This is a genomic window from Pseudomonas sp. GM25 (genome assembly GCF_000282255.1).
In the GTDB taxonomy this organism is placed as follows: Bacteria; Pseudomonadota; Gammaproteobacteria; order Pseudomonadales; family Pseudomonadaceae; genus Aquipseudomonas; species Aquipseudomonas aphyarum.
Genome location: NZ_AKJQ01000029.1, coordinates 57,672 through 173,014, shown reverse-complemented (window position 1 = coordinate 173,014; position 115,343 = coordinate 57,672). Strand labels below are relative to the sequence as shown.

The 115,343-nt window shown below is 62.0% G+C and carries 101 protein-coding genes and 1 pseudogene (2 of these 102 cut by a window edge); 48 read left to right on the top strand and 54 right to left on the bottom strand.

Annotated elements, in window-relative coordinates; translation table 11 throughout:
• The 18 genes from hutU to PMI24_RS07510 form a co-directional block, all read left to right on the top strand.
• Positions 1 to 257, top strand: the 3' portion of a protein-coding gene (gene hutU, locus PMI24_RS07595; protein WP_007952478.1) for a urocanate hydratase. It extends 1,426 nt beyond the left edge of the window; 257 of the gene's 1,683 nt are visible here — the last part of the coding sequence; its start codon lies off the left edge, out of view; the stop codon is at positions 255 to 257.
• Between the two features lie 77 nt (positions 258 to 334).
• A complete protein-coding gene (locus tag PMI24_RS07590; RefSeq protein WP_007952477.1) occupies positions 335 to 1,807 on the top strand; it encodes a purine-cytosine permease family protein in 1,473 nt (490 codons plus the stop codon).
• Between the two features lie 70 nt (positions 1,808 to 1,877).
• Positions 1,878 to 2,846, top strand: a complete 969-nt coding sequence (locus PMI24_RS07585) for an ABC transporter substrate-binding protein (protein ID WP_007952476.1) — start codon at positions 1,878 to 1,880, stop codon at positions 2,844 to 2,846.
• Positions 2,847 to 2,930: 84 nt separating this feature from the next.
• Positions 2,931 to 3,782 (top strand): ABC transporter permease, encoded by an 852-nt coding sequence (locus PMI24_RS07580; RefSeq protein WP_007952475.1) that lies wholly within the window; start codon positions 2,931 to 2,933, stop codon positions 3,780 to 3,782.
• Positions 3,779 to 4,609, top strand: a complete 831-nt coding sequence (locus PMI24_RS07575; protein WP_007952457.1) for a quaternary amine ABC transporter ATP-binding protein — start codon at positions 3,779 to 3,781, stop codon at positions 4,607 to 4,609. The genes PMI24_RS07580 and PMI24_RS07575 overlap by 4 nt, the downstream gene beginning before the upstream one ends.
• An 89-nt stretch (positions 4,610 to 4,698) precedes the next feature.
• Positions 4,699 to 6,222, top strand: coding sequence for a histidine ammonia-lyase (gene hutH, locus PMI24_RS07570; protein ID WP_007952450.1), 1,524 nt, complete (start codon positions 4,699 to 4,701; stop codon positions 6,220 to 6,222).
• Positions 6,223 to 6,339: 117 nt separating this feature from the next.
• Positions 6,340 to 7,872 carry a histidine ammonia-lyase gene (gene hutH / locus PMI24_RS07565; RefSeq protein ID WP_007952448.1) on the top strand — a complete coding sequence of 511 codons (1,533 nt, stop codon included), beginning with the start codon at positions 6,340 to 6,342 and terminating at the stop codon, positions 7,870 to 7,872.
• Between the two features lie 100 nt (positions 7,873 to 7,972).
• Positions 7,973 to 9,178, top strand: coding sequence for an imidazolonepropionase (gene hutI, locus PMI24_RS07560; protein ID WP_007952447.1), 1,206 nt, complete (start codon positions 7,973 to 7,975; stop codon positions 9,176 to 9,178).
• Between the two features lie 10 nt (positions 9,179 to 9,188).
• Positions 9,189 to 9,992 (top strand): N-formylglutamate deformylase, encoded by an 804-nt coding sequence (gene hutG / locus PMI24_RS07555; protein ID WP_007952446.1) that lies wholly within the window; start codon positions 9,189 to 9,191, stop codon positions 9,990 to 9,992.
• A 284-nt stretch (positions 9,993 to 10,276) separates the two neighbouring features.
• Entirely contained in the window at positions 10,277 to 11,224 is a 948-nt protein-coding gene (locus PMI24_RS07550) for a choline ABC transporter substrate-binding protein (protein ID WP_007952444.1), read from the top strand.
• On the top strand, positions 11,224 to 12,141 hold the full coding sequence (locus tag PMI24_RS07545; protein WP_007952442.1) for an alpha/beta hydrolase: 918 nt from the start codon (positions 11,224 to 11,226) through the stop codon (positions 12,139 to 12,141). Before PMI24_RS07550 ends, PMI24_RS07545 begins: the two co-directional genes overlap by 1 nt.
• A gap of 104 nt (positions 12,142 to 12,245) precedes the next feature.
• Positions 12,246 to 13,217 (top strand): prolyl aminopeptidase, encoded by a 972-nt coding sequence (pip, locus tag PMI24_RS07540; protein ID WP_007952436.1) that lies wholly within the window; start codon positions 12,246 to 12,248, stop codon positions 13,215 to 13,217.
• On the top strand, positions 13,214 to 13,651 hold the full coding sequence (gene dtd / locus PMI24_RS07535; RefSeq protein WP_007952435.1) for a D-aminoacyl-tRNA deacylase: 438 nt from the start codon (positions 13,214 to 13,216) through the stop codon (positions 13,649 to 13,651). The genes pip and dtd overlap by 4 nt, the downstream gene beginning before the upstream one ends.
• 321 nt (positions 13,652 to 13,972) lie before the next feature.
• Positions 13,973 to 15,787: a glucan biosynthesis protein G gene (locus PMI24_RS07530; RefSeq protein WP_007952434.1), complete on the top strand. Its 1,815-nt coding sequence runs from the start codon at positions 13,973 to 13,975 to the stop codon at positions 15,785 to 15,787.
• Positions 15,780 to 18,350, top strand: coding sequence for a glucans biosynthesis glucosyltransferase MdoH (mdoH, locus tag PMI24_RS07525; RefSeq protein WP_007952433.1), 2,571 nt, complete (start codon positions 15,780 to 15,782; stop codon positions 18,348 to 18,350). Before PMI24_RS07530 ends, mdoH begins: the two co-directional genes overlap by 8 nt.
• Before the next feature lie 247 nt (positions 18,351 to 18,597).
• Positions 18,598 to 19,395, top strand: coding sequence for a transporter substrate-binding domain-containing protein (locus tag PMI24_RS07520; protein ID WP_007952432.1), 798 nt, complete (start codon positions 18,598 to 18,600; stop codon positions 19,393 to 19,395).
• 138 nt (positions 19,396 to 19,533) lie between these two features.
• Positions 19,534 to 20,493, top strand: a complete 960-nt coding sequence (locus PMI24_RS07515; RefSeq protein WP_007952431.1) for an amino acid ABC transporter permease — start codon at positions 19,534 to 19,536, stop codon at positions 20,491 to 20,493.
• Positions 20,486 to 21,220: an amino acid ABC transporter ATP-binding protein gene (locus PMI24_RS07510; protein ID WP_007952430.1), complete on the top strand. Its 735-nt coding sequence runs from the start codon at positions 20,486 to 20,488 to the stop codon at positions 21,218 to 21,220. Before PMI24_RS07515 ends, PMI24_RS07510 begins: the two co-directional genes overlap by 8 nt.
• Positions 21,221 to 21,271: 51 nt before the next feature.
• On the opposite strand, the gene PMI24_RS29755 is transcribed toward PMI24_RS07510, so the two are convergent.
• From PMI24_RS29755 to ubiE, 11 genes and pseudogenes are all read right to left on the bottom strand, one after another.
• The gene (locus PMI24_RS29755; RefSeq protein WP_371857706.1) at positions 21,272 to 21,985 is read right to left on the bottom strand and encodes a methyl-accepting chemotaxis protein; all 714 of its coding nucleotides are present in this window, start codon (positions 21,983 to 21,985) and stop codon (positions 21,272 to 21,274) included.
• A 141-nt stretch (positions 21,986 to 22,126) separates the two neighbouring features.
• A pseudogene (locus PMI24_RS29750) lies at positions 22,127 to 23,071 on the bottom strand (methyl-accepting chemotaxis protein); the annotation flags it as partial.
• A gap of 228 nt (positions 23,072 to 23,299) precedes the next feature.
• A complete protein-coding gene (locus tag PMI24_RS07500; protein WP_007952426.1) occupies positions 23,300 to 24,007 on the bottom strand; it encodes a 16S rRNA (uracil(1498)-N(3))-methyltransferase in 708 nt (235 codons plus the stop codon).
• A complete protein-coding gene (gene tatC / locus PMI24_RS07495; protein WP_007952425.1) occupies positions 24,004 to 24,792 on the bottom strand; it encodes a twin-arginine translocase subunit TatC in 789 nt (262 codons plus the stop codon). The genes PMI24_RS07500 and tatC overlap by 4 nt, the downstream gene beginning before the upstream one ends.
• Positions 24,789 to 25,235 carry a Sec-independent protein translocase protein TatB gene (gene tatB, locus PMI24_RS28740; RefSeq protein WP_007952424.1) on the bottom strand — a complete coding sequence of 149 codons (447 nt, stop codon included), beginning with the start codon at positions 25,233 to 25,235 and terminating at the stop codon, positions 24,789 to 24,791. Before tatB ends, tatC begins: the two co-directional genes overlap by 4 nt.
• Before the next feature lie 10 nt (positions 25,236 to 25,245).
• Positions 25,246 to 25,524, bottom strand: coding sequence for a twin-arginine translocase TatA/TatE family subunit (locus PMI24_RS07485; protein ID WP_007952423.1), 279 nt, complete (start codon positions 25,522 to 25,524; stop codon positions 25,246 to 25,248).
• A 25-nt stretch (positions 25,525 to 25,549) separates the two neighbouring features.
• Positions 25,550 to 25,882 (bottom strand): phosphoribosyl-ATP diphosphatase, encoded by a 333-nt coding sequence (locus PMI24_RS07480; protein WP_007952422.1) that lies wholly within the window; start codon positions 25,880 to 25,882, stop codon positions 25,550 to 25,552.
• Complete coding sequence (hisI, locus tag PMI24_RS07475) at positions 25,875 to 26,276, bottom strand: phosphoribosyl-AMP cyclohydrolase (protein ID WP_007952421.1); 402 nt, start codon at positions 26,274 to 26,276, stop codon at positions 25,875 to 25,877. Before hisI ends, PMI24_RS07480 begins: the two co-directional genes overlap by 8 nt.
• Positions 26,277 to 26,356: 80 nt before the next feature.
• Entirely contained in the window at positions 26,357 to 27,961 is a 1,605-nt protein-coding gene (gene ubiB / locus PMI24_RS07470) for a ubiquinone biosynthesis regulatory protein kinase UbiB (protein WP_007952420.1), read from the bottom strand.
• Positions 27,958 to 28,581 carry a ubiquinone biosynthesis accessory factor UbiJ gene (locus PMI24_RS07465; protein WP_007952419.1) on the bottom strand — a complete coding sequence of 208 codons (624 nt, stop codon included), beginning with the start codon at positions 28,579 to 28,581 and terminating at the stop codon, positions 27,958 to 27,960. Before PMI24_RS07465 ends, ubiB begins: the two co-directional genes overlap by 4 nt.
• Positions 28,581 to 29,351, bottom strand: a complete 771-nt coding sequence (gene ubiE, locus PMI24_RS07460) for a bifunctional demethylmenaquinone methyltransferase/2-methoxy-6-polyprenyl-1,4-benzoquinol methylase UbiE (protein ID WP_007952418.1) — start codon at positions 29,349 to 29,351, stop codon at positions 28,581 to 28,583. Before ubiE ends, PMI24_RS07465 begins: the two co-directional genes overlap by 1 nt.
• Before the next feature lie 165 nt (positions 29,352 to 29,516).
• Here ubiE and PMI24_RS07455 point away from each other — a divergent pair, with 165 nt between their 5' ends.
• From PMI24_RS07455 to PMI24_RS07445, 3 genes are all read left to right on the top strand, one after another.
• Positions 29,517 to 29,792 (top strand): polyhydroxyalkanoic acid system family protein, encoded by a 276-nt coding sequence (locus PMI24_RS07455; protein WP_007952417.1) that lies wholly within the window; start codon positions 29,517 to 29,519, stop codon positions 29,790 to 29,792.
• 258 nt (positions 29,793 to 30,050) lie between these two features.
• Positions 30,051 to 30,473, top strand: coding sequence for a phasin family protein (locus PMI24_RS07450; RefSeq protein ID WP_007952416.1), 423 nt, complete (start codon positions 30,051 to 30,053; stop codon positions 30,471 to 30,473).
• Between the two features lie 10 nt (positions 30,474 to 30,483).
• Positions 30,484 to 31,350 (top strand): phasin family protein, encoded by an 867-nt coding sequence (locus tag PMI24_RS07445; RefSeq protein ID WP_007952415.1) that lies wholly within the window; start codon positions 30,484 to 30,486, stop codon positions 31,348 to 31,350.
• A 70-nt stretch (positions 31,351 to 31,420) separates the two neighbouring features.
• Here the strand turns inward: PMI24_RS07445 and PMI24_RS07440 are convergent, their stop codons facing one another.
• From PMI24_RS07440 to PMI24_RS07395, 10 genes are all read right to left on the bottom strand, one after another.
• The gene (locus PMI24_RS07440) at positions 31,421 to 32,041 is read right to left on the bottom strand and encodes a TetR/AcrR family transcriptional regulator (protein ID WP_007952414.1); all 621 of its coding nucleotides are present in this window, start codon (positions 32,039 to 32,041) and stop codon (positions 31,421 to 31,423) included.
• A gap of 28 nt (positions 32,042 to 32,069) precedes the next feature.
• The gene (gene phaC / locus PMI24_RS07435; protein WP_007952413.1) at positions 32,070 to 33,752 is read right to left on the bottom strand and encodes a class II poly(R)-hydroxyalkanoic acid synthase; all 1,683 of its coding nucleotides are present in this window, start codon (positions 33,750 to 33,752) and stop codon (positions 32,070 to 32,072) included.
• Between the two features lie 152 nt (positions 33,753 to 33,904).
• Positions 33,905 to 34,759 carry a poly(3-hydroxyalkanoate) depolymerase gene (phaZ, locus tag PMI24_RS07430; RefSeq protein ID WP_007952412.1) on the bottom strand — a complete coding sequence of 285 codons (855 nt, stop codon included), beginning with the start codon at positions 34,757 to 34,759 and terminating at the stop codon, positions 33,905 to 33,907.
• Positions 34,760 to 34,827: 68 nt separating this feature from the next.
• A complete protein-coding gene (gene phaC / locus PMI24_RS07425) occupies positions 34,828 to 36,507 on the bottom strand; it encodes a class II poly(R)-hydroxyalkanoic acid synthase (protein ID WP_007952410.1) in 1,680 nt (559 codons plus the stop codon).
• 258 nt (positions 36,508 to 36,765) lie between these two features.
• Positions 36,766 to 37,143 carry a gamma-butyrobetaine hydroxylase-like domain-containing protein gene (locus PMI24_RS07420; RefSeq protein WP_007952408.1) on the bottom strand — a complete coding sequence of 126 codons (378 nt, stop codon included), beginning with the start codon at positions 37,141 to 37,143 and terminating at the stop codon, positions 36,766 to 36,768.
• A gap of 76 nt (positions 37,144 to 37,219) precedes the next feature.
• Entirely contained in the window at positions 37,220 to 38,557 is a 1,338-nt protein-coding gene (hslU, locus tag PMI24_RS07415; protein ID WP_007952406.1) for an ATP-dependent protease ATPase subunit HslU, read from the bottom strand.
• Between the two features lie 55 nt (positions 38,558 to 38,612).
• Complete coding sequence (gene hslV / locus PMI24_RS07410; RefSeq protein ID WP_003196958.1) at positions 38,613 to 39,143, bottom strand: ATP-dependent protease subunit HslV; 531 nt, start codon at positions 39,141 to 39,143, stop codon at positions 38,613 to 38,615.
• 155 nt (positions 39,144 to 39,298) lie between these two features.
• Positions 39,299 to 40,015 carry an SPOR domain-containing protein gene (locus PMI24_RS07405; protein WP_007952404.1) on the bottom strand — a complete coding sequence of 239 codons (717 nt, stop codon included), beginning with the start codon at positions 40,013 to 40,015 and terminating at the stop codon, positions 39,299 to 39,301.
• 1 nt (position 40,016) lies between these two features.
• Positions 40,017 to 41,753: an arginine--tRNA ligase gene (gene argS, locus PMI24_RS07400; protein ID WP_007952402.1), complete on the bottom strand. Its 1,737-nt coding sequence runs from the start codon at positions 41,751 to 41,753 to the stop codon at positions 40,017 to 40,019.
• A 140-nt stretch (positions 41,754 to 41,893) separates the two neighbouring features.
• Positions 41,894 to 44,113 (bottom strand): primosomal protein N', encoded by a 2,220-nt coding sequence (locus PMI24_RS07395; protein WP_007952400.1) that lies wholly within the window; start codon positions 44,111 to 44,113, stop codon positions 41,894 to 41,896.
• Between the two features lie 168 nt (positions 44,114 to 44,281).
• Between PMI24_RS07395 and rpmE the strand changes: the two genes are divergently transcribed.
• From rpmE to PMI24_RS07380, 3 genes are all read left to right on the top strand, one after another.
• Positions 44,282 to 44,500 (top strand): 50S ribosomal protein L31, encoded by a 219-nt coding sequence (rpmE, locus tag PMI24_RS07390; RefSeq protein ID WP_007952398.1) that lies wholly within the window; start codon positions 44,282 to 44,284, stop codon positions 44,498 to 44,500.
• A 41-nt stretch (positions 44,501 to 44,541) separates the two neighbouring features.
• The gene (locus PMI24_RS07385; RefSeq protein WP_007952396.1) at positions 44,542 to 45,324 is read left to right on the top strand and encodes a thermonuclease family protein; all 783 of its coding nucleotides are present in this window, start codon (positions 44,542 to 44,544) and stop codon (positions 45,322 to 45,324) included.
• A gap of 184 nt (positions 45,325 to 45,508) precedes the next feature.
• Positions 45,509 to 46,777, top strand: a complete 1,269-nt coding sequence (locus PMI24_RS07380; protein ID WP_007952395.1) for a malic enzyme-like NAD(P)-binding protein — start codon at positions 45,509 to 45,511, stop codon at positions 46,775 to 46,777.
• Positions 46,778 to 47,047: 270 nt separating this feature from the next.
• On the opposite strand, the gene PMI24_RS07375 is transcribed toward PMI24_RS07380, so the two are convergent.
• Positions 47,048 to 49,492, bottom strand: coding sequence for a penicillin-binding protein 1A (locus tag PMI24_RS07375; protein WP_375748064.1), 2,445 nt, complete (start codon positions 49,490 to 49,492; stop codon positions 47,048 to 47,050).
• 220 nt (positions 49,493 to 49,712) lie between these two features.
• On the opposite strand from PMI24_RS07375, the gene PMI24_RS07370 reads away from it, so the two are divergent.
• From PMI24_RS07370 to hemE, 11 genes are all read left to right on the top strand, one after another.
• Positions 49,713 to 50,777, top strand: a complete 1,065-nt coding sequence (locus tag PMI24_RS07370; RefSeq protein ID WP_007952389.1) for a pilus assembly protein PilM — start codon at positions 49,713 to 49,715, stop codon at positions 50,775 to 50,777.
• Positions 50,777 to 51,343 (top strand): PilN domain-containing protein, encoded by a 567-nt coding sequence (locus PMI24_RS07365; protein WP_007952387.1) that lies wholly within the window; start codon positions 50,777 to 50,779, stop codon positions 51,341 to 51,343. Before PMI24_RS07370 ends, PMI24_RS07365 begins: the two co-directional genes overlap by 1 nt.
• Positions 51,340 to 51,963, top strand: a complete 624-nt coding sequence (gene pilO / locus PMI24_RS07360) for a type 4a pilus biogenesis protein PilO (RefSeq protein ID WP_007952384.1) — start codon at positions 51,340 to 51,342, stop codon at positions 51,961 to 51,963. The genes PMI24_RS07365 and pilO overlap by 4 nt, the downstream gene beginning before the upstream one ends.
• A complete protein-coding gene (locus PMI24_RS07355; RefSeq protein WP_007952383.1) occupies positions 51,960 to 52,484 on the top strand; it encodes a pilus assembly protein PilP in 525 nt (174 codons plus the stop codon). Before pilO ends, PMI24_RS07355 begins: the two co-directional genes overlap by 4 nt.
• A gap of 14 nt (positions 52,485 to 52,498) precedes the next feature.
• Positions 52,499 to 54,577, top strand: coding sequence for a type IV pilus secretin PilQ (pilQ, locus tag PMI24_RS07350; protein ID WP_007952382.1), 2,079 nt, complete (start codon positions 52,499 to 52,501; stop codon positions 54,575 to 54,577).
• A 4-nt stretch (positions 54,578 to 54,581) separates the two neighbouring features.
• Positions 54,582 to 55,100: a shikimate kinase AroK gene (gene aroK, locus PMI24_RS07345; RefSeq protein WP_045121685.1), complete on the top strand. Its 519-nt coding sequence runs from the start codon at positions 54,582 to 54,584 to the stop codon at positions 55,098 to 55,100.
• A 150-nt stretch (positions 55,101 to 55,250) separates the two neighbouring features.
• Entirely contained in the window at positions 55,251 to 56,351 is a 1,101-nt protein-coding gene (gene aroB / locus PMI24_RS07340) for a 3-dehydroquinate synthase (RefSeq protein WP_007952380.1), read from the top strand.
• 10 nt (positions 56,352 to 56,361) lie between these two features.
• A complete protein-coding gene (locus tag PMI24_RS07335; RefSeq protein WP_007952374.1) occupies positions 56,362 to 57,957 on the top strand; it encodes an AAA family ATPase in 1,596 nt (531 codons plus the stop codon).
• 350 nt (positions 57,958 to 58,307) lie between these two features.
• Positions 58,308 to 62,753: a glutamate synthase large subunit gene (gene gltB / locus PMI24_RS07330; RefSeq protein ID WP_007952373.1), complete on the top strand. Its 4,446-nt coding sequence runs from the start codon at positions 58,308 to 58,310 to the stop codon at positions 62,751 to 62,753.
• A 33-nt stretch (positions 62,754 to 62,786) separates the two neighbouring features.
• A complete protein-coding gene (locus PMI24_RS07325; protein WP_007909438.1) occupies positions 62,787 to 64,205 on the top strand; it encodes an FAD-dependent oxidoreductase in 1,419 nt (472 codons plus the stop codon).
• Positions 64,206 to 64,458: 253 nt separating this feature from the next.
• A complete protein-coding gene (hemE, locus tag PMI24_RS07320; RefSeq protein WP_007952372.1) occupies positions 64,459 to 65,526 on the top strand; it encodes a uroporphyrinogen decarboxylase in 1,068 nt (355 codons plus the stop codon).
• Between the two features lie 72 nt (positions 65,527 to 65,598).
• On the opposite strand, the gene PMI24_RS07315 is transcribed toward hemE, so the two are convergent.
• Positions 65,599 to 66,873, bottom strand: coding sequence for an MFS transporter (locus PMI24_RS07315; protein WP_007952371.1), 1,275 nt, complete (start codon positions 66,871 to 66,873; stop codon positions 65,599 to 65,601).
• Between the two features lie 118 nt (positions 66,874 to 66,991).
• Here PMI24_RS07315 and PMI24_RS07310 point away from each other — a divergent pair, with 118 nt between their 5' ends.
• Entirely contained in the window at positions 66,992 to 67,888 is an 897-nt protein-coding gene (locus PMI24_RS07310; RefSeq protein WP_007952369.1) for a LysR family transcriptional regulator, read from the top strand.
• Here PMI24_RS07310 and PMI24_RS07305 read toward each other — a convergent pair whose 3' ends face one another.
• On the bottom strand, positions 67,889 to 68,326 hold the full coding sequence (locus tag PMI24_RS07305) for a hypothetical protein (protein WP_007952364.1): 438 nt from the start codon (positions 68,324 to 68,326) through the stop codon (positions 67,889 to 67,891). It lies immediately after the preceding gene.
• Between the two features lie 213 nt (positions 68,327 to 68,539).
• On the opposite strand from PMI24_RS07305, the gene PMI24_RS07300 reads away from it, so the two are divergent.
• Positions 68,540 to 68,923: a type II toxin-antitoxin system PemK/MazF family toxin gene (locus PMI24_RS07300; RefSeq protein ID WP_045121684.1), complete on the top strand. Its 384-nt coding sequence runs from the start codon at positions 68,540 to 68,542 to the stop codon at positions 68,921 to 68,923.
• A 209-nt stretch (positions 68,924 to 69,132) separates the two neighbouring features.
• Here PMI24_RS07300 and PMI24_RS07295 read toward each other — a convergent pair whose 3' ends face one another.
• The 21 genes from PMI24_RS07295 to PMI24_RS07195 are packed head-to-tail and all read right to left on the bottom strand — an operon-like array spanning position 69,133 to position 87,583.
• The gene (locus tag PMI24_RS07295) at positions 69,133 to 69,573 is read right to left on the bottom strand and encodes a hypothetical protein (RefSeq protein ID WP_007952363.1); all 441 of its coding nucleotides are present in this window, start codon (positions 69,571 to 69,573) and stop codon (positions 69,133 to 69,135) included.
• Positions 69,574 to 69,593: 20 nt separating this feature from the next.
• Entirely contained in the window at positions 69,594 to 70,829 is a 1,236-nt protein-coding gene (locus PMI24_RS07290; RefSeq protein ID WP_007952362.1) for a beta-ketoacyl-ACP synthase, read from the bottom strand.
• The gene (locus tag PMI24_RS07285) at positions 70,829 to 71,557 is read right to left on the bottom strand and encodes a 3-ketoacyl-ACP reductase FabG2 (RefSeq protein ID WP_007952361.1); all 729 of its coding nucleotides are present in this window, start codon (positions 71,555 to 71,557) and stop codon (positions 70,829 to 70,831) included. The genes PMI24_RS07290 and PMI24_RS07285 overlap by 1 nt, the downstream gene beginning before the upstream one ends.
• The gene (locus tag PMI24_RS07280) at positions 71,550 to 72,029 is read right to left on the bottom strand and encodes a hotdog family protein (protein ID WP_007952360.1); all 480 of its coding nucleotides are present in this window, start codon (positions 72,027 to 72,029) and stop codon (positions 71,550 to 71,552) included. Before PMI24_RS07280 ends, PMI24_RS07285 begins: the two co-directional genes overlap by 8 nt.
• Entirely contained in the window at positions 72,026 to 73,222 is a 1,197-nt protein-coding gene (locus tag PMI24_RS07275; RefSeq protein WP_007952359.1) for a beta-ketoacyl-[acyl-carrier-protein] synthase family protein, read from the bottom strand. The genes PMI24_RS07280 and PMI24_RS07275 overlap by 4 nt, the downstream gene beginning before the upstream one ends.
• Positions 73,219 to 73,701, bottom strand: a complete 483-nt coding sequence (locus PMI24_RS07270) for a hypothetical protein (protein WP_007952358.1) — start codon at positions 73,699 to 73,701, stop codon at positions 73,219 to 73,221. Before PMI24_RS07270 ends, PMI24_RS07275 begins: the two co-directional genes overlap by 4 nt.
• Positions 73,701 to 74,426 carry a class I SAM-dependent methyltransferase gene (locus tag PMI24_RS07265; RefSeq protein WP_007952357.1) on the bottom strand — a complete coding sequence of 242 codons (726 nt, stop codon included), beginning with the start codon at positions 74,424 to 74,426 and terminating at the stop codon, positions 73,701 to 73,703. The genes PMI24_RS07270 and PMI24_RS07265 overlap by 1 nt, the downstream gene beginning before the upstream one ends.
• Positions 74,423 to 75,670 carry an NAD(P)/FAD-dependent oxidoreductase gene (locus tag PMI24_RS07260; protein WP_007952356.1) on the bottom strand — a complete coding sequence of 416 codons (1,248 nt, stop codon included), beginning with the start codon at positions 75,668 to 75,670 and terminating at the stop codon, positions 74,423 to 74,425. The genes PMI24_RS07265 and PMI24_RS07260 overlap by 4 nt, the downstream gene beginning before the upstream one ends.
• On the bottom strand, positions 75,657 to 76,817 hold the full coding sequence (locus PMI24_RS07255; RefSeq protein ID WP_007952355.1) for a hypothetical protein: 1,161 nt from the start codon (positions 76,815 to 76,817) through the stop codon (positions 75,657 to 75,659). The genes PMI24_RS07260 and PMI24_RS07255 overlap by 14 nt, the downstream gene beginning before the upstream one ends.
• Positions 76,814 to 79,153 carry an MMPL family transporter gene (locus tag PMI24_RS07250; protein WP_007952354.1) on the bottom strand — a complete coding sequence of 780 codons (2,340 nt, stop codon included), beginning with the start codon at positions 79,151 to 79,153 and terminating at the stop codon, positions 76,814 to 76,816. Before PMI24_RS07250 ends, PMI24_RS07255 begins: the two co-directional genes overlap by 4 nt.
• Positions 79,137 to 79,739, bottom strand: a complete 603-nt coding sequence (locus PMI24_RS07245; protein WP_007952353.1) for an outer membrane lipoprotein carrier protein LolA — start codon at positions 79,737 to 79,739, stop codon at positions 79,137 to 79,139. The genes PMI24_RS07250 and PMI24_RS07245 overlap by 17 nt, the downstream gene beginning before the upstream one ends.
• Entirely contained in the window at positions 79,736 to 80,161 is a 426-nt protein-coding gene (locus tag PMI24_RS07240; RefSeq protein WP_007952352.1) for an acyl-CoA thioesterase, read from the bottom strand. The genes PMI24_RS07245 and PMI24_RS07240 overlap by 4 nt, the downstream gene beginning before the upstream one ends.
• Entirely contained in the window at positions 80,154 to 81,698 is a 1,545-nt protein-coding gene (locus PMI24_RS07235) for an HAL/PAL/TAL family ammonia-lyase (protein WP_007952351.1), read from the bottom strand. The genes PMI24_RS07240 and PMI24_RS07235 overlap by 8 nt, the downstream gene beginning before the upstream one ends.
• The gene (locus PMI24_RS07230; protein ID WP_007952350.1) at positions 81,679 to 82,626 is read right to left on the bottom strand and encodes an LpxL/LpxP family acyltransferase; all 948 of its coding nucleotides are present in this window, start codon (positions 82,624 to 82,626) and stop codon (positions 81,679 to 81,681) included. Before PMI24_RS07230 ends, PMI24_RS07235 begins: the two co-directional genes overlap by 20 nt.
• The gene (locus PMI24_RS07225; RefSeq protein WP_007952349.1) at positions 82,623 to 83,357 is read right to left on the bottom strand and encodes a glycosyltransferase family 2 protein; all 735 of its coding nucleotides are present in this window, start codon (positions 83,355 to 83,357) and stop codon (positions 82,623 to 82,625) included. The genes PMI24_RS07230 and PMI24_RS07225 overlap by 4 nt, the downstream gene beginning before the upstream one ends.
• Positions 83,350 to 85,029 carry an acyl-CoA synthetase family protein gene (locus PMI24_RS07220; RefSeq protein ID WP_007952347.1) on the bottom strand — a complete coding sequence of 560 codons (1,680 nt, stop codon included), beginning with the start codon at positions 85,027 to 85,029 and terminating at the stop codon, positions 83,350 to 83,352. Before PMI24_RS07220 ends, PMI24_RS07225 begins: the two co-directional genes overlap by 8 nt.
• Complete coding sequence (locus PMI24_RS07215; protein ID WP_007952346.1) at positions 85,026 to 85,571, bottom strand: hypothetical protein; 546 nt, start codon at positions 85,569 to 85,571, stop codon at positions 85,026 to 85,028. Before PMI24_RS07215 ends, PMI24_RS07220 begins: the two co-directional genes overlap by 4 nt.
• On the bottom strand, positions 85,568 to 85,822 hold the full coding sequence (locus PMI24_RS07210) for an acyl carrier protein (RefSeq protein WP_007947135.1): 255 nt from the start codon (positions 85,820 to 85,822) through the stop codon (positions 85,568 to 85,570). The genes PMI24_RS07215 and PMI24_RS07210 overlap by 4 nt, the downstream gene beginning before the upstream one ends.
• Before the next feature lie 9 nt (positions 85,823 to 85,831).
• Positions 85,832 to 86,092, bottom strand: coding sequence for a phosphopantetheine-binding protein (locus PMI24_RS07205; RefSeq protein ID WP_007952344.1), 261 nt, complete (start codon positions 86,090 to 86,092; stop codon positions 85,832 to 85,834).
• Entirely contained in the window at positions 86,073 to 86,882 is an 810-nt protein-coding gene (locus tag PMI24_RS07200; RefSeq protein WP_007952342.1) for a lysophospholipid acyltransferase family protein, read from the bottom strand. Before PMI24_RS07200 ends, PMI24_RS07205 begins: the two co-directional genes overlap by 20 nt.
• Entirely contained in the window at positions 86,858 to 87,583 is a 726-nt protein-coding gene (locus PMI24_RS07195) for a beta-ketoacyl synthase chain length factor (RefSeq protein ID WP_007952341.1), read from the bottom strand. The genes PMI24_RS07200 and PMI24_RS07195 overlap by 25 nt, the downstream gene beginning before the upstream one ends.
• 370 nt (positions 87,584 to 87,953) lie before the next feature.
• Here PMI24_RS07195 and PMI24_RS07190 point away from each other — a divergent pair, with 370 nt between their 5' ends.
• On the top strand, positions 87,954 to 88,724 hold the full coding sequence (locus PMI24_RS07190; RefSeq protein WP_007952339.1) for a ParA family protein: 771 nt from the start codon (positions 87,954 to 87,956) through the stop codon (positions 88,722 to 88,724).
• A gap of 7 nt (positions 88,725 to 88,731) precedes the next feature.
• On the opposite strand, the gene trxC is transcribed toward PMI24_RS07190, so the two are convergent.
• Positions 88,732 to 89,166 carry a thioredoxin TrxC gene (trxC, locus tag PMI24_RS07185; protein WP_007952337.1) on the bottom strand — a complete coding sequence of 145 codons (435 nt, stop codon included), beginning with the start codon at positions 89,164 to 89,166 and terminating at the stop codon, positions 88,732 to 88,734.
• A gap of 195 nt (positions 89,167 to 89,361) precedes the next feature.
• Here trxC and PMI24_RS07180 point away from each other — a divergent pair, with 195 nt between their 5' ends.
• Together PMI24_RS07180 and PMI24_RS07175 are read left to right on the top strand one after the other, a co-directional pair.
• Positions 89,362 to 89,658, top strand: a complete 297-nt coding sequence (locus tag PMI24_RS07180) for a type II toxin-antitoxin system HigB family toxin (RefSeq protein WP_007952335.1) — start codon at positions 89,362 to 89,364, stop codon at positions 89,656 to 89,658.
• Positions 89,655 to 90,056: a helix-turn-helix domain-containing protein gene (locus tag PMI24_RS07175; protein ID WP_007952333.1), complete on the top strand. Its 402-nt coding sequence runs from the start codon at positions 89,655 to 89,657 to the stop codon at positions 90,054 to 90,056. Before PMI24_RS07180 ends, PMI24_RS07175 begins: the two co-directional genes overlap by 4 nt.
• 132 nt (positions 90,057 to 90,188) lie before the next feature.
• Here PMI24_RS07175 and selO read toward each other — a convergent pair whose 3' ends face one another.
• From selO to PMI24_RS07155, 4 genes are all read right to left on the bottom strand, one after another.
• Positions 90,189 to 91,652 carry a protein adenylyltransferase SelO gene (gene selO / locus PMI24_RS07170; RefSeq protein ID WP_007952331.1) on the bottom strand — a complete coding sequence of 488 codons (1,464 nt, stop codon included), beginning with the start codon at positions 91,650 to 91,652 and terminating at the stop codon, positions 90,189 to 90,191.
• A gap of 48 nt (positions 91,653 to 91,700) precedes the next feature.
• Positions 91,701 to 95,054 carry a mechanosensitive channel MscK gene (mscK, locus tag PMI24_RS07165; RefSeq protein ID WP_007952329.1) on the bottom strand — a complete coding sequence of 1,118 codons (3,354 nt, stop codon included), beginning with the start codon at positions 95,052 to 95,054 and terminating at the stop codon, positions 91,701 to 91,703.
• A 34-nt stretch (positions 95,055 to 95,088) separates the two neighbouring features.
• Positions 95,089 to 96,831, bottom strand: a complete 1,743-nt coding sequence (locus tag PMI24_RS07160; protein WP_007952327.1) for a potassium/proton antiporter — start codon at positions 96,829 to 96,831, stop codon at positions 95,089 to 95,091.
• A gap of 233 nt (positions 96,832 to 97,064) precedes the next feature.
• Positions 97,065 to 98,690, bottom strand: coding sequence for a methyl-accepting chemotaxis protein (locus PMI24_RS07155; protein WP_045121683.1), 1,626 nt, complete (start codon positions 98,688 to 98,690; stop codon positions 97,065 to 97,067).
• A gap of 278 nt (positions 98,691 to 98,968) precedes the next feature.
• Between PMI24_RS07155 and PMI24_RS07150 the strand changes: the two genes are divergently transcribed.
• The 3 genes from PMI24_RS07150 (at position 98,969) to PMI24_RS07140 (ending at position 101,536) form a co-directional block, all read left to right on the top strand.
• The gene (locus PMI24_RS07150; protein ID WP_007952320.1) at positions 98,969 to 99,199 is read left to right on the top strand and encodes a hypothetical protein; all 231 of its coding nucleotides are present in this window, start codon (positions 98,969 to 98,971) and stop codon (positions 99,197 to 99,199) included.
• Positions 99,196 to 99,498 (top strand): cell division protein ZapA, encoded by a 303-nt coding sequence (locus tag PMI24_RS07145; protein ID WP_007952314.1) that lies wholly within the window; start codon positions 99,196 to 99,198, stop codon positions 99,496 to 99,498. The genes PMI24_RS07150 and PMI24_RS07145 overlap by 4 nt, the downstream gene beginning before the upstream one ends.
• Before the next feature lie 100 nt (positions 99,499 to 99,598).
• Positions 99,599 to 101,536: a methyl-accepting chemotaxis protein gene (locus PMI24_RS07140; protein ID WP_007952312.1), complete on the top strand. Its 1,938-nt coding sequence runs from the start codon at positions 99,599 to 99,601 to the stop codon at positions 101,534 to 101,536.
• A gap of 130 nt (positions 101,537 to 101,666) precedes the next feature.
• Here PMI24_RS07140 and PMI24_RS07135 read toward each other — a convergent pair whose 3' ends face one another.
• Positions 101,667 to 103,469: an acyl-CoA dehydrogenase gene (locus tag PMI24_RS07135; protein ID WP_007952310.1), complete on the bottom strand. Its 1,803-nt coding sequence runs from the start codon at positions 103,467 to 103,469 to the stop codon at positions 101,667 to 101,669.
• Positions 103,470 to 103,612: 143 nt separating this feature from the next.
• Positions 103,613 to 107,566 carry a trifunctional transcriptional regulator/proline dehydrogenase/L-glutamate gamma-semialdehyde dehydrogenase gene (gene putA, locus PMI24_RS07130; protein WP_007952309.1) on the bottom strand — a complete coding sequence of 1,318 codons (3,954 nt, stop codon included), beginning with the start codon at positions 107,564 to 107,566 and terminating at the stop codon, positions 103,613 to 103,615.
• A 457-nt stretch (positions 107,567 to 108,023) separates the two neighbouring features.
• Here putA and putP point away from each other — a divergent pair, with 457 nt between their 5' ends.
• The 5 genes from putP (at position 108,024) to PMI24_RS07100 (ending at position 114,293) form a co-directional block, all read left to right on the top strand.
• Positions 108,024 to 109,508, top strand: a complete 1,485-nt coding sequence (gene putP, locus PMI24_RS07125) for a sodium/proline symporter PutP (RefSeq protein WP_007952308.1) — start codon at positions 108,024 to 108,026, stop codon at positions 109,506 to 109,508.
• A 352-nt stretch (positions 109,509 to 109,860) separates the two neighbouring features.
• On the top strand, positions 109,861 to 111,876 hold the full coding sequence (locus PMI24_RS07120; RefSeq protein WP_007952307.1) for a type VI secretion system Vgr family protein: 2,016 nt from the start codon (positions 109,861 to 109,863) through the stop codon (positions 111,874 to 111,876).
• Positions 111,866 to 112,573 carry a DUF4123 domain-containing protein gene (locus tag PMI24_RS07115; RefSeq protein ID WP_007952306.1) on the top strand — a complete coding sequence of 236 codons (708 nt, stop codon included), beginning with the start codon at positions 111,866 to 111,868 and terminating at the stop codon, positions 112,571 to 112,573. Before PMI24_RS07120 ends, PMI24_RS07115 begins: the two co-directional genes overlap by 11 nt.
• 319 nt (positions 112,574 to 112,892) lie before the next feature.
• Positions 112,893 to 113,213, top strand: coding sequence for a hypothetical protein (locus PMI24_RS07110; RefSeq protein WP_007952305.1), 321 nt, complete (start codon positions 112,893 to 112,895; stop codon positions 113,211 to 113,213).
• 240 nt (positions 113,214 to 113,453) lie between these two features.
• A complete protein-coding gene (locus PMI24_RS07100; RefSeq protein WP_007952304.1) occupies positions 113,454 to 114,293 on the top strand; it encodes a 23S rRNA (adenine(2030)-N(6))-methyltransferase RlmJ in 840 nt (279 codons plus the stop codon).
• Between the two features lie 124 nt (positions 114,294 to 114,417).
• On the opposite strand, the gene msrA is transcribed toward PMI24_RS07100, so the two are convergent.
• Both msrA and PMI24_RS07090 read right to left on the bottom strand, forming a co-directional pair.
• A complete protein-coding gene (msrA, locus tag PMI24_RS07095) occupies positions 114,418 to 115,083 on the bottom strand; it encodes a peptide-methionine (S)-S-oxide reductase MsrA (protein WP_007952303.1) in 666 nt (221 codons plus the stop codon).
• Between the two features lie 105 nt (positions 115,084 to 115,188).
• A protein-coding gene (locus PMI24_RS07090; RefSeq protein ID WP_007952302.1) for a putative bifunctional diguanylate cyclase/phosphodiesterase crosses the window boundary here: on the bottom strand, positions 115,189 to 115,343 show its 3' end. Its footprint extends 2,542 nt past the window's final position; only the last 155 of its 2,697 coding nucleotides appear in the window; its start codon lies beyond the right edge, outside the window — the gene reads right to left on this strand; its stop codon occupies positions 115,189 to 115,191.

Genomic DNA, 115,343 nt, shown 5'->3' with positions numbered 1-115,343 from the left:
ATGCTCTGTTGAACACCGCGAGCGGTGCGACCTGGGTGTCCCTGCACCACGGCGGCGGCGTCGGCATGGGCTTCTCCCAGCACTCGGGCATGGTGATTGTCTGCGACGGTACTGACGAAGCGGCCGAGCGTATCACTCGCGTGCTGCACAACGACCCGGGTACCGGCGTCATGCGTCACGCCGATGCCGGTTACCAGATCGCCATCGACTGCGCCAAGGAACAAGGGCTGAACCTGCCGATGATCACCGGCAAGTGAGCATCTGCGGGAGCGGGCACCCTCGCTCCCGCAGGGCCAAAACAACAATAACCAGAACAATCCACAGAGGTTGAATCATGGCGGGCAACACCGATCGTGCAGGCAGTAAACCGTTGATCGAAAGGCGTTCGATCGACTACATCCCGGAAGCGGAAAGACACGGTCGTCTGTTCAGTCAGTTCACCCTTTGGATGGGTGCCAACCTGCAAATCACCGCGATTGTCACCGGGGCCCTGGCTGTGGTGCTGGGCGGCGATGTGTTCTGGTCGTTGATCGGTCTGCTGATCGGTCAACTGCTGGGCGGCGGGGTGATGGCGCTGCACGCGGCGCAAGGGCCGAAGCTTGGCCTGCCGCAGATGATTTCCAGCCGGGTGCAGTTCGGCGTTTACGGCGCGGCGATTCCGATCGTGCTGGTGTGCCTGATGTACCTCGGCTTCACCGCCACCGGAACCGTGCTGTCCGGTCAGGCGCTGGGCCAGTTGTTCGGGGTCAGCGACACCGTCGGCATCCTGCTTTTCGCCAGCGTCATCGTCGTGGTCACGGTGCTCGGCTATCGGGTGATTCATTGGATCGGCCGCATCGCCAGTGTCATTGGCGTGATTGCTTTCGTGTACCTGTTCAGCCGTCTGATGAGTCAGGTGGACGTCAGCGCACTTCTGGAAATCCGTCACTTCAGCTGGAGCAGTTTCCTGCTGGCGGTGTCGCTCGCGGCCTCCTGGCAGATCGCTTTCGGCCCGTACGTGGCGGACTACTCGCGCTACCTGCCGAGCAAGGTGTCGTCGGTGAAAACCTTTTTCGCCGCCGGTGCCGGTTCGGTGATTGGCGCACAGGTCGCGATGATCCTCGGTGTGTTCGCGGCCGCTTCGGCCAACGGGCAATTCGCCGGTCATGAAGTCGCTTATATCGTCGGTCTGGGCGGGACCGGTGCCACCGCCGCGCTGCTGTACTTCAGCATCGCGTTCGGCAAGGTCACCATCTCCACCCTGAACTCCTACGGCAGCTTCATGTGCATCGCGACCATCATCAGCGGCTTCCGTGGCAACTTGCAGGTTTCGCGCATGCAGCGTCTGGTGTTCGTGCTGGTGATCGTCGGCGCGGCGACCCTGATCGCGCTACTCGGCCAGCACTCGTTCCTCGGTGCGTTCAAGTCCTTCATCCTGTTCCTGCTGGCGTTTTTCACGCCGTGGAGCGCGATCAACCTGGTGGACTACTACTGCATCACCCGCGAGCGCTATGACGTACCGGCGCTGGCGGATCCGAACGGTCGCTACGGCCGCTGGAACCTCCTCGGTATCAGCGTTTATGTGTTCGGGGTGCTGGTGCAACTGCCGTTCATTTCCACCAAGTTCTATACCGGTCCATTGGTAGCGGCCCTGGGGGATGTGGATATTTCCTGGATCATCGGTCTCGTGCTGCCCGCAGCGCTGTACTACGTCTGCGCGAAAAAATGGCACGGCACCGTACCCGATCGACTGATTCTGCCCGTCGAGCAGGACAGCGTTGTACAACCTAAAACAAGCGGGGCCGGTCGCGCTGCGGCGCAGGCCTGATTTGGACGTGGACAGGGCTGGATGCCTCTTGACTGCCGTAAGCCAATTCATGATTAGGAGCGTCACAACAATGAAATCGAACAAGACCCTGCTGACCACATTGCTTTCCATGGGCCTGCTGGCCAGCGCCGGCGCGACCCAGGCCGCCGGCTGGTGCGAGTCCGGCAAACCGGTGAAATTCGCCGGCCTGAACTGGGAAAGCGGCATGCTGCTGACCGACGTTCTGCAGGTGGTGCTGGAGAAAGGTTACGACTGCAAGACCGACAGCCTGCCGGGCAACTCCATCACCATGGAAAACGCCCTGAGCAGCAACGACATCCAGATCTTCGCCGAAGAATGGGTCGGCCGCAGCGAGGTCTGGAACAAGGCCGAGAAGGCCGGCAAGGTCGTCGGTGTCGGCGCCCCGGTGGTGGGTGCGATCGAAGGCTGGTACGTGCCGCGCTACGTGATCGAAGGCGACGCCAAGCGCAAGCTGGAAGCCAAGGCGCCTGACCTGAAAAACATCGCCGACCTGGGCAAATACGCCGCCGTCTTCAAGGACGCCGAAGAGCCTTCCAAGGGCCGCTTCTACAACTGCCCGGCCGGCTGGACCTGCGAGCTGGACAACAGCGAAATGCTGAAAAGCTACGGCCTGGAAAACAGCTACACCAACTTCCGTCCGGGCACAGGTCCAGCGCTGGATGCGGCGGTGCTGTCGAGCTACAAGCGTGGCGAGCCGATCCTGTTCTACTACTGGTCGCCAACCCCGCTGATGGGCCAGATCGACGCGGTGAAACTGGAAGAAAAAGCGGGCGTCGACAAGACCGTGACCATCAAGGTCGGTCTGTCCAAGACCTTCCACGAGCAAGCGCCGGAACTGGTGGCCGTGCTGGAAAAGGTCAACCTGCCGATCGACCTGCTCAACCAGAACCTGGGCCGCATGGCGAAGGAACGTATCGAGTCGCCAAAACTGGCGAAAATCTTCCTCAAGGAACATCCTGAGGTCTGGCATGCGTGGGTGAGTGAAGACGCTGCCAAGAAAATCGACGCGGCGCTGTAGGTCGAATTCCTCCCGGCCAACCGAGAGGCTGGCCGGGGTGTTCGCCGCAATCGCTTGATTGAGTTTCCTGATTGAGAGCCGCTTATGTTTCCCGAAAGCTTTACCTTTTCCATCGCCGACTGGGTCAACGGTTGGGTCGATGCGCTGGTCACCAACTACGGCGATGTGTTCCGCCATATCTCCGACACCCTGCTGTGGGCCATCGTCAATCTTGAAGGCCTGCTGCGCGCCGCACCGTGGTGGTTGATGCTGGCCATCGTCGGCGTCGTGGCCTGGCACGCAACGCGCAAGGTCGTGACCACCGCCGTGATCGTCGGTCTGTTGTTCCTGGTCGGCGCTGTCGGTCTATGGGACAAGTTGATGCAGACCCTCGCGCTGATGATGGTGGCGACGGTCATTTCGGTGCTGATCGGCGTACCGCTGGGGATTCTCTCGGCGCGCAGCAATCGCCTGCGTTCGGTGCTGATGCCGCTGCTCGACATCATGCAGACCATGCCGAGCTTCGTGTACCTGATTCCGGTGCTGATGCTGTTCGGCCTGGGCAAGGTGCCGGCGATTTTCGCCACCGTGATCTACGCCGCACCGCCGCTGATCCGCCTGACCGATCTGGGCATCCGCCAGGTCGACGGCGAAGTGATGGAAGCGATCAACGCCTTCGGTGCCAACCGCTGGCAGCAACTGTTCGGCGTGCAACTGCCGCTGGCCCTGCCGAGCATCATGGCCGGGATCAACCAGACCACCATGATGGCCCTGTCGATGGTGGTGATCGCCTCGATGATCGGCGCCCGTGGCCTGGGTGAAGATGTGCTGGTGGGCATTCAGACCCTCAACGTCGGACGCGGTCTTGAAGCCGGTCTGGCGATCGTGATTCTCGCAGTGGTCATCGACCGCATTACCCAGGCGTATGGTCGGCCACGGCATGAGGTGAGCAAATGAGCAACGCAACCGTGAGCAAGATCGAAGTCAAAAACGTCTTCAAGATTTTCGGCAACCGCGCCTCGGACGCCCTGGCGATGGTCGGCCAGGGCAAGACCAAGGATCAGGTGCTGAACGAAACCGGTTGCGTGGTCGGGGTCAACGACTTGTCCCTGAGCATCGGCACCGGCGAGATCTTCGTGATCATGGGCCTGTCCGGCTCGGGCAAATCGACACTGGTGCGCCACTTCAACCGCCTGATCGACCCGACCAGCGGCGCGATCCTGGTGGACGGCGTGGACATCCTGCAATACGACATGGAAGCCCTGCGCGAATTTCGCCGGCACAAGATCAGCATGGTGTTCCAGAGCTTCGGCCTGCTGCCGCACAAGACCGTCCTCGACAACGTCGCCTACGGCCTGAAAGTGCGCGGCGAGACCAAGCAACTGTGCGCCGAACGCGCGCTGCACTGGATCAACACCGTGGGCCTCAAGGGCTACGAAAACAAATACCCGCACCAGCTCTCCGGCGGCATGCGTCAGCGTGTGGGCCTGGCCCGCGCCCTGGCGGCGGACACCGACATCATCCTGATGGACGAAGCGTTCAGTGCGCTGGATCCGCTGATCCGCGCCGAGATGCAGGACCAGTTGCTGGAGCTGCAAAAGACCCTGCACAAGACCATCGTCTTCATCACCCACGACCTCGACGAGGCCGTGCGCATCGGCAACCGCATCGCGATCCTCAAGGACGGCCGCCTGATCCAGGTCGGCACGCCGAAAGAGATCCTGCATTCGCCGGCGGACGAATATGTCGACCGCTTCGTGCAGCGGCGGGCGGCGGTGGTTTAAAGGTTTACGGCAGGCTCGTTCCCACGTCGAGGCGTCGAACCGTCTGCGTGGGAATGCATCCCGTGACGATCAGGTTAAAGAGGTTTTAGATGTCCCAGGCTGAAAAAATCGTTATCGCCGACGCTCCGATGCGTTGGCAGGATGTGGTCGCAGTCGCCCGTCACGGCGCGCAGCTCGAGCTGTCGGCGCAGACCTGGGCGCGCATTGAAAACGCGCAGGGCATCGTCCAGCGCATCGTCGCCAGCGGCGAGCGCGCCTATGGCGTGAACACCGGGCTCGGTGCGCTGTGCAACGTCTCGCTGAAAGACGAACAGCTCAGCCAGCTGTCGCGCAACACCTTGCTCAGCCATGCCTGCGGCGTCGGCCCGGTACTGGCCGACGAGCAGACGCGCGCGATCATGTGCTCGGCGATCCGCAACTACAGCCACGGCAAATCCGGCATTCATCGCCGGGTGGTCGAAGCGCTGCTGGCGCTGCTCAATCGCGGCATCACCCCGCAAGTGCCGTCGCAGGGTTCTGTGGGTTACCTGACCCACATGGCGCACATCGGCATCGCGCTGCTGGGCGTGGGCAATGTCAGCTATCGCGGGCAAGTGGTGTCCGCGCAGCAGGCGCTGGCCGAAGAGGGTTTGCAACCGGTGCAGCTCGGGGCGAAGGACGGCCTGTGCCTGGTCAACGGTACGCCGTGCATGACCGGCCTCGGTTGCCTGGCGATTGCCGACGCCACGCGTCTGGTGCAATGGGCCGACGTGATCGGCGCCATGAGCTTCGAGGCCCAGCGCGGCCAGATCGCCGCGTTCGATGCCGAGATCATCGCGCTCAAGCCGCATCCGGGCATGCAGCAGGTCGGCGTCAATCTGCGCGCCTTGCTCGATGGCAGCGAAGTGATCGCCGCGAGCAAAGGAATTCGCACTCAGGATGCCTTGAGCATCCGCTCGATCCCGCAGGTGCACGGTGCCGCCCGCGATCAACTGGAACACGCGATCAAGCAGATCGAAACCGAACTCAACGGCTGCACCGACAACCCGTTGCTGCTGGGCACGCCGGATGACTTCCGGGTGATGTCCCAGGCCAACCCACACGGGCAATCGGTGGCGCTGGCGGCGGATCTGCTGGCCATTGCAATGGCTGAAATCGGCTCGATTGCCGAGCGGCGTCTGGATCGCCTGATCAACCCGCACGTCAGCGGTCTGCCGGCGTTTCTGGTGGCCAATCCGGGGGTGAACTCCGGGATGATGATCGTGCAATACGTCGCCGCGTCGCTGTGCGCGGAAAACCGCCAGTTGGCGCAACCGGCGGTACTCGACAACTACGTCACCTCGGGCCTGCAGGAAGACCACTTGAGCATGGGCACCAACGCCGCGCTGAAGCTGCACCGCGCGCTGGAAAACTGCACGCAGATCCTCGCCATCGAATACCTGCTGGCGGCCCAGGCGTTTGAATTTCTCAAGGAACAGCGCTTCGGCGCGGGCACCGATACCGCCTGGCGACTGCTGCGCGAGAAGGTCCCGGCCTACGATCAGGACCGCTGGCTGGCGCCGGACATCGCCGCTGCCGCAAGCGTTCTGAAAGACACGGATCTGCTGCACAACGCATTACCGAATTTGCACTGACAACTACCCATACCAGCGTGCCAAGGCGCGGATCGTCCAAAAGACGAGAGGCGACGGATAACGGAATGCTCCGGAGCGACTGGTAGTTAATAACAATGCCTCAAAAGGAGCATTTAAATGACTGCGCTGAACCTGATCCCCGGCCAACTGAGCCTGGCCCAACTGCGTGACGTTTATCAGAACCCGGTCAAGCTGACCCTCGACAACAGCGCCAGCGCGCAGATCGAGGCCAGCGTGGCCTGCGTCGAGCAGATCCTCGCGGAAAACCGCACCGCCTACGGCATCAACACCGGTTTCGGCCTGCTGGCCTCGACCCGCATCGCCAGCGAAGACCTGGAAAACCTCCAGCGCTCGCTGGTGCTGTCCCACGCCGCCGGCGTCGGCCAGCCGATCAGCGATGAGCTGGTGCGCCTGATCATGGTGCTCAAGGTCAACAGCCTCAGCCGTGGTTTCTCCGGCATCCGTCGCGTGGTGATCGATGCGCTGATCGCCCTGATCAACGCCGAGGTCTACCCGCACATTCCGTTGAAAGGCTCGGTCGGCGCCTCCGGTGACCTCGCGCCATTGGCGCACATGTCGCTGGTGCTGCTGGGCGAGGGCAAGGCGCGCTACAAGGGCGAGTGGATGGAAGCGACCGAAGCGCTGAAAGTCGCCGGTCTGACGCCGCTGACCCTGGCGGCGAAAGAAGGTCTGGCGCTGCTCAACGGTACTCAGGTGTCCACCGCATTCGCGTTGCGTGGTCTGTTCGAAGGTGAAGACCTGTTCGCTGGCGCGCTGGCGCTGGGTGGTCTGACGGTGGAAGCGGTGCTCGGTTCGCGCTCGCCGTTCGACGCACGCATCCACGCTGCCCGTGGTCAGAAAGGCCAGATCGACGCCGCTGCCGCTTACCGCGATCTGCTGGGCGAACGCAGCGAAGTGTCCGACTCGCACCAGAACTGCGAGAAGGTTCAGGACCCGTACTCGCTGCGTTGCCAGCCGCAAGTCATGGGCGCGTGCCTGACCCAGTTCCGTCAGGCCGCCGAAGTGCTGGCTGTCGAAGCCAACGCCGTATCCGACAACCCGCTGGTTTTTGCGGCCGAAGGCGACGTGATTTCCGGCGGCAACTTCCACGCCGAGCCGGTGGCCATGGCCGCTGACAACATGGCCCTGGCCATTGCCGAAATCGGTTCCCTCAGCGAGCGTCGTATCTCGCTGATGATGGACAAGCACATGTCGCAACTGCCGCCGTTCCTGGTGGCCAACGGTGGCGTGAACTCCGGCTTCATGATCGCCCAGGTGACCGCTGCGGCCCTGGCCAGCGAAAACAAGGCGCTGTCCCATCCGCATTCGGTGGACAGCCTGCCGACCTCTGCCAACCAGGAAGACCACGTGTCGATGGCCCCGGCCGCCGGCAAGCGTCTGTGGGAAATGGCCGAGAACACCCGCGGGATTCTGGCGGTGGAATGGCTGGCGGCGGTGCAGGGGCTTGATCTGCGCAACGGCCTGAAGACCTCGACCAAACTGGAACAGGCCCGGGGAATTCTGCGTCGCGAAGTGCCGTTCTACGAGAAGGACCGTTTCTTCGCGCCGGACATCAATGCGGCGACCGAACTGCTGGCTTCGCGGGTTCTGACTGAGCTGGTTCCGGCGAAGTTGCTGCCGAGCCTGTGATGGCCTCTTCGCGAGCAAGCTCGCTCCCACAGAGGTACGAGTTTCAACTGTGGGAGCGAGCTTGCTCGCGAATCGATTTTGAACAAGACGAGGACTTGGGATGAAAACCCTCTGGCAACACTGCCACGTCGCAACCATGGCGCAAGGCGTCTACTCGATCATCGAGGATGCGGCCATCGTGACGTCCGGTGCACTCATCGAGTGGATCGGCCCGCGCAGCCAATTGCCGTCAGGCGAATACCCGGCGGTCAATGACCTGCAAGGCGCGTGGGTCACCCCCGGCCTGATCGATTGTCACACCCACACCGTGTTCGGCGGCAACCGCAGCGGCGAGTTCGAGAAGCGCCTGCAAGGCGTCAGCTACGCCGAGATCGCAGCCGCCGGTGGCGGCATCGCCAGCACCGTGCGCGCCACGCGCGAGGCCTCGGAAGACGAGCTGTTCGCCAGCGCCGCCAAACGTCTGAAAAGCCTGATGCGCGACGGCGTGACCACGGTCGAAATGAAATCCGGCTACGGCCTTGATCTGGCGAGCGAACGCAAGATCCTGCGGGTCATTCGTCGCCTCGCCGCCGAGCTGCCGATCAGCGTGCGCAGCACCTGCCTGGCCGCCCACGCCTTGCCGCCGGAATACAAGGATCGCGCCGACGACTACATCGATCACATCTGCGCCGAGATGCTGCCGGCTCTGGCCGCCGAAGGGTTGGTGGATGCGGTGGATGCGTTCTGCGAATACCTGGCGTTCTCCCCGGAACAGGTCGAGCGTGTGTTCATCGCCGCGCAAAAACTCAATCTGCCGTTGAAACTGCACGCCGAACAATTGTCGTCGCTGCACGGCTCCAGCCTGGCCGCGCGCTATCACGCATTGTCCGCCGATCACCTGGAGTTCATGGACGAGGCCGACGCCATCGCCATGGCCGAATCCGACACCGTCGCGGTGCTGTTGCCGGGCGCGTTCTATTTCCTGCGTGAAACCCAGTTGCCGCCTATGGAAGCCCTGCGCAAACACAAAGTGAAAATCGCCATCGCCAGCGACCTCAACCCCGGCACTTCGCCGGCGCTGTCGTTGCGCCTGATGCTGAACATGGCCTGCACCTGTTTCCGCATGACCCCGGAAGAAGCCTTGGCCGGCGCCACGATTCACGCGGCGCAAGCTTTGGGCATGGCTGATACCCACGGCTCGCTGGAAGCCGGCAAGGTCGCGGATTTTGTCGCCTGGCAAATCGACCGCCCGGCGGATCTGGCTTACTGGCTGGGTGGTGAACTGGACAAACGCGTCGTGCGTCACGGCGTTGAATCAAGTCTGTAGGAGAGCGGTTGTGGATAAGGTTCTGAACTTCAAACAAGGTCGCGTGCCGCTGCTGATCAGCATGCCCCACGCCGGTGTGCGCCTGACCCCGGCGGTCGAGGCCGGGTTGATCCCGGACGCGAGAAGCCTGCCGGACACCGACTGGCACATTCCGCAGCTCTACGACTTCGCCGCCGAACTGGGCGCCAGCACCCTGGCGGCCGAGTACTCGCGATTCGTCATCGACCTGAACCGGCCGTCCGACGACAAACCGCTGTACGCCGGTGCCACCACCGGTCTGTATCCGGCGACGCTGTTCGATGGCATTCCATTGTTCAAGGAAGGGCAGGAGCCGTCGAAAGAAGAGCGTGCGACGTACCTGGAGCAGATTTGGACGCCGTACCACCGCACCCTGCAGGAAGAGCTGGCGCGGCTGAAAGCCGAGTTCGGTTACGCGCTGCTGTTCGATGCGCATTCGATCCGCTCGATCATCCCGCACCTGTTCGACGGCAAGCTGCCGGACTTCAACCTCGGCACCTTCAATGGCGCCAGTTGCGATCCACAACTGGCCACGCAGCTGGAAGCGATCTGTGCACGCCACGACGCTTACAGCCATGTGCTGAACGGACGCTTCAAGGGCGGCCACATCACCCGTCACTACGGCAACCCGGCCGAGAACATCCACGCCGTGCAACTGGAGCTGGGCCAGTGCACGTATATGGAAGAGTTCGAACCGTTCCGCTACCGCGCCGATCTGGCGGAGCCGACGCGGGTGGTGTTGAAGGAGCTGCTGCAAGGGCTGCTCGCCTGGGGCAAATCCCACTACAACGCGTAACCCTCTGCTGACTCTGATCGTTCCCACGCTCCGCGTGGGAATGCCTCTAGGGACGCAGAGCGTCCAGTGACGCAGAGCGTCACGGCTGCATTCCCACGCAGAGCGTGGGAACGATCTGCGGTGAGTGAGCGATCTGGGGGGGCGCGCCCTCAAACAGTCGCCACCGTGCAAATCCCGGTCGCCACAGTTCGCTTTTCCCGCTCGTCTGCTGCGTAATGTTTCGGCCACGGTGCAAGAATACACCGATCCGAACAATAACCCGCTGCCGCACGAGACGATCCCACATGAAAAGACTGTTCACTCGTTGTGCGTTAATCCTCACCGGCTGCGCGCTGCTCAGCGCCGGCGCCATGGCTTCCGATGATGCATCCTGCAAAACCGTGCGCATGGGCGTGGTCAACTGGACCGACGTGATCGCCACCAGCGGCATGGCCGACGTCCTGCTCAACGGCCTCGGTTATGAAAGCAAGCAGACCAGCGCCGTGCAGCAAATCATCTTCGCCGGCATCCGCGACAAGCGCCTCGATATCTTCCTCGGCTACTGGAAACCGGCGATGGACAAGAACATCGCGCCGTTCCTCGCCGCCAATCAGGTCAAGGTCATGGACAAGCCAAGCCTGGCCGACGCCCAGGCGACGTTGGCGGTGCCGGACTACGTGGCGGCGGCAGGGCTGAAGACCTTCGGCGACATTGCAAAATTCAAGGATCAACTCGGCGCCAAGATCTACGGCATCGAACCCGGCAGCGGCGCCAACACCACGATCAAGACCATGATCGAAACCAACCATTTCGGCCTGAAGGATTTCAAGATCATCGAATCCGGTGAGGCCGGCATGCTCGCCGCCGTGCAGCGGGCGGTTAACCGCAAGGAATTCGTGGTATTCGTCGGCTGGACCCCGCACCCGATGAACATCAACATGAAAATCACCTACCTGACCGGCAGCGAAGACGTCTACGGCCCCAACGAAGGCGCCGCCACCGTTTCCACCGTCACCGCGCCGGACTACGCCGAGCGCTGCCCGAACGTCCATCGACTGCTGGAAAACCTGACCTTCACCGCCGCCCAGGAAAGCCAGTTGATGGTGCCGATCATGGAGCGCAAGACCCCTCAGGAAGTGGCGAAGACCTGGCTGCGTGCGCATCCCGAAGACCTGCAACGCTGGCTGGCGGGTGTCAGCAGTTTTGACGGCAAGGACGGCGTGGCCACGGTCCAGGCCAGCCTGAAAAACTGATGGGCACTTATCCACTCTCGCCGTCGATGGCGGCGTTCGTCGCCAGAACCGAAGGCTTTGCCAGCGATGACAGCAGCCTCGGCGGATTGCGCAAATCCTATGACGCCATGTGCCGCGCCTTCACGCCCGAACGGACGGCGGGTCTGGAGGTGGTGGATTTCCAGTTGAGCGGGGTGGCGGTGCGCTCGTATCGCCCGCCCGTCCGGCCATCGGCCAGTGGCTGGCCGTGCGTGTTGTATCTGCACGGCGGCGGTTGGGTGGTCGGCGGGCTGGATTCCCATGACTTCATCTGCTGCGAGCTGGCCACGGCGCTCGGGGCGATGGTGGTGGCGGTGGATTACCGGCTGGCGCCGGAGCATCCGTTCCCGGCCGGTTTCGAGGATTGCCTGAGCGTCTGGCGCGCGTTGCGCAGCGGGCCGTTCTGGTTCGATCCCGGGCGGATGCTGGTGGCGGGCGACAGCGCCGGCGGCAATCTGGCGGCGGCGCTGTGCCTGGCACTGCGCGATGCCGGCGAGCCGCTGCCGGGCGCGCAGGTCTTGATTTATCCGGGGCTGGGAGGCGACGAGCAGTTGGCGTCACGCAGCGAATGCGCCGATGCGCCGTTGCTCGCCAGCAGCGATGTCGATTGCTATCACGCCTTGTACCTGCGCGGCACCGCGAAGCCGAACGCTTATGCGATGCCGTTGCTGGCCGGGGACTTCAGCGGGTTGCCCCCGGCCTGGATCGCCGTGGCGCAGTTCGATCCGCTGCGTGACGACGGCGTGTGCTACGCCGAACGGCTGAACGCGGCGGGCGTCGACGCGGCGCTGTACTACGGCGAAGGGCTGGTTCACGGCTGCCTGCGGGCGCGGCATCAGGTCGCCGAGGTCGATCGTCTCTTTGAGAACCTGCTGGGGTTCATGGCTGACAAAATGTGACAGCGCACGGGCATGCTCATTGACGTAAATCGGGTTTATGATGCCGGACGGCAGAATAATAGAAGTCCCCCCAGGGATGACCTCGACCCCTTACGGAGCGCGCAATGCAGACTTTGTTTCCGCAGATCAAACCTCACGCACGGCACGATCTGGCCGTCGATGACACCCATACGCTGTACGTCGACGAAAGCGGTTCACCGGAAGGTTTGCCGGTGGTGTTCATCCACGGAGGTCCCGGCGCCGGGTGCGACGCCCAGAGTCGCCGCTACTTCGATCCGAACCTGTATCGCATTGTCACCTTCGACCAGCGCGGTTGCGGTCGTTCCACGCCCCACGCCAGCCTGGAAAACAACACCACCTGGGATCTGGTCGAAGACCTCGAGCGCATTCGTAAACATCTGGGCATTGATAAATGGGTGCTGTTCGGCGGTTCCTGGGGGTCGACCCTGGCGCTGGCGTACGCGCAGACCCACCCGGAGCGCGTGCATGGTCTCATCCTGCGCGGGATCTTTCTCTGCCGTCCGCAGGAAATCGAATGGTTCTACCAGGCTGGCGCCAGCCGTCTGTTCCCCGATTACTGGCAGGACTACCTCGCGCCGATTCCGCTGGACGAGCGCGACGACCTGCTCAGCGCTTTCCACAAACGCCTGACCGGCAACGACCAGATCGCCCAGATGCATGCGGCCAAGGCCTGGTCGACCTGGGAAGGGCGCACCGCGACCCTGCGTCCGAATCCGCTGGTGGTCGACCGCTTCTCCGAGCCGCAGCGCGCCTTGTCGATCGCGCGGATCGAATGCCACTACTTCACCAACAATGCGTTCCTTGAGCCAAACCAGCTGATCCGCGACATGGGCAAGATCGCCCATCTGCCGGGCGTGATCATCCACGGCCGCTACGACGTGATCTGCCCGCTCGACAACGCCTGGGAACTGCATCAGGCTTGGCCGAACAGCGAGTTGCAGGTGATTCGCGATGCCGGCCACGCCGCGTCCGAACCGGGCATCACCGATGCACTGGTGCGCGCCGCCAGCAAAATGGCCCGGCGCCTGCTCGACCTGCCGCCCGAAGAAGCATGAGGGGTCTGTTGCAGCGCGTGAAAGGCGCGCGGGTCGAAGTGGCGGGCGAGGTGGTCGGCAGTGTCGATCAGGGTTTATTGGTGCTGGTGGCGGTCGAACCCGACGACACGCCGGCCAGCGCCGACAAACTTCTGCATAAGCTGCTTAACTATCGAGTGTTCAGTGACGCCGAGGGCAAGATGAATCTGTCCCTGGCGGATGTGGGCGGCGGGTTGCTGCTGGTCTCTCAGTTCACCCTCGCTGCCGACACCAAAAGCGGGTTGCGCCCGAGTTTCTCGACCGCCGCCCCTCCGGCGCTGGGTGAAGAATTATTCGACTATCTATTAAGCAAAGCGAAACAGATGCATGGCACAGTGGCATCAGGTAGATTCGGCGCGGATATGCAGGTGCACCTGGTCAACGATGGCCCGGTAACCTTCCTGTTACAGACATGAAAGCGCTTGAAACATCTTTTTAAGGGCTTTTCGACTGAAAACAGGGAATTTTCGCGATAAATACTTTGTTACCCCTGATGCGTTGTCACGCGGGCTACTAGATAATCGCGCGCTACGGGGATCAGCGTTCGTTGGTCCATTTTGACTTAGGTAGAGACTTGTCCGGATCCGATTGGGGAATCATTTTGACCCAGCGGAGTCGGAACAATGCTCGCCAACTTGGCAAGGGTGTCCTGAAAGGTCGGTTTTTTTGTACCGAATCCCTCACAGGCACTTCATCTGGCCGTTGGTTTATTGATCTGTTTTCGGCGAGGGTTGCTCGTGATTGTTAGTCCCTGTAATGCAGCAAAATTGTCTGCCAAACGCTTGCGCAGCGCTCTGGTAGCGGGCTCGGCAGTACTCTGCCTGCTCAGCGCCGGCCAGCTTTGGGCATTCAATCTTGACGATGTGTCGGCCAAGGCCAAAGAGCTGGCCGGGCAGAAGTTCGAAGCCCCGCGCAGCAACCTGCCGAACGAATTCCGTGAAATGAAATTCGCGGACTATCAGAAAATTCGTTTCCGCACCGAAAAAGCCGAATGGGCCGACCAGAAGAACCCGTTCAAGCTGTCCTTCTATCACCAGGGCATGCACTTCGATACGCCGGTGAAAATCAACGAAATCACCGCGAACACCGTCGAAGAGATCAAATACGATCCGAGCCGTTTCGATTTCGGCGACCTGCAGTTCGATCCAAAGGCCACCGAACAACTGGGCTACGCCGGTTTCCGTGTCCTGTACCCGATCAACAAGGCTGACAAGCAAGACGAAATCATGACCATGCTGGGCGCGAGCTACTTCCGCGTTGTCGGCAAGGGTCACACCTACGGTCTGTCGGCCCGTGGCCTGGCGATCGATACCGCTTTGCCGTCCGGCGAAGAATTCCCGCGTTTTCGCGAGTTCTGGATTCAGCAGCCAAAGCCGGGCGACAAGCACCTGGTGATCTTCGCCCTGCTGGATTCGCCACGTGCGACCGGCGCCTACCGTCTGATCCTGCGTCCGGGCAGCGACACCATTGTCGACGTCAAGGGCCAGATGTACCTGCGTGACAAGGTCGGCAAGCTCGGCATCGCGCCGCTGACCAGCATGTTCCTGTTCGGCGCCAACCAGCCGTCGAAAGTACTTAACTACCGTCGTGAACTGCACGACTCCAGCGGTCTGTCGATCCATGCCGGCAACGGCGAGTGGATCTGGCGCCCACTGAACAACCCTAAACATTTGGCTGTCAGCCAGTTCAGCGTCGAGAACCCGCGTGGTTTCGGTCTGCTGCAACGTGGCCGTGACTTCAGCCACTACGAAGACCTCGACGACCGCTACGACAAGCGTCCAAGCGCCTGGATCGAGCCGAAGGGCGACTGGGGCAAAGGCACCGTCGATCTGGTCGAGATCCCGACCGCCGACGAAACCAACGACAACATCGTTGCGTTCTGGAGCCCGGAAAAACTGCCGGAGCCTGGCCAGCCGCTGGACTTCGCCTACCGCATGCACTGGACCATCGACGAAGCCGCGCTGCACGCGCCGGACAGCGCCTGGGTCAACCAGACCCTGCGTTCGACCGGTGACGTCAAGCAATCGAACCTGATCCGTCAGCCGGATGGCAGCGTTGCCTACCTGGTCGACTTCGAAGGCCCGTCCCTTGCCGCTTTGGCCCCGGATGCGGACGTTCGCAGCCAGGTCAGCGTCGGCGACAACGCCGAGCTGGTCGAGAACAGCGTGCGCTACAACCCTGAAACCAAGGGCTGGCGCCTGACCCTGCGGATGAAGATCAAGGACGCGAGCAAGTCCACCGAGATGCGCGCGGCTCTGGTGCAGCCAGTGGTCACCGCTGATCTGGCCAAGTCTGCGGTGCCGACGTCCAACTCGTCGGTAGCCAAAGCCGACAAGGTTGCTGCCAAGCAACAAGAGAAAGCCGACAAGGAAGCCAAGGCTGCCGAGGCCAAACAGGCCGACGCCAAGCCGGTTGCAGATGCCAAGGACAAGGCCAACAAAGACGCCAAGCAGCCAGCCGCTGCGGACGCGGCCCCAGCCACACCGGAATCGGCACCGACTGAAGAAGTCCTGACCGAGACCTGGAGCTATCAGTTGCCTGCCGATGAGTAACTCTCAAGTACAGCCAGAGACTCTGTCCGAGTACCTGGCGCATCTGCCGATGACCGACGAGCAGCGCGCGGAACTCGCGGGCTGCCAGTCCTTCAGCGAATTGCATGAACGCCTGTCGTCCAAGACCTTTGACGCACCGACCGAAGCCGCCCAGGCTTCGGTGGGCAAGCGCCTGACCCTGAGCACCGCCGAAGAGCTGCAAGACGCGGAAATGCTGGTGCTCGACGCCAGCGGCCGCGTCAGCATGAAGGCCACGCCGCCGATCCGTCGGACCAAGGTCGTGCCGGAGCCGTGGCGCACCAACATTCTGGTGCGTGGCTGGCGCCGCCTGACCGGCCGGACCAACCCGCCGCAACCGCCGAAGGACGCCAACGTGCTGCCGGCGGCGCGCTGGCGCACGGTCGGTTCGATCCGTCGCTACATTCTGCTGGTGCTGATGCTGGGTCAGACCATCGTCGCCGGCTGGTACATGAAAGGCATCATGCCGTACCAGGGCTGGTCGTTCGTCGATCTGGAAGAAGTCCTGCATCAACCGCTGCTGCAAACCGCCACGCAAGTGCTGCCGTATGCGCTGCAGACCAGCATCCTGATCATGTTCGGGATTCTGTTCTGCTGGGTGTCGGCCGGTTTCTGGACTGCGCTGATGGGCTTCCTCGAATTGCTCACCGGCCACGATAAATACCGGATCTCCGGTAAAAGTGCCGGCAACGAGCCGATTCCGAAGGACGCACGCACCGCACTGGTGATGCCGATCTGCAACGAAGACGTGCCTCGGGTGTTCGCCGGTCTGCGCGCGACCTTCGAGTCGGTCGCCGCTACCGGTGACCTGGACCGTTTCGACTTCTTCGTCCTCAGTGACAGTAACGACACCGACATCTGCGTTGCCGAGCAGCAGGCCTGGCTGGACGTCTGCCGCGAAGCCAAGGGTTTCGGCAAGATCTTCTATCGCCGCCGTCGCCGTCGCGTCAAACGCAAGAGCGGCAACCTCGACGACTTCTGCCGTCGCTGGGGTGGTGACTACAAGTACATGGTCGTACTTGACGCCGACTCGGTCATGAGCGGCGAGTGCCTGACCAGTCTGGTGCGCCTGATGGAGGCCACTCCGGACGCCGGTATCATCCAGACCGCACCGCGCGCTTCGGGCATGGACACGCTATATGCACGCATGCAGCAGTTCGCCACCCGTGTGTACGGTCCGCTGTTCACTGCCGGTCTGCACTTCTGGCAGTTGGGTGAATCCCACTACTGGGGTCACAACGCGATCATCCGCATGAAGCCGTTCATCGACCACTGCGCCCTGGCGCCGTTGCCGGGCAAGGGTGCGTTCTCCGGTGCGATCCTCTCTCACGACTTCGTTGAAGCTGCGCTGATGCGCCGTGCCGGCTGGGGCGTGTGGATTGCCTACGATCTGCCGGGCAGCTACGAAGAACTGCCGCCGAACCTGCTCGATGAGCTCAAGCGTGACCGTCGCTGGTGCCACGGCAACCTGATGAACTTCCGTCTGTTCCTGGTAAAAGGCATGCACCCGGTGCACCGCGCGGTGTTCCTGACCGGCGTGATGTCTTACCTGTCGGCACCGCTGTGGTTCTTCTTCCTGGTGCTGTCGACCGCGCTGCTGGCGGTGAACACGCTGATGGAGCCGCAGTACTTCCTCGAACCGCGTCAGCTCTATCCGCTGTGGCCGCAGTGGCACCCGGACAAGGCGATCGCGCTGTTCTCGACGACCATCGTGCTGCTGTTCCTGCCGAAGCTGCTGAGCATCATCCTGATCTGGGCCAAGGGTGCGAAAGAGTTCGGCGGCAAGTTCAAGGTGACCCTGTCGATGCTGCTGGAGATGCTGTTCTCCATGCTGCTGGCGCCGGTGCGGATGATTTTCCACACCCGTTTCGTTCTGGCCGCGTTCCTCGGCTGGGCCGCGACCTGGAACTCGCCGCAGCGTGACGACGACTCCACGCCATGGAGCGAAGCGGTCAAGCGTCACGGTCCGCAGACCCTGCTGGGCTTCTTCTGGGCGCTGCTGGTGATCTGGCTGAACCCGAGCTTCCTGTGGTGGCTGGTGCCGATCGTCGGTTCGCTGATGCTGTCGATTCCGGTGTCGGTGATTTCCAGCCGCGTCGGTCTGGGCCTCAAATCCCGTGACGAGAGCCTGTTCCTCATCCCCGAGGAATACAATCCGCCACAGGCGCTGCTGGCCACCGATCAATACACCCACGAAAACCGCTGGCACGCGCTGAACGACGGCTTCGTCCGCGCCGTGGTCGATCCTCAGCAGAACGCCCTGGCGTGCTCGCTGGCGACTTCGCGTCACGGTGAGGCCGAGCCGATCGAATGGCTGCGTCAGGAACGTGTGCGTCACGCGATCAAGGTCGGCCCGGCCGGGCTGAACAACCATGATCGTCTGCAACTGCTGAGCGATCCGGTGGCCCTGGCCCGTCTGCACGAGCAGGTGTGGGCCGAAGGTCACGCCCAGTGGCTGGACGCATGGCGGGCTTCGGTGAAAGCCGATCCCCATGCGCCGCTGCTGCCGCTCAAGCCGGTGAGCTTGCAGGCGCAACCGGCTTGATGAAGAAACCCCGCGAAAGCGGGGTTTTTTTTGCCTGCCGATTACCGTCGCGGATCACTCGTTCCCACGCTCTGCGTGGGAATGCAGCCCGGGACGCTCTGCGTCCCATCCGGCACCAACCGATCAAAAAACCTTGTGCAAACGGACGAGTGCGTTAGCATCCGTCCCCGAATTGGCGCACCCGGACAATCTTGTCCATTTCTGTCGGTTTTCGCGCCGCAAACGCAATGGTTTTGGGGACTTGAAGATGAAGAAGTATCTGTCGATGCTGCTGGTCGGCGTCACGGCACTGGTTGCAGTCAATGCGGCGCAGGCCGGCGCAATCGATGACGCGGTCAAGCGCGGCTCGTTGAAAGTCGGTATGGATCCGACCTACATGCCGTTCGAAATGACCAACAAGCGCGGCGAAATCATCGGTTTCGAAGTCGACATCCTCAAAGCCATGACCAAGGCCATGGGCGTCAAGCTGGAGCTGGTGTCCACCGGTTACGACGGGATCATCCCGGCGCTGATGACCGACAAGTTCGACATGATCGGCAGCGGCATGACCCTGACCCAGGAACGCAACCTGCGCCTGAACTTCAGCGAACCGTTCATTGTGGTCGGCCAGACCCTGCTGATCCGCAAGGAGCTGGAAGGCACCATCAAGTCCTACAAAGACCTGAACACCGCCGACTACCGCATCACCTCCAAGCTCGGCACCACCGGCGAGATGGTCGCCAAGAAGCTGATCTCCAAGGCCAAGTACCACGGCTACGACAACGAGCAGGAAGCCGTGCTCGACGTGGTCAACGGCAAGGCTGACGCCTTCATCTACGACGCGCCGTACAACGTGGTTGCGGTGAGCAAGGTCGGCGCCGGCAAACTGGTGTTCCTCGACAAGCCGTTCACCTACGAGCCGCTGGCGTTCGGTCTGAAGAAGGGTGACTACGACAGCATCAACTTCATCAACAACTTCCTGCACCAGATCCACGAAGACGGCACCTACGATCGCATCCATGACAAGTGGTTCAAGAGCACCGAGTGGCTCAAGGACATGGAATAAGGCCCGTCCGCTGATCGTTCCCACGCTCTGCGTGGGAGCGCATCCTGTGACGCTCCGCGTCACGATCAGGCACGGACGCAGAGCGTCCCCGGCGGCATTCCCACGCAGAGCGTGGGAACGATCATCTGAGAATCTGCAATGAAACAGAAAAAAGCCCAATGGCCCTGGCACGTCCTGACCGTGCTGGTGCTGGTCGGCCTGGCCGGCGCGCTGTATTACGCCACGTCGCTGATGTCCTACGAATGGCGCTGGAACCGCGTGCCGCAGTACTTCGCCTACCAGGCCGAGGAAACCCAGCGCGCGACTGACATTTCCACCGTCAGCGAACTGGTGCGCAAGGGCGGCAGCGCGCAGGTCACCCTGCGCAACGATGCCGGTGACGAGCAGCACCTCACCGTCGACGAAAACAGCCTGCAATTCGCTCAGGGCGACGATGTGGCCGAAGGCGACGTCGTGGGCGTGACGCGGCATTGGGCGGCGGGTCCGCTGTTGTGGGGCCTGTGGACCACGCTTTGGCTATCGGTGGTGTCCGGGGTGCTGGGCCTGCTGATCGGTCTGGCGACCGGGCTGTGCCGGTTGTCGAGCAACCCGACCCTGCGCGACCTGTCGACCATCTATGTCGAACTGGTGCGCGGCACGCCGCTGCTGGTGCAGATCTTCATTTTCTATTTCTTCATCGGCACGGTGATGAACCTGTCCCGGGAATTCGCCGGGATCGCCGCGCTGTCGCTGTTCACCGGCGCCTACGTCGCGGAAATCATCCGTTCCGGTGTGCAGTCGATTGCCCGTGGCCAGAACGAGGCGGCGCGTTCGCTGGGTTTGAGCGCTGGTCAGTCGATGCGTCATGTGGTGCTGCCGCAAGCGTTCAAGCGCGTGCTGCCACCGTTGGCCGGGCAGTTCATCAGTCTGGTCAAAGACACCTCGCTGGTGTCGGTGATCGCCATCACCGAGCTGCTGAAAAGCGGTCGTGAAGTCATCACCACGTCGTTCTCGCCGTTCGAGATCCTGTTCTGCGTCGCCGGCCTGTACCTGTTGATCAACCTGCCGCTGTCGAAAATCGCCAGCCGGCTTGAGCGGAGGCTCGCGCAAAGTGATTGAAGTCCGCGATCTGGTAAAAGTCTTCGACACCCGTGGGCAAGTGGTGCGTGCGGTGGATAACGTCAGCACCTCCGTGGCCAAAGGCGAAGTGCTGGTGGTGATCGGCCCGTCCGGTTCCGGCAAATCGACCTTCCTGCGTTGCCTCAATGGTCTGGAAGAATTCGATTCCGGCTCGGTGAGCATCGACGGCCTGCAACTGGCCGACCCGAGAACCGACGTCAACGCCTACCGCCGTGAAGTCGGCATGGTGTTCCAGCATTTCAATCTGTTCCCGCATATGACCGTGCTGGAGAACCTGTGCCTGGCACAGAAAGTCGTGCGCAAGCGCGGCCAGAAGGAAAGCGAGGCCAAGGCTCTGGCATTGCTGGAGAAGGTCGGCATCGCCCAGAAGGCCCGCGAATATCCGTCGCGCCTGTCCGGCGGTCAGCAGCAGCGCGTGGCGATTGCCCGGGCGCTGGCGATGGACCCCAAGGTCATGTTGTTCGACGAACCGACCTCGGCCCTCGACCCGGAAATGGTCGGTGAAGTGCTGGACGTGATGAAGAACCTGGCCGTGGAAGGCATGACCATGGTCTGCGTGACCCACGAAATGGGCTTCGCCCGGGAAGTGGCGGATCGGGTGCTGTTCTTCGATCACGGCAAACTGCTGGAAGACGCCTCGCCGTCAGAGTTCTTCGATGCACCGAAGGATCCGCGAGCCCAGGCGTTCCTGCGGCAAGTCCTCTAAACGCAGGGCAAAAAAACGCAGCCATTGGCTGCGTTTTTTTGTGTGCGCGGTTTACACCTTGAACCGGCCCACCAGCGTTTGCAGGTGAGTGCCCAAACGCGCCAGCTCGACGCTGGAGGCCGCCGTCTCTTCACTGGCCGCCGAGGTCTGGTCCGAGACATCCCGCACGTTCAGCACGCTGCGGTTGATCTCTTCGGCCACGGCGCTCTGCTGCTCGGCCGCCGCAGCGATCTGCTGGTTCATCGCCTGAATCGCCGACACGGTGCGGGTGATGCTTTCCAGCGAACCGCCGGCGCGACGGGTCAGCTCGACGCTGCTGTCGGTCAGGGTGCGGCTGTTGTCCATGATCGTCGCCACTTGCTGCGTGCCGTTCTGCAGGCCGACGATCAGCTCTTCGATCTCTTCCGTGGACTTCTGAGTGCGCTGGGCCAGGCTGCGGACTTCGTCGGCAACCACCGCAAAACCACGTCCTGCTTCACCGGCACGGGCGGCCTCGATGGCGGCGTTGAGGGCCAGCAGGTTGGTTTGCTGGGCCACGGACTTGATCACGTCGAGCACGCTGCCGATTTTGTCGCTTTCGCGCTTGAGCTCGCCCATGGCCTCGGTGGAGTGGCCGACTTCAGCAGCCAGACGTTCGATCTGGGCGATGGCCTCGCCAACCACCTTGTCGCCTTCGCGGGCCTGCTGGTCGGCGGCGACCGCTGCTTCCGAAGCTTCCTCGGCGTTGCGTGCGACTTCCTGCACGGTGGCGGCCATTTCGTTCATGGCGGTCGCGACCTGGTCGGTCTCGATTTTCTGATTGTTCACCCCGGCGCTGGTCTGCTCGGTCACGGCGGACAGTTCTTCGGCGGCGCTGGCGATCTGGGTCACGCCGTCGCTGATGCCGCCGATCAGTTCGCGCAGGCCTTGAGTCATGCTCTGCATCGAGCGTTGCAGTTGACCGAGTTCGTCGCGGCGCAGAGACACCAGGTTGTGGGTCAGATCACCGGCGGCTACGCGCTCGGCGACTTTCAGGGTTTGCTCCAGCGGGATGATGATCTGGCGGGTGATCGCCCAGGCGGCGAGCAGACCGAAGGCCACGGCCAGCAGAGTGGCGATCAGCAGCTGGTTCTTGGCGCTGGCGGCATCGGTGTCGCGGACGATGGTCTGGGATTCGGTGAGTTTCTTGCTGACGTCGAGCAGGATGTCGCCCTGAGCGGTCATGCGAGCCATGGCCTTGGCGTTGTTCACCTGGGAGTCGCGGAACTGGCTGACAGCAGCGCGGTAGGCCTTCAGCGATTCGGTGGCCTGTTGCAGGTTGGCGATGTGTTGCTCGGGCAGTTTGCCGGGCAGGCTTTCAAGATTGTTCAGGGCGGCGGCGATGGCATCCAGCGCCGGTTGTTCTGCGTCGGCCTTGCCGCTATAGGTGTAGCCGCGGACCTGATAGCGCGCCTGTTGCAGCAGTTTGCTCAGTTCGATCACGCTGTTGAACTGCGCGACGCTGTCGCCTTGCAGCAGGGATTTTTCGACTTCGCTGACCTTGGCCACGGCGTTGTCGGCGCTGGCGCCGAGTTTGCTGCGGGCGTCTTCACGCTGCACGGTGGCCTGGGTCATGTCGCCAAAGGCGCGTTTGTACTCGGCGACTGCCGCCAGTTGCTGATCGATCATGGCCACGTCGGACGGTTGCTCGATCATGCCACGGGCGCTTTGCAGGCCGCTGTCGAGTTTGCCGAGCAGGTCGTTGACCGCGCCGGGGCCCTGTTCGCCACGACGGGCTTCATAGTCCAGGCGCGCCAGGCGCAGGTCTTTGGTCAACTCGTTGAGGCTGGAGATGAACCCGAGCTTGTCGCCCCGGCTGATGATCCCGCTCATGCCGGTCCAGCCGGTAAAGGTGATCAACAGCGTCAGCAGCAGCACCAGGCCGAAACCGATTCCCAGCTTGCGTTTGACGCTGACGTTTCCAAGATTCTCGGCTAACCAACGGTACATGCGACGACTCCCCTCGGACCACTAACTAATTGGACTTATGGAGAGTGTATCGGCCGCATGATGGCAATCTGTAACGCGATTTGTCTGGAGAAGGGCTTAGAACAGAAGCGCTCAGAACAGCCGGGCGAGCAGCGCGGTGACGGCGGTTTCGACCCGCAGAATGCGGTCGCCCAGTTGCACCGATTGCAGACCGGCCTTGGCCAGCAGATCGATTTCGTAGGGAATCCAGCCACCCTCGGGGCCAATGGCCAGGGTTACCGGTTCGCTGAGGGCGCGGGGGCAGGGCGGGAAGTTCCCCGGATGGCCGACCAGACCGAGGGTGCCGTCGGTGATGGCCGGCAGGCGGTCTTCGACGAACGGCTTGAAGCGCTTCTCGATGATGATTTCCGGCAGCACCGTATCCCGGGCCTGTTCGAGGCCGAGGATCAGTTGTTCGCGGATCGCTTCCGGTTCGAGGAACGGCGTCTGCCAGAAGCTTTTCTCGACCCGGTAGCTGTTGACCAGAATCACCTTCGACACGCCCATGGTCGCCACGGTCTGGAACACCCGGCGCAGCATCTTCGGGCGGGGCAGGGCGAGTACCAGGGTCAGCGGCAATTTGGCCGGTGGTGGTTGATCGAGGGTGACTCGCAGCTCGGCTTCGCCCGCGTCCAGGCGCAGCAGCTCGGCCGAGCCCATCAACCCGTTGATACGCCCGACCCGCAGGCTGTCGCCGACTTCCGAACGGTGGACTTCCTGCATGTGGGTCAGGCGCCGATCACGCAGCACGACGCGGTCGGCCGCGATGAAGTCGGCCTCTTCGAGCAGCAGCAGGTTCATGGCTGAGTCGCTGGCGGCTGGTCGTTGTGGTCGTCGGCGGTTTCTTCCGGGCGCTCGCGCTTGCTGACCAGACTGCCGAACAGGATGCCGACTTCGAACAGCATCCACATCGGCACGGCCAGCAGGGTCTGGGAGAAGATGTCCGGCGGGGTCAGGATCATGCCGACCACGAAGCAGCCGATGATCACATACGGACGGATCTTCTTCAGGTATTTGACGTCGACCACGCCGATCCACACCAGCAACACCACGGCCACCGGGATTTCGAACGCCACGCCGAAGGCGAAGAACAGCGTCATGACGAAATCGAGGTAACTGGTGATGTCGGTCATCATTTCCACGCCGGCCGGAGTGGCCGAGGCGAAGAACTTGAAGATCAGCGGGAACACGAAGAAGTAGGCGAATGCCATGCCGGTGTAGAACAGCAGGATGCTGGAGATCAGCAACGGCACCGCGACGCGCTTCTCGTGCTTGTACAGGCCCGGTGCGATGAAGCCCCAGATCTGATGCAGGATCACCGGGATCGCCAGGAACAGCGAGACCATCATCGTCAGTTTCAGCGGCGTCAGGAACGGCGACGACACGTCGGTGGCGATCATCGTCGCGCCGGCCGGCAGGTATTCGCGCAGCGGCGTCGAGACGAAGGTGTAGATCTGCTGGGTGAAGGCAAACAGCCCGGCGAAGATAATGAAGATCGCCGCGACGCAACGCAGCAGGCGGGTGCGCAACTCGGTGAGGTGCGAAACCAGCGGCATATGCTGGTCGTTTTCGGGGAGATCGCTCATGGGGCTCGCGGCGGCAGTGTTGGGTCGTGAGGCGCTGGTGTGGTCGGCGCGGCGGTTTGGGCTACGTGTTCAACCGAGGCTGGCGCGACGACAGGCGCTGGTTCGGTTGGCGCTACAGCAGGTGCCGCTGGCGTTGGAGCGGCAGGGCTGTGAATCGTCTGCTCACCCACGTGCTCGACCGGCGTCGGCTCCTGCTGAACGGGCGTGAAAATCTTCCGCGCCTCCTGTTCCAGCGACAGGATGTGCTCGTTGTGCAGTTGCCGACGGATTTCGTCGGCACCGATTTCACGCTCAACTTCCTGTTTGATCGCGTTGAAGCTGCGCTTCAGCCGTCCGACCCACAGGCCGGCGGTGCGTGCAGCGCCCGGCAGACGCTCGGGGCCCAGCACCAGCAGGGCGACGAGGCCGACGAGCAGCAGTTCAGAGAAGCTGATACCAAACATTAGTCAGTGCTCACACGTCTTTGCGGATCGGCTCTTCGACTTTCTGCGCCTGCACGTCGATGGTGTGCGGCGGGTTGGCCTGAGCGGTGGCTTGCGGCTGTACCGGTGGAACCGGCTGCGCAGGCGTGACGGTCGGATCGGCCGGTTTTTCGTCGTCGTTCATGGCTTTACGGAAGCCCTTGATCGACTCGCCAACGTCGGTGCCGAGGTTTTTCAGTTTCTTGGTACCGAACACCAGTACCACGACCACCAGGATGACGATCCAGTGTTTCCAGTCAAAAATGCCCATGTTGCTGTTCCTCTCTAATAGTTGTTCAGGCGGACGGACGCGAGGCTTTCTCGACGTGTCCGGACAGGCCGAAACGGCGATCCAGTTCATCCAGCACTGCCTGCGGATGCTGCCCCAGCTGGGCAAGCATGACCATGCTGTGGAACCACAGGTCGGCGGTCTCGTAGATCACGTCGCTGCAGTCGCCGCTGACGGCGGCGTCCTTGGCGGCAATGATCGTTTCGACCGATTCTTCGCCGACTTTCTCCAGAATCTTGTTCAGACCCTTGTGATACAGGCTGGCGACATACGAGCTGTCGGCGGCTGCGCCCTTGCGCTCTTCCAGCACCTGAGCAAGGCGGGTCAGGGTGTCACTCATGTTTGTGTCCTGCGGAATAGATGGCGTGCGGGTCTTTCAGGATCGGGTCGACCGTTTTCCAGTCGCCGTTTTCGAAGACGCGGTAGAAGCAGCTTTGACGGCCGGTATGGCAAGCGATGTCGCCGATCTGTTCGACCATCAGGATGATGACGTCGGCGTCGCAGTCCAGACGCATTTCATGCAGCGTCTGTACGTGGCCGGACTCTTCGCCCTTGCGCCACAGCTTGCCACGGGAACGTGACCAATAGATGGCACGGTTTTCCGCCGCGGTCAGCTCCAGGGCTTCGCGGTTCATCCAGGCCATCATCAATACGCGTCCGGTCTTGTGATCCTGGGCAATCGCCGGCACCAGGCCATCGGCGTCCCACTTGATCTCGTCCAGCCAGTTTTTCATCTTCGACTCCGACAGCGAACCCACACTTCAATAGTCGGGTTCAGGCGTTGAAACAGTGTGCCAGCCGATCACGGAACTGGCTATCGGCGAACGACCAGATACAAGCCGACTGCCACCATGATTCCGGCGGGCCAATGCCCCAGTTCGTGCATCGGGCCCCCGGCGGCGAGGATCGTACCACCCGCCAGATGGGCGCTGCCGAGCAGGCGCAGGAACCAGTCGTCCTTGCGCTTTTTCCACGGCGGTGGCGGGTCGTTGGCGTGAGGTTGGGACATGCGTTCGAGCAGGTCGCGGGCCATGTTGGCCAGGTGCGGCAGTTGTTCGAACTGGCTCTGGACGTTGCCGATCAAGGCTTTCGGGCTGACGCGCTCGCGCATCCAGCGTTCGAGGAACGGCTGTGCGGTGTTCCACAGATCCAGGTCCGGATACAGCTGACGGCCCAGGCCTTCGATGTTCAGCAGGGTCTTTTGCAGCAATACGAGTTGTGGCTGCACTTCCATGTTGAAGCGGCGCGCGGTCTGGAACAGGCGCATCAGCACCTGGCCAAATGAAATATCTTTTAATGGTTTTTCGAAGATCGGCTCGCACACGGTACGGATCGCCGCTTCGAATTCGTTGAGCTTGGTTTCCGCCGGCACCCAGCCCGAATCGATGTGCAATTGCGCCACGCGGCGGTAGTCGCGCTTGAAGAACGCGAACAGGTTGCGCGCCAGATAATCCTGGTCTTCCGGGGTCAGGCTGCCGACGATGCCGCAGTCGATCGCGATGTACTGCGGGCTCCACGGGTTGACGGTGCTGACGAAGATGTTGCCCGGGTGCATGTCGGCGTGGAAGAAACTGTCGCGGAATACCTGGGTGAAGAAGATCTCCACGCCGCGTTCGGCAAGCATCTTCATGTCGGTGCGCTGGTCGGCGAGGGTTGCCAGATCCGTCACCTGAATCCCGTAGATGCGCTCCATCACCAGCACTTTCGGCCGGCACCAGTCCCAATAGACTTGCGGCACGTAGAGCAGCGGCGAGCCTTCGAAGTTGCGTTTCAACTGGCTGGCGTTGGCCGCCTCGCGCAACAGGTCGAGTTCGTCGTAGATGGTTTTTTCGTAGTCGCTGACCACGTCCACCGGGTGCAGCAGGCGGGCGTCGGCGGAGACCTTCTCGGCGGCGCGGGCGAGGATGAACAGCCATGCCAGATCCTGGGCGATGATCGGCTTCAGGCCCGGGCGGATCACCTTGACCACCACTTCTTCGCCGGTCTTCAGTTGCGCGGCGTGTACCTGTGCCACCGAGGCCGAGGCCAGCGGTTCGACGTCGAAGCGGCTGAACACTTCGCTGATCTTCTTGCCCAGTTGCTCTTCGATCAGCTTGACCGACAGCTGCGAATCGAACGGCGGCACGCGGTCCTGCAACCGCATCAGCTCATCGGCGATGTCTTCCGGCAACAGGTCGCGGCGGGTCGAAAGGATCTGCCCGAACTTGATGAAGATCGGCCCCAGGTCCTGCAAAGCCAGGCGCAGGCGTGCGCCACGGCTCAGGTCCAGCGGCTTGCGCGGGAACCAGCGCCACGGCAAGACGTAGCGCAGCGCCAGCAGGAACCACGGCAAAGGCAGATCGAACAGCAGGTCATCGAGGCGGTAGCGGATCACGACGCGCTGGATGCGCAACAGACGGCGGACGGCGAGCAGCTTCATGCGTTATCGCTTGGGTCGAGGGATCGGGAAAGGCGCTCGAAGCGCGCCTCGAGACGTTCCAGATCGAGTTTGATCCGGTCCAGTTCGCTGAAGCGGGCTTCGGCTTCGCGCTGACCGACGAGGGTGCGCGATTCTTCGGCCAGGTATTCGGCGAGGTTCTGGTTGAGGCTGGCAAATCCTTGTTGATACCAGCGGGCGCGGCTGCGCAGGTGACCGCCGACCAGTTGCGTGGCGACCGGGCCCAGCCAGCGCGAGAGTTCGTACTCCCAGTCCAGCTCGAGGTCCTGCAGCACGCCGGCCAGTTCCAGCAGCACGCCGCTGTCACCGTCGAGTTCGACTTCCGGCGCGTGCAGCACCGCCGTCTTGTCCTTGCTCAGGGCCAGTTTCACCAGGCTCGAGGCCGGGGCGCGCAGGGTACAGTCGACGCCGGTTTCCCAGTGGGACGCCAGCATCAGGCCTTCGTCGCTCGGCAGGATGAACAGTTGCAGCGCCGGGCTGCGGCAATCCACGGCAATCACTTTGCCGGTCAGGTGCGCCAGTCGCGGCAGCGCCGTGCTGTCGAGACGCAGCACGCGGTTCAGGCCGAGTTCGACGCTGGCGAGCAGCCCGGTCAGCAGCATCAGGGTTTGATGCCGCGGTGCAGGGCGACGATGCCTGCGGTCATGTTGTGATAGGTCACGCGGTCGAAACCGGCGTCGACCATCATCGACTTCAGGGTTTCCTGATTCGGGTGCATGCGGATCGATTCGGCCAGGTAGCGATAGCTTTCCGAGTCATTGGTGATCAGCTTGCCCATCAGCGGCATGAAGGCGAACGAGTAGGCGTCGTAGGCCTTGGACATCAGCGCGTTGGTCGGTTTGGAGAACTCCAGCACCAGCAGGCGACCGCCCGGCTTGAGCACGCGCAGCATCGAACGCAGGGCGTCTTCTTTATGCGTCACGTTGCGCAGGCCGAAGGCGATGGTCACGCAGTCGAAATGGTTGTCCGGGAACGGCAGCTTTTCAGCGTCGGCCTGAACGAACTCGACATTGCCCGACACGCCGACATCCAGCAGGCGGTCACGACCGACCTTGAGCATGGATTCGTTGATGTCCGCGAGAACCACCTGACCGGTCGGGCCGACCAGATGCGAGAACTTTTTGGTCAGGTCGCCCGTACCGCCGGCGATGTCCAGCACGCGGTTACCGGCGCGCACGCCCGACAGTTCGATCGCGAAACGCTTCCACAGACGGTGCATGCCGCCCGACAGAAGGTCGTTCATCAGGTCGTACTTGGCGGCCACGGAGTGGAACACCTCAGCGACTTTTTCCGCTTTCTGGCTTTCCGGAACGTTTTTGAAGCCGAAGTGAGTGGTGGGTTCGGCATCGCTGCCTTTGCGCTGATCAGTCATATCGCTGTCACCAAAAGAGAATGCGCGACATTCTAATCCCCAAGCCATGCTTTGTCTTGGAATGGCTAAAGGTAAGATGGGCAACCTTCGGGACGATTTGCCGCAGTGGCGGTCAAGATTCGTTGCAGGCATTCATAGCCCCATTCAAAAAACAGGAGTCATTCAATGGCCCATATCAGTGTTGAGCGTGCCCACAGCCTGGGCAAGGAAGCAGCCCGCGAGAAAGCCGACAAACTGGCGCAGAAACTCTCCGATCAATATGGCCTCGAGCCGCAGTGGTCGGGCGATGTCCTGAACCTCAAACGGTCGGGCGTGAAGGGCGCGGTGCATGTGGCCGAGGATTCGATACGGGTCGACGTGGAACTGGGCCTGATGATGTCGGCCATGAGCGGCATGATCAAAGCCGAGATCGAAAAGGCGCTGGATAAAGCGCTGGTCTGATTTCTGCCTGAAATGAAATCCCCCTGTGGGAGCGAGCTTGCTCCGGGCGGCGATCCGACGAATACGTTGTATCAGCCGACATTTCCGTGACTGACACACCGCATTCGCGAGCAAGCTCGCTCCCACATTTGTTTTGTGGTGTGCCCACCTGTTTATGTCAGTTGTTAGGGTGCCGTTTCTAATTTTTCTCCCTACTTTGTGCCTGAGCCCGACACTCGTCAGGGCAGTTCCTCAAACCTTCTGCGCGTGAGGTGCACCATGGCCAAAGTCATTTTGAAGAAAAAAATCGACGCTTCGACTTCCGCTCTGAGCGACGTCAAATCCTATGCCCGCAAGATCTGGCTGGCAGGCCTGGGTGCCTACACCAAGGTCGGTCAGGAGGGCAGCGAGTACTTTCAGGAGTTGATCAAGGCTGGTCAAACTGTTGAAAAGAAAGGCAAAAAAGCCGTCACCGAAAAACTCGAAGCGGCCAACGCCGAGATCGATGAAGCCAAGAGCGAAGTCAGCTCTTTCAAAGGCCGGGTCGAAGTTCAGCTCGACAAGGTCGAGAAGGCGTTCGACACGCGTGTCGCCAGTGCCTTGAATCGTATCGGCATTCCGTCTAAACATGACGTTGAGGCACTCTCTGCTAAGCTCGATGAGCTGACGGCATTGCTCGAACGCGTCGCGCGTAAATCTTAAGGAGAACGGGATGGCTGGTAAAAAGAACACCGATAAAGAAGGCAGCTCGTGGATCGGAAAAGTCGAAGACTATTCCCGCAAGATCTGGCTGGCTGGTTTAGGCGTGTACTCGAAGATCGACACTGACGGCAGCAAGCTCTTCGATACATTGGTCAAAGACGGCGAGAAAGCCGAGAAGCTCACCAAGGCTGCAGTCGGCAAGAAAGTCGATGCTGCCAAGGATTCTGCAAGCTCGGCAAAATCGCGTATCAGCGGCGTGAAAGATCGCGCGCTGGGCACCTGGGATCAGCTGGAAGGGGCTTTCGACAAGCGCCTGAACAGTGCGATTTCGCGCCTGGGCGTACCGAGCCGCAACGAGGTGAAGGATCTGCACAAAAAGGTCGATACCCTGACCAAGCAGATCGAAAAACTCACCGGCCTGAAAGCTCAGCCTGTCGCGGCCAAAACCGCAGCAGCCAAGCCTGCGGCCAAAACCGCTGCCAAGCCACTGGCTAAAGCCGCCGCCAAACCGGCCGCAAAACCGGCCGCCAAAACTGCTGCCGCCAAGCCTGCAGCGAAAGCCGCGGCCAAACCGGTTGCCGCCAAGGCCGCCGCCAAGCCGGCTGCAAAACCAGCTGCCAAACCTGTGGCCAAGCCAGCAGCGAAAACCGCTGCCGCCAAACCCGCTGCCAAGCCTGCCGCCAAACCGGCTGCGGCGAAAAAACCGGCAGTGAAAAAACCGGCCGCGCCGAAAGCCGCTGCGCCGAAAGCAGCAGCACCAAAACCGGTGACCACACCGCAAGCACTGGCAAGCACGTCGAACTCCGCCTCGGCTCCAACCCCGGCGCCAGCTCCGACTGCTGCATCGACTCCGTCGACGCCAAACAGTCAGTCCTGATTTTTCAGGGCTCAAGAAAACGCCCGGCCTGTGAAGGTCGGGCGTTTTTGTTTGGGAAAAAGCCGTCGGATTACTCGTGATCTTCGAGATACTGCAAAGCCATCCTCTCCGTCGCCACCTTCACCGGCGGCAACAGGTGCGGCGCCACCAGCATCATGATCTGGTACACCACCAGCCGCACCTCCCCTTCACGATCGAGAATCCGCTGATAGTCCAGCGAGAACAGCAGCGTCATGGTGATCTGCTCCACCAGTTGCCCCAGCGCCTGAGTGTCGCTGACCAACTGCCCCGACGCCTTCAACCGCGCCAGCAATGACGCCAGCGTGCGCTTGAGCACGTTGAGAAACTGGCGAATGCCTTTGGCCAGTTTCGGCAGGCGTCCGGCCAGGTTCGACAGGTCCTGGAACAGGAAGCGGTACTGCGCCAGCCGTTCGACGATCAGGTGCAGGAACAGCCAGTAATCCTCCGGCGCCAGTTCGACATCGGCGGGCGGGTCGAGCAGCGGGGCGAGGTCGTTCTGGAAGCGCTCGAACAGTCCGAGAATCAGCGGTTCCTTGCCGTGGAAGTGGTAGTAGAGGTTGCCGGGGCTGATCCCCATTTCATTGGCAACCTCCATGGTGGAGACGTTCGGCTCGCCCTTTTCATTGAACAACTGCAGGGCACATTCGAGGATCCGTTCGCTTGTTTTCATCCAGTCTTCTTAAAAGGGCTTGAGTCAGTCAGCGCACACGCACATAGGTGCCGGGTGCCGCTTCCATCGGTGGATAATTGGCGTTGCCGAGGGTCATCTGGGTTTCGCGCAGGGTGCCGGAGCGCTGCTGCACCCACTCCAGCCACTGCGGCCACCAACTGCCGTCGACTTTCTTGGCGTCGTAGTACCAGGCACGCGGATCACCGCTGAGCTTTCCGTTCTCGACGTAATTGGCTTTCGGGTTGCCCGGCGGGTTGAGGATGCTCTGCACGTGGCCGCTGTTGGACAGCACGAAGCGCCGCTCACCGCCCAGCAACAGCGTCGAGCGATAGACCGCGTCCCACGGCGTGATGTGGTCGTTCATGCCGGCCACGCTGAAGCTGTCGACCGTGACCTTTTGCAGATTGATCGGCGTGCCGCACACTTCCAGGCCACCCGGATGGGTCAACGGGTTGTGCTTGAAGAAGTCCAGAATGTCGCCATGAAACGCGGCGGGCAGGCGGGTGCTGTCGTTGTTCCAGTAGAGGATGTCGAACGCCGGCGGCTCCTTGCCCAGCAGGTAGTTATTGACGAAATAACTCCAGATCAAATCGTTGGGGCGCATCCAGGCGAACACCTTGGCCATGTCGCGACCGTCCAGCACGCCTTTCTGATAGGAGCGCCGCTTGGCCGCTTCGAGCGTTTGCTCATCGGCAAACAGGGTGGCCGGGGTGTTCATCTCACTGTCGAGCAGGCTCACCAGATAGGTGGCGCTGGAGACCCGCCGCAACTGCCGCTTGGCCTGCAGATGCCCTTGCAGCGCCGCGATGGTCAGCCCGCCGGCGCAGGCACCCATCAGGTTGACCTCGCGGGCGCCGGTGATCGCCCGGCAGATGTTCATCGCTTCTTCCACGGCTTCGACGTAGGTCGACAGGCCCCATTCGCGATGCCGCACATCCGGGTTGCGCCAGCTGATCATGAAGGTCTGCAAGCCGTTCTTCAGGGCGAACTGAACGAAGCTGTTGCTCGGGCTGAGGTCGAAAATGTAGTACTTGTTGATTTGCGGCGGCACCACCAGCAGCGGTTTCGAATACTGTTTTTCGCTCATCGGCCGGTACTGGATCAGCTCGAGCATTTCGTTGCGAAACACCACCGAGCCGGTGGTGGTGGCGACGGTCTTGCCGACTTCGAAAGCCTGTTTGGTCACCTGACGAGGCAGGCCGTCGTTGTGCAACAGGTCATCGAACAGATGGCTCAACCCGCGCACCAGACTGTGGCCGCCGGAGTTGAACAGTTCTTTCACAGCCAGCGGATTGAGCAGGGTGTTGGAGGGCGCCACGGCGTCGTTGAGCAGGGTAAAGGCGAAGTGCGCGCGGGCACGGTCGTCGTCGCTCATGCTGCTCTCGTCGATCCAGCTCTTGACCTGTTTCTGCCAGGCCAGATAAGCCTGGAGGCTGCGCCGATAGAACGGGTTCAGGCTCCACGCCGGATCGGCGAAGCGGCTGTCCTGCGGATTGGTCGGGTGCAGGGTTTCGCCGAGCAGCACGCGTCCGAGCGCGCCTCCCAGCTTCAAGGCGTGTTTTGCACTGTGGATCGGATTGCGCAAACCGTGGGCAGCCACGTTGCGCAAGGTCGAGATCAGGTCCCGGCCGCGCAGACCGGTCATGGCACTCTGTGCATTGATGAACACGGCGGGGCTGGGCACGACGCCCGTCGCTGGTTTGTCACGCATGACTCAACACTCCTTCGTCTTCAGGCCAAAAACAAACACACCGAACCAGAACACCATAGACGCTGTTGCGGGTTGTTGCCTGCGCAGGCTCCCTGCCACGCACCTGTGCGGAAGCGTTGCAAGACGCTGTCCAGAAATCCGTGCCGGGACGGTTATCCGCCCAGCGGTGTCGGGTGCGGATGCATCACCGCACGCTGACGTTCCTCCTGGAGGAATTTCATGATGATCGGCGCCACCGCCTCGGCCCGGGTAATCAGGAACAGATGCCCGTCGTCGATGATGTGCAACTGCGCGTTGGGGATTCGCCAGGCGAGCATGCGCATGTTGATCAGCGGGATCAGCGGATCGTCATCACCGGCCAGCACCAGCGTCGGCTGGTGAATCTTGTGCAGCCAGTGAATGCTGGTCCAGCCAAGACCCGCGAACAGTTGCCAGTAGTAGCCGAGCTTGCCCGCCGAACGCACCTTGGCCGCATGGCTGGCGGCGAGTGTCGGGTCGCGGCGGAACGAGCCGCCGTAGATCATCGGGGCGATGCGGATCACATGGGACGGCTGGATGTAGCGCCGTGGGCTGGCCATCATCCACAGCACTTTCGGCTTGCCCGGCACCATCACCGCACCGGCAGCGGTCGCCGCCAGCACCAGCTTCTTGCAGCGCTCGGGATAGTCGTAGGCGAACTGCTGCGCCAGCGCCCCACCCCAGGACACGCCGATCACGTTGACCTGTCCGTAGTCGAGGTAATCGAGCATCCGCGCGGTGAGTTTCGCCAGCCCGGGAAAGCGATACGGTCGGCTCGGCGTCGAGGAACCACCGACACCGGGCACGTCGAAGGCGATCACTTCCAGGTCCGGATCCAGCGCCGCGACAAAAGGAAACACCAGCTCCAGGTTGGCGCCGATGCCGTTGAATATCAGCAAGGGCGTCAAGTGAGGCTTGCCGGGGCGGACCGCCGTGCGGATGGTCTGGCCATCCAGCTCGACGGTTCGAAAGATGAACGGGTGCGGCATGCTTCAAGGCCCTGTGGGTCGCAATCTCAGTGTTCACCTCACTCCCCGCAGGGAGTGAGGTGTGTCGGTTACCGCTCGTGAACGTAAGTGCCCGGTGAAGCTTCGCCTGCCGGATACGCCTTGTTGCCCAGCTTGGTCGGCGCCTTTTTCAGCTCGCCCGAACGCGCGGCCTGCCACGCCTGCCAGTACAGCCACCAGGAGTCGGCGTGCTTGGTCGAGTTTTCCTGCCAGTCATCGGCATTGTTGGTCATTTCATCGCTGGTCATGTAGCGCGATTTCGGGTTGCCCGGCGGGTTCAGGATGCTCTGTATATGCCCGCTGCTGGACAGCACGAATTCGACCTTGCCACCAAACAGCTGCGCCGACTTGTAGCAGGACTTCCACGGGGTGATGTGGTCGTTGGTGCCGGCCAGCGAGAAGATGTCGGCGGTCACCTGCTTGAGGTCGATCGGTGTGCCGCACACTTCCAGTGCATTGGGGCGGATCAGTGGGTTGTTTTTGAACATCTCGATCAGGTCGCCGTGGAACGCGGCCGGCAGTCGAGTCGTATCGTTGTTCCAGAACAGAATGTCGAACACCGGCGGCTCGTTGCCGAGCAGGTAGTTGTTGACCCAGTAGTTCCAGATCAGATCGTTGGGGCGCATCCAGGCGAAGACCTTGGCCATGTCTTTGCCTTCGAGCACGCCGGCCTGATACGAATGGCGCTTGGCGGTCTCCAGAGTCTGCTCGTCGACGAAGAGCGCGACGTCGCTGTCCAGCGTTGTATCGAGCACGCTGACCAGCAGGGTCAGGGCGTTGACCTTGTTCTCGCCGATTGCCGCGTAGTGGCCGAGCAGGGCGGTGCAGGTGATGCCGCCGGAGCAGGCGCCAAGCATGTTGACGTCCTTGCTGCCGGTGATCGCGGTGACCACGTCGACCGCTTCCTTCAGGGCTTCGATGTAGGTCGAGAGGCCCCACTCGCGCTGTTCCTTGGTCGGGTTGCGCCAGCTGACGATGAAGGTCTGCACATTGTTGCGCAGGCAGAAGCGCGCCAGGCTCTTGTCCGGGCTGAGGTCGAATACATAGAACTTGTTGATCTGCGGCGGCACCACCAGCAGCGGGCGCTCGTGCACTTGCTCGGTGATCGGCTTGTACTGGATCAACTCCAGCACGTCGTTGCGAAACACCACCGCGCCCTCGGTCACGCCCAGGCTCTTGCCGACCTCGAACGCGCCCATGTTGACCTGGCTCGGCATGCCGCCGTTGTGCACCAGATCCTTGGCCAGATGCGAGAGGCCGTCGAGCAGGCTCTTGCCGCCGGTCTCGAAGAAGCGTTTGACCGCCGCCGGGTTGGCCGCCGTGTTGGTCGGCGCCATGGCCTCGGTCATCAGGTTGATCACGAAGTGGCCGCGCGCGATGTCCTTGGGCGAGAGGCTGCTGTCGTCGATCCAGGCATGGAGTTCCTTGCGCCATGCCAGGTAGGTTTGCAGATAACGTTTGTACAGCGGGTTTTGACTCCACGCCGGATCGACGAAGCGACGGTCATCGCCCGCCGGTTGCAGGTCGGATTTGCCGAACAGCACGTTCTTCAGTTCGAGGCCGAACTGGGTGACGTGTTTGACACTATGGATCGGTTGTTTGATGGCCTGGGTCAGCACCATTCGAGCAGAGGCCAGCAGATCCTTTCCGCGAAGCCCAACGACAGGATTCAGCCCCAGGGTGTTCTCCGAGGCCTGGTACTTCAAATCATCGTTATTCTTGTTACTCATCTACGACGCTCCATTGTCCTGAGACGAGTACCCGGTTTTCTGCTGTGCAGTTCCACAGCCAATGCCAGGTACTACTGCTCGGGTGACCGTTGATTCTGCATAGCTGCTTTACAGTCGTAGAGCACTGCAGGGAACTTGCCAGTTCCATTGGTTACCCGAGATTGATTTTTTTCGCAAGCAGCCGATCCCGGGCCGCTTTAGCGGAGCATTCAAACAGATGAATCTAGAAAATGCCCTCTAAACAGTCCGAGGCGCGGACTAGAGCATCAGCTTGACGACGGACTGGTCCGGGTCGCGGGTTTTGCCGGCGGCTTTGAGCTCGGCCAGATAATCCGCCCAGAGTGCGTCATAACGTAGCCCCAGCTCGTACAGATAATCCCAGGTGAACAGACCGCTGTCGTGACCGTCATCGAAGGTCAGTTTCAGTGCGTACTGACCGGCCGGTTCTACCTTGGTCAGGCCGACGTTCAGCTTGCCGAATTGCAGGATCGGTTTGCCGTGGCCCTGGACCTCGGCGGAGGGGGAATGCACGCGCAGGAATTCAGCGGGCAGGGTGTATTCCTCGCCGGACGCGTATTTGAGCGACAGGGTTTTCGAGGCTTTGTGCAGTTTGATGTCGGTGGGGAGTTGGGTCATCGCCGGCGTTCCGTCAGGTGGAAAAAATTGTGGGAGCCGATGGCTCCCACAGTTTCACGACCACTGTAAGTATGGCTTACAGGATATAACGGGACAGGTCTTCGTTCTGCGCCAATTCGCCCAGGTGGCTGTTGACGTACTCGGCGTCGATCTGGATCGCCTTGTCATCGTGGGCGCTGGCCAGATCGCCGGCGCTGAACGACACCTCTTCCAGCAGACGCTCGAGCAGCGTGTGCAGGCGACGGGCACCGATGTTCTCGGTCTTCTCGTTGACCTGCCAGGCGATCTCCGCCAGACGCTTGATGCCTTCCGGCTGGAACTGGATGTTCAGGCCTTCGGTTTTCAGCAGCGCACAGTATTGCTCGGTGAGCGAAGCGTGCGGTTCGCTGAGGATGCGTTCGAAGTCCTGCGGGCTCAGGGCCTTGAGTTCGACGCGGATCGGCAGACGGCCTTGCAGCTCCGGTACCAGATCGCTCGGCTTGCTCAGGTGGAACGCACCGGAGGCGATGAACAGGATGTGGTCGGTCTTGACCATGCCCAGCTTGGTGTTGACGGTGCAGCCTTCGATCAGCGGCAGCAGGTCACGTTGCACGCCCTCGCGGGACACATCGGCGCCGCCGACATTGCCGCGCTTGGCGACCTTGTCGATCTCGTCGATGAACACGATGCCGTGCTGCTCGACTGCTTCGAGAGCCTTGGCCTTCAACTCTTCTTCGTTGACCAGACGACCGGCTTCTTCGTCGCGTACCAGCTTCAGCGCTTCTTTGACCTTGAGCTTGCGAGCCTTCTTCTTGCCCTTGCCCATGTTGGCGAACAGGTTCTGCAACTGGTTGGTCATTTCTTCCATGCCCGGAGGCGTGGCGATTTCGATGCCGGCCATTTCGGCGACTTCGATCTCGATTTCCTTGTCATCCAACTGACCTTCGCGCAGGCGCTTGCGGAACAGTTGGCGGGTGTTGGAATCCTGGGTCGGCGCTTCTTCGTTGCTGAAGCCCATGCGTGCCGGTGGCAGCAGAGCGTCGAGGATACGGTCCTCGGCGGCGTCTTCGGCGCGGTGACGAACGCGGGTCATTTCCTGCTCGCGCAGCATCTTGATCGCGGCATCGGCCAGATCACGGATGATCGATTCGACGTCACGGCCGACGTAGCCGACTTCGGTGAACTTGGTCGCTTCGACCTTGATGAACGGTGCGTTGGCCAGCTTGGCCAGACGACGGGCGATCTCGGTTTTACCGACACCGGTCGGGCCGATCATCAGGATGTTCTTCGGGGTCACTTCAACGCGCAGCTCTTCAGGCAGCTGCATACGGCGCCAGCGGTTGCGCAGGGCAATCGCGACGGCGCGCTTGGCATCGTCCTGGCCGATGATGTGGCGGTTGAGTTCGTGGACGATTTCGCGGGGAGTCATGGACATAATAATTGACGGTCCTCAAGCAGAAACAAGCCGTGGCACAGGGGCCGCGTCAGGCTTATTCAGCGAGATCCTGCTCCTCAATGGTCTGGGTGTGGTTGGTGAATACACAGATGTCGCCGGCGATGCCGAGAGCGGTTTCGACGATTTCGCGGGCCGACAGGTCGGTCTTCTTCAGCAGGGCGCTGGCGGCGGCTTGCGCATAGGCGCCACCGGAACCCATGGCGATCAGGCCGTCTTCGGGTTCGACCACGTCACCGTTGCCGGTGATGATCAGGGATGCGTCCTTGTTGGCGACCGCGAGCATCGCTTCGAGGCGGCTCAGGGAGCGGTCGGTGCGCCATTCTTTGGCGAGTTCGACGGCGGCGCGAACCAGGTGGCCCTGGTGCTTTTCAAGCTGGCCTTCGAAACGTTCGAACAGGGTGAAGGCGTCGGCGGTGGCACCGGCGAAACCGGCGATGACTTCGCCGTGGTACAGGCGACGAACTTTCTTCGCGTTGCCTTTCATCACGGTGTTGCCGAGAGAAACCTGGCCGTCGCCGCCCATGACGACTTTGCCGTGGCGGCGGACTGAAACGATGGTGGTCAAGGGAAGAGTCTCCACACTGCGGGGCGAAAATGCCTTATGCCCATTCATATGGGGGTGGTGGAGAGGATTTCAACTGCGGGGCGGGAGAGGGGACGAGCGGTGGTGTTGCGCTGATCCTCCCCGCGCCGCGCGCGGGGAGGATCATTCAGGGGATATCAGCGGCTCTGGCGTTGTTGTAACAACAGGTTGCTGAAGCCGGCGCCCGCCAGTTGCTTCTGGGCGGTGGTCAGCTGTTCGCGGTTGCTGAACGGGCCGACCAGTACGCGATACCAGGTTTCATCCTTGACCGTCCCGGACTCAACCGCGACCGCCTGGCCGAGCAGAATGATCTGCGCGCGGACCTTGTCGGCATCCGTCTCTTTGCGGAACGAGCCGGCCTGGAGGAAGAACTTGGTCACCGGTGCAGCCTTGGTCACCGGTGGCGCTGGCGGCGGGGTGATCCCGGCCAGTGCAGCCTGTGCGCGTGCGGTGTCGATTTTCGCCGCTTCCGCCGGGGTCACTGGCGTGGTCGGGATGGCCGGCACTTGTGGCGTCGGCAGGGTTTTCTCCGGCACGGCATCAGGCGGCACGATCACTTCCGATTCCGGCAGCAGGGTGTAGAAGTCGTACTTCGGCTTCACCGGTTGCGTCGGGCTCGGCGGGGTCTTGTTGGCCTCGGCGATCTTGCTGGCTTTCTGTTGTTGCTGTTGCTCGATCTTCTCGCGCTTGACCGTGTCGCTGCCCTTGCCCGGCTCCAGTTTCATCAGGAACACGATGAACGCGCCGACCGTCAGGCCGATGGCCATCCACAGCCAGCCCGGAATCGGCTGCTTCGCTGGAGCTTGGTAACGGCTGGCGCCACGCTTGGGTGCAGGTTTTTTCTTGGCAGCCAACTTACATGCGCTCCAGGGTTTCCAGGCCGAGCAGTTCCAGGCCTTGCTTGAGGGTACGGCCGGTCAGCGCGGCAAGGCGCAGACGGCTTTGCATTTGTGCCGGGGTCTCTGCGGCGAGGATCGGGCAGTTCTCGTAGAAGCTGGAGAACAAGCCGGCGACCTCGTACAGGTAGGTGCACAGGGTGTGTGGCGTGCCTTTTTCCGCAACGTTGTTCAGCACTTCGCCGAACTGCGCCAGTTTGGCTGCCAGGTCGTGTTCCTGCGGCGCTTCGAGGACGATCTGGCCGTCGACTTCGCTGTAATCCTTGTCCAGTTTGCGGAACACGCCGGCCACGCGGGTGTAGGCGTACAGCAGGTATGGCGCGGTGTTGCCTTCGAGGTTGAGCATCTGGTCGAAGTTGAAGCTGTAGTCGCTGGTGCGGTGCTTCGACAGGTCGGCGTACTTCACCGCGCCGATGCCCACGACTTTGGCGATCGCGCGCAGTTCGTCTTCGGCCAGTGTCGGGTTCTTTTCCTTCACCAGGCTGTAGGCACGTTCCTGCGCTTCGGTCAGCAGGTCGATCAGCTTCACGGTACCGCCATCACGGGTCTTGAACGGACGGCCGTCGGCGCCGTTCATGGTGCCGAAGCCCATGTGCTCCATTTCCATCGGATGGGTCACGAAACCGGCCTTGCGCGCTACGGCGAACACTTGCTGGAAGTGCAGGGCCTGACGCTGGTCGACGAAGTACAGCGCACGGTCGGCCTTCAGCTTGCCGCTGCGATAGCGCACGGCCGCCAGGTCGGTGGTGGCGTACAGGTAGCCGCCGTCAGCCTTGACGATGATCACCGGCAGCGGCTCGCCTTCGGCGTTCTTGAATTCGTCGAGGAACACGCACTGTGCGCCGTTGCTTTCGACCAGCATGCCGGCGGCTTTCAGGTCGTTGACCACGTTGATCAGGTCGTCGTTGTAGGCGCTTTCGCCCATCACGTCGGCCATGGTCAGTTTGACGTTGAGCAGTTCGTAGATCTTCTGGCAGTGCGACAGCGAGATGTCCTTGAACTTGGTCCACAGCGCCAGGCATTCAGCGTCGCCGGCCTGCAACTTGACCACCAGACCACGGGCGCGATCGGCGAATTCCGGAGATTCGTCGAAGCGTTGCTTGGCGGCGCGGTAGAAGTTTTCCAGGTCCGACAGCTCGTCGCTGGTGATCGGGTTTTCCTGCAGGTACGCCATCAACATGCCGAACTGGGTGCCCCAGTCGCCGACGTGGTTCTGACGGATGACGGTGTCGCCGAGGAATTCGAGCACACGGGCCACGCCGTCGCCGATGATGGTCGAACGCAGGTGGCCGACGTGCATCTCTTTGGCCAGGTTAGGTGCCGACAGGTCGACCACGGTGCGTTGCGCCGGGCCGGCCTTGCGCACGCCAACGTGAGCGTCGGCCAGGGCGGCGTCGAGGCGCGAGGCCAGGGCTTGAGTGTTCTGGAAGAAGTTGATGAAGCCAGGACCGGCGATTTCGGCCTTGGTGACGTTCTCGTCAGCCGGCAGGGCGGCGATGATTTTCTCCGCCAGGTCGCGCGGTTTCATGCCCGCAGGCTTGGCCAGCATCATCGCGATGTTGCTGGCGAAGTCGCCGTGGGTCTTGTCCCGGGCGTTTTCCACCTGGATCGCCGGCGTCAGGCCTTCAGGCAACACACCTTCGTTGACGAGTTGGGTGAGGGCTTGTTGGATCAGCTGGCGAATGGTGTCTTTCATGGTCTTCTCTTTCGACCGCAAGCGCGGCGGCGCATCGATGCGCGGGTGGAAAAACTGGGCATTATCCGTTGCGAAGACGGGCTTGCCAACCTTAGCAGGCAGGATGTGGATGTGTGGTGACAATTCGGCCGGTTGCCCGGTCAGTACAGATCCACCGGATCGACATCCAGCGACCAGCGCACCGCCCGGCCGCTTGGCATCTGTTCCAGCACCAGCAACCAGCTCGCCAGCAATCGGTGCAGTGGCGCCCGGGCCGTGGCCTGCAACAGCAGCTGCGCGCGGAAGCGTCCGGCCCGGCGTTCCATCGGCGCCGGCACGGGGCCAAGCAGTTCAATGCCGGTCAGGTTCTGTTCGGCCAGCAAACGCTCGGCCTCGCTGCACGCCTCATCGAGAAAGCCTTCGGCCTGCCCCGGCTTGTGCGCTTCGGCGCGCAGCAGAGCGAGGTGGGCAAACGGTGGCAGTCCGGCGGCGCGGCGTTCGCTCAGGGCCTGCTCGGCGAAGGCGAAGTAACCCTGCTCGGTCAGTTGCACCAATAAAGGATGGTCGGCCAGATGCGTCTGGATGATCACCTTGCCCGGTTCTTCCGCCCGCCCGGCCCGGCCGGCGACCTGCACGATCAACTGCGCCATGCGCTCGCTGGCGCGGAAGTCGCCGGAAAACAGCCCGCCGTCGGCATCGAGGATTGATACCAGCGTCACCCGAGGGAAGTGGTGACCCTTGGCCAACATCTGGGTGCCGACCAGAATGCACGGCTGGCCTTTCTGGATCGTGGCGAACAGCTGATTCATCGCGTCCTTGCGCGACGTGCTGTCACGGTCGACGCGCAACACCGGATAATCCGGAAACAGAATCGCCAGCCGTTCCTCAGCCCGCTCGGTGCCGGCGCCCACGGGGCGCAGATCGACCTTGTTGCACTTCGGGCACTGGCGCGGCACGCGCTCGACGTAACCGCAGTGGTGGCAGCGCAGTTCGCCGTAGCGCTGGTGCACCGTCATTCGCGCATCGCAGCGCTGGCACTCGGACATCCAGCCGCAATCGTGGCACAGCAGAGTCGGGGCAAACCCCCGGCGGTTGAGGAACACCAATACCTGCTGGCCGGCGGCGAGGGTCTGGCCGATGGCTTGCTGCATCGGCCCGGAAATGCCGCTGTCCAGTGGACGGCTTTTCACATCGAGGCGCAGGAAACGCGGCTGCTTGGCGCCGCCGGCCCGTTCGTTCAGGCGTAGGAGTCCGTAGCGACCGGTGTAGGCGTTGTGCAGGCTTTCCAGGGATGGGGTCGCGGAGCCGAGCACGATCGGGATGTTTTCCTGCCGCGCCCGCACCAGCGCCAGATCCCGAGCGTGGTAGCGCAGGCCTTCCTGCTGTTTATAGGAGCCGTCGTGTTCTTCGTCGATGATGATCAGCCCCGGATTCTTCATCGGGGTGAACAGCGCCGAGCGGGTGCCGATAATAATGTCGGCCTCGCCATCGCGGGCAGCGAGCCAGGCATCAAGACGATCACGGTCATTGACCGCCGAGTGCAGCAGGGCGATGCGTGCATTGAAGCGTTGTTCGAAGCGGGCGAGGGTCTGCGGGCCGAGGTTGATCTCCGGGATCAGTACCAGCGCCTGCTTGCCGGCCTCGAGGGTTTCGCGGATCAACTGCAAATAGACTTCGGTCTTGCCGCTGCCGGTGACCCCGGCCAGCAGGAACGCGTGATAACTGTCGAACCCGGCGCGAATTGCCTCGTAGGCGGCGCGTTGTTCGCTGTTGAGCGGCAACTCCGGCTGGGCCAGCCAATGTTCATGGCGCGCGCCGGGGGCGTGACGGCGCACTTCGACCTGCACCAGATCCTTCGCCAGCAGCAGATCAAGGCTGTCCTTGCTCAGCATCAGTTTGCTCAGCAACTGATGGGCGACGCCGTGGGGATGCTGGGCCAGCGTCGCCAGGGCTTCACGCTGGCGCGGGGCGCGGGCGATGCGCGGGTCATCGAGGCTGGCGCCGGGAGCGGCGGACCAGAAGCGTTCCTGACGGGCCTCGGCCAGTTCGCCCTGACGCAATAGCACCGGCAACGCCCAGCTCAGCGTGTCGCCGAGGCTGTGCTGATAATATTGAGCCGTCCACAGGCACAGCTTGAACAGCGCCGGCGGTAGCGGAGCGGTGGCGTCGAGCAGCGCCAGTGCCGGTTTGAGCTTTTCCACCGGCACTTCGCTGGTGTCGGTGACCTCCACCAGAATCCCGATCATCTCCCGTCGGCCGAACGGCACCCGCAGGCGCATGCCCGGTTGCAACTGCGAACGCAGCACGCCGGCCGGGGCCCGATAGTCGAACAGGCGGCGCAGGGGCGAAGGCAGGGCGAGGCGCAGAATGGCGTCGGGCACGCGGGGAGTTCTCGATGCTGGGGCGGTAAAGAAGGCCGGGAGCCTAGCAGACGGTCGGTCTCAGCGACAGCTTGCGTGATTGCAAAGGTCTGGTAGAATCCGCGGCCTAATTACGTGCGGTATTCAACAATCGTGTTGGATGGCGGCACGCCAGCTGAGGAAAACACCATGAAAGCCGATATCCACCCGAATTACCCAGAAGTTGCAGTAACTTGCAGCTGCGGCAACAAGTTCGAAACCCGTTCGACCTTCGGCAAAGCCCTGGCGATCGACGTTTGCAACGAGTGCCACCCGTTCTACACCGGTAAGCAGAAGACTCTGGACACCGGTGGTCGCGTTCAGAAGTTCGCCGACCGTTTCGGTGCTTTCGGCGCGAAAAAGGCCTAAGGCCCTTCATTCTGGAAAACCTCAGCGGCTTTTCCGGTCTGATGAAAAAGGCGTCCCTTGCGGGCGCCTTTTTTGTGTCCGCGATTTGGCTCTCCGCCGCCCAGGCCTTCTGCCCGGCGCCGGCCGGGCTGGACAGCGCCACGGTGCAGCGGGTGGTCGACGGCGACACCCTGCGCCTGAGCGACGGGCGTAATGTGCGGATGATCGGCCTTAATACGCCCGAGCTCGGCAAGCAGGGTCGCAGCGACGAGCCGTTTGCGGTAGTGGCGCGCAAGCGTCTCGAAGCCCTGGTCGCCGAGAGCGACGGGCGAGTTGGCCTGCGACTCGGCGTTGAGTCCAAGGATCGTTACGGACGAACCCTGGCCCATGTTTTCAGCGCCAAGGGTGAGAATCTCGAAGCGCAAATGCTCGCCGATGGCCTCGGTTTCCAGGTCGCGGTGGCGCCGAATGTCGATCTGGTCGATTGCCAGCAAGACGCCGAGCGCCGCGCGCGAAAGGCCGGGCTGGGCCTGTGGAAGCGCTCTCCTGTACTGAAAGCGGAGCAGATCGAGCGCTCTGGTTTTGCCGTGGTCAGCGGTCGTGTGAGCAAGGTTCAACGCAATCGCGGCGGAATCTGGATCGAGTTGCAGGACAAGCTTGTACTGCGCGTTGCACCCAATCTGCTGGATCGCTTCGACGCCGCCTCTCTGCAGGCGTTGAAGGGCAAGCAGATCGAGGCCCGTGGCTGGGTGGTCGACCGTTCCCGGCGCGGCGGACTGAAATCAGGTCAGGCGCGCTGGCTGTTGCCGCTGACCAATCCTTCGATGCTTCAGTCGTCCCGCTGAATAAAAAGTTGTAGACATTTTTTCTGTCGATTGTGAACAGTCTAGCCCTTGTGCGCCGTGGCTCTTGGCCAAAAGTCGTAGGGCAGGGCGCTTGACAGGGGTGACCGGGCAGTCTTGTGGGGACTTTGCGAGGCGCGTATCCTCGCTGACCAGTCTGTCCAACAGTAAAAAGCGGAATGCCAAAATGTCTGATCTGAAAACTGCCGCTCTCGAATATCATGCCAATCCTCGTCCAGGAAAGCTGAGTGTCGAGCTCACCAAGGCCACTGCTACCGCCCGCGACCTGTCGCTGGCCTACAGCCCCGGCGTAGCTGAACCAGTGCGCGAGATCGCCCGCGATCCTGAACTGGCCTACAAGTACACCGGCAAGGGCAACCTGGTTGCAGTCATTTCCGATGGCACCGCGATTCTGGGCCTGGGTAACCTCGGCCCACTGGCTTCCAAGCCAGTGATGGAAGGTAAAGGCGTGCTGTTCAAGCGCTTCGCCGGCATCGACGTCTTCGACATCGAAGTCGACTCCGAAAGCCCGCAAGCCTTCATCGACACCGTAAAACGCATTTCCATCACCTTCGGTGGCATCAACCTGGAAGACATCAAGGCGCCTGAGTGCTTTGAGATCGAACGTGCTCTGATCGAGCAGTGCGACATTCCGGTATTCCACGATGACCAGCACGGCACCGCGATCGTGACCGCTGCGGGCATGATCAACGCCCTGGAAATCGCTGGCAAAACCCTGGCCGACGCCAAGATCGTCTGCCTGGGCGCTGGCGCAGCCGCCATCTCCTGCATGAAACTGCTGGTGAGCATGGGCGCCAAGGTCGAGAACATCTTCATGGTTGACCGTACTGGCGTGATCCACGCTGGCCGTGACGACCTGAACCAGTACAAGGCTGTGTTCGCTCACCCTACCGAGAAACGCACCCTGGACGACGCCATCGAAGGCGCTGACGTATTCGTCGGCCTGTCGGGCCCGAACCTGCTGAGCGCCGAGCAACTCAAGCGCATGGCGGCCAACCCGATCGTCTTCGCCTGCTCCAACCCGGATCCGGAAATCTCCCCGGAACTGGCTCACGCCACCCGTAACGACGTGATCATGGCCACCGGCCGTTCGGACTACCCGAACCAGGTCAACAACGTGCTGGGCTTCCCGTTCATCTTCCGTGGTGCCCTGGACGTTCGCGCCAAGCGCATCAACGAAGAAATGAAGATCGCTGCCGCCAACGCCCTGCGCGAACTGGCCAAGCTGCCGGTGCCTCAGGAAGTCTGCGACGCCTACGGCGGTATCTCCCTGGAATTCGGCCGTGAGTACATCATTCCGAAGCCAATGGACAAACGCCTGATCACCGTGATCTCCGACGCCGTGGCCAAGGCCGCGATCGAGACCGGTGTGGCGACCCTGCCGTATCCGAAGAACTACCCGCTGAAAAGCGTGGATGACGTGTTCAACGGCTAAGTCGTTGTAGCGCTTCAACCGAAAGCCCCGGTTCGTGAGAGTCGGGGCTTTTTTGTGCCTGTTGATTTTGGGGTGATCTTAAGGGCCTCTTCGCGGGCAAGCCCGCTCCCACAGGGTTTTGTGGCGTTCACAAATGGAGCGTACACCCGGTTACTGTGGGAGCGGGCTTGCCCGCGAAGAGGCCGGCCCAGACAACACAAAAATGAACAGGTAATAAAAAGCCCCGCACTTCAATCGAAGGCGGGGCTTTTTAGCGGTTCAGGATCAGGATCAGAACAGATCGATCGGCGCCTGCTCATCCGCTGGCAGCGGACTGCCCGGCACGGTGCCATTGCCGATCTCGTTGACCGACGGTGGCGTGTCCTCAGCCTTGAACAGCTCGAAGTAGGCCCCCGGCGTGCTCGGCGATGCCGCGCGACCGCTGACCGGGTCCACCCGCAGGCTGAGGATGCCTTCCGGCTCCGGCTGGACATGCGGTGGCTTGTCCTTGAGCGCGGCGGCCATGTAGTTCATCCAGATCGGCAGTGCCACGGTGCCGCCGAACTCCCGGCGACCGAGGCTTTCCGGCTGGTCGAAACCGGTCCACACGGTGGTCACGTAATCGGCGTTGTAACCGGAGAACCACGCATCCTTGGATTCGTTGGTGGTACCGGTCTTGCCCGCGATGTCGCTGCGGCCCAGGGCCAGTGCGCGACGGCCGGTGCCAAGCTTGATCACGTCCTGCAGCATGCTGTTGAGGATGTAAGTAGTGCGGCCATCGACGATGCGCTCGGCAACTGCCGGTGCTTGCGGCACGGCGGCGTTGCCCGGCGCTTCACCCGGAACCGGCGCTGCATTGACGGTAAACGATTCGGTAGCGGGGGCCGCGATACCGTCGGTGGCCGCGCCGCCCTGCGGTACGGTCGGCGGATTGGCGACGAACAGCGTGTCGCCGTTGCGGCTTTCGATCTTGTCGATGATGTACGGGGTGATCTTGTAGCCGCCGTTGGCGAAGGTGCTCCAGCCGGTGGCGATTTCCATTGGCGTCAGGGTCGCGGTGCCCAGCGCCAGGGACAGGTTTGGTGGCAGGTCCTGCTTGTTGAAGCCGAAGCGGGTGATGTAGTCGATGGTCTTGCCCACGCCCATCGCCTGCAACAGGCGGATCGACACCAGGTTGCGCGACTTGTACAGCGCCTCACGCAAACGGATCGGGCCGAGGAAGGTGTTGGTGTCGTTCTTCGGACGCCAGACCTTGTCCAGGTACTCGTCGACGAACACGATCGGTGCGTCGTTGACCAGGCTGGCGGCGGTGTAGCCGTTATCCAGTGCGGCGCTGTAGACGAACGGCTTGAAGCTCGAGCCCGGTTGACGCTTGGCCTGCATCGCGCGGTTGTAGTTGCTCTGCTCGAAGGCGAAACCGCCGACCAGCGAACGGATCGCGCCGTTCTGCGGATCCAGCGACACCAGCGCGCCTTGCGCCTGTGGGATCTGACTGAACTTCAGCGAATTGTTCGGCTGGCGCTGCACGCGAACCAGGTCGCCGATCTGTGCCACATCCGACGGCTGACGCGGATTGGCGCCCATGCTGTTGGTATTGAGGAACGGTCGCGCCCATTTCATGGTGTCCCACGCCACGTGCTCTTCGCCGGTGCGGGTCAGCACTTGCAGGCCGGTCTTGTCGACCTGGGTGACGATGGCCGGCTCGAGGCTGCTGATGGTGCGTTGCTTGGTCAGTTCGGTGGCCCAGGCTTCACGGGTCTTGCCCGGCAGGCGCGATTCAGGGCCACGGTAGCCGTGGCGCTGATCGTAGGTCATCAGGCCTTCGTGCAAAGCTGTGTTGGCCATTTCCTGGAGGTTGCTCGGCACCGTGGTGGTGACGCGGAAACCTTCGGTATAGGCGTCGCTGCCGTAGCGGCCGACCATTTCCGCACGGGCCATTTCGGCGATGTACGGCGCGTTCACTTCCGGGGTCGGCACATGATAGCTGGCGTTCAGCGGCTCGTTGATCGCGGCGGTGTAGTCGGCCTCGGTGATCTTGCCGAGCTTGTACATGCGGCCGAGGATCCAGTCGCGACGCTCCTTGCTGCGCGCCGGGTTGGCCAACGGGTTGAAGCGCGACGGGGCTTTCGGCAGGCCGGCGATCATCGCCATCTGCGCCAGGCTGACTTCGCGGATCGACTTGCCGTAATACACCTGCGCCGCCGCCTCGATGCCGTAGGCGCGGTTGCCCAGATAGATCTTGTTCACGTACAGCTCAAGGATCTCGTCCTTGGTCAGCTGCCGTTCGATCTGCAGGGCCAGAAGGATTTCAGTGGTCTTGCGCGAGAAGCTGCGTTCGCTGGTCAGGAAGAAGTTCTTCGCCACCTGCATGGTGATGGTGCTGCCGCCGGACTGGATGTGACCGCTCTTGACCAGTTGGGTCGCGGCACGCATCAGGCTGCTCGGATCGACGCCATAGTGATTGGCGAAGTTGTCGTCTTCAGCACTTAGTAACGCATTGATGAAATTGGGGGGAATGTCGGCGAAACGGATCGGTGTGCGGCGCATTTCGCCAAATTCTGCGATCAACTTGTTGTCGCTGCTGTAGACCCGGAGCGGAATCTGCAACTGAATGCTTCTCAGCGCCTCCACAGATGGCAAACCCGGACTAAGGTAAAGAAACGCGCCGCTGAGACCTAAAAGCAGTCCGCAGAAAACGGCGACGATGGACCAACCGAAAAATTTCAGCAGACGAATCAAGGCTTTTGGACATCCACGGCAAAGAATGAATTGGGCGACAGGGTTCCGGGAAACACACAGAACGACCCGCGCCGGCAGTAAAAAGCGGAAAAAATCGCTGGGCATTATAAGCACTTTTCCGCTGGGGGCGTCATTTGCGCTTCTGTCAAGACGGGGCGAGGGAACGCAATGCGCATTACAGAGTCCGTAACTCACGGATAGTCATAGGGAATTGGTAGTGCTAGGACTCTTCAATAAAAAGGCCAATACGTTACTGGGGATCGACATCAGCTCCACATCGGTGAAGCTGCTGGAGCTGAGCCGTCAGGGTGAGCGCTACCGGGTCGAGGCGTACGCGGTGGAGCCGTTGCCGGCGAGTGCCGTGGTCGAAAAGAACATCGCCGAGCTCGAGGGCGTCGGCCAGGCCCTGTCCCGGGTGCTGGTCAAGGCGCGCACCGGGCTGAAAACCGTGGCGGTGGCGGTGGCCGGTTCTGCGGTGATCACCAAGGTCATCGAGATGGACGCCGGGCTGTCCGACGACGAGCTGGAAAACCAGCTCAAGATCGAAGCCGATCAATACATTCCCTATCCGCTGGACGAGGTCGCCATCGACTTCGAAGTCCAGGGCGTTTCGCCGCGCAACCCCGAGCGGGTCAACGTGCTGCTGGCCGCCTGTCGCAAGGAAAACGTCGAAGTCCGCGAAGCGGCGCTCGCACTGGCCGGGCTGACGGCGCGGGTGGTGGATGTCGAGGCTTATGCGCTGGAGCGCTCGTTTGGCCTGCTGGCTACGCAACTGGCCGCGTCACAGGATCGTCTGACGGTGGCCGTGGTCGACATCGGCGCCACCATGACTACCCTCAGCGTCCTGCACAACGGTCGGATCATCTACACCCGCGAGCAGCTGTTCGGCGGTCGACAGCTGACCGAGGAAATCCAGCGCCGTTATGGCCTGACCCTTGAACAGGCGGGACTCGCCAAGAAGCAGGGCGGCCTGCCGGACGACTACGTCAGCGAGGTGCTGCAACCGTTTCGCGAGGCACTGGTGCAGCAGGTGTCGCGCTCCCTGCAGTTCTTTTTCGCTTCCGGTCAGTACAACGCTGTCGACCACATTCTGCTGGCCGGCGGCACGGCGTCGGTGCCCGGGCTCGACCGGCTGATCGAAGAACGCCTGAACACCCCGACCCAGGTTGCCAACCCGTTTTCCGACATGGCCTTGAGCAGCAAGGTCAACGCCGGGGCCCTGGCGAGCGATGCGCCGGCCCTGATGATTGCCTGCGGGCTCGCGCTCAGGAGTTTCGACTGATGGCGCGGATCAATCTTTTACCCTGGCGCGAGGAGCGTCGCGAAGAGCGGCGCAAACGCTTCCTGCTGGCCTTGACCGGCGTGGTGGTCGGTTCGGTCGGGGCGGTGCTCATTGCCGACCAGATCATCAGCGCCGCCATCGCGCGGCAGGTCGCGCGCAATGACTACATCGGCAAGCAGATCGCCGTGGTCGACGAACGGATCAAGCAGATCAGCGAGCTCAAGGCCCATCGTCAGCAACTGGTGGAGCGCATGCGCATCATCCAGGACTTGCAGGGCAACCGGCAGATCAGCGGGCGGATCTTCGATCAGCTGGCGCGCACCTTGCCCGACGGGGTGTATTTCACCGACGTGAAGATGGTCGGCAAGACCCTGTCGATCAGCGGCGCGGCGGAGTCGAACAATCGGGTGTCCGACCTGATGCGCAATCTCGATGCCTCCGACTGGTTCGATGCGCCCAACCTCAATGAAGTGAAAGCCACCACCGCTGGCCAGGTGGATCAGGCCAACGTCTTTCAGCTGACCGTTCGCCAGACTCGACCCCGGATCGAGGAGGACGACCAATGAAGCCGTCCGAGTGGCTGGACAGCCTGCGCAATGTCGATTTCAACGACCTGGACACCAGCAACATCGGCTCCTGGCCGCCAGTGGTCAAAAGCCTGGCCGGCGGGCTGTTGATGGTGCTGGTTCTGGCGCTTGGCTATAACTTTTTCATCAGTGACCTGGAGAATCAGCTCGAGCTCAAGCGTGAGGAGGAAATCACCCTCAAGGAACAGTTTGCGAGCAAGGCGCACATGGCGGCCAATCTGGAGCTGTACACCCAGCAGATGAAAGAGATGGAAAATTCGTTCGGCGTGCTGTTGCGGCAATTGCCCAGTGACACCGAAGTGCCGGGGTTGCTGGAAGACATCACCCGCACTGGGCTGGGCAGCGGTCTTGAATTCGAAGAGATCAAGCTGCTGCCGGAGGTCACCCAGCAGTTCTACATCGAGCTGCCCATCCAGATCACCGTGACCGGTGCCTACCACGACCTTGCGACCTTCGTCAGTGGCGTGGCCGGGTTGCCCCGCATCGTCACCCTGCACGATTTCGAGCTGGCGCCGGCCAATCCCGAAGGCGGGCCGAAGTTGCGCATGAGCATTCTCGCCAAGACCTACCGCTACAACGACAAGGGGCTGCAAAAATGAGCCCGATCCGTTTTATCGCCTTGTCGGCATTGTTATTGATGCTCGGTGGCTGTGGCGGCGATGACTTCAGTGACCTCGACGCCTACATGAATGAAGTGCGCCTGCGTCCGCCGGGCAAGATCGAGCCGACCCCGACCTTCCGCTCCTACCCGACATTCACCTACAGCGCCGCCAACTTGCGCAGTCCGTTTTCGCGTCAGTTGCGGGTCGATCTGGCCGGGCAGAAACACGGCTCGCGCGACGTGAAACCCGATCCCAACCGGGTCAAGCAATACCTCGAAGGTTTCAACATCGAGCAGTTTGAAATGGTCGGCACGATTGCCAACGCCTCTGGTTCCTTCGCGTTGCTGCGGGGGGCGGGCGGGGTCCATCGGCTCAAGGTCGGCGATTACCTGGGCCGTAACGACGGGCGGATCGTTGCGATCAGCGCTTCACAGGTCGAGGTGGTGGAAATCGTTCCGGATGGCCAGGGCGCCTGGCTTGAGCGGCCGCGCACCATTCCTTTGAAAGAGCACTCATAAGTGGAAGTCGAATAATGAACAGGATTTTTTCCACCCTCGGTTTTTCGCTATGGATGGCGCTGCTTTCACCGATGGTACAGGCAGCCAATCTGAAGGCGCTGGACGTCGCGGCACTGCCGGGCGACCGGGTCGAGCTGAAGCTGTCATTCGACGGCCCGCCTCCGCAGCCCAAGGGCTACACCACCGATTCGCCGGCGCGGATCGCCCTCGATCTACCGGGTGTCGCAAGTCAGTTGGCGAGCAAGACCCGTGACCTGGGCAGCGGTAATGCCCGCACGGCCACGGTGGTCGAGGCCAATAACCGGACGCGGCTGATCATCAGCCTGACGCAACTGGCGCCGTACGACACCCGGGTCGAAGGCAATACGGTATTCGTGGTGGTCGGGCAAGGCAGCAAAGCCGCTGCCCCGCGTCCGGCGGCTCGTGCACCGCGCGCAGCAACTGCGGCAGCGCCGATCCGGACCTTTGCGCCAACCGCCAGAGCCATTCGCGGTGTGGATTTCCAGCGTGGCACGGCGGGCGAGGGCAACGTGGTCATCGACCTGTCCGATCCAGCCATCGCACCGGATATTCAGGAACACGACGGCAAGATCATCCTCAATTTCGCCCGTACCCAATTGCCCGAACCGCTGCGGGTGCGCCTCGACGTCAAGGATTTCGCCACCCCGGTGCAGTTCGTCAATGCCGGTGTCAGCGGTGATCGCGCGACGATCACCGTCGAACCCAACGGTACGTTCGACTATTCCACTTACCAGACCGACAACAAGCTGACCGTCAGCATCCGGCCGTTGACCGTCGATGACCTGCAAAAGCGCAACGCCGACCGCAACAGCTATAACGGCGAAAAGCTCTCTCTCAACTTTCAGGACATCGATGTGCGTTCGGTGCTGCAACTGATCGCCGACTTCACCAACCTCAATCTGGTGGCCAGCGATACGGTGCAGGGCGGAATCACCTTGCGCCTGCAGAACGTACCGTGGGATCAGGCGCTGGATCTAGTGCTCAAGACCAAAGGCCTGGACAAGCGCAAGGTCGGCAACGTGTTGCTGGTGGCGCCGGCCGATGAAATCGCTGCGCGTGAGCGGCAGGAACTGGAGTCGCAGAAACAGATCGCCGAACTGGCGCCGCTGCGCCGCGAGCTGCTGCAAGTGAACTATGCCAAGGCTGCGGACATCGCCAAGCTGTTCCAGTCGGTCACCAGCGCCGAGGCCAAGGTCGACGAGCGGGGTTCGATCACCGTCGATGAGCGGACCAACAACATCATTGCCTACCAGACCCAGGATCGCCTCGACGAGCTGCGGCGGATCGTGGCGCAACTGGATATTCCGGTGCGTCAGGTGATGATCGAGGCGCGGATCGTCGAGGCCAACGTCGACTACGACAAGAGCCTGGGCGTGCGCTGGGGCGGTTCGATCCAGAACAAGGGCAACTGGAACACTTCCGGGGTCAGTAACGGCTCGTCGACCACCATTGGCACGCCGGGCAGCACCAGCACCAACTCGCCGTTCGTCGACATGGGCACGGTCAACAACACGTCCGGGATCGGCATCGCGTTCATCACCGACAACGTCTTGCTCGACCTTGAGCTGACCGCGATGGAAAAGACCGGCAACGGCGAAATCGTCTCGCAGCCCAAAGTGGTCACCTCCGACAAGGAGACTGCGAAGATCCTCAAGGGCACCGAGATTCCGTATCAGGAAGCCAGCTCCAGCGGCGCTACGTCGGTGTCCTTCAAGGAGGCGTCGCTGTCGCTGGAAGTGACGCCGCAGATCACCCCGGACAACCGCATCATCATGGAGGTCAAGGTCACCAAGGACGAACCGGACTACCTGAACAAAGTGCAGGATGTACCGCCGATCAAGAAAAACGAGGTCAATGCCAAGGTGCTGGTGAACGACGGCGAGACCATCGTGATTGGGGGCGTTTTCTCAAATACTCAAAGCAAGGTTGTAGATAAGGTGCCATTTCTTGGCGATGTGCCGTATCTTGGCCGCCTTTTCCGGCGTGATGTGGTTTCGGAGAAAAAATCCGAGCTGCTGGTATTTCTCACTCCGCGTATCATGAATAACCAGGCGATTGCTGTGAGTCGTTGATTCTGTGCGAAATTTGATTCTTGTAGGACCGATGGGGGCTGGAAAAAGCACCATCGGCCGATTACTGGCCAAAGAGCTGCGCCTGCCGTTCAAGGATTCCGACAAGGAAATTGAACTGCGTACGGGCGCCAATATCCCGTGGATCTTCGACAAGGAAGGCGAGCCCGGCTTTCGTGACCGTGAGCAGGCGATGATCGCCGAGCTGTGCGCGTTCGACGGCGTGGTGCTGGCGACCGGCGGCGGCGCGGTGATGCGCGATGCCAACCGCAAGGCCCTGCACGAGGGCGGGCGGGTGGTGTATCTGCACGCCTCCGTCGAGCAGCAGGTCGGCCGCACCTCTCGCGACCGCAACCGGCCGTTGCTGCGCACCGCCAATCCGGAGAAAACCCTGCGCGACCTGCTGGCGATCCGTGATCCGCTCTATCGGGAAATCGCCGATCTGGTGGTGGAAACCGACGAGCGGCCACCGCGCATGGTCGTGCTCGATATTCTCGACCGCCTGCAGCAACTTCCGCCCCGTTAAAGCGCCGCACGAAATGCGCTATCCTCGGCGACCTGTAATGGCCGCCAAGGGTTGTGGCGGATGGCGTGCGAGTGGCGTCACACCAGCACATGCCGTGAACATTCGATAATTCCAGGCAGGACGCCTGCTTCATCTTCATCGTGGGGACACATGCAGACACTCAAGGTCGACCTAGGCGAGCGCAGCTACCCGATTCACATTGGCGAAGGATTACTGGACCAGCCTGAGCTGCTGGCCCCGCATATCCACGGGCGGCAAGTGGCAATCATCTCCAACGAGACCGTTGCGCCGCTCTATCTCGAACGTCTGACCCGCAGCCTGGCGCAGTTCTCGGTGGTTTCCGTGGTGCTGCCCGACGGCGAAGCCTTCAAGAACTGGGAAACCCTGCAACTGATCTTCGACGGCCTGCTGACCGCTCGTCATGACCGCCGCACCACGGTGATCGCCCTCGGCGGCGGTGTGATCGGCGACATGGCCGGTTTCGCGGCCGCCTGCTACCAGCGCGGCGTCGATTTCATCCAGATCCCTACCACGCTGCTGTCCCAGGTCGATTCGTCGGTGGGCGGCAAGACCGGGATCAACCATCCGCTGGGCAAGAACATGGTCGGCGCGTTCTATCAGCCGAATGTGGTGCTGATCGATACCGCGTCCCTGAAAACCCTGCCAGCGCGCGAGCTGTCGGCCGGCCTGGCGGAAGTCATCAAATACGGTCTGATCTGCGACGAACCGTTCCTGACCTGGCTTGAGGAAAACGTCGACGCCCTGCGTGCGCTGGATCAAACGGCCCTGACCTACGCCATCGAGCGCTCCTGCGCTGCCAAGGCGGCGGTGGTCGGCGCCGACGAGAAGGAAACCGGCGTACGGGCCACCCTCAATCTCGGCCACACCTTTGGCCACGCCATCGAAACCCACATGGGCTATGGTGTCTGGTTGCATGGCGAAGCGGTCGCTGCTGGCACCGTGATGGCGCTGGAAATGTCCGCGCGCCTGGGCTGGATCAGCGAGCAGGAGCGCGATCGCGGCATCCGCCTGTTCCAGCGTGCCGGTCTGCCGGTGATCCCGCCGGAAGAGATGACCGAAGCCGATTTTCTTGAACACATGGCAATTGACAAAAAAGTGATCGACGGTCGCTTGCGCCTGGTGCTGCTGCGCCGGATGGGCGAAGCGGTGGTGACCGACGATTATCCGAAAGAGGTTCTACAGGCCACGCTGGGAGCGGATTACCGCGCTCTGGCTCAGCTTAAAGGTTAATAAGATTCCGATGACTAGTTTGCATGCCGACGAGGCGTTCCTCGGCCATTTCCAGTTAAGTCACGACCCTTTCGCGCCGCGGGTGCCGGGCTTCAAATTCTTCCCGGCCCAGCGCAAGCCGGTGCTGGGTCAACTGCATCATCTGGCGCGTTACAGTCAGTTGCTGCTGGTGGTCACCGGCCCGCAGGGCAGCGGCAAGACCCTGCTGCGTCAGGCGCTGGTTGCCAGCACCAACAAGCAATCGGTGCAGAGCGTCGTCGTTTCCGCCCGTGGCGCTGGCGATGCAGCCGGTGTGCTGCGCCAGATCGCCCAGGCGCTCGACGTGGCGCAGGCCGAAGTCGGGGCGATCCTCGATCAGGTCGTGCAGCTCGCGCTGACGGGTCAGGAAGTCTATCTGCTGGTGGACGATGCCGAGCAGCTCGACGAGTCCGCGCTTGAAGCGCTGATGGCGCTGGGCGCCGGCGCGCCGGAAGGCCGCCCGCATGTGTTCCTGTTCGGTGAGTCGTCGCTGATCGCGCAGCTCGAGGCTTTGCACCTTGAGGAAGAGCGCTTCCACGTCATCGAATTGCAGCCGTACACCGAAGAAGAAACCCGCGAGTATCTCGACCAGCGGCTCGAAGGCGCGGGCCGGGGTGTCGAACTTTTCACCGCGGATCAGATCTCTGATATTCACGAAAGCTCCGAGGGTTGGCCCGGCAACATCAACCAGGTCGCTCGCGATGCTCTGATCGAAGTCATGATTGCCAGCCGCTCTGCGGTCAAGCGTCCAAGTATGGGGTTCAACATGCCGAAGAAACACGTATTGGCGATTTCCGCCGTCGTTGTGGTCGCGGTCGCTGCCGCCTGGCTGATGCCGGGTCGCAACAAGGCACCGACCACCGGTGCGCCGGCCAACGAGCAGGCGCAACTGCCATTGGGTCAGGGCACACCGCAGGCGGGTGGCGCGCCGTCCGTCGAATTCAACGGCAATACCCAGCCGATGCCGCTGCCGCTGGTCGGCAACTCGCAACCGGTGATGCGTGGCCCGTTGGCTGAAGCCGCGGGTGGTATCACTGAAGGCGACGACGGCGTGCCGGTTGAAGGCTCCAGCAACACGCCACCTACCGTGACCACCACCGCGCCACCAGCGGGCGTTCAGGCCGGCCCTGCGCCGACCCCGGTTCCAGTTCCGGCACCGAAGCCGACCCCGGCCCCGACCCAGGTCGCGACCGCCAAGCCTGCTCCGGCCGCTCCAGCGGCCAAACCGGCTCCGGCGCCTGCCAAGCCTGTTGCCGCCGCCAAACCGGCCGAGAAGCCGGTCACTGTCGCCAAGGCTGCCGGTGGCAGCTGGTACGCCGGTCAGCCGACCAGCAACTACGTGGTGCAGATCCTCGGCACCAGCTCCGAAGCGACCGCGCAAAGCTTCGTCAAGGAGCAGGGCGGCGAGTACCGTTATTTCAAGAAAGTCCTCAACGGCAAGCCTCTCTACGTGATCACCTACGGCAACTTCGCCAATCGTGATGCAGCCGTTTCTGCCATCAAGGCCTTGCCAGCGAAGGTTCAGGCTGGTAAACCTTGGCCTCGCACTGTCGCCAGCGTCCAACAGGAACTGGCAACAACTCGCTGAAGATTCGGCGGCCTTACCCAGGCCGCCTCTCCAAGCACCTCAAAATTTCTACAAGTGCGCGCCGCCCTTACGGGCCGCGTGCCTTGTGGTGTCTGCGTCACAGTAGTCTTTGAGTCGTTGCGGTCAAAATTAAAAAAGTTTTGACTAGCACAGCAGATCGCTTTAAACCTTTCACAAATGCGACATGAATTTGCGACATTTCGTCGTCAAATTTGTGAGCCTCTGTGTCGCTGTGTACAATGACCACCCTTTTGCCCCCGCTAAGCCGGCGTACGTTCGGCGCGAGATGCAAGTGGTTGAATTGAAAAGAAATTTGCCTCGAAAAGAGGCAGCCTGGTGAGAAAGTGTCTATGAAAGCAGGTCTGTACCAACCAGATGAATTCAAGGATAACTGCGGTTTCGGCCTGATAGCCCATATGCAGGGCGAACCCAGTCATACCCTTTTGCAAACGGCCATCGAGGCCCTGACCTGCATGACCCACCGCGGTGGGATTAATGCCGACGGCAAGACCGGTGACGGTTGCGGTCTGCTGATTCAAAAGCCCGACGCGTTCCTGCGTGCCATTGCCCAGGAAACCTTCAGCGTCGAGCTGCCCAAGCAATATGCCGTGGGCATGGTCTTCTTCAATCAGGATCCGGCCAAGGCCGAAGCCGCTCGCGAAAACATGAACCGCGAGATCCTGGCCGAAGGCCTGCAACTGATCGGCTGGCGCAAAGTGCCGATCGACACCAGCGTCCTCGGCCGCCTGGCCCTTGAGCGCCTGCCGCAGATCGAGCAGGTGTACATCGGCGGCGAAGGCCTGAGCGATCAGGACATGGCGGTCAAGCTGTTCAGCGCCCGTCGTCGTTCGTCAGTGGCCAACGCCGCCGACACCGACCACTACATCTGCAGCTTTTCCCACAAGACCATCATCTATAAAGGCCTGATGATGCCGGCCGACCTGGCCGCGTTCTATCCGGACCTGAGCGACGAGCGCCTGCAAACCGCGATCTGCGTGTTCCACCAGCGCTTCTCCACCAACACCCTGCCGAAATGGCCGCTGGCCCAGCCATTCCGCTTCCTCGCCCACAACGGCGAGATCAACACCATCACCGGCAACCGCAACTGGGCTCAGGCTCGTCGCACCAAGTTCACCAACGATCTGATGGATCTGGAAGAGCTCGGCCCGCTGGTCAACCGTGTCGGTTCCGACTCCTCGAGCATGGACAACATGCTTGAGTTGATGGTCACCGGCGGCATCGACCTGTTCCGTGGCGTGCGGATGATCATTCCGCCAGCGTGGCAGAACGTCGAAACCATGGACCCGGATCTGCGTGCATTCTACGAGTACAACTCGATGCACATGGAGCCGTGGGACGGCCCGGCCGGCGTGGTAATGACCGACGGTCGCTACGCGGTGTGCCTGCTCGACCGTAACGGTCTGCGCCCGGCGCGCTGGGTCACCACCACCAACGGTTTCATCACCCTGGCGTCGGAAATCGGCGTGTGGGACTACAAGCCTGAAGACGTGATTGCCAAAGGCCGTGTCGGCCCGGGCCAGATCTTCGCCGTGGACACCGAAACCGGGCAGATCCTCGACACCGATGCGATCGACAACCGTCTGAAATCCCGTCATCCATACAAGCAATGGCTGCGCAAGAATGCCCTGCGCATTCAGGCGACCATGGAAGACAACGATCACGGTTCGGCTTTCTACGACGTCGATCAGCTCAAGCAATACATGAAGATGTATCAGGTCACGTTCGAAGAGCGCGATCAGGTACTGCGTCCGCTCGGCGAACAAGGCTACGAAGCCGTTGGCTCGATGGGCGACGACACGCCGATGGCCGTGCTGTCCCAGCGCGTGCGTACGCCGTACGACTATTTCCGCCAGCAGTTCGCCCAGGTGACCAACCCGCCGATCGACCCGCTGCGTGAAGCGATCGTGATGTCGCTGGAAATCTGCCTCGGTGCCGAGCGCAACATCTTCCAGGAATCGCCGGAGCACGCTTCGCGCGTGATCCTCAGCTCGCCGGTCATTTCCCCGGCCAAGTGGCGTTCGCTGATGAACCTCGACCGCCCGGGTTTCGAGCGGCAGATCATCGACCTCAACTACGACGAAAGCGTCGGCCTCGAAGCGGCGATCCGCAACGTCGCCGATCAGGCTGAAGAAGCCGTGCGCGCCGGTCGTACCCAGATTGTTCTGAGCGACCGTCATATCGCCCCGGGCAAACTGCCGATCCACGCCTCGCTGGCCACCGGCGCGGTGCACCACCGCCTGACCGAAAAAGGCCTGCGCTGCGACTCCAACATCTTGGTTGAAACCGCCACCGCGCGCGATCCGCACCACTTCGCGGTGCTGATCGGTTTCGGCGCCTCGGCGGTCTATCCGTTCCTGGCCTACGAAGTGCTGGGCGACCTGATCCGGACCGGTGAAGTCCTGGGCGACCTCTACGAGGTGTTCAAGAACTACCGTAAAGGCATCACCAAAGGCCTGTTGAAGATCCTGTCGAAGATGGGCATCTCGACCATCGCGTCCTATCGCGGTGCTCAGTTGTTCGAAGCCATCGGCCTGTCCGAGGAAGTTTGCGAGCTGAGCTTCCGTGGCGTGCCGAGCCGCATCAAGGGTGCGCGTTTTGTCGACATCGAAGCCGAGCAGAAAGCACTGGCCACCGAAGCCTGGAGTCCGCGCAAGCCGATCCAGCAGGGTGGTCTGCTGAAGTTCGTCCACGGTGGCGAATATCACGCGTACAACCCGGACGTGGTCAACACCCTGCAAGCCGCCGTGCAGCAGGGCGACTACGCCAAATTCAAGGAATACACCTCGCTGGTGGACAACCGTCCGGTGTCGATGATCCGCGACCTGTTCAAGGTCAAGACCCTCGACACGCCGCTGGACATCAGTGAAATCGAACCGCTGGAATCGGTGCTCAAGCGCTTCGACTCCGCCGGTATCTCGCTGGGCGCCCTGTCGCCGGAAGCTCACGAAGCCCTGGCCGAAGCCATGAACCGCCTCGGTGCGCGTTCCAACTCCGGCGAAGGCGGCGAAGACCCGGCGCGCTACGGCACCATCAAGAGCTCGAAAATCAAGCAGGTCGCGACCGGCCGTTTCGGCGTGACCCCGGAATACCTGGTCAACGCCGAAGTGCTGCAGATCAAGGTCGCCCAGGGCGCCAAGCCGGGCGAGGGTGGGCAACTGCCGGGCGGTAAAGTGAACGGGCTGATCGCCAAGCTGCGTTACGCAGTGCCGGGCGTGACCCTGATTTCGCCACCGCCGCACCACGACATCTATTCCATCGAAGACTTGTCGCAACTGATCTTCGACCTGAAACAGGTCAACCCGAAGGCGCTGGTCTCGGTGAAACTCGTGGCTGAAGCAGGCGTCGGCACCATCGCCGCCGGTGTGGCCAAGGCCTATGCGGACTTGATCACCATTTCCGGTTACGACGGTGGCACCGGTGCTTCGCCGCTGACCTCGATCAAGTACGCCGGCGCACCTTGGGAGCTCGGCCTGGCCGAAACCCACCAGACCCTGCGCGGCAACGACCTGCGCGGCAAGGTTCGGGTCCAGACCGACGGCGGCCTGAAAACCGGCCTCGACGTGATCAAGGCAGCCATCCTCGGCGCCGAAAGCTTCGGCTTCGGCACCGCGCCAATGATTGCGCTGGGCTGCAAATACCTGCGTATCTGCCACCTGAACAACTGCGCCACCGGCGTTGCGACTCAGAACGAGAAGCTGCGCAAGGATCACTACATCGGCACCGTCGACATGGTGGTGAACTTCTTCACCTACGTCGCCGAAGAAACCCGTGAGTGGCTGGCCAAGCTGGGCGTGCGTTCCCTCGAAGAGCTGATCGGCCGTACCGATCTGCTGGAAATCCTCGAAGGCCAGACCGCCAAGCAGCATCACCTGGATCTGACTCCGCTGCTGGGCAGCGACCACATCCCGGCGGACAAGCCTCAGTTCTGCGGCGTCGAGCGCAACCCGCCTTTCGACCAAGGCTTGCTGGCCGAGAAAATGGTCGAGATGGCGACATCGGCGATCAACGACCTCAGCGGCGCCGAGTTCGATCTGGATATCTGCAACTGCGACCGTTCGATCGGCGCACGGATCTCCGGCGAAATCGCGCGCAAGCACGGCAACCAGGGCATGGCGAAAGCGCCGATCACCTTCCGCTTCAAGGGCACTGCAGGTCAGAGCTTCGGCGTGTGGAACGCCGGCGGTCTGAACATGTACCTGGAAGGCGACGCCAACGACTACGTCGGCAAAGGCATGACCGGTGGCAAGCTGACCATCGTGCCGCCGAAGGGCAGCGTTTATAAGACTCAGGAAAGCGCCATCATCGGCAACACCTGCCTGTACGGCGCCACGGGCGGCAAGCTGTTCGCCGCCGGCACCGCAGGCGAGCGTTTCGCCGTGCGCAACTCCGGTGCCCACACGGTCGTGGAAGGCACTGGCGATCACTGCTGTGAGTACATGACCGGTGGTTTTGTCTGCGTTCTGGGCAAGACCGGTTACAACTTCGGCTCTGGCATGACCGGCGGTTTCGCCTACGTGCTCGACCAGGACAACACCTTCGTTGACCGGGTCAACCACGAACTGGTGGAAATCCAGCGGATCAGCGGCGAGGCGATGGAAGCCTATCGCAGCCACCTGCAGAACGTGCTGAACGAGTACGTCGCGGAAACCGACAGCGAGTGGGGTCGTGAACTCGCCGAGAACCTCGATGACTACCTGCGTCGTTTCTGGCTGGTCAAGCCGAAGGCTGCCAACCTGAAGTCGTTGCTTTCCAGCACCCGTGCCAACCCGCAGTGATATGCGCCTGAAGAGTTTGATGAGGTTTTAACAATGGCTGAACGTCTGAATAACGACTTCCAGTTCATCGATGTCGGGCGCAAGGATCCGAAGAAGAAACTGTTGCGTCAACGCAAGAAAGAGTTCGTGGAAATCTACGAACCGTTCAAACCCCAGCAGTCGGCCGACCAGGCCCACCGCTGCCTGGGTTGCGGCAACCCGTATTGCGAATGGAAGTGCCCGGTGCACAACTTCATTCCGAACTGGCTGAAGCTGGTGGCCGAGGGCAACATCCTCCAGGCCGCCGAGCTGTCGCACCAGACCAACACCCTGCCGGAAGTCTGCGGCCGGGTGTGCCCGCAGGATCGTCTGTGCGAGGGTGCCTGCACCCTTAACGACGGCTTCGGTGCGGTGACCATCGGTTCGGTCGAGAAGTACATCACCGACACCGCGTTCGCCATGGGCTGGCGCCCGGACATGTCCAAGGTCAAACCGACCGGCAAGCGTGTCGCGATCATCGGTGCAGGCCCGGCGGGCCTCGGTTGTGCCGACGTGCTGGTGCGTGGCGGCGTGACGCCGGTGGTGTTCGACAAGAACCCGGAAATCGGCGGTCTGCTGACCTTCGGCATCCCCGAGTTCAAGCTCGAGAAGACCGTGCTGAGCAATCGCCGCGAAGTCTTCACTGGCATGGGCATCGAATTCCGCCTCAACACCGAGGTCGGCAAGGATGTGACGATGGAGCAACTGCTCGCCGAGTACGATGCCGTGTTCATGGGCATGGGCACCTACACCTACATGAAAGGCGGTTTTGCCGGTGAAGATCTGCCGGGCGTTTATGACGCGCTGGACTTCCTGATCGCCAACGTCAACCGCAACCTGGGCTTTGAAAAATCGCCGGAAGATTTCGTCGACATGAAAGGCAAGAAGGTCGTGGTGCTGGGCGGCGGCGACACGGCGATGGACTGCAACCGCACGTCGATCCGCCAGGGCGCCAAGTCGGTGACCTGCGCCTATCGTCGTGACGAAGCGAACATGCCCGGCTCGCGCAAAGAAGTGAAGAACGCCAAGGAAGAAGGCGTGAAATTCCTCTACAACCGCCAGCCGATCGCCATCGTTGGCGAGGACAAGGTCGAAGGCGTGAAAGTGGTCGAGACCCGTCTCGGCGAGCCGGACGCCCGTGGCCGTCGCAGCCCAGAGCCGATCCCGGGCTCCGAAGAGATCATCCCGGCTGACGCCGTGGTCATCGCTTTCGGTTTCCGTCCAAGCCCGGCGCCATGGTTCGAGCAGTTCGAAATCCAGACCGACAGCCAGGGCCGCGTCGTTGCGCCCGAGCAGGGTCAGTACAAGCACCAGACCAGCAACCCGAAAATCTTCGCCGGTGGCGACATGGTGCGCGGTTCCGACCTGGTGGTGACGGCGATCTTCGAGGGCCGCAATGCGGCTGAAGGGATCCTGGATTACCTGGGCGTCTAAACCCGGATCCTGAGCCAAAAGTAATAACCCTGTGGGAGCGAGCTTGCTCGCGAAAGCGGTGGATCAGCCAACAGCAATGTTGAATGTGAAGCCCTCTTCGCGAGCAAGCTCGCTCCCACAGTTGTTTCTCAGTGTTGCTGATAGCGCATTTCCAGCGCGACAAATTGACCCGATAGACAAAAGGCTGACCTGCATCCGTGCCTTTTGCGTCGCGCTCTGAGAAAATGCCCGCACTTTTTTTCCGGATGCCGACATGACTGCCCTGAAGAACGACCGTTTCCTCCGCGCCCTGCTCAAGCAACCCGTAGACGTCACCCCTGTGTGGATGATGCGCCAGGCCGGCCGCTACTTGCCGGAATACCGCGCCAGCCGCGCCCAGGCCGGTGATTTCATGAGCCTGTGCATGAATCCGGAATTCGCCTGCGAAGTCACGCTGCAACCCCTCGACCGCTATCCGCAACTGGACGCGGCGATCCTGTTCTCCGACATCCTCACCATCCCCGATGCCATGGGCCAGGGCCTGTACTTCGAGACCGGTGAAGGTCCGCGCTTCAAGAAAGTCGTCAGCACCCTGGCCGACATCGAAGCCCTGCCGATCCCGGATCCGCACAAAGACCTCGGCTACGTGATGGACGCGGTCAGCACCATCCGCCGCGAACTGAACGGTCGCGTACCGCTGATCGGTTTCTCCGGCAGCCCGTGGACCCTCGCCACGTACATGGTCGAAGGCGGTTCGTCGAAAGACTTCCGCAAGACAAAGGCGATGCTCTACGACAACCCGCAAGCCATGCACCTGCTGCTGGACAAGCTGGCGCAGTCGGTGACTTCGTACCTCAACGGCCAGATCCAGGCCGGTGCGCAAGCGGTGCAGATCTTCGATACCTGGGGCGGCAACCTGTCGGCGGCGGCGTATCAGGAATTCTCCCTGGCCTACATGAAGAAAATCGTCAGCGGCCTGATCCGCGAGCACGACGGTCGCAAAGTGCCGGTGATCCTCTTCACCAAGAACGGCGGCCTGTGGCTGGAAAGCATCGCCGACGCCGGCGCCGATGCACTGGGCCTGGACTGGACCTGCGACATCGGCAACGCCCGCGCGCGCGTGGGTGACAAGGTCGCGCTGCAAGGCAACATGGACCCGACCGTGCTGTACGCCAAGCCGGAAGCGATCCGCACCGAAGTCGGGCGCATCCTCGCCAGCTACGGCAAGGGCAGCGGCCACGTGTTCAACCTCGGCCACGGCATCACGCCGGAAGTCGACCCGGAACACGCCGGCGCGTTCCTGCGCGCGGTGCACGAGTTGTCGGCGCAGTATCACGAGTAATCAGCGCTCAGCGCTAATGGTAGAAAACAAAAACGCCCGGCTTATGCCGGGCGTTTTTTTTGTGGGCGTGAATCAGGCTTTGACACCACCCAGCGGCGGCAGCTTCGCCAGCTTCAACGCCACCAACAGCGCCACCAGCAACAGCGCGCCAATGAACAGGCCAATCCCGTTCCACCCGGCCATGTGCCAGAACACTCCGCCCGCCGTCCCGGCGATGCTCGAGCCAGCGTAATAGCTGAACAGGTACAACGACGACGCCTGGCCCTTGGCCTTGAGCGCCCGGCGGCCGATCCAGCTGCTGGCCACCGAGTGGGCGCCGAAGAAGCCGAAGGTGAAGATCAGCATGCCAATGATCACCAGCGGCAGCAGTGTGAACATCGTCAGGGCGAGGCCGGCGAACATCAGGGCAATGGTGGCCCACAGCACTTTGCGGCGGCCCAGTTTGTCGGCCAGCGAACCGATTTTTGCCGAGCTGTAGATACCCGACAGGTACACCACCGACAGCAGCCCCACAAACACTTGATCCATGTGGTACGGCTCGGCCAGCAGGCGGTAGCCGATGTAGTTGAACAGCGTGACGAATGCGCCCATCAGCACGAACGCCTCAAGGAACAGCAGCGGCAGGCCGGCATCGCGAAAGTGCATGGTGAAGCCGTCGAGCAGGCTGCGCGGATGCAGCGAGCGGGAGCGGAAGTTGCGCGACTCCGGCAGGATTTTCCAGAACACCGCCGCCGCGATCAGCGCCAGCCCACCGATCACCATCATCGCCGTGTGCCAGCTGACGAAGTCGATCAGCACACCGGTGATCAACCGCCCGCTCATGCCGCCAATCGCGTTACCACCGATGTACAGACCCATCGCCAGACCGATGTGCTGCGGATGGATTTCCTCGCTCAGGTAAGTCATCGCCACCGCCGCCAGGCCGCTTAGCGACAACCCGATCAACGCGCGCATGATCAATACGCCGTGCCAGCTCGGCATCATCGAACTGGCGATGGTGCACAGGGCCGCGGCAAACAGCGCGGCAACCATCACCGGCTTGCGCCCGACCCGATCGGAAATCGGGCCGGTGATCAGCAGACCGAACGCCAGCATGCCGGTGGCCACCGACAGGATCAGACTGCTCTGCGCCGCGTTGATCGAATATTCGTGGGACAGCAGCGGCATCATCGGCTGCACGCAGTACAGCAGGGCGAAGGTAGCGAAGCCGCCGCTGAACAGCGCGAGCACCGTGCGCATGAACGCGGGCGTGCCTTTCTCGATGTAGATCTCTTGCAGTTCGGTCAGCACATCGTCCGCCGCAGCGGGCGGAACTTCATGGGCCAGTGGAGCGACGGCGGTTTTCACATCAGACCTCGGAGGGCGCGGGCAGGCAGGCAATGAAAAAATCATATAGCTGGCTAATGTTTCTATCCAATATATTGTTCGACCTGTTTGATAGCTTTCACGACCTAATGGGATGCCCATGGAATTACGTCATCTGCGCTACTTCATCGCCGTTGCCGAAGAACTGCACTTCGGCCGCGCCGCACAGGTGCTGGGTATCTCCCAGCCACCGCTGAGCCAGCAGATTCAGGCGCTGGAACAGGAAGTCGGCGCCAGACTGTTCGAGCGTACCAATCGTCGGGTCGAGCTCAGCGAGGCCGGGCGACTGTTTCTGGAAGAGGCGCGATTGGTGCTCGCGCAGGTCGATAAAGCGGCCGACGTGGCCCGCCGCGCGCAACTCGGCGAGCTGGGAGAGTTGAAGATCGGTTTCACCTCTTCGGCGCCGTTCAACTCGACCATTCCCCAGGCAATTTTTTCCTTCCGCCAGCGCTTCCCGGCCGTGCACCTGAACCTACGGGAAATGAGCAGCACCCAAGTAGCGGATGCGCTGGTGGACGAATCGATCGAAGTCGGCATCATGCGCCCGCTGGGCCTGCCGGATTCGCTGAGCGTAGTCGAACTGATGCGCGAGCCATTGGTCGCGGTGCTCAGCTCCAAACATCCGCTGGCACAGGGCTCTGAAGAGGGGCTGTTCCTCTCGGCGCTGGCTCTGGAGCCGTTCGTGTTCTTCCCGCGCAGCTACGGCAGCGGTCTGTATTCGCAACTGATCAGCCTGGCCCGTGACGCCGGGTTCAGTCCGCACTTCGCCCAGGAGGCCGGCGAAGCCATGACTATCATCGGGCTGGTTGCAGCGGGTCTGGGCGTGTCGGTGATGCCGGCCTCGTATCAACGGATGCGCATCGACGGCGTGGTCTATCGGCCGCTGCTCGATCCCGAGGCCGTGACGGCGGTGTGGCTGGTGCAGCGCAAGGACCAGAAATCGCCGATGGCCAAGGCGTTTGTCGAATTGCTGACGCGCAAGGTTGAAGCCGGCTGATCAGGGCAGCCGCACCAGATCACCCTTCAACGCCACCCGCGTCACAAACACCCCGGCCCGACATTCGTAAGTGTTCAGATCCTTGCGCACATGCTGGTCGTAGTAGCTGACGATATTGGTCACCGCATTCGCCCCGACACGCTTGGCCTCGGTCTGCAGCGCAATCAGATTCGACTGCAACACCCACTCGCAGGAGTCGTGATCGCTCTTGTTGAAACCGTTGGTCTTCAAGTCACTGACTACCCCGCGCTGCAACAATCGCTGAGTGCCCTGAGGCCCGTTGCCGACCAGATAAAACTTCACACTGCCATCCAGCCGCCCGGCGCGCATTGCATCCGACACGACTGTTTCGAATGGCATGTACATCAGATTGGTGGCGTGGCTGGCGCTGGGGAGCAGGCTGAAAAGGGTGGCGGTGATCAGGGCTTTCGCTTGCATGGTTGTCTCCTTGACGGTGAAAGAGAACCGCGAGTACTTGACCGACCAGGCTCGCCGTTCCGGCAGGCACTGTGTATTGGCCTGTTTGAGCGAGTGTAGTTGTGGTGAACAGGTTTGGTTGGCTCGACTCCGTACATTTCGAGTAACGGAACTGTCGTAGGGAATATGGCCGTTGTTGCGCAAAATCAGTTCTTTTTCAAACGAGTGTCACGGATGCCACTTCGATATCAGCCTAAGGAGGGCAGCGTTTTGATTTGCGATTTCAGGGGTTATGAAATCCCCGAGATGGTCAAAGTCAGACCTGTTGTTGTGATACGTAAACATCGAACCAACAGCTTGTTGGTAACAGTAGTGCCGTTGAGTACCACCGCCCCTGATAGCTTGCTTGGGCACCATCTTGAACTTGCAAGTCACCTTCAGGGAGCCGGTTCGACCTGTTGGGCAAAGTGCGACATGATTGCCACGGTCAGCCTTTCGCGGCTTGATCGCATCAAAAGCCGGGATCGGCAAGGCAAACGCATCTACCTGATCTCACATCTTGCAACAGACGAATTTCACGCCATCAAAACCGCAGTCAGACGGGCGTTGGGACTGTGATGGCAACGGAAGTGGCGCATCGAAGCCAAATGCCAGCCGTTGCTCGACATGAGGTTTCAGGCAATACTGCCGGCGTTCCCGAAAGGGGCTTGTGAGACTCTGAGGATCCTGGGCAACCAGCCATCGCAGAGCCAGACAGGTGACAGGCGATGACAAGCCAACCTGTTTGTGAAAGGGCGCCGAAAGGCGCCCTTTGTCGTTTCCGGCCGTTACTGAACCGTCGCCAGATCGCCCTTCAACGCTACGCCGGCCATGATTGCGCCCGCGTGGCATTCGTAGGTTTTCGCATCCTTGCGCTCGTTGCTCTTGTAGAAGCTGACGATGTTGGTCACGGCGTTGGCGCCGGCGCTTTTCGCGGCCTGGTGCAGGCTGATGATCGCCGATTGCACGACCCACTCGCAGGCTTCCTGGTCGGTCTTGTTGAAGGCGTTGGTTTTTTTGTTGGTCACGGCGCCGGGGCTGACGACGGTGACTTTGCCGGCCGGGGCGTTGCCCGCCAGATAGAACTTCACGCTGCCGTCGATCTTGCCGGTGCGGGTCGCTTCGGCGACGGCCTTGTCGAACGGCAGGTAGACCGCCGTGTCACGGGCCTGGCTGACGGCCGGCAAGGCGCAGATGAGCAGGGTGGCAGCGAGTTTCTTGAAGTGCATGGAGGTCTCCTTGACCTGGATTAATTCGGTTGGGGCCAGCGACGGAAAATCAGCGAGGTGTTGACCCCGCCGAAAGCGAAATTGTTGTTCATCACGTATTCGTGGCTCATCTGGCGGAACTCGCCGCGCAGGTAGTCGAGCTTGCCGCAGTGCGGATCGACCTCGTCGAGATTGAGCGTGTGCACGTACAGATCGCGGTTGAGCATCTCGATGCTGAACCACGATTCCAGCGCCCCGCAGGCGCCGAGGGTGTGGCCCAGGAAGCTCTTTTGCGAGCTGATCGGCATGCGTTCGCCGAACAGGGCACTGGTGGCCAGGGTTTCGGCGACATCGCCCTGTTCGGTGGCGGTGCCGTGGCCGTTGACGTAGCCGATGACTTCCGGCGTGAGGCCTGCGTCTTCCAGTGCCAGTTCCATTGCCCGGCGCATGGTGACTTGCTCGGGGCGGGTGGTGTGCTGGCCGTCGGCGTTGCTGCCGAAACCGACGATCTCGGCGTGAATGTGCGCACCGCGCGCGAGGGCATGTTCCAGTTCCTCGAGCACCAGCATGCCGCCGCCCTCGCCGATCACCAGACCGTCGCGGCCCTTGTCGTACGGGCGGGGCGAGGTGTGCGGTGCATCATTTTTCAGGCTGGTGGCGTACAGCGCGTCGAACACCATCGCCTCGGTCGGGCACAGCTCTTCGGCGCCGCCGGCGAGCATCAGCGGCAGGCGTCCGAACTTGATTGCCTCGTAGGCGTAACCAATGCCCTGGCTGCCGCTGGTGCAGGCGCTGGAGGTCGGAATCAAGCGGCCGGTGAGGCCGAAGAAGATGCTGATGTTCGCCGCCGTGGTGTGCGGCATCATCCGCACGTAGGAGTTGGCGTTGAGGCCTTCGGCCACCGAGTTCAGCAGCATGTTGCCGAATGCCTTGATCTCGTCGGTGCTGCCGGTGGACGAGCCGCAGGCCACGCCCATGCGTCCGTCCTTGATCGACTCGTCGCCGAGCAGGCCGGCATCGGCCAGCGCTTTTTCCGCCGCGCCGACGGCCAGCCGCGAAACTCGGCCCATGCTGCGCAGCTGTTTGCGGGTCCAGTGCGCCGGCACCTGGAAATCATCGATGGGCCCGGCCAGACGGGTGTTGAGTTCGCTGAAGCGATCCCACTCGTCCATCCGGCGGATGCCGCTGCGGTTGGCGGCGAAATTGCCGGCGATGGTCTCCCAGTCGCTGCCCAGCGAGGTAATGCCGGCCATGCCGGTGACGACGACGCGCTTCATCAGCACAAGCCTCCGTTGACCGCCAGCACCTGGCGGGTGATGTACGACGCTTCCGCCGACATCAGGAAATTCACCGCACCGGCCACCTCTTCAGGCGTGCCCATGCGTTGTGCGGGGATCATTTTCAGCAGTTCTTCCACCGGCACGTTTTCATCCAGCATCGCCGTGTCGATCAGGCCCGGCGCGACGCAGTTGACCGTGATCTTGCGCTTGGCCAGTTCGATCGCCAAGGCTTTCGCGGCGCCGATCACGCCCGCTTTCGACGCGCTGTAATTGACCTGGCCACGGTTGCCGATCAGCCCCGAGACTGAGGTGATGCAAACGATGCGACCAGCGGCGCGGCGGCGGATCATCGGCATCATCACCGGGTGCAGGACGTTGTAGAAACCGTCGAGGTTGGTGCGCAGCACCACGTCCCAGTCATCGTCGCTCAGAGCCGGAAAGGCGCCGTCGCGGGTCAGGCCGGCATTGAGCACCACGCCGTAGTAGGCGCCGTGGGCTTCAACGTCGGCTTCGAGGATGGCTTTGCAGGTTTCGCGATCCGCCACGTCGAATTGCAGGATGCGCGCGTTGCGGCCGAGCGCTTCGACTTCGGCTTTCACTGATTGCGCTTGCGTCATGCCGCTGCGGCAATGCAGGACGATATCGTGGCCGGCGCTGGCCAGGCGCAGGGCAATGGCGCGGCCGATGCCACGGCTGGAGCCGGTGACCAGTATTGATTCAGTCATCGTTCGACTCCTTGTTTGTTTCGTTGCGGGATTGCTCTAGATAGTCCGCCGCGTGGGGCGGGCGGAACACGTTCAGCCGGGCGCTGGCCTCGATGCCGGGCGCGTTGATGTGGCATTCGAACACGCCCATGCCGTTGTCGTCTTCCAGCGAGCGCAGGCCATGGATGGTCAGTTCGCTGCCGACCGGAAAGGCTGCGACATTGCATTCGAACTTGCGTGTGCCGAGCAGAAAGCCCAGCTCCACCGGGTTGCCTTTCTGGCGCGCATGGCAGCCGGCGAACGCGGCGACGCTTTGTGCCATCAACTCGACGCCGACCCAGGCCGGCAGGCTGCCGTCGGGCAGGCTGAACAGGCCGCCGGGCCGGACGGTGAGGGTGGTGTGGATCTGTTCGTCGTCAAAGCTCAGGATCCGGTCGATCAGGATCATGTCGCCAGCGTGGGGCAGCAGTTCGGCGAGCGGCCAGTGGGTCATGGGGCGTCTCCGATAATCAGGCTGACGTTATTGCCACCGAAGGCAAACGAGTTGCTCATCAGGTAGCGGGGAGCAATGGACGCCAGGCGTTCGCTTGCGGTCACCCACTTGAGCGGTGGAAGGTCCGGATCCGGCTGGCCATCCCAGACGTGCGGCGGCAAGGCGTGGTCGGGGTTGTCGGCACTCAGGCTCAACCAGCAGAACGCCGCTTCCAGTGCACCGGCGGCGCCGAGGGTGTGGCCGGTCATCGGTTTGGTCGAGGAACACGGTACGCCTTCGGCAAACAGCGCGGCGACGGCCAGGCTTTCCATGGCGTCGTTGTGCTGGGTCGCGGTGCCGTGCAGGTTCAGGTAGCTGATGTCGCCGGCTTGCAGATGGGCTTGATCGAGGGCTTTCTGCATCGATTGCAGCGCGCCACGGCCGCTCGGTTCCGGTGCGGAAATATGGTGCGCGTCGGAGCTGGCGCCAGCGCCGAGCAGGGCAATGCCCGGCCCTGCGCCGCGTGCTTTGCTCATCACGAACAGCACCGCCGCTTCGCCGATGTTGATGCCGTTGCGGTTGGCGGAAAACGGATTGCAACGCTCGTCGGACACCGCTTCCAGCGCACTGAAACCGTTGAGGGTCAGTTTGCAAAGGCTGTCGACACCGCCGCACAGCACGGCGTCGCACAGGCCTAGATCGAGCAGGCGTCGGGCGCTCATCAGCGCGCGTGCGCTGGAGGTGCAGGCGGTGGAAATCACATAGGTCGGGCCGCTCAATTGCAGCCAGTCGGCGAGGAAATTCGCCGGGGCGCCGAGTTCCTGTTGTCGGTAGTCGTAATCGGCCGGGAACTGCTGGTCGCGAATGTAGTGCGCCAGGCCACGGCTGGCCTCGTCGATACCGGAAGTGCTGGTGCCGAGTACCACGCCGATGCGCTCGCGCCCGTACGTCTGGATCGCCTGCTCGATGTCATCGCGAATCTGCAACGCGGCTTCCAGCAACAGTTGATTGTTGCGGCTGCGCTGGTCGGCCAGCGCCTCGGGAATCGGCGCCAGATCGCCGTGCACGGCGGCCACCGGCAGCTCGCGCTCCGGCACCCAGCCGGACTCGCGGCGCATGCCCGAGCAGTCGCCGGCAAACAGGTTGCGTGCCACGGCTTGCTTGTCGCGCCCCAGGGCGCAGATCACGCCGAGGGCATTGAGGTAGGCGGTCATGACGTCGGTTCACCGAGTGGCGTTACGCGATAGTGCGGGCCTTGTGGCAGGTTCAATTCGAAGCTCAAGGGTTGGGTGTAACGAATGTCCCAGCGCGCCGGCAGGGAACGTTGGCCGCCCTGTTGCTGCGCGTCGGGGTAGTTGCGCGAGAGCTCGCCTGCCGGGGTCAGGGCGAACAGCAGCGCGGCGAACAGCTCCCGGGCTTCCGGGTTGGGCGGCAGCAGGCCGTCAGCCTGCCAGTGCCCGTCGATCAACTGCTGGCGAGCCTGGGGAATGCCCAGCGGATCCATCATCGACCAGCGGATGCCGGGCCCTTCGCGCTGGATCACCAGCAACCAGTCTTGCTGTTGCCCGGCCAGGTGACGCTCGATATGCAGTTGCATCGGCAGCGGCAGGCTCGGGTTGCCGGCCGGCAGCGGCGCCTGACTGGCGCAGGCACCGAGCAGCAAGACGCAGGCGAGCAGCAGAACACGCAACATCAGACAGCCTCGTTCAAGGGTTTGCGGGCCACCACGTTGACCAGGGTTTCTTCTCGCTGGCCAAAGGGCTTGGGCTGGCGCAATCCAAAACGTTCGAGCAGACCGAAATCCTTCGACCGGCTCCACCACAGGTACGGGTACGAAACGTTCTGTTCGGCGAACTCGAAACCCTGCTGGCGAATCATCTCCAGGTACTGCGCCGCGCTCTTTTGCACGTGCATCGGATGACGGAACAGCCAGCGAATCACCCACGTATCAATGTAAGCCTCGGTGGACTCGGCGAACAGCAGATAACCTCCCGGCTTGAGCACCCGATAGAACTCGGCCAGGGCTTTTTCCTGCTCCACCAGATGATGGAAGGTCTGGTGACAGAACAGCAGGTCGACGCTGGCGTCCGGCACATTGAGCGTCGCGCAATCGCTGCCGATCAGCTCGACGTCGAAGCCCAGACGCGCGGCCTCGGCGGCGCTCAATTCCAGGCTGTGCGGATCGGCATCGACGCCGATCAGGCGCTGTGGCGCGAAGGTCTGGCGCAGGTGACCGAACGACTTGCCCTGACCGCAACCGGCGTCCAGCAGCACCGGGTTGGCCGGCAACGATTCGCTGAACAGCCCGCGCAGATCGTTGATCGCCACGCGCAACACATGGTGCTGCCAGGTGTGGCTGCGCAGGAACCAGAAGCCGAAGCGGGTTTCCTCGACATAGTTGTCGCTCAGGTAATTCATGTGTCGTCCCTTGCACAGAGTTCGGAGATCGTCTTCAGCCGACGGCGCGCTTCACTGACGAACGGGTTGCGTTCGTCCCAGGCGTAGCCGGCGAGGATCGAGCAGATCATGCGGCGGATTTCCGGGGAGCCTTGCTCGTGGAAAATCACGTCCTGGAAAGTGCCGGCGTACCAGCCTTCGACGTAGCAGCGGAAAGTGTCGACCCCGCGTTTCAGCGGCTCGGCGAACTCGCTTTGCCAGTCCACGGTTTCGCCCTGCAACTGCCGGTGCAGCACAGCGGCGGCCATGCTCGCCGAACGCATGGCAATGGTCACGCCCGAGGAGAACACCGGGTCGAGAAACTCAGCCGCGTTGCCCAGCAGTGCAAAGCCCGGGCCGTGCAGGGTTTTGACGTTCGCCGCATACCCGCCGAGGGTGCGCGCCGGGGTGTCCCACACGGCGTTGTTCAGCACCTTGGCCAGGCTCGGGGTTTCGGCGATGAAACCGCGCAGGCAGGCGTCGAGGTCGGTATCGCGACCTGCGAAATGTTCAGCGGCAGCCACCACGCCGACAGAGCAGCGACCGTTGCTGAACGGGATCGACCAGAACCAGATATCGCGGTGCTGCGGGTGAGTTGTGATGAGGATCTTTTCACGGTCAAAACCGGGGTGATCGATATGGTCTTCGACGTGGGTGAAGACGGCCTGGCGAACCGGGAAATTCGACGGTGCTTCGAGGTCGAGCAGGCGCGACAGCACGCGGCCGTAACCGCTGGCATCGAGGACAAAATCGGCTTCGACGCGGTACTCGCTGCCGTCTTCGCGACGCACATCCAGCTGCGGTCGCGGGCGTTCGAAATCGACGCTGACAATCGCGTCGCCGTAGCGGATTTCCGCGCCCTGCAACGCCGCCTGATCGGCCAGCAATTTGTCGAAGTCGGCGCGTTGTACCTGCAGCGTCGTGGGCTTGCCGGCGGTGAAGGTGTCAGCAAAATCGAAGGCGCTGTAGCGCTCGCCCCAGGCGAACGCCGCACCGTTCTTGCGCTGGAACCCGGCGGCATTTACCGCTTCGAGCATGCCGGCTTCCTCGACGAAATCCAGGCAATGGCAGAGCAGGCTTTCACCGATGGAGAACCTCGGGAAATGCTGGCGCTCGATCACCAGCACGTCGTGCCCCTTGCGCTTGAGCAGTGCAGCGGCAATGGCGCCGGAGGGGCCGGCGCCGATGATCACGACCTGACGGGATTCCATTTCAACGATTGGCACGCGAGCTCCTGGGTACGGCAATAGGGTTCAGTGACGCCCGGTGCAGGCCGATGAAGGCCGGCAACAGCGTCGCGATCAGACCCATCAGCATCAGCGCAAAGTACAGCGCCGGGCTGATGAGCTGTTGTTGCAACAGCAGGTTGAGAAAGACGATTTCGCTCAAGCCGCGAATGTTCAGCAGCACGCTTTCGCGCCAGCGGCTGGCGCCTGCGAACGACGCGCCGGCCCAGCCGAGGCCGAGCCAGTTGCCCACGATTTTGCTGGCGATCGGCAACAGCAGCAGCGCCGCCCATTGCACGGCGCCCAGGCTGGCGAGGGCGCTGTGCACGTCGATCTGGACGATGCCGAAAGTGAGGATCAGCGGAATCGCGACCCAGGTCTGCAAGCGGTTCATCCAGTGCGCCGGCAGCGGCAATACCAGCGGCACCTTGAGCGCGGCCATGCACAGCAGATAGCCGATGCCGAAAATCAGCGCGTTGAGTTTGTAGTGTTCAGCCAGCACCAACAGCGCAAAAAAACCGAGGCTGTAGGTCAACGGACGGCGGATACCGAACACCCGCAGCAGCACCGGCACGCAGGCCATCCCCAGCGGCAGCAACAGACTGCTCAGGTGCAGGCTGCCCTGAGCGAGGCCGAACAGGGTCCAGCAGGTCAGGTCGATCAGGATTGCGGTCTGCACCAGACGCCGGGTGGCGGCGGGCGGGTAGTCGATGTGACGCAGGTACAGGTACAACACCGGGATCGCAGTGATGGCGAACACCAGACCGATGGCCAGCGAGTTGATCCAGGGCTGCGTCGGCAACAGCCAGTACGCCGTCGCCAGACCGCAGGTGAACGGCACGGCGAAACTCGGCAGGGCGATCTTCACGCTCTGGCGGTCCAGGCGCAGGTCGATCACGTCGCTGAGGATGTGCCCCAGCAGCAGGGCGAAGCTCAGGCTGTAGAGGTTTTTCAGCCAGCCCGGCGCGATCAGTTCTGCGCCGTTGAGTTGCCAGCCCGGCTCGATCCAGAAGTACATCAGCAGCGGCAGACCGAAGCTCGCCAGCAGCAATTGACTGACGATCGGGATCAGCCCGAAATGCCGGCCGACCCGGGTGGCGACGAAGAACAGCGCCAGGGCCATCAGCCAGAAAATCACCACCATCATGCTGAAGGCTCCGTGACGGCAACCGCGTGGGCCTGGCGCCCGGCCCACGGCGCGAGCATGAAGCTGAAGGCCAGACCGAGGCTCACCGACAGGCCGAAGTTACTCACCGCCGGCGTACTCGACACCGCCAGCAGGCCGAACGACAGCCAGGTGGTGGCGGCCGCCAGCAAGGTGCCGAGCAGGCTGACGGCCGCGCCGCCGACCTGCTCGCGCATGAGGATCGCGTAGTCGACGCTGATCGCCGTCACCAGCAACAGGCCGAACAGGCTGAACAGGGTCAGCGGCTGACCGAGCCAGCCCAGGCTGGCGAGGCTGCACAGCGCAGCGAGCAGCGGCAGGGCGACGATCCGCAGCGCGCCACCGAGACCGAACGGCAGCATCAGCACCAACACGATCAACACGCAAGAGGCGAGCTTCAGTTCAGCGGCGCTGATCTGGGTTTGCGCGAACACCTTGTTCAGATCACCGAGCCGGTCCACCAGCATCACGCCCGGCAGATCCAGTGCCTGCACCCGCAGCAGCGACGGATTATTCAAGCCTTGCAAGCTGACCATTGCCGCCACGCCATCCTCGGTCGGCCCGAGCCACAACGTGCGGTAGGGCTCGCCGAGCGGGCCGGCCAGCGCCGCATCGATGTCTTCGGCGGGCAGGGTCTGCAGCTGATTCAGTTCGGTTTGCAGCGCCGCCAGCGGCACGCCGACCTCCAGCAACGGCTGCCAGAACTGCGGCAACTTGCTCAGCGCCTCACGCACTTGTTGCTGCTGAGCCGGCGGGCTGACCAGTTGATTGAGCGCCAGATAACCCTGCAGTTTGTCGAGGTTGACCAGTTGATCCAGGCGCTCGCTCAGGGCCGCTTGCCGTTCCAGCAATTGCTGCTGATCGGCAGCGCGCACCAGGAAGAACTGACTGGTCGGCTGATAGCCGGTAATCCGCGCGATGGTCTGTGCCTCATCGGTCAGGCGTTGCGGCGCTCCGACCCACTGGCGGATGTCGTTCTTGCTCTCCAGTTGCAGCAGGCCACCGACGCAGAAGGCGATCAGCAGGGCCAGCAACACTGGCGTCCTGACGTGTTCGAGCAGGGTTTCCCGCAACCGCACCAGACGCTCGGCCAGTTGCAGCGGCCATTGCGCCGGGCGCAGTTCGACGTTTTTCAGCAGCGCCGGCAGCAGGCACACCGCCGACAGGTAGGCGCCGAGCAAACCGGCGGCGGAGAACACCGCGATCTGGGTCAGGGCCGGGAAAGGCGTCCAGGCCAGCGCCAGGTAACCGATGGCGCTGGTGATCAGGCTCAACGTCAGCCCGGACAGGGTCAGGCGCAACGCCGGCCAGCTGTGCCACGGCTTGAGGCTCCAGCTCTTGGACAGGTAGTGCAGCGGGTAATCCACCGCCACGCCGATCAGGCTGGAACCGAGCACCAGGGTCATCACGTGCATGTGCCCGAACAGCGCGACACAGGCCACCGCACCGAACAGCATGCCGACCAGCACCGGAATGAACGCCAGCAGCACCCGCCAGCGGCGGAAGGCGAGCAGCAACAGCAACAGGATGCCGACGGTGGCGCCGCCGCCGACCCAGGTCATTTCCCGGGTCGCCTGCTGCTGACCGTTGGCGGCGTATAGCAGACCGCTGGCGGCCAGCAATTGTACGTCGGCGCTCGCGGCTTGCTCACGGCTGTGTTGCAAGAGGGCAGCGACTTGCAGCGGTTGATTCATATCGAAGGCGCTGCCGGTGGTGCGTGCGCGCAGCAGCACCCAGCTCTTGCCGTCGGCGTCGGCGATCAACGCGCCGCTGCCGATGTCCAGTTGCACCGCGCCATGTTGCGGCTGGCTGTTCTGGATCCGCCCGGTCAGGCCCAGCCAGTCGTCCTGGCTCGGTACCAGGCTGAACCCGGTGAACGGGTCGAACAGTGCCTGCACCCGTTGCTGGATGAAGGCGTCGGGATGTTCGGTCAAAAGTTGCCGGTCATCCGCCGAGAGCATCGCCAGCCGCCCTTGCAGCAATTGCGTGCGCAGGGCCGGCAAGTCGGCTTGCAGGTTCCACTGGACCTTTTCGAACAGCCCGCTGGCCTGCCATTGCTCGCCCAGGGTCTGGGCCATCGCGACGGCTTGCTGGCGATCGGTGTGGCCGACCAGCACCAGCATGTCGCGGTTGAGCGGTTCCTGCATGCGTTGTTCGGCGCGCAGTTCGAGGGCGTCCGGGTGGGTGCCGGGCACCAGCTCCATCAGGTTGGCCGACAGCGGCGCGCCGTCGCGCCACTGCCAGGCGCCCAGTGCGACGACAGCCAGCAGCAGGATCAGGAACAGCCAGGGCAGCCTGCGTTCACTCGGCAAAGTCATGTTGCTCCGCGTCGCTCAGAGGTTGGCCGGCGGTGCTGTCCTGCATGCGCAGTACGGTGCTGTCGCCCTGGGTTTCCAGCAGTTCGATGGTGTTCACCAAGGTGCCGCCGCTGATGTTGATCTGGTTGAAGACCTGCTTGAGCAGCACCGAGCGCGGGGTCAGGGTCAGTTGCCATTTCTGCGCATCGCCGCTCAGGGCCAGTTCGAAATCCCGTTGCAGACCGCTGCTGTCGCCTTGCAGCACCGCGAGGAACAGTCGGTTCTGTTCGGCGCCGGCACTCTTGTTCGGCAGCAGTTGCCAGCCGGTGGCATCACGTCGGGCGATGCCTTTGGCGCTGATGCGGTAATCCTGTTGCAGCGGGGTTTTCAGCAGCCACAGCAAACCGTGGTTTTTCGCCAGCACGAAGCTGCCCTTGCTGATCAGCGGCTGGGGCAGGGCGCGCAGGTGCTTTTCCTGAATGAACTGGCCGTGGATCACGTCCGGTTTCGCCAGTTGCTCGCTCAACTGTTGCAGGTCGAAGGCGTTGGCCAGCGACGACAGCGTCAGCAGCGCCAAGGCCCCAAGGGATTTCAGAAACACATTCATCGCAGCATCCTTTCCACGGCATCGGTGAAGACTTTCGGCGAGGCCAGTTGCATCTCGCGGCTGCTCATCTCGACGGCGACCTGCACCGAGCTGGCGCGGGTCAGGCGTTCGCCGGTCTGAGCGTCGGTGATCAGGTAGTGGATCTTCAGGCGGTTTTCCCACTCCACCAGACTGGCGCGCACGGTCAGCCGCTGACCGAACACCGCGCCGCGCACGTAGCGCAGTTGCAGGTCGATCACCGGCCAGGCATAGCCCGAGTCGACCATCTGGTTGTAGTTGTGGCCGATCTTGTCGAGCAGTGCGCAGCGCGCCACTTCCAGGTATTTCACGTAATGGCCGTGCCAGACGACGTGCATGGTGTCGACGTCAAAGAACGGCACGAGGATTTCCGTATCGGCGTGAAGCACTCCGGCACTACGCATGCAGCCTCCAGTGTTGTTCGGCGATGCGTTGCAGACACAGGCGCAATTCGCCTTCCAAGGCGCGGTCTTCGATCACCGGAGGGAAGTCCCGGGCCAGTTGTTCGTGCATGGCGGCCAGCGATGGCGGCAGCGGACGCGCGTCTTCATCGCGACCACGCAGCCACACGCCCTGATTGGCCGCCAGCAGCGTGGCGGCGGCGACCTGTTCGGTCAGCTCCAGCACCCGAATGGCGTCGCGGGCGGCGATGGTGCCCATGCTCACCTTGTCCTGGTTGTGGCACTCGGTGGAACGCGAGAACACGCTGGCCGGCATGGTGTTTTTCAACGCTTCGGCAGTCCACGCGCTGGCACCAATCTGCACAGCCTTGAAGCCGTGGTTGAGCATCGCGCGGTCGGCGCTGGCGCCGGACAGGTTGCTCGGCAAACCGTGGTTGTAACGCTCGTCCACCAGCAGCGCGAGTTGTCGGTCGAGCAGGTCGGCGACGTTGGCCACGAGGTTTTTCAGGCTGTCCATGGCGAACGCGATGTGTCCGCCGTAGAAGTGCCCACCGTGCAGCACGCGCTCGGCTTCGGCGTCGATGATCGGGTTGTCGTTGGCGCTGTTGAGTTCGGTCTCGATGAACGAACGCAGCCAGTTCAGGCTGTCGGCCAGCACGCCAAGCACGTGCGGTGCGCAGCGCAGCGAGTAACGATCCTGCAAGCGGTGCAGCGGCGCGGTCGGTGCGTCGATCGCCAGATCCTTGCGCAGCCACGCGGCGATCTGCATCTGACCCGGATGCGGCTTGGCGGCGAACAGGCGCTCGTCGAAGTGTTCCGGATTGCCTTGCAGCGCCACCACGTTCAGCGCGGTGATTCGGGTGGCCAGTTGCAGCAGGTAATCGGCGCGGGCGTAAGCCAGGCAGGCCAGACCGGTCATCACGGCGGTGCCGTTCATCAATGCCAGCGCTTCCTTCGGGCGCAGCACCAAAGGCGTCCAGCCCAGTTCGCGGTGCACGTCGGCAGCCTGGCGACGCTCGCCCCGGAACATCACTTCACGCTCGCCGGACAGAGTCGCAGCGACGTAGGAAAGCGGCGTCAGATCGCCGCTGGCGCCTACCGAACCCTCTTCGGGGATCAGCGGCAAAATGTCGTGTTCAAGGAAGGCATGCAGGCGCTCCAGCAACTCGATGCGCACCCCGGACACGCCGTGGCACAGCGACTGCAAACGCGCCGCCAGCACTGCGCGGGTGGCCTGGGCGTCGAGCAGTTTGCCCAGCCCGCAACCGTGGAAAGTGTAGAGATGACGCGGCAGCGCCTCGACGTGATGCAGCGGCACCGCGACCACGCAGGAATCGCCGTAACCGGTGGTCACGCCGTAGATCACGCCTTCCTTGTCCAGCAGCGAATCGAGGAACCGCGCGCCTTTGGCGATGCGTTCGCGATAAGGCGCGTCGCTCTGCAACTGCACGGGCGCCTGACGGTTGGCCAGGGCCAGCACGTCTTCGATGCGCAAAGGGCGTTCGCCGAAGGTGACCGGCTCAGGAGTTGGCGTTGTCATCGGTTTTCCAGAATGGGTAAAAGTTGAACCATTGGCACGGTGCTTCGAGGCAATAGTGACTCAGGCGTTGCGCATAGCGGGTGGCCCACTGATGAATGACCTGTTCGCGCTCGCGGCGTGACCACACCACGGCGTCGGCGAACGGTTCGAGGGTCAGGCGATAATGGCCGTCAGGCTGTTTCAGGCACATCAGCAGATTGACCGGGCATTTCAGCAGGCCGGCCAGCAGCCACGGCCCTTGCGGGAACGGCGCCGGGTGGCCGAGAAAGTCCACGGTCACGCTGCGCCCGCCATGCAACGGCACGCGGTCGCCGGCAATCGCCAGCCACTCGCCGCGCTCCAGCCGTTCGTGCAGTTGCAGCATGATCACCGGGTCCAGTTCGCTGACCTGGATCAGTCGCAGGTTGGTCGCGCCGGCCTCGCCCAGCAGGCGATTGAACTGCTCGGCGTGCTTGGTGTGCACCAGCACGTTCATGGTGACCTTTTCGCCCAGCTCCGCCAGCGCCCGGCAGACTTCGAGGTTGCCCAGATGCGCGCCCACCAGCATTTGCCCGCGACTGCCGCGCAACTGATTGCGCAACAGCGCCGGGTCGATGATTTCGATCTGCTCGATCTTCAGCTTGCCGTTCCACACGTCGAGCTTGTCGAGCAGCGAATCGGCGAATGCCATGAACTGGCGGAACACCCGCCACCGGGTCGGACGCAATTCCTGGCGACCGCTCCAGTCGGCGAGGCGCTGCTGATACTGCCAGGCACTGCGCCGCGCAGTGCGGCCGAACAGGAAAAAGTACAGGACGATGCCGTACAGCAACGGACTCAGCAGGCGTCGGCCAAGGACTTTGGCGGCGAACGCGGTGAATTTCATCAGCAGGAAACTGCCGCGCTCTTCGCGGTCGGCCCAGTGCTTTTTGTCGGTCTCGACGGTCATGCGCGCCACCGTCGCCAGAGGATTACGGGCAGGCGCAGCAACATGCCGAAAAACAGACGCGTGTGCATGCTCGAGATCAGCACGTTGTCGTGGAACAGGCGAAAGTGCGACACGCCGTCCAGCGGGTAATGCACGCTGGTCTGCAACCAGCGCATCGGCTGATTGCGCCACGCCAGACGCACCAGAATGTCCGAGTCGAAATCCATGCGCTTGCCGATCCGCGCCGAGTCGATCACGCCCAGCGTCGGTTCCAGCGGGTACACCCGGAACCCGCACATCGAGTCGCGAATCTGCAGCGACAAGGTGTTGATCCACACCATCACGTGGGTCAGGTAACGCGCATACAAACGGCCTTTGGGCACACTGGCGTCGTACAGCGGATAACCGCAGATCAGCGACTTGGGGTGAGCGCGGGATTCTTCGATGAACCGCGCGACATCCTGCAAGTCATGCTGACCGTCGGCGTCGACCTGCAAGGCATGGCTGAAGCCGAGCCGCGCTGCTTCACGCAGGCCGGTCATCACCGCGCCGCCCTTGCCCTGATTGGCGGTGAGGCGCACCAGATGAACCCGCTCGCGCTCGGCCAGCGCGTCGAGCACCGCTGCGCAGGATTTGCTGCTGGCATCGTCCACCAGAATGCACGGCAGATCCTCGGCGAGCAGAGCGTCGACCACCGTGCCGATGGCGGTTTCGTGGTTGTAGACCGGGATCACGGCGCAAGGGTTATGCATCGCCAGTCCCCAGTAGAATCCGCCCGCTGGAACAGGTGGCGGTGTCGTTGCGGTAGGCGAAATACAACTTGCCGCGCTCCGGGTCGAAGCGCAGGTGCAACTGGATTTCATCGCCGGGGCGCACCAGTTGCTGGAATTTCAGCACTTCCATGCCGGCGAACGCGCCGGGCAGGTTCAACAGTTGTCGACCCAGGTTCAGCGCCCATTCGACCTGCACCACACCGGGCAGCACCGGGGCCTTGGGGAAGTGGCCGCTGAAGTAGGCCAGGTCCGGCGGAACGCTCAATTGCAGGTTCCATTCGCCCTCGGTTTCGGCCTGCTCCAGGATTTCCGGTGCTTTTGGCCGTGGGGCCAGCAGCAAGGCTTCGACGTCGGCTTGAGGCAATTTGCCCTGCGAGGTCAGCGGCAACTGTCGCAGCAGACGCCAGCGGCGGGGCAGGGCCAAGGCTTCGCAATGGTCGCCGAGATGACGGCGCAGGGTTTCGGTCAGGCTGCGCCGACCGTGTTCGCGCAGGGCAAACAGGCCGGATTCGCTGAGCACCAGCAGAGCACCGAGCGACGCACGGTTTTCCTGCACCACGCCCAGACGCGCTTCGGCGACCCAGTCGTGGGCCACCAGCGCCTGTTCGAGCATCGGCAGGGAAATACGTTTTTCTTCGAGTTTGACGATCCGGTCGAGTCGCCCGAGCAATTCAAAGCGGCCATCGGCCTGAATGCGCGCCGCATCGGCGGTGTGTTCGACATGCCCGGCGGGCAGGTAAGGCGAAGCGATCAGCAGGGCGCCGTCGCTGTCCTGGCTCAACTCGACGCCGGCAAACGGTTGCCACAACGATTCGCCCTGACGCCAGGCGATGCCGCCGGTTTCCGAGCTGCCGAGGATTTCTGTCGGCCACTGTCCCAGGCGTTGATGCAGGCTTTGCGCGGCGTCTGCCGGCAGTGCGCCACCGGACGAAAACACCCGGCGCACAGCACTCAGCGCTGGCCAGTCGAGGTTGTCGCCCATGCGTTTGAGCAGCGCCGGGCTGGCGACCCAGGCAAAGGCCGGGTGCTCGCGGCTGGCGCGTTGCAGGTCTTCCGGGAAGGCCAGTTGCTTGCGCAGGAACGGACGCCCGGCGCACAGCGGCCACAGCACGCGGAACAGCAAGCCGTAGATGTGCTGGGTGGCGACGCTGCCAAGAATGCAGGCTTCACCGAGATCCGCGCCCCACAGTTGCTCAAGGGCTTCGACTTCGTTGGCCAGTTGGCGCAGGGATTTGTCGATGCGCTTGGGCTCGCCGCTGGAGCCGGAGGTGCACAGGCTCAACCGGCACTGGTCGAGATCCAGTTCGGCAGCGGGCAGGGCCGGTTGCAGCAGATCGCTCAGGCGGGCGTCATCGGCGTTATCGGTCAGCCACAGATCGACATCGCTCGACCAGCGCTGGCGGGTCTGCGCTTGCAGATCCGACGGCAGCAACACGCTGACGCCAGCGCGCCAGGCACCGAGCAGGGCGACGGCCAGGTCGGCGGCATCTTCCAGATGCACCGCCAGACGCTTCACGCCGCGAGCTTGCAGACCGGCGGCCAGACTCAGGGCCTGTTCGCACAGTTGTGCATGATCGAATGCCGGTGCGCTCGTTACCGCGCGCGCCGGCAGGGCCTTGAGCAACAGCTGCTCAAGTTTTATCCAGTTCATGGGCGACCTCTTACCCGTTGTCGTATCAGCCATTCAATGGCAAACATCAGGCCGATCAATCCGTAGGAGATCAGGCCGGTGTACAACATCCACCAGTTCAGCGGCGCCCACAGTGTCAGCAGAGCGGCGCACAAACCGTTGCAAAAGAAAAACACGCTCCAGGCCACGGTGACCTGGCGGGTGTAACGAATCGCCTTGGGCGGCAGTTGCGGTTCACGCAGGCGAGCCAGACGCTCGACCATCGGCGGGCCGTATTTCAGGCTCAGGCTGAACAGCACCAGCATGAAGCCGCTGATCAGCACCGGGTACCAACGCAACAGCAAAGGGCTGTCGAACACCGCCAGCAGCAGGCAGAACACGATCGCCACGCAAGCCATCCACAGGCTGCCGGGCTTGCGTTCGCCGGTCAGCGCCCGGGCCAGCCACAGGCCGCCCAGCAGCAGACCGAACTGCCATGGCGCGAAATGCTCCATGCCGAAATACACCGCAAAGGGATACAGCAGGCCTGCCAGCAGCAGGCCGAGGCCGATCAGTCGGCTCATGCGGCCGGTTGAACCAGACGGTAGACCGCCTCGACCACGTCGCTGACGGTGCGCACCGACTTGAATTCCTCGGCGGCGATTTTCTTGCCGGTCTGGCGTTTGATGTGATCGATCAGGTCGACGGCGTCGATGCTGTCGATTTCCAGATCCTGATACAGGTTGGATTCCAGGCTCACGCGGGCCGGGTCCAGTTCGAACAGCTCGACCAGGGCATCGCGCAGGGTGTTGAAGATGTCGTCACGAGTTTGCATGGTCCGGTCTCAAGCTGCCTGTTTTGCCGTGACGAACGCCGCAAGGCTCGCCACGTTGGAGAAATGGTTGCGGGTGTCCTTGGCGTCGGCGTCGATCTTGATGCCGTACTTTTTCTGGATCGCCAGGCCGAGCTCCAGGGCGTCGACGGAATCCAGGCCCAGGCCTTCGCCGAACAGCGTCTGGTCGTCGCCGATGTCCTCTGCGCTGATGTCTTCGAGGCCCAGGGCGTCGATGATCAGCTCTTTGATGTCACGGTTTAGATCGCTCATCTTCGGCGAGCTCCTTGATAAAGAATTGGTGCAAGTAATCGTTGAGCTTGCGCGAAGCCTGCGGGGCAGGCCCCTGCGCGGCGAAAGTCTGTGGGTCTATATCGGCCCCCACGCGAAAACTGAAGTGCACGCGGCGACTGGGAATGCGATACCAGGGCTCGGCCTTGGTCAGGGTGGTCGGACTGACGTGGATGACCACCGGGGTTACGATTTTCGCACCGCGCAATGCGATGGCCGCTGCCCCCCGATGAAAGGCCGGCGCCTGACCCGGTTGGGTGCGGGTGCCTTCGGGGAAAATGATTAGGGTCTGCCCGCTCTGCAAGGCGCCGGCGGCGGCGTCGAGCATGTCCATGCTGCCGTCGTTGCTGATGTATTCGGTGCTGCGCAACGGGCCACGGGTGAAGGGGTTTTCCCACAGGCTTTTCTTCACCACGCAATTGGCACGGCGCACCAGGCCGATCAGGAACACCACATCGATCAGCGACGGGTGGTTGGCGATGATCATCTGCCCCGGACGGCCGAGACGTTCGGCGCCCTGAATGTCGTAGGTCAGCACGCCGGTACGGGCCATGAACCGGACGAAAAACCAGAACAGCCGGCTGACGGTCTGGCGCGCCCGCTCGCGATGCACCCTGGCATCGCCCGGCAGGCAGCCGAGCAATGGAAATACCAGCAGGCGCAGGCACAGGCCACCCAGCCCGAACAGGGCGAAGCTGGTGGCGGTGGCCAGCAGACGCCAGTAATAGGCGTCGCGGTTTTTTCCGATTACAGGTTGCGTTGCCAGGTCCATAGACGAGTCTTCCAGGCATGTTGGCAATGGGGTTGCTGACCGAGCAGGGTTCGCAGCAGATTCAGCGCATGGGGCCACTGCGTTTTGGACAGTGCTTCGGGGGCGCTGTTCAGGGTCAGCCGCCAGTCGGTACCGGGGGTGAGCAACAGCCCGACGGCATAGGGAAACGGTACGTCGTCGATCCACGTCGAATAGGCTTCGGGCGGTTGTTCCTCGGTGATCACCAGCAGTACCGCCGGGGCGCCTTCGTTCAGCAACGTGGCCGCTTCGAGCATGCCGTGTTCGAGGCCGTCGCCGGCTGCGGCGAGGGCGGTCATTTCGCTGGTCTCGCCGCGCATGATCGACCACAGGCCGATGATCGCGTTGTGCACCGACAGGCTGAACTGGGTCGGCGACAACGGCTGCTCGTTGGCCAGATCGCTGAGGATTTCAAAGGTGCGCGGGGTTTCGCCATGCCGGGAGATAAACACCAGCGGCAGATTTTCCCGACCGTCGGCCAGCGGCCAGCCGACACTGAACGCCATCCGCGCCAGACGACTGAGACGACGGCGCTGCATGGCCGGCAGAAACGACACATCGGGTGCGGCATCGCTGCCTTCGAGCACGACCGGCTGTCGGCTCCAGGCCTGCCAGGCTTCCACACTGTCGAGCCCGGGAGCCCAGGCGCGCCATTGGGCGATGTTGAAGTTGATCACGGACATTTATCCCGCCCCTGCGGGCTGATTTGACGCGGTTTCGCCAACGTCGCCGCTGAGCTGATTTAGCCGGAAATGGCATGGCGCGTGGCGCCGGGTGGCGCGCATTATCCCGGTGCGACGAGTGTGTAGCAAATGCTGGTTACATTTTGCGCAGTGAAATGGACCGAATGGTACGCAGCAAAAAACTGTCACTTGGCCATTATCCAGATTGTCGGGTGTCTGTCTGTCGGGCGAATCGGCGATCAACGGGTGTCTTTGCGCCGTATTCATTGGGATATTGGCGCCTGACTCTGTAGTCCGTGTCCATCGAGGTAGCGAACCGGCACCGGGCACCACTACACTCGGTCATTCTTTGATACACGGAGGTTTTGTCATGCGGCGCGTGGTGTTCAATCAGAAAGGTGGCGTGGGCAAATCCAGCATTGCCTGCAATCTGGCGGCGGTGAGCGCCAGCGAGGGTTATCGCACGCTGTTGGTCGACCTCGATGCCCAGGCCAATTCCACTCAGTATCTGACCGGGCTCACGGGTGACGACATTCCGATGGGCATTGCCGACTTCTTCAAACAGACCCTGTCTTCCGGGCCGTTCTCGAAAAAGAATCAGGCGGATATCTACGAAACGCCGTTCGACAACCTGCACATCATCACCGCCACCGCCGAACTGGCCGACTTGCAGCCCAAGCTCGAGGCAAAGCACAAGATCAACAAGCTGCGAAAGCTGCTCGACGAGTTGTCGGAAGATTACGACCGGATCTATCTGGATACGCCGCCGGCGCTGAATTTCTATGCGGTCTCGGCCCTGATTGCCGCCGATCGGGTATTGATTCCCTTCGACTGCGACAGCTTCTCGCGTCAGGCCCTCTACGGTCTGATCGCCGAGATCGACGAGTTGAAGGAAGACCACAACGAAGGCCTGGAAGTCGAAGGCATTGTGGTCAACCAGTTCCAGGCCCGGGCCAGCCTGCCACAGCAGATCCTCGACGAACTGATCGCCGAGGGCCTGCCGGTACTGCCGGTCTACCTCGCCAGTTCAGTGCGCATGCGCGAATCCCATCAGGCCAACACGCCGCTGATCCACCTCGATCCACGGCACAAGCTGACGCAGCAGTTCGTCGAGCTGCATAACCTGCTAGAAGACGCCTGAAGCCTTGTCAGATGCCCTGGCTGCGCAGCCAGGCCATCAACTGCGGCAACGGGAAGGCCCCGCTCTGACGGGCCACTTCCCGGCCGTTGCGGAACAGAATCAGGCTCGGAATCGAACGAATCCCCAACTGCGCCGACAACTGCTGATTGGCCTCGCTGTCCAGCTTGGCCAGCCGGCACTTGCCCGCCAACTGCGCAGCCGCCTGCTCGAACACCGGCGCAAACGACGTGCACGGTCCGCACCAGTCCGCCCACACGTCCACCAGCAACGGCAGATCACCCTTGATCTGACTGGCGTAATCGCCTTGCTTGAGCTCAAACGGCTTGTTCAACAGCACCTCGGACTTGCAGCGCCCGCATTTCGGATGATCGTTGAGGCGCTCGGCGGGGATGCGGTTGAGGCCGTTGCAGGAGGGGCAGGGGATGAGGAGTGGGTCGGTCATGATCGGGATCCAGTGGAAAGCTGATATCTCCTAGTTGGAGACGTTTGCTCATATTTTCAATCGTGCAGCATTTGGGTGTAAGCCTAGGCTGAGATGGACCGGTCGAGACCCGTTGGTCTGATCGGCTGTATCGCAACTTGCGATAATTTTGATCTGTGATTAACTCCCCATAGCAGAATGCGATAAGGATGTTGCATGCATGTCATCACCGGAAAACGAATACGAGAAGCGAAGGCCAAATGGCCTAACGCAGCTACAGCACTGGACCACTGGCTGGAAGTGGCGAAAGGGAGCAAATCGCCAGATTTTGCGGCGCTGAAGGCCTTGTTTCCAGCTGTCGACAAAGTGGGTGATTTTCACGTTTTCGATATTGGCGGTAACAAGCTCAGGTTGATCGCTTATGTCAGATATCGACCTCAAAAGTTGTACATCAGACATGTGTTGGATCATCGCGAATATGACCGCGGTAAATGGAAGGAGGCTAAGGCATGAGTGTTCTGATCAAAAAAGCCGCTGAGCACTGGGAGTTCGTTTCGCCTTTGCTGCGCAAGCCGAAAAGCGAAGACGACTACGACAGGCTCGTTCAAGCCCTTGACGAGCTGCTCGAAATGACGGGCGATGATGAGTCTCATCCTTTGATGAGTCTGGTGGATATCATCGGTGACTGGATTGAAGAATGGGATCGCGTGCATCACCCGACGCCTAAACCGCCCGGTTTTGAAGTGCTGGGGTATTTGATGCGTGAGCATGGTTTGACCCAGAGCGATTTGCCGGGTGTGGGCACTCAGTCTGTTGTTTCAGAAATCCTAAGTGGAAAGCGCCAGTTGAATCTGCGGCAGGTCCGCTGGCTGGCCGAGCACTTCAAGCTACCTGTGGACCTGTTTATCTGAAAGCAAACCAGTGTGTCCAGAGTCGTGGCATTTGCACTCTGAGCATGTCGCGCAGCTTTTTCAGCCGGCGCTGTCATCTAGCAGGTTGCCTGACGCGAGGGTGCACGGCTCCGAGACAGGAGACCGTGCGCATCATGAGGAACAACTGATCTCCAGATGCTTGCCCCACTCCGGCGGCCGTTCCGCGTAGCTCTCCATTCCAGGTTGTTCCTCGAATGGATTGCTCAGCACCGCATGCAACCGGCGCACTTCTGAATAGTCACCCTGCTCGGCAGCATCAATCGCCTTCTGCGCCAGATAGTTGCGCAGGATGTACAGCGGATTCACCGCATGCATCCGCGCACGGCGTTGCTCCTGATCGGCCGCGCCATCGCGTGCGACACGGGCGACATAGCGCTCGCCCCAGGCATCGAAACCCTTGATATCGACGAAGTCATCGCGCAGGCGAGCGACGGCCTGTTCGGCTGACTGTTCGCCCAGGCGGCGGAAGAACAGCGTGTAGTCGACGCCGCTGTTCTGCATCAGTTGCAGCAGTTGTTCCAGCAGTTGCTGGTCGTCGTCCTCGGCGGTGGTGAAGCCGAAGCGGCGGAGCATCAGGTCGAGGTAATGGGCCTGGAACAGCGGCAGGTACAGGCCGAGGGTTTCGCGCAGGGCTTCGACGCTGATGAACGGCGTCAGGGCTTGGGCCAGGGCGCTGAGGTTCCACTGGCCGACCGGCACCTGATTGCTGAACGAGTAGCGGCCCTGATCGTCGGAATGGTTGCAGATGAAGTTCGCGTCGAAATCGTCGAGGAAGGCGAACGGGCCGAAGTCGAAGGTGATGCCGAGGATCGACATGTTGTCGGTGTTCATCACGCCGTGGCAGAAACCGTAGGCCTGCCATTTGGCGATCAGTTCGGCGTTGCGCTCGACGATCTCGCGGAACATCGCCAGATACGGTTCCGGCTGTTCCAGGCATTCGGGGTAGTGCATCGCCAACACGTGTTCGCCGAGCAGCTTCTGCTGTTCGGGACGCTTGGTGTAATAGAAATATTCGAAATGGCCGAAACGAATGTGGCTCGGCGCCAGGCGCAGCACCATCGCGGCGCGCTCCTGTTTCTCACGCCAGACCGGGGTGTCGGAGCCGATCACGCAGGCGGCGCGTGAAGACGGGATGTTCAGCGCATGCAGCGCTTCGGACGCGAGAAACTCGCGGATCGACGAGCGCAGCACCGCGCGGCCGTCGCCCATGCGCGAGAACGGGGTCTGCCCGGCGCCCTTCAGATGCAGGTCCCAGTGCTCGCCGGCCGCGTTGTAGACCTCGCCCAGCAACAACCCGCGGCCATCGCCCAGCTGCGGTGTATAACCGCCGAACTGATGCCCGGAATAGACCATCGCCCTTGGCTCGGCATCGGCCCACAACTTGTGGCCGCCGAACAGTTCGGCAAATTCCTGGGTGTCGGCCACCGCCGGGTCGAGATCCAGCAGCGCCAGGGCCGCAGGGCTGGCCACGACCAGTCGCGGATTGTCGATCGGTTCAGGCAGCACATGGGCCGAGAACGCATCGCCCAGGCGGGCAAAGCGGTTGTCGAAGGTCAGTTCGTCGAGGGCTTTCAAGGGCCGGCTCCAGCAGAATGTCCGAGCATTCTGCTGGGATTAGCCAGGTTAGTCGAGTTTGGCCGGCGGCGGTTCCTGCAACGGTTTCTGGTCGTCGCTGACCGGCACGATGGTTTTGGTTTCCGGCTCGATCGGCACCATCTTGTATTCCTGACCGTGGAGGTTCTTCAGGTAAACCTCCATCTGGCGGAACGAGATGTTGATGTGCTGCTTCTTGAACTCGCGGTTGATGAAGCGGTTGACCTCATCGAGCACCGGGTTGCGGTCGCCGAGATCGCGCACATGCATGCGCAATTCGTGGTCGAGGGTGCTTTCGCCGAAGTTGAGGAAATACACGTGCGGCTCGGGTTCCTTGAGTACACGCGGGTTCTCCCGGGCGGCCTTGAGCAGCAGTTCCTTGACCAGATCCAGATCCGAACCGTAATCGACGCCCAGTTTCAGGGTCACCCGGGTGATGGTGTCGGTCAGCGACCAGTTGATCAGTTGCCCGGTGATGAACGTCTTGTTCGGGACAATGATGTCCTTGCGGTCGAAGTCGGTGATGGTCGTGGCGCGGATGCGGATCTTGCTCACCGTACCGGACAGGTTGCCGATGGTGATGGTGTCGCCGATCCGCACCGGGCGTTCGAACAGGATCATGATGCCGGAGATGAAGTTCGCGAAGATCTCCTGCATGCCGAAACCGAGACCGACCGACAGCGCCGCCACCAGCCATTGCAACTTGTCCCAGCTCACACCGAGGGTCGACAGGGTCGAGACGAAACCGACCCCGGCGATCACGTACGACAGCAGCGTGGTGGTCGCGTAGGCACTGCCCTGGGCCAGATTGAGCTTCGACAATACGAACACTTCAAGCAGACCCGGCAAGTTGCGGGCTAGCGCAAAGGTGATGCCGATGATGATCAGTGCGCCGAGCATGTCGCCGATGCTGATCGGCACCATGCTCATGTTGGCGCCGGTGCCGCTGGTGTATTCGTAGAGGGTGATGTTGTCGAGGTACGAGAACACGGTGATCAGGTCGGCCCAGACCCAGTACAGCGCAGCGATGAAACCGCCGAGCAGTGCCAGACGGATCAGGCGCAGGGACTGTTCGTTGACCTTTTCGATATCCAGGGTCGGTTCTTCGATCACCGCTTCGCCGTCGCCGGCTTCCTTCGCGGCCTGACGTTTGGCCAGGGCGCGCTGGTAAGCCAGACGGCGTGCCGCAACCGCGAGGCCACGGACGAAAGTGGCTTCGATCACCAGCCAGAACATCAGCAGGTACAACGTGTTGATCAAGCGGTCACTGAGCTTCAGCGCGGTGTAGTAGTAGCCGAAGCACACGGCGACGAACAGCGCGATGGGCAGCAGGGTGAACATCACGCCCACGGCCTTGCGGAACAGCGAAGCGTTTTCGTGGGTCGGGCTGCTGATCAGCAGGCGACTGAGCAGCCACGCCATCAGCGCGTAGCAGGTCAGCACCACCGGCATACCCAGCACGTCGTCGGCCAGCGCCGCCGGTTGCAGTTCGGCAACCGCCACCACGGCCACCAGCGCCATGACCACCAGACCGAGGCGACGCACCCAGCCTTGCAGGAATTCGACCTGCGGCTTTTCCCAGCGGAAGTGCAATTCGGCCACGCCGCCCGGCGCTAGGATCCGGTAAGCGGTGTAGAACACCAGCCACGCCTGGGCCATTTGCAGCAGCGCCGCGCCCATGTTGGCGTTCTGCCCGCGGGCGTCGATCTGCAACGCCAGCCCGCACAAGGCCAGGCCCAGCGCCACCGGCATCGCCAGCAGAATGTTGATCAGGATCGCCTGCGGCGTGTGCCACTGGCTGTCACGCTTGAAGTGGCCGATGTCCTGGTGAACCTTGTTCAGGCGCGAGTACAGCTGTTTGCGGCGCCACAGCAGCGCGCCGATCAGCAGCGCCAGCGGCAGGAACAACAGCGGTCGCTGGGTCAGGCCGTCGGTCAGTTCGCTGAAGCTCGAGGCCAGCGGCAACGTGTCGATCTGACGCTTGAGGCGCTCCGGCACGCCGCGCATCCATTCGGTGTCCAGCGGCTTGTTGCTCGGAATCCAGAACATCTGCTCGTCGAGGGTCGCGCGCAGGCTTTGCGCGGTGCTCAGCAGTTGTTTCTGGTTCAGTTGCAGGGTGATCGATTCGTTGAGCATCGCGCTCAGTTCGCGACTCAGCCGCTCCAGCAAGTCGACGCGGGTGTTGGCCAGCTCCAGCAGGCTCTTGCGCAGCTGTGGCGTGGCTTGCTCGGGCGGCTGGGTGGACAGCAGGTTGTCGACGTAGGTCGCCGGATTGCTCAGCTGTTCGCGCTGCTGGTTGATTTCGAACTGGTACAGGCGAATGTCGGCGATCTGGTCCGCCAGGTCGCGGTCGACCTTGAGGCGCGGCAGCGCCTGTTTTTGTTTATAGAGAATCTTCGACAGCAGCAGGCTGCCTTTGAGCACGTTGATTTGCTCGTCGAGGGCCGAATCGCTCTGGGTCACGCTGTCCAGTTGCTGCTTGGTCTGCAGGTTCTGCTGGGTCAGTTCGTTGAGTCGGTCAGTGCTTTTAAGCAGATAGTCGGAAAGTTTGAGGTTGGCCGCGCTTTCCGTGGCGAGCAGGGTGCTGCTGCCGGACTTCTGAGCCTCGATCGACTGCTGCGTCACGGTTTCCTGCGACAGGGTCAGACGCTTCTGGTTGATCAGGGTTTGCAGCTCCTGAATCTCGCGGTCCAGCCGGTCGGATTTTTCCGAGAGCAGGTCATGCTGACTGTTGCCCAGATCCTGCAACTGGTTGTTGCCGGCCAGTTCCTGGCGACGCAGCGGGATCAGCGCATTGAGCGCCGCCAGTTCGGCATTGAGCAGGTCGCGTTGCTCGGCGCTCAGGGTCTTGCCGCCGTCCTTGCCGGTCTTGAGGATGTTGTTGATCTGCTGGATGCGCGTCTGACTGCTGGATATCTCGGCCTGAGCGCGCTCGGGGCGGGTCTGGGCGGTGATGATCAGGCTGTTGGCTTCGGCCAGGGCCTTTTGCAGATCGCTTTGCTGGGTCGAGCGCTCGGTGAGCATCTGCTCCAGCTGCTGGATGTTTTCCTTGGGGAAGCGCTGCGCCACCGGCACCGCGGCGCTGGCCTTGAGGCGAGTCAGTTCGCGTGCGTTCTCGATGGTCTGCTTCGGCGCGGTGGCCAACTGCTGCTTGAGGTCGCTGAGCTTTTGCTCGTAGTCACGCCGGTTGTTGAGCTGGTTCAGCGTGTTTTGCAGGACCGTCTGCAGGGTCTTTTTATCGGCGTCGGGCAGTTTGCTGTCGGCGATCTTGTCCAGACTGGCCTGCACGGCTTCGCTGGACGGCGGTTCGGCGGCTTGCAGCGGGCCGACAGTAAGACTCAGGCCCAGCAGGGCCGCGACGAAAAAGGAGCGCAGGGTAGGCATAGAGACCGGTCAAGCAAGTGAGAGTGGACGCAGTTTAGAGGAAGAGCCCGGGGCCCGGGCGACTTCCTTCGGGGAATCTGACGCCCACTTTGCCGATCTTGTTCCCGTCCATGACCGCAACCGTCCAGTGGGTGTTGTTCCATTCCACCTGGTCGCCAACGATCGGTGCACCACCGACTTTCTGGGCAATGAAGTGGCCCAGGGTCATGTCCGGATCGATGCCTTCGGCGGGCAGGCCGTACAGGGCGGCAACCGCTTTGAGCTGGGCGTCTCCTTCGAGCACGAAGTCGCCGAAGAAGCGCAGATCGAGGCCGCGTTGCGGCGCCTGGCTGAACAGTTTTCCGAGGGCCGGAAGGTTGTGTTCATGGCCGATAACACACAGCAAATCATCGACTTCCAGCACCGTACTACCCGACGGATGGAGCAGTTGCTGACCGCGAAACAGGGCGGCGATACGCGTGCCTTCCGGCATTTTCAGCTCACGCAGCGGTGAACCGATGCACCATTTTTCCGCGCCGAGTTTGTAAACGAACAGTTCCCACTCGCTGGTGACGTGCACTTCGAGGGCGGCGCGGGAGATTGGCGCCGGCTCCGGCGGTACCGTCACCTTGAGCAGCTTGGCCACCCACGGCAGGCTCGTGCCCTGCACCAGCAGCGACACCAGCACGATAAAGAAGGCGAGGTTGAAGTACAGCTGTGCATTCGGCAGCCCGGCCATCAGCGGGAACACCGCCAGAATGATCGGTACCGCGCCACGCAGGCCAACCCAGGAAATGAAGGCTTTCTCGCGGCCATGGAAGGCCTTGAACGGCAGCAGCCCGACCAGCACCGACAGCGGCCGTGCGAACAGGATCATCCACAGCGCCAGACCCAGCGCAGGCAGGGCGATCGGCAGCAGATCGTGCGGGGTGACCAGCAGCCCCAGCACCAGGAACATGCCGATCTGCGCCAGCCACGCCATGCCGTCGAGCATGTGCAGGATGCCGTGGCGGCTGCGCACCGGGCGGTTGCCGATCACCAGACCGCACAGGTACACGGCGAGGAAGCCGCTGCCGTGCAGGGCGTTGGTCAGTGCAAACACCACCAGGCCGCCGGCGATTACCAGAATCGGATAAAGACCGGCGGCCAGATTGATCCGGTTGACCAGTTGCAGCATCAGCCAGCCACCGCCCAGACCGATCACCCCACCGATGCCGAACTCGCGGATCAGGTGGGTCAACAGGCTCCAGTGCAGGCCGGTCTGGCCGCTGGCGAGCATGTCGATCAGGGTTACGGTGAGGAACACCGCCATCGGGTCGTTGCTGCCGGATTCGATTTCCAGGCTGGCAGTTACCCGCTCGTTCAGGCCCTTGCCGCCGAGCAGCGAGAACACCGCCGCGGCGTCCGTGGAGCCGACGATGGCGCCGATCAGCAGGCCTTGAATCAGATTGAGATCGAACAACCACGCGGCGGCCATGCCGGTGAGGCCGGTGGTGATAAGGACGCCGACCGTGGCCAGCGACAAGGCAGGCCACAAGGCCACGCGGAAACTGGACACCCGGGTACGCAAGCCGCCGTCGAGCAGGATCACTGCCAGTGCGAGGTTACCGACCAGATAGGCCGTCGGGTAGTTATCGAAAATGATGCCGCCGCCATCGACCCCGGCAGTCATGCCGACCGCGAGGATGATCACCAGAATCGGGATGCCGAGACGGGAAGAAAGGGAACTGACAAGAATGCTTGCGCCTACCAGCAACGCGCCGATCAAGAACAGGCTGTTGATGGTCGTCGCATTCAAAGGCAGTACTCCAGAAGCGGAAAGACGGGCACAAACTGACCATGCAGTCTGCGTGCCAGCGATTCTAACCTGTTGAAATGTGATGCTGTCAAAAAGGTTTTTCAGCTTGGCGCATGATCGTTCCCACGCTCCGCGCGGGAATGCCTTAATGGACGCTCTGCGTCCGCTTCTGGGACGCGGAGCGTCTTGGGCTGCATTCCCACGCAGAGCGTGGGAACGATCAACGCAGAGGGTTAGAGGCTAAACCGCCCAACCATATTGTTCAGATCCAGCGCCAATCGCGACAGCTCATTACTAGCCGCACTGGTCTGATTCGCGCCAGTCGCCGATTGCACCGACAGATCGCGGATGTTCACCAGGTTGCGATCCACTTCCCGCGCCACTTGCGCCTGTTCTTCGGCGGCGCTGGCGATCACCAGGTTGCGCTCGTTGATTTCGACGATGGCCGTGTTGATCGTGTCCAGCGACAGGCCGGCGCCACGGGCGATGTTCAGGGTCGACTCGGCGCGCTCGGTGCTGTTGCGCATCGAATCCACGGCGTGTTCGGTGCCGCTCTGGATGCTGCCGATCATGCGCTCGATCTCGCTGGTCGACTGCTGGGTGCGGTGCGCCAGGGCACGGACTTCGTCAGCCACCACGGCAAAACCACGACCGGCTTCACCGGCACGGGCCGCTTCAATCGCAGCGTTCAGTGCCAGCAGGTTGGTCTGGTCAGCCAGGCCACGGATCACGTCCAGCACCTTGCCGATGTCGCGGGATTCGTTGGCCAGGTCGCCGATCAGGGTCGCGGTGCTCTGCACGTCGGCGCTCATGCGTTCGATGGCGCTGACGGTTTCCTGCACCAGGTCGCGGCCGTCGCCGGCAGAGGTGGTGGCGTTCTTCGAGGCTTCCGAGGTGCTGACCGCGTTGCGCGCTACTTCTTCAACAGCGCTGGTCATCTCGTTGACTGCGGTGGCGGCCTGTTCGATTTCGTTGTTCTGCTGGGTCAGGCCGCGGGCGCTTTCGTCGGTGACGCTGTTCAGCTCTTCGGCGGCGGAGGCCAGTTGGGTGGCCGAGCCGGAAATCCTTTGCAGAGTGTCGCGCAGCTTTGACTGCATCTTGGCCATGGCCGCCAGCAGGCGCCCGGCTTCGTCGGTGCCGTCAACGTGGATCGGCTGGGTCAGGTTGCCTTCGGCGATGGTTTCCGCTGCATCCAGTGCCTTGGCGATCGGCTTGGTGATGCTGACGGTCAGCAACCAGGCGAACAGGAAAGTCAGGCCGGTGGCGATCACCAGCAGGGTCACCACCAGATTGAAGGCCGAGGAATATTGGTCGGCGGCCTGCTGGTTGGTTTCGCTGATCTGCTCGCCGTTGATCTGCATCAGGCGGTTGAGCACGGTGTTCATCGCTTCGGAGTTGTCGAGCAACTGGGTGTTCAGCAGGTTGCGCAGCTCATCCACCTGGTTGTTGCGCGACAGGGTTTTCATCCGGTCTTCGATCTGGCGGTACTGACCCAGCAACTGCACGTACTGGTCGTAGGCCGCACGCTCTTCAGGGCTGCCGATCAACGGCTCGTAATCGGTCTGGGCCTTGCGGATCTGCTGGTTGCGCATTTCCAGCAGCTCGATGGTTTTCTGCTGAACATCCGGCTCGCGGTTCACCAGCAAACGGTACGACAGCACCCGCAGGCGCAGAGTCAGCTGGGTGAATTCGTCGAGGTTCTTGATGCTCGGCACGCTGCTGGAGGAAATGTCCTCGGCGGCGCCGCGGATCTTGCTCATCTGGTTCAGGGCGAACACACCGAGAATCAGCATCAGGCCGCCAATCAAAGCGAAGCCGGTGAACGCCCGGGGGGCGATATTCATATTGCGAAGGGACATGGGGCGTATACCAGGAAGGGCCGCATCCATGCGGGCTGAGACTGCTGTTGAGTGACTTATCGGTCATACGACTAAAGTCTTGAGTCGGTGCGCGTATTTGTCGCATCTGCACGCAAGCGACGAAGTGCAGGAACCAGATCGGCAGATGACAGTCTCTAAGACTCGCAAGAACGGTCGAGCCGCCAGGAAAATCAAGGCCTTGCGCCGGTTTAACCCTGGCGTCAACGACGACTTTTCTTTATCGTACGCGCCCTTTGAAAAAGCCCTGGAAGATCAAAATGTTGGAAGCATCCCTCAGCCAATTGGAACAGCTCGTCAGCGACCTGGTGCAACAGAACCAGACCCTGTCGGAAACCAACCAGACCCTGTCCACGGAACTGGCCCAGGCCAAGGATGAAAACGAAAGCCTGCAACTGAGCCTGATGGAACAGGAAGAAAAGCACGGCGCCACCGCCGCGCGCATCCAGGCCCTGGTTGATCGCGTCAACGCAGGTCCTGTCAGCGCATGAACCACGGCACAGCAGGGGTAAAAGTCATCTCCATCATGGGGGAGGACTATTCGATCAAGGCACCGGCCGGGGAAGAACAGACCCTGCTGGACGCCGCATTGATGCTCAAGGCCGCACTGGCCGACACCAAGCGCAAATACCCGACGCTGATCGGCGACCGCCTGCTGGTGCTGGCGGCGATGAATCTGTGCTCGCAGCAGATTGAAATGAAGAAGCAGCATCAGGAAGAACTCGAGCGTTACCAAGAGCAAGTCAGCGCCACGGTCGAGACCATCGCCAAGACCATCAATCAGGGTTGATGGGGTTGCGCACAACCAAAGAATAAGATTGTCGATTGCGTTGTATACAATCGGCACGGCTGTTGCAGTGTTTCAGCCTCTTATTCTTTGGGGGTGCTCCATGCAGTTCTGGCGTCGCAGTATTCAATGGCAGCTGATCCTCGGTATGGGCACCGCCCTGCTGGTCAGCATTCTGATCGTGGTTGGCATTTATACCCTGGTGGTCAACCGCCTCGCCCAGAGCTATCTGGTCGAACAGGCGCTGCCGTCGAGCATCGAAGCGACGCGCAACGACATCGAACGAATCCTCGTTCAACCCCTCACCGCCGCCAAGGACATCGCCAGCAACACGATGGTCCGCGACTGGCTGGCCAATGGTGAAGACTCCGCCAAAACGGCGGGCTTCGCGCAGTATCTGGAAGGCATCCGCGCCGAACACAAGGCGTTTACCGCGCTGATCATCGGCACCGAATCCAATCACTACATCACCGAAAAAGGCCTGGATCGCACCCTGAGTCGCGACAAACCGGCCGATGCGTGGTTTTACTCCTTCCTCGACAGCAATCAGCCGCGAACCCTGAACATCGACAACGACGGAGCCACCGGAGAGCTCGCGCTGTTCATCGATTTGAAGGTGGAGCAGGCTGGCAAAGTGGTCGGTGTCGCGGGGCTCGGGCTGAGCATGAAAGAGCTGTCCGAGCTGATCCACAACTTCAGCTTCGGCGAACGCGGGAAGGTCTATCTCGTGCGTTCCGACGGTTTGATCCAGGTCCATCCCGAGGCACAGTTCAGCGGTAAACGCACCTTGAGCGAGCAGATTGGTGGCTCGGCGGCACAAGCGGTCATGGGCCATAAAGTGGCCGCCAACAGCAGCTTCCAGCGCGACGGCGAAGACTTCCTCGCCTTCAGCCTGCCCTTGCGCGACCTAGGCTGGACGCTGGTGGCCGAAGTGCCACAGTCACAGATCTACGCCGAAGCCCGCCGGGCGATGTGGATGAGCAGCGGCATCGGTCTGGCGGTGGCGCTAGTTTGCCTGGCGCTGGTGATCTGGCTGGCTCAGGGATTGGTGCGACCGATTCGTCAGGTAACAGCTGCGTTGGTAGCAATCGGTAGCGGTGGTGGAGATTTGACCCATCGGTTAGATTCCAGCCGCGCCGATGAGCTGGGCGACCTCGCTCGGGGCTTCAACCGTTTCCTCGACAGCCAGCGCGGAATGATCGGCGAAGTGCTGACCACCAGCGAGCGTCTGCGCGTTGCCGTCGGCCAGGTGGCCAGGGTTGTGGATAACACCGCCGAGCGCTCAGGTCGTCAGCAGGAAATGACCGACATGGTCGCCACCGCCGTCCACGAAATGGGCCTGACCGTACAGGAAATCGCCCAGAACGCCGGCAATGCTGCGCTTGCCTCTCAAACTGCGCGCGATGAAGCGATGCAGGCGCGGGAAGTGGTCGGCGGCTCGATTCGTCATATAGAAAGCATGTCCGATGAAATCGGCGTCGCGGCGGGCGCGGTGGGTGAGCTGGCGCATCAGGTGGCGTCGATCGATCAGGTGCTGGCGGTGATTCGCGGGGTGTCCGAGCAGACCAATCTGCTGGCGTTGAACGCTGCGATCGAAGCGGCGCGAGCCGGGGACATGGGGCGTGGTTTTGCAGTGGTGGCGGATGAAGTGCGCACCTTGGCGCGACGGACTCAGGCGTCAACCGACGAGATCCAGCAGATGATCGGCAGCCTCAAGCAAGGCGCGGAGAATGCGGTGTCATCGATGCGTACCGGGCAGGCCGCGACTGGCACCGGGGTTGAGTCGAGCCAGCGTACGGGGGCGTCTTTGACCGCGATTACCGGGCAGGTCGAGCGCATCAGCGACATGAACCATCAGGTGGCGACGGCGACCGAGGAGCAGTCGGCGGTGACCGAGGAGATCAACCGTAACGTGCAGGGGATTTCCGATCTGGCCCGGGCGACGGCGGGGGAGGTTCGGGCGTGTCGTGAGGATTGTCAGATGTTGCAGCGGTTGGCGGATGATCTGGCGCGGCAGATGGGTGGGTTCAAACTCACCTGACTGATAGTTTGATCGTCCCCACGCTCTGCGTGGGAATGCAGCCCCGGACGCTCCGCGTCCTCTTAAGATCCTGACGCAGAGCGTCACAGGGGGCATTCCCACGCGGAGCGTGGGAACGATCACCGTGGGATCAGAACCACGCGTCCTGCATTGCCAGACACGTATCATCCCGCGCCTCCAGCAGCGCCAGCTCATGCTGACACCCCGGCACTTCCCATGTCAGGAAATAACGCGCCGCCTGCAATTTGCCGTTATAGAAGTCGACATCCGCCGCATTCCCCTTGGCCAGTCCTTCCTCAGCCCGAATCGCCTGCTCCAGCCAGCGCCAGCCAATCACCGCGTGCCCGAACACCTTCAGGTACAACGCCGAGTTCGCCAGGCTGCTGTTGATCTTGCCCTGAGCCAGGTCGGTCAGCAGACCAATGGTCACGCTCTGTAGGCGCGCGACAAGTTTCTCCAGCGGCTCACGCAGTGCGGTCAACGATTCGTACGCCACCGCGCGCTCGGCGGTGTTGGCGATCAGTCGAATCAGCTGCTTGAGCCCGGCGCCACCGTTCTGCGCCAGTTTGCGCCCGAGCAAGTCCAGCGACTGAATGCCGTGAGTGCCTTCGTGGATCGGGTTCAGGCGGTTGTCGCGGTAGTACTGCTCCACCGGGTATTCGCGGGTGTAACCGTGGCCGCCGAGAATCTGGATCGCCAGTTCGTTGGCCTTGAGGCAGAACTCCGATGGCCAGGATTTGACGATCGGCGTCAGCAGATCCAGTAACTCATGAGCCTGCTTACGCTCGGCTTCGGATTCCAGCGTAGTGGTGTCATCGAACAGCCGCGCGGCATACAACCCGAGGTCGAACGCCCCTTCGACGTAGGATTTCTGCGTCAGCAGCATGCGTCTGACATCGGCGTGCTGAATGATCGCCACCGGCGCCGTCGTCGGGTCCTTGCTGTCCGGCACCCGGCCCTGCGGACGTTCGCGAGCGTATTCCAGCGAGTACAGGTAACCGGCATAACCAAGCATCACCGCGCCCATGCCGACGCCGATCCGCGCCTCGTTCATCATCTGGAACATATAGCTCAAGCCGTGATGCGGCTTGCCTACCAGATAGCCGACGCACTCGCCGTTATCGCCGAAGTTCAGCGCCGTGGAAGTCGTGCCGCGCCAGCCCATCTTGTGGAACAGCCCGGCCAGCAACACGTCGTTGCGCTTGCCCAGACTGCCGTCATCGTTGACCAGAAACTTCGGCACGATAAACAGCGAAATCCCCTTCACCCCGGCCGGAGCGTCCGGGAGCTTGGCCAGCACCATGTGCACGATGTTTTCCGAGAGCGGGTGATCGCCGCCGGAAATGAAGATCTTGTTGCCCTTGAGGCGATAAGTGCCGTCGGACGCAGGCTCGGCTCGGGTACGAATATCCGACAGCGACGAACCGGCATGGGGCTCGGTCAGGGCCATGGTGCCGAAGAAACGGCCGTCGATCATCGGTTGCAGGAAGCGTTGCTTCTGCTCTTCGGTGCCGAAGCTTTCGATCAGGTTGGCGGCGCCCATGGTCAGGAACGGATAGGAAGTCGAAGCCGCGTTGGCCGACTGGAAGTGGGCGAAGCAGGCCTGGGACAGCAGTGTAGGAAGTTGCATGCCGCCGGCGTCGAAACTGCGCGCCGCGTTGAGGAATCCGGCTTCGAGGAAGGCATCCACCGCCGGTTTCACCTCGGGAATCAGAATCGCCTGACCGTTCTCGTAGCGCGGCTCGTTCTCGTCGCCCTTGCGGTTGTGCGGTGCGAAGTACTTCTCGGCGATGTTGCGCGCCGTGCCGATGGCGGCATCGAAGGTTTCGCGGTTGTGCTCGGCAAACCGCTCGCGCCGGGTCAGGCCCTCGGCATCGAGGACTTCGTACAGCTCGAAAGCCAGATTGCGGGAACTGAGCAGCGTCTCGGACATGGCGGCCTACCTTTTTTTGGAATGGGCCGAGTCTAGGCGTGCGAATAAAGGCTGAACAGGAAGATTGATAACGGTGATGGAGAGGCCAAAAAAATGGGCGCCGGTGAGGGCGCCCATTTTTATGTTGCTGAGGGAGTCGCTGATTAACCGATGGTCATCAGGCTGGCGTTACCGCCCGCTGCCGCAGTGTTGACGCTCAGCGCGCGCTCGATCACCAAGCGCTCCAGCGCAATGTTGGTCTCGCCCTGGGACAGGCCCTGAACCCCAACGATGGCGCCGGCACGTTTGGCGATCTGCTGGCAGACCGCACGCAACTGGTCGGAATGGCCGTGATGCAGAACCGCATCGAACACGACGTCGTCCTTGTTCCAGTCGGAAACCAGTTTGATCCGCGCCTGAATCTCCTTCGGCAGGCGTGCGAACAATGCCTTGCTGGTGTCGGATTCCGGCCAGACCGCCGAACCGCCCACTGCCAGTACCGCAGCGAGTTGGGTCAGCAGATCACCTTCGATGTCCGCCAGGCACAGCACGTGCTCGCGCGGCAGGATCGCGTAGCTGTTCTTCTCGCCGGTCGGGCCGGCCAGCACGCGGGTGATACCGCTTTGCGACTGCGCTGCGTACTGCACGCACAAAGTGCTCAGGTCGGCGAACTTGTTGCTGTCGGCCCAGGCTTTCAGGGCAGTCAGCGGTTTGCTCATGGCATCGCGCAGACGAACGTCCGGTGCTACGGCAGCATCACCGCGAGCGAAGGATTGTTCGATGGCATCGGTAGGACGCGTCGACAGCAGACGGTACAGGTACAGCGGGCCACCGGCTTTCGGGCCAGTACCCGACAGGCCTTCACCACCGAACGGCTGGACGCCGACCACGGCACCCACAATATTGCGGTTGACGTAGACGTTACCGGCGTTGACGTTGTCGATCACCTTGGCGATGGTCTCGTCGATGCGGGTGTGCACGCCGAGGGTCAGGCCGTAACCGGAGGCGTTGATCTGGGCGATCAACTGGTCGATCTCTTTACGCTTGTAGCGCACCACGTGCAGCACCGGGCCGAAGATCTCGCGTTGCAGTTCGTCGAAGCTTTCCAGTTCGATCAGGGTCGGCATGACGAAGGTGCCGCGTTTGACTTCCTCGGTATCGGCGATGGCCACCTGGTACACGTTGCGACCTTTGTCGCGCATGCCCTGGATGTGCTTCTCGATACCGGCCTTGGCTTCGGCGTCGATCACCGGGCCGATGTCCACGGACAGGCGCTCCGGGTTGCCGAGACGGCTTTCAGCCATCGCGCCTTTGAGCATTTCGATGACGCGATCAGCGGAATCTTCCTGCAAGCACAGAACACGCAGGGCCGAGCAACGCTGGCCGGCGCTGTCGAAGGCCGACGACACCACGTCGATCACCACCTGTTCGGTCAGTGCCGAAGAGTCGACGATCATCGCGTTCTGGCCGCCGGTTTCGGCGATCAGCGGAATCGGACGGCCCTGGTTGTCGAGGCGACCGGCGATGTTGCGTTGCAGCAGACGCGCGACTTCGGTGGAGCCGGTGAACATCACGCCTTTGACGCGCTCATCACCCACCAGACCGGCACCGACGGTTTCACCGCGACCCGGCAGCAGTTGCAGCACGCCTTCCGGAATCCCGGCTTCGAGCATCAGACGCACGGCTTGTGCAGCCACCAGAGGAGTCTGTTCGGCCGGTTTGGCCAGCACCGGGTTACCGGCGGCCAGTGCGGCGGCAACCTGACCGCTGAAGATCGCCAGCGGGAAGTTCCACGGGCTGATGCAGACCACCGGGCCCAGTGGGCGGTGGGCGTCGTTGCTGAAATCGTTGCGTGCCTGCACTGCGTAATAACGCAGGAAGTCGACGGCTTCGCGGACTTCGGCGATGGCGTTGGCGAAGGTCTTGCCGGCTTCGCGAGCCAGCAGGCCCATCAGCGGCTGAATCTCGCCTTCCATCAAGTCGGCGGCGCGTTCCAGAATCGCGGCACGTTCGGCCGGCGGGGTGGCCTGCCAGATCGGTGCGGCGTTCAGGGCGCATTGAATGGCGTTGTCGACGTCTTCGACGGTGGCTTCCTGCACGTGGCCGACCACGTCACGCAGATCGGACGGGTTCAGTACCGGTGCCGGCGCTTCGTTGCTGGAAGCGCAACCGAGCATCGGCGCGGCTTTCCAGTTGTTGTGCGCGGTGGCCAGCAGGGCGCAGGACAGCGAGGCCAGACGATGTTCGTTGGCCATGTCGATGCCGCTGGAGTTGGCGCGCTCGGAACCGTACAGATCACGCGGCAGCGGAATGCGCGGGTGCGGCAGGCCGAAACCGCCTTCCACGGTTGCCATCTGTTCGATCTGCGCAACAGGATCGGCCACCAGTTCCTGGATCGAAATCGACTGGTCGGCAATGCGGTTGACGAACGAGGTGTTGGCGCCGTTTTCCAGCAGACGACGTACGAGGTACGCCAGCAGGGTTTCGTGGGTGCCGACCGGAGCGTACACGCGGCACGGACGGTTCAGCTTGCCTTCGGAAACTTTGCCTACAACCTGCTCGTACAACGGTTCGCCCATGCCGTGCAGGCACTGGAATTCGTACTGGCCCGGGTAATAGTTCTGACCGGCAATGTGATAAATCGCCGACAGAGTGTGGGCGTTGTGCGTGGCGAACTGCGGGTAGATGACTTCCGGTACCGACAGCAGTTTGCGGGCGCAGGCGATGTAGGAAACGTCGGTGTACACCTTGCGGGTGTAGACCGGATAGCCTTCCAGGCCTTCGACCTGGGCACGCTTGATTTCGCTGTCCCAGTACGCGCCTTTCACCAGACGGATCATCAGGCGATGACGGCTGCGGCGAGCCAGGTCGATCACGTAGTCGATCACGTACGGGCAACGCTTCTGGTAGGCCTGGATCACGAAACCGATGCCGTTCCAGCCAGTCAGTTGCGGCTCGAAGCACAGGCGCTCGAGCAGATCCAGCGACAGCTCCAGGCGGTCGGCTTCTTCGGCGTCGATGTTCAGGCCGATGTCGTATTGCTTGGCCAGCAGGGTCAGCGACAGCAGACGCGGGTACAGCTCATCCATCACGCGCTCGTACTGGGCACGGCTGTAACGCGGGTGCAGGGCCGACAGTTTGATCGAGATGCCCGGGCCTTCATAAATCCCACGGCCGTGAGACGCTTTGCCGATCGAGTGAATGGCTTGTTCGTACGAGGCCAGGTACTTCTGGGCGTCGTGTTCGGTCAGCGCCGCTTCACCGAGCATGTCGTAGGAATAACGGAAGCCCTTGGCTTCGAACTTGCTCGCATTGGCCAGGGCTTCGGCGATGGTTTCGCCGGTGACGAACTGCTCGCCCATCAGGCGCATGGCCATGTCGACGCCCTTGCGGATCATCGGCTCGCCGCTCTTGCCGATGATGCGGCTCAGGGACGAAGTCAGGCCGGCTTCGTTGTGGGTGGAGACCAGTTTGCCGGTCAGCAGCAGGCCCCAGGTCGCCGCGTTGACGAACAACGACGGGCTGTTACCCAGGTGTGGCTGCCAGTTGCCAGTGCTGATCTTGTCGCGGATCAGCGCATCGCGAGTGCCCTTGTCCGGGATGCGCAGCAGCGCTTCGGCCAGGCACATCAGTGCCACGCCTTCCTGGGACGACAGGGAAAATTCCTGCAGCAGGCCCTGAACAATGCCTGCACGACCGCCGGCACTCTTCTGGTTACGCAGTTTTTCCGCGATGGTTGCGGCGAGTTTGTTGGTGGCTTCGGCCATTGGCGCCGGCAGGCGAGCCTGCTCGATCAGCATCGGCACGACTTCCGGCTCAGGGCGACGGTAAGCAGCGGTGATCGAGGCGCGCAGAACCGATTGCGGCAAGATGCTTTCGGCGAATTCAAGGAAGCATTGGTGAGCGTGATCGGTGTGGACTTCGCCCGCGTCGTCGGCGTCCTTGGCGGTCAAACCGTTCAGCTCGGTCAGGGTTGCACCACCCTCGAGTTTTTCCAGGTAATTGAAAATTGCCTGCTTGATCAGCCAGTGCGGTGTGCGATCAATCGAGGTTGCGGCGGCCTTCAGGCGCTCGCGGGTCGGGTCGTCAAGTTTGACCCCAAGGGTGGTGGTAGCCATATTTTTATCCTCATAGGTGCCGCAGTTGCGCGACAACAGCTGGCGGCAAGATTAGCCGCGAGCCGAAAGAGGTGCAACCGGGTGCAACCCTTTTTTGTCGGAATATTCGGCAACTCGTCAGGAAATAATTTCTGGTACGAAAGTGCTGCTCCTGCTTGGTGCTTTTGCTTCTAGCAAAGGCCCGTGACTGCGCTAAAAGGGAGCAAAAAACCGCCTTTTCGGGATAATTCCGATTAGGTGCAACTAATTCTCAAGAAACTGGTTGCACCTGTTTTAGTTTGTTGAATAGGATTCGCGCCCAAGGTGCAACCGGGGAAAACCCGGTGTGCCGGCCAATGGCTTTCCTGGGGAAACATTGGTCATAAATGCGCGGCCGTGCGAATCGTCTGTCAGACCTCAGTCTGCAAACGGTGCAACCGCCGCCGCTACATAAAAACAAAGCCAGGGCACGTACGTAATGAGCGCAAGCAATCCAACCCTGATCACGTTCGTGATCTACATCGCAGCAATGGTGCTGATCGGCTTCATGGCCTATCGCTCCACCAACAACCTTTCCGACTATATTCTGGGCGGCCGCAGCCTGGGCAGCGTGGTGACCGCATTGTCCGCCGGCGCCTCCGACATGAGCGGCTGGTTGCTGATGGGCCTGCCGGGTGCCATCTACATGTCCGGCCTGTCCGAAAGCTGGATCGCCATCGGCCTGATCGTCGGTGCCTACCTGAACTGGCTGTTCGTCGCCGGCCGTCTGCGTGTTCAAACCGAGCACAACGGTGATGCGCTGACCCTGCCGGACTACTTCGCCAGCCGTTTTGAAGACAAAAGCGGTCTGTTGCGCATCATTTCGGCGGTAGTGATTCTGGTGTTCTTCACCATTTATTGCGCTTCCGGCATCGTTGCCGGTGCCCGTCTGTTCGAAAGCACCTTCGGCATGTCCTACGAGACTGCGCTGTGGGCCGGTGCTGCAGCGACGATTGCCTACACCTTTGTCGGCGGTTTCCTCGCGGTGAGCTGGACCGACACCGTACAAGCCACCCTGATGATCTTCGCCCTGCTGCTGACGCCGATCATCGTGCTGCTGGCCACCGGCGGTGTCGATACCACGTTCCTGGCCATCGAAGCGCAAGATCCAAGCAACTTCGACATGCTGAAAAACACCACCTTCATCGGCATCATTTCGCTGATGGGCTGGGGCCTGGGCTACTTCGGCCAGCCGCACATCCTGGCGCGCTTCATGGCCGCCGACTCGGTGAAATCCATCGCCAACGCCCGTCGCATCTCCATGACCTGGATGATCCTGTGCCTGGGCGGCACCGTGGCCGTGGGCTTCTTCGGTATCGCTTACTTCTCGGCGCACCCGGAAGTCGCGGGTCCAGTGACCGAGAACCACGAGCGTGTGTTCATCGAACTGGCCAAGCTGCTGTTCAACCCGTGGATTGCCGGTGTGCTGCTGTCGGCCATTCTGGCTGCCGTGATGAGCACCCTGAGCTGCCAGCTGCTGGTGTGCTCGAGCGCCCTGACCGAAGACTTCTACAAGACTTTCCTGCGTAAATCCGCCTCGCAAGTCGAGCTGGTATGGGTCGGTCGCGCCATGGTGCTGCTGGTTGCACTGATCGCCATCGCGATGGCTGCGAACCCGGACAACCGCGTGCTGGGTCTGGTGTCCTACGCCTGGGCCGGTTTCGGTGCAGCCTTCGGTCCAGTCGTGCTGATCTCGGTGATCTGGAAGAAGATGACCCGTGACGGCGCACTGGCCGGCATCCTGGTCGGCGCGATCACCGTGATTGTGTGGAAGCACTTCGAGCTGCTGGGTCTGTACGAAATCATCCCGGGCTTCATCTTCGCCAGCCTGGCGATCTACTTCGTCAGCCTGATGGGCCAGCCGAGCGCCGGCATGGTTCAGCGCTTTGAAGCGGCCGAGAAGGATTTCCATCTGAACAAGTGATGGAAATGAGCTGAGGCTCACAAGAAAACGGCCCGTTTCCTACCAGGAAGCGGGCCGTTTTTTATTGCCTGCGATTTCTGATGAACGCTGGAACCCCTGTGGGAGCTGGCTTGCCAGCGATGGCGATGCGTCAGTCGCCCTGAATGCTGGATGTGCCGACCTCATCGCTGGCAAGCCAGCTCCCACAGGGTTCTGCGATATTTCTGACGGATGTGTCTGTAGTTGAAAGCGTTGATTGTTGAAGGCCAAATCGAAGTTTTGAGTAGGGGAAATCTGATTTTTCAGTCACCCAACCTGCACCCCTTGCCCCTCATGCAGAATCGCCCGCCCTCAATCTGCAGAGAGACATCGGATGTTCGCGCCTGCCAATCAACCGCGTTTCACGTTGACCGTCGAAGGCGCCCAGTTTGACCTCAAAGTCCTTGAGTTCACGGGCAAGGAAGCCATCAGCCAACCCTTCCGCTTTGACCTGGAGCTGGTCAGTGAACGGCCGGATCTGGATCTGGAGAGCCTGCTGCACTGTCAGGCGTTTCTGGGTTTTGATGAAGACGGTTCCGGTATCCACGGTCAGATCTATCGGGTCGGGCAGGGGGATTCCGGCAAGCGTCTGACCCGCTATCACGTCAGCCTCGTTCCGCGTCTGGCCTATCTGGGTCATCGGATCAATCAGCGAATATTCCAGCACCAAAGCGTGCCGCAGATCGTGACGCAGATCCTCAAGGATCACGCGATCCTGCGCGATGCCTTCGAATTTCGCCTCGGCAGCGATTACCCGCCCCGTGAATATTGCGTGCAGTACGCCGAGAGCGATCTGGCGTTCATCCAGCGGCTGTGTACCGAAGTCGGCATTCATTTCCACTTTCAGCACAGCCCGGACGGGCATCTGTTGGTGTTCGGTGACGATCAAACGGTGTTCCCGCGTCTGGCCGAGCCGACGCTGTATCTGCCGGGCAGCGGGATGGCTGCGGCGGCACCGGCGATCAAGCGCTTCACCGTTCGGGTGGAAACCCGCACCAGCGTGGTCACCCGACGTGATTACGACTTCAGCAAACCCCGGCTGGCGCTGCAAAGTCGCGCCGAAAGCGAACAGCGCCCGGTGCTGGAGGATTACCACTTTCCCGGCCAGTTCACCGAGCGCGAAACCGGCAAGCAACTGGCCCAGCGCACGCTTGAGCGGCATGTCGCCGACTACCGTCAGGCCGAGGGGCGCAGCGATCAATCTGCCTTGGTCAGTGGACATTTCCTGCAACTGACCGAGCATCCGCGCCAGGACTTGAATGACCTTTGGCTGCTGACCGCTATCGAACACCATGGCCGACAGCCGCAAGTGCTGGAGGAATCGGTGACCAGCGATGGCGACGAATTCCGGGGTTACCGTAATACCTTTCTCGCCACGCCGTGGGACGTGTTCTTCCGCCCGCCGATGGGCCCGGAAAAACCACGGATGCTCGGTTATCAACCGGCCGTGGTCACCGGCCCGCAAGACAGTGAAATCCATTGCGACGAGTACGGTCGGGTCAAGGTGCAACTGGCCTGGGATCGCGACGGCGAACTCAACGAGCATTCCAGTTGCTGGCTGCGGGTCGCCAGCGGTTGGGCTCATGACCGTTATGGCAGCGTGCTGATACCACGGGTCGGCATGGAAGTGCTGGTGGGGTTTATCGATTCGGATGCCGACAAACCATTGGTCATGGGTTGCCTGCCGAACGCGGCGACGCCAGTGCCTTTGGATCTGCCGGCCGACAAGACCCGTAGTATTTTCCGCAGCCAGAGTAGTCCCGGCGGTGGGGGCTACAACGAATTGCGCATCGAAGATCGCAAAGGCGCCGAGGAAATCTACCTGCGCGCCCAGCGAAACTGGACGCAGCATGTACTGAATGATCAACAGGTACAGGTGGATAACCAGCGCAGTGTTGTCGTGACTGGTCTCGCCAAGCATGAACTGAAGGCCGATGAACAGCGCATCACCCACGGCCAGCGTCAGACCGAAGTGAAGCAGGACGACCACCTTACAGTGACCGGCGACCGGCACATCCGCGTGAGCAATCAGGCGATCAACGCCAGTGCTCAATTCCACGTCAGCGCCGGCCAGCAAGTGGTGATCGACGGCGGGGCGAGCGCGACGATTCAGGCGGGCGGGCAGTGGATCAACATCGGCCCGGGCGGGATTTTCAGCAGCGTGCCGATTGTGGTGGGTGGTGCGCCGATGGCGGCGATGAGCGCGGCACCGACAGTGCCGGGGTTGCCGGAAAAACTGGTGGCAGCACCGGCTGCGATTCTGACTGCCGCGCAAATCATGAGCCTTAAAGGTGATGCGCCGTTCTGCGAAAAATGCGAGCGCTGCAAGGACGGTGTCTGTGCAGCCTGATCAATGGTTGAAGGATGTGCCGCTGAAACCCTCGGAGCAGTTGTTCGCGGTTTTCAGCAGCACCAGTGCGGTGGATCCGCTGAAGGTTTGGCCTCTGAGTGCGCAGTTGCCGAGTCCGGTCTGGGCGGAAACGATCTATGCCGAGTGGGATGCGGTGATGCCCTACGTGGGAATCGTCGACGTAGGCAGTGAGTTTCTGGATTGGGTGGCGACCACGGAGTCTCGTGACTGGGGTTGGCTGGCGGTTTCTTCGGCAGGGTTTGAGGCGGTGGTCGAACACTTTCGCAGTTTGACCCAGGTGCTGATGCCGGACGGGAAAGCGGTGTTCTTCCGGTTTTGGGATGGGCGGTTTTTGTTGCCGATCCTTGAGTCGCCCGAAGTGGATGCCGGGCAATTGCTGCCGATCCTCACGCGAGGATTGATCAATGGTCAGGCCGTCGAGATCGGGGGCAGGGTGAGGGTCTCGAATCGGGAATTTCCTTGGTGGTCGGTGCCGGAAAAGCTGCTGGCGCAATTCGGTGGTGATGCCCGGATCAAGAATGCCTTGCAGTGGTTGAGCGAGGAGCAACCGGCGTTGTTCGAAGCATTCCCTACCGATGTCTTGCGCTGCAAGGTTGTCAGGTTTTTCAAAGTTTCGGCGTCGGACGAATCGTCGGCTTCGGCATTGCTGGACTACTTGCGGGACGAGTCAGAGTGAAATTTCCGGGCAAAGGCTTCGGACGTTTCCTGCGAGTTGCGGCGGTTTTCGTGAACTGGTGGGTGAGGTGGTGTGGGGATAGGCTTTTGGCTGTCACCGCAAATTCGGTGACAGGGCGTGGAAGCCCTTTTATCGTTAGGCGCGTCAAGCTGCACCAGTAAGGCGTTTTTGTCGTTTGAGTTTTTGGTGGCTGTGCGCGGGGCGCTTTCGAGTGCGCCGGGTGCCTAACGTCCCGGTCTTCCACACCTGCGTACAGCCGCCACCTAATGCGTGGAAGTGAGAGTTGGCGGCTCCATCCAATACGTTAGGAGTTAGTCCAGTGCCAACATTGAAACCCGATCCACCCTACGAACCTTTCATCCCCCACCCCGACAACCGCCTCATGGCGCTGACCAGCAACTGCAACGACATGCCCACCCTGTTCATCGACACCCACGCCCCGCTCGACATCCTGATGGACGCCGCCAACTACCGCATCCGCGCCGTGATCCAGGTCCTGGAAAACATGTGCATGCGCGGCTCGGTCGAGTGCGACTCGGTCATCCTGAGCGACTTCGCCCAACTCTGCGTGATTCCGTTGCGCGACGGCTGTGATGTCTTGGATGCGATTGGCAAGCGCCTACACGCCATACCGTCCTGACTCGATCATTCCCACGTCGAGGCGTCGAACCGTCTGCGTGGGAATGCCTCCAGGGACGCTCCGCGTTCCAAGCGTCCACCGCCATTGTGGCTGATACCCCATGCGACGCGGAGCGTCACGGGCTGCATTCCCACGCAGAGCGTGGGAACGATCATTAGTGCAGCGGCACGCCACTCAGCTGCGAGCCCCTGACTTGCCGCCCGGTAAAAGGTAAACTTCACGGCCCTCGCAGGAGCAGCCATGAATTATCGTCACGCCTTCCATGCCGGCAATCACGCCGATGTGTTCAAACACCTGACCTTGACCCGCCTCATCGCCCTGATGTCGCGCAAGGAGCAGCCGTTTGCCTATCTCGACAGCCACGCCGGCATCGGTCTGTATGACCTGCAGGGCGATCAGGCGAATCGTACCGGCGAGTACCTGGAAGGCATCGCGCGCTTGTGGGATCAGCCGGATCTGCCGGCGCTGACCGCCGACTACATGAAAGTGCTGCACGAGATGAACCCGGATGGCCAGTTGCGCTATTACCCGGGTTCGCCGGAACTGGCGCGGCGTCTGACCCGGCCGCAGGATCGGGTGATGCTCAACGAGAAGCACCCAGAAGACGGCGTCCTGCTCAAGGACAACATGGCCGGCGATCGTCGGGTGAAAGTGCATCTGGGCGAGGGCTGGCATGTGGCCCGTGCGATGTTGCCGGTGCAGGAGAAACGCGCGGTGATGCTGATTGATCCGCCATTCGAACAGCTCGATGAAATGCAGCGTTGTGCGGCGTCGATGAAAGAGGCCATTGGCCGGATGCGCCAGACCGTTGCCGCGATCTGGTATCCGGTGAAGGATCAGCGTGCGCTGCGTCGTTTCTATCAGGATCTGGCCGGCACCGGTGCGCCGAAGTTGTTGCGGGTCGAGCTGCTGGTGCATCCGCTGGACACGCCGAACAGCCTGAACGGCTCGGGCCTGGCGATTGCCAATCCGCCGTGGGGGCTGGAGGAAGAATTGCGTGAGCTGCTGCCGTGGCTGTCCAAGAAACTGGGCCAGACCCAGGGTGGGTGGCAGATGGATTGGTTGATCGCCGAGAGCTGATCAGTTGAATTGGGGCGTCTGATCGGACGCCTTCGCGGGCAAGCCCGCTCCCACAGGGTTCGCGCAGATTCCGGAATCGCGCACGACCTTGTGGGAGCGGGCTTGCCCGCGATGCTTTTAGGGCTTAGTTACCCGCCAGACTCGGTGGCATGCAAACGCCAGTGCCGCCAATCCCGCAGTAGCCTTCCGGATTTTTCGCCAGATACTGCTGGTGATAGGTTTCGGCAAAGTAAACGGTCGGCGCCTGTTCAATCTCGGTGCTGATTTCACCCAGACCCGCCTTCGACAGCTCAGCCTGATAAACGGCTTTGCTCTTCAATGCCGCATCCAGTTGCTCCGGATGGGTCGCGTAGATCACCGAACGGTACTGAGTGCCGATGTCATTGCCCTGGCGCATGCCCTGCGTCGGGTTGTGCAATTCCCAGAACATCGCCAGCAGTTCTTCGTAGCTGACCTTGGCCTTGTCATACACCACCAGCACCACTTCAGCGTGGCCGGTCAGGCCCGAGCAGACTTCTTCGTAGGTCGGGTTCGGCGTGTAACCGCCGGCGTAACCGACGACGGTGCTGACCACGCCTTCACGCTGCCAGAAGCGGCGCTCGGCGCCCCAGAAGCAACCCAGACCAAAGATCGCGAAGTCGACGTCTTCGAAAAACGGGCCGAGCAGCGGCGTGTCTTCGAACACGAAATGCTTTTCAGGCAGGGTCATTGCGGTTTCGCGGCCAGGCAGAGCTTGTTCTTTAGTCGGTAGCACGTTTTTGTTCACCAGAATTTCCGAGCGCAGAACCATGATCGTTCCTCTCAGTCAGGATGGGATGTAAAAAGTCTGACCGCCAGTGTGCCCAATGATGCCCGGTTAATCACTAGGCAAAATGTGCGGGTACTGTCTTGGGGTTTACAGGCAGAGCGGGCCGCGCGGGTAGCGCTTGAGCGCCTGGATCAGCTCGCCGCCCGGAATCGGCCGGTCGAACAGGTAGCCCTGGCCGACGTCGCAGCGATGCCGGCGCAGGAACGCCAGCTGCTCGGCGGTCTCGATGCCTTCGGCCACGA

Bases quoted from the DNA above. Each gene is read 5' to 3' on its own strand.
- phaC (WP_007952413.1), bottom strand. From the start codon at position 33,752: ATGCGTGACAAACCAGCGACGGGCGTCGTGCCCAGCCCCGCCGTGTTC.
- PMI24_RS07305 (WP_007952364.1), bottom strand. From the start codon at position 68,326: ATGCAAGCGAAAGCCCTGATCACCGCCACCCTTTTCAGCCTGCTCCCC.
- PMI24_RS07280 (WP_007952360.1), bottom strand. From the start codon at position 72,029: ATGACCCACTGGCCGCTCGCCGAACTGCTGCCCCACGCTGGCGACATG.
- PMI24_RS07255 (WP_007952355.1), bottom strand. From the start codon at position 76,817: ATGATGGTGGTGATTTTCTGGCTGATGGCCCTGGCGCTGTTCTTCGTC.
- hutI (WP_007952447.1), top strand. From the start codon at position 7,973: ATGAAAACCCTCTGGCAACACTGCCACGTCGCAACCATGGCGCAAGGC.
- PMI24_RS07550 (WP_007952444.1), top strand. From the start codon at position 10,277: ATGAAAAGACTGTTCACTCGTTGTGCGTTAATCCTCACCGGCTGCGCG.
- PMI24_RS07420 (WP_007952408.1), bottom strand. From the start codon at position 37,143: ATGACCCAACTCCCCACCGACATCAAACTGCACAAAGCCTCGAAAACC.
- PMI24_RS07500 (WP_007952426.1), bottom strand. From the start codon at position 24,007: ATGAACCTGCTGCTGCTCGAAGAGGCCGACTTCATCGCGGCCGACCGC.
- phaC (WP_007952410.1), bottom strand. From the start codon at position 36,507: ATGAGTAACAAGAATAACGATGATTTGAAGTACCAGGCCTCGGAGAAC.
- PMI24_RS07140 (WP_007952312.1), top strand. From the start codon at position 99,599: ATGCAGTTCTGGCGTCGCAGTATTCAATGGCAGCTGATCCTCGGTATG.
- PMI24_RS07155 (WP_045121683.1), bottom strand. From the start codon at position 98,690: ATGTCCCTTCGCAATATGAATATCGCCCCCCGGGCGTTCACCGGCTTC.
- pilO (WP_007952384.1), top strand. From the start codon at position 51,340: ATGAAGCCGTCCGAGTGGCTGGACAGCCTGCGCAATGTCGATTTCAAC.
- PMI24_RS07300 (WP_045121684.1), top strand. From the start codon at position 68,540: ATGCCACTTCGATATCAGCCTAAGGAGGGCAGCGTTTTGATTTGCGAT.
- tatB (WP_007952424.1), bottom strand. From the start codon at position 25,235: ATGTTTGGTATCAGCTTCTCTGAACTGCTGCTCGTCGGCCTCGTCGCC.
- PMI24_RS07145 (WP_007952314.1), top strand. From the start codon at position 99,196: ATGAACCACGGCACAGCAGGGGTAAAAGTCATCTCCATCATGGGGGAG.
- tatC (WP_007952425.1), bottom strand. From the start codon at position 24,792: ATGAGCGATCTCCCCGAAAACGACCAGCATATGCCGCTGGTTTCGCAC.
- trxC (WP_007952337.1), bottom strand. From the start codon at position 89,166: ATGACCGACCCACTCCTCATCCCCTGCCCCTCCTGCAACGGCCTCAAC.
- gltB (WP_007952373.1), top strand. From the start codon at position 58,308: ATGAAAGCAGGTCTGTACCAACCAGATGAATTCAAGGATAACTGCGGT.
- PMI24_RS07590 (WP_007952477.1), top strand. From the start codon at position 335: ATGGCGGGCAACACCGATCGTGCAGGCAGTAAACCGTTGATCGAAAGG.
- phaZ (WP_007952412.1), bottom strand. From the start codon at position 34,759: ATGCCGCACCCGTTCATCTTTCGAACCGTCGAGCTGGATGGCCAGACC.
- ubiE (WP_007952418.1), bottom strand. From the start codon at position 29,351: ATGACTGATCAGCGCAAAGGCAGCGATGCCGAACCCACCACTCACTTC.
- PMI24_RS07325 (WP_007909438.1), top strand. From the start codon at position 62,787: ATGGCTGAACGTCTGAATAACGACTTCCAGTTCATCGATGTCGGGCGC.
- hutH (WP_007952450.1), top strand. From the start codon at position 4,699: ATGTCCCAGGCTGAAAAAATCGTTATCGCCGACGCTCCGATGCGTTGG.
- hisI (WP_007952421.1), bottom strand. From the start codon at position 26,276: ATGAAAAACTGGCTGGACGAGATCAAGTGGGACGCCGATGGCCTGGTG.
- PMI24_RS07190 (WP_007952339.1), top strand. From the start codon at position 87,954: ATGCGGCGCGTGGTGTTCAATCAGAAAGGTGGCGTGGGCAAATCCAGC.
- PMI24_RS07230 (WP_007952350.1), bottom strand. From the start codon at position 82,626: ATGACCGTCGAGACCGACAAAAAGCACTGGGCCGACCGCGAAGAGCGC.
- PMI24_RS07285 (WP_007952361.1), bottom strand. From the start codon at position 71,557: ATGACTGAATCAATACTGGTCACCGGCTCCAGCCGTGGCATCGGCCGC.
- PMI24_RS07270 (WP_007952358.1), bottom strand. From the start codon at position 73,701: ATGTTGCGTGTTCTGCTGCTCGCCTGCGTCTTGCTGCTCGGTGCCTGC.
- PMI24_RS07235 (WP_007952351.1), bottom strand. From the start codon at position 81,698: ATGACAACGCCAACTCCTGAGCCGGTCACCTTCGGCGAACGCCCTTTG.
- PMI24_RS07485 (WP_007952423.1), bottom strand. From the start codon at position 25,524: ATGGGCATTTTTGACTGGAAACACTGGATCGTCATCCTGGTGGTCGTG.
- PMI24_RS07455 (WP_007952417.1), top strand. From the start codon at position 29,517: ATGGCCCATATCAGTGTTGAGCGTGCCCACAGCCTGGGCAAGGAAGCA.
- PMI24_RS07195 (WP_007952341.1), bottom strand. From the start codon at position 87,583: ATGTCCGTGATCAACTTCAACATCGCCCAATGGCGCGCCTGGGCTCCC.
- PMI24_RS07520 (WP_007952432.1), top strand. From the start codon at position 18,598: ATGAAGAAGTATCTGTCGATGCTGCTGGTCGGCGTCACGGCACTGGTT.
- PMI24_RS07450 (WP_007952416.1), top strand. From the start codon at position 30,051: ATGGCCAAAGTCATTTTGAAGAAAAAAATCGACGCTTCGACTTCCGCT.
- PMI24_RS07385 (WP_007952396.1), top strand. From the start codon at position 44,542: ATGAAAAAGGCGTCCCTTGCGGGCGCCTTTTTTGTGTCCGCGATTTGG.
- putA (WP_007952309.1), bottom strand. From the start codon at position 107,566: ATGGCTACCACCACCCTTGGGGTCAAACTTGACGACCCGACCCGCGAG.
- PMI24_RS07380 (WP_007952395.1), top strand. From the start codon at position 45,509: ATGTCTGATCTGAAAACTGCCGCTCTCGAATATCATGCCAATCCTCGT.
- PMI24_RS07355 (WP_007952383.1), top strand. From the start codon at position 51,960: ATGAGCCCGATCCGTTTTATCGCCTTGTCGGCATTGTTATTGATGCTC.
- PMI24_RS07150 (WP_007952320.1), top strand. From the start codon at position 98,969: ATGTTGGAAGCATCCCTCAGCCAATTGGAACAGCTCGTCAGCGACCTG.
- PMI24_RS07575 (WP_007952457.1), top strand. From the start codon at position 3,779: ATGAGCAACGCAACCGTGAGCAAGATCGAAGTCAAAAACGTCTTCAAG.
- PMI24_RS07120 (WP_007952307.1), top strand. From the start codon at position 109,861: ATGTTCGCGCCTGCCAATCAACCGCGTTTCACGTTGACCGTCGAAGGC.
- PMI24_RS07225 (WP_007952349.1), bottom strand. From the start codon at position 83,357: ATGCATAACCCTTGCGCCGTGATCCCGGTCTACAACCACGAAACCGCC.
- putP (WP_007952308.1), top strand. From the start codon at position 108,024: ATGAGCGCAAGCAATCCAACCCTGATCACGTTCGTGATCTACATCGCA.
- PMI24_RS07205 (WP_007952344.1), bottom strand. From the start codon at position 86,092: ATGAGCGATCTAAACCGTGACATCAAAGAGCTGATCATCGACGCCCTG.
- hemE (WP_007952372.1), top strand. From the start codon at position 64,459: ATGACTGCCCTGAAGAACGACCGTTTCCTCCGCGCCCTGCTCAAGCAA.
- PMI24_RS07580 (WP_007952475.1), top strand. From the start codon at position 2,931: ATGTTTCCCGAAAGCTTTACCTTTTCCATCGCCGACTGGGTCAACGGT.
- PMI24_RS07100 (WP_007952304.1), top strand. From the start codon at position 113,454: ATGAATTATCGTCACGCCTTCCATGCCGGCAATCACGCCGATGTGTTC.
- PMI24_RS07135 (WP_007952310.1), bottom strand. From the start codon at position 103,469: ATGTCCGAGACGCTGCTCAGTTCCCGCAATCTGGCTTTCGAGCTGTAC.
- dtd (WP_007952435.1), top strand. From the start codon at position 13,214: ATGAGGGGTCTGTTGCAGCGCGTGAAAGGCGCGCGGGTCGAAGTGGCG.
- PMI24_RS07365 (WP_007952387.1), top strand. From the start codon at position 50,777: ATGGCGCGGATCAATCTTTTACCCTGGCGCGAGGAGCGTCGCGAAGAG.
- ubiB (WP_007952420.1), bottom strand. From the start codon at position 27,961: ATGAAGCTGCTCGCCGTCCGCCGTCTGTTGCGCATCCAGCGCGTCGTG.
- PMI24_RS07440 (WP_007952414.1), bottom strand. From the start codon at position 32,041: ATGAAAACAAGCGAACGGATCCTCGAATGTGCCCTGCAGTTGTTCAAT.
- PMI24_RS07210 (WP_007947135.1), bottom strand. From the start codon at position 85,822: ATGCAAACTCGTGACGACATCTTCAACACCCTGCGCGATGCCCTGGTC.
- PMI24_RS07515 (WP_007952431.1), top strand. From the start codon at position 19,534: ATGAAACAGAAAAAAGCCCAATGGCCCTGGCACGTCCTGACCGTGCTG.
- PMI24_RS07245 (WP_007952353.1), bottom strand. From the start codon at position 79,739: ATGAATGTGTTTCTGAAATCCCTTGGGGCCTTGGCGCTGCTGACGCTG.
- PMI24_RS29755 (WP_371857706.1), bottom strand. From the start codon at position 21,985: ATGAACGAAATGGCCGCCACCGTGCAGGAAGTCGCACGCAACGCCGAG.
- PMI24_RS07290 (WP_007952362.1), bottom strand. From the start codon at position 70,829: ATGAAGCGCGTCGTCGTCACCGGCATGGCCGGCATTACCTCGCTGGGC.
- PMI24_RS07465 (WP_007952419.1), bottom strand. From the start codon at position 28,581: ATGCTGCTGACCGGGCTGCTCGCCAGCGTCGAACTCGGCCTGAACCGC.
- PMI24_RS07250 (WP_007952354.1), bottom strand. From the start codon at position 79,153: ATGACTTTGCCGAGTGAACGCAGGCTGCCCTGGCTGTTCCTGATCCTG.
- PMI24_RS07180 (WP_007952335.1), top strand. From the start codon at position 89,362: ATGCATGTCATCACCGGAAAACGAATACGAGAAGCGAAGGCCAAATGG.
- msrA (WP_007952303.1), bottom strand. From the start codon at position 115,083: ATGGTTCTGCGCTCGGAAATTCTGGTGAACAAAAACGTGCTACCGACT.
- mscK (WP_007952329.1), bottom strand. From the start codon at position 95,054: ATGCCTACCCTGCGCTCCTTTTTCGTCGCGGCCCTGCTGGGCCTGAGT.
- PMI24_RS07480 (WP_007952422.1), bottom strand. From the start codon at position 25,882: ATGAGTGACACCCTGACCCGCCTTGCTCAGGTGCTGGAAGAGCGCAAG.
- aroB (WP_007952380.1), top strand. From the start codon at position 55,251: ATGCAGACACTCAAGGTCGACCTAGGCGAGCGCAGCTACCCGATTCAC.
- PMI24_RS07295 (WP_007952363.1), bottom strand. From the start codon at position 69,573: ATGCACTTCAAGAAACTCGCTGCCACCCTGCTCATCTGCGCCTTGCCG.
- pip (WP_007952436.1), top strand. From the start codon at position 12,246: ATGCAGACTTTGTTTCCGCAGATCAAACCTCACGCACGGCACGATCTG.
- PMI24_RS07445 (WP_007952415.1), top strand. From the start codon at position 30,484: ATGGCTGGTAAAAAGAACACCGATAAAGAAGGCAGCTCGTGGATCGGA.
- PMI24_RS07275 (WP_007952359.1), bottom strand. From the start codon at position 73,222: ATGACCGCCTACCTCAATGCCCTCGGCGTGATCTGCGCCCTGGGGCGC.
- PMI24_RS07585 (WP_007952476.1), top strand. From the start codon at position 1,878: ATGAAATCGAACAAGACCCTGCTGACCACATTGCTTTCCATGGGCCTG.
- PMI24_RS07220 (WP_007952347.1), bottom strand. From the start codon at position 85,029: ATGAACTGGATAAAACTTGAGCAGCTGTTGCTCAAGGCCCTGCCGGCG.
- PMI24_RS07335 (WP_007952374.1), top strand. From the start codon at position 56,362: ATGACTAGTTTGCATGCCGACGAGGCGTTCCTCGGCCATTTCCAGTTA.
- rpmE (WP_007952398.1), top strand. From the start codon at position 44,282: ATGAAAGCCGATATCCACCCGAATTACCCAGAAGTTGCAGTAACTTGC.
- hslU (WP_007952406.1), bottom strand. From the start codon at position 38,557: ATGTCCATGACTCCCCGCGAAATCGTCCACGAACTCAACCGCCACATC.
- PMI24_RS07265 (WP_007952357.1), bottom strand. From the start codon at position 74,426: ATGAATTACCTGAGCGACAACTATGTCGAGGAAACCCGCTTCGGCTTC.
- PMI24_RS07175 (WP_007952333.1), top strand. From the start codon at position 89,655: ATGAGTGTTCTGATCAAAAAAGCCGCTGAGCACTGGGAGTTCGTTTCG.
- PMI24_RS07200 (WP_007952342.1), bottom strand. From the start codon at position 86,882: ATGGACCTGGCAACGCAACCTGTAATCGGAAAAAACCGCGACGCCTAT.
- mdoH (WP_007952433.1), top strand. From the start codon at position 15,780: ATGAGTAACTCTCAAGTACAGCCAGAGACTCTGTCCGAGTACCTGGCG.
- PMI24_RS07240 (WP_007952352.1), bottom strand. From the start codon at position 80,161: ATGCGTAGTGCCGGAGTGCTTCACGCCGATACGGAAATCCTCGTGCCG.
- PMI24_RS07545 (WP_007952442.1), top strand. From the start codon at position 11,224: ATGGGCACTTATCCACTCTCGCCGTCGATGGCGGCGTTCGTCGCCAGA.
- PMI24_RS07310 (WP_007952369.1), top strand. From the start codon at position 66,992: ATGGAATTACGTCATCTGCGCTACTTCATCGCCGTTGCCGAAGAACTG.
- argS (WP_007952402.1), bottom strand. From the start codon at position 41,753: ATGAAAGACACCATTCGCCAGCTGATCCAACAAGCCCTCACCCAACTC.
- hutH (WP_007952448.1), top strand. From the start codon at position 6,340: ATGACTGCGCTGAACCTGATCCCCGGCCAACTGAGCCTGGCCCAACTG.
- PMI24_RS07215 (WP_007952346.1), bottom strand. From the start codon at position 85,571: ATGAGCCGACTGATCGGCCTCGGCCTGCTGCTGGCAGGCCTGCTGTAT.
- pilQ (WP_007952382.1), top strand. From the start codon at position 52,499: ATGAACAGGATTTTTTCCACCCTCGGTTTTTCGCTATGGATGGCGCTG.